Genomic DNA, 115,343 nt, shown 5'->3' on the forward strand with positions numbered 1-115,343 from the left:
TCTCTAGGTTGCTGGGAGTTACTGAGCGATTTCCCTTCCTCCATGCGTTTCCGGGCGTTTCTGACTTCTCGAGTCAGTTTGCGTGCCTTGAGGACCTCTTGTCGAGCATCGTGCACGTAGCGAGCAGTCGATTGCTGGGCACCTCTAGTTTGAAATGCTCCCTCTTCCTTGCGGCGACGTGCACGCGCCGCCTCCCATTCTTGTAAGGTCACATCCGGATAAGCTCTAGTCGCACTCAAAGTGATGAAATCGTCTTCCCATTCCATGTAGACCTCGTTGAGGTTCCGCTCGTCGATACGGACGTTCACCTTTAGACCGATCATTTTTGCCAGCATTGGATGAAAGTATTTTCGGGTTTTGGTGACAATGCCGAACGAGTGAACTTGCAGCTCCTTCATGGGCAGGAAACGCTTCCTTAGCCGCTCATGATCGAAATCGCCTGGCCTCGGCAGGTCTTTTCCGCGAGCGGCTTTTGCCCAGGCATGGGCGGGGGAGATGCCATCTAGCCCATCGTGCGGTGTGTTGTGGTAAGCTGCAATCTGCAAAATCATCCATCGTTCGAATTCCGGCAATGTCATGACCGCGGAAGCGAAAGGATCATACCCATCGCGCTGTGTGACATTCGAGCCAGTTGCACCTGGCAGGAGCCTAAGCTTGCCAACGAATGTGCCAATCAGACGTTCGATATGTCCGCCAAGGTGAGCCGGTCCAGGCTTGCGAACGTCTGGGTCGGTTCCGACTGAAAGGCATGCTGATCGGAAAGCTTCTGACCTATGAGGCTTGGCTTGGTCGGCATGTAATCGGCCGAGAGCACCATGCATGGGGTATTCAACATTGAGGCCCAATTCCTCAAGCACTGCTTGCTTTGGAAGAATCGCGTTCACGACCGCTTGTCCACACCGATAGATTGAGGGGTCGCCGAACGTGAAGTAGAAGCCGAGAATGCAGCGCGTGTAGATCTCGATGATGAAAGTGATCCACGGTCGATCCAACGGTTCTCGAGAGATTCGATCGACTAAAGCGACGTCACCTCGTGTGTGGTCCATCTGACCGAGATCGAGAAGGCCAGCACTACGGTAGTGCCCAGGGTGTGGCTCAGAAGCAGTTCGGGACTTTGAACCCTTGCTATTGCTTGCCCTTACCGGTTCGGTGATTTCATCAATGAGGCGTTCTATAACCCGTTTCGATGGAACCTCATCCACGGAAAACCTGTGGTTTCCATTCTCTGCAATGAGAAGATTGTAGATCTGATCCGCGACTAGCGCTTTGGCGGGCGGAGTTTTGGTAAGGTAAAGTTCGGCAACATAGCTATCGATCGCGGTCTTAACTTCTGGCGAAGCCCGATGCGAACCTACCTTAGGGCCAGTTCGGTTTGGAGCCAAAGCTTCCGGGACAGGGTTGGCGCGAAACTTCTTGGCAAGACGACTTGCCTGACGAGAACCGAGCCCCGTCTCTTCGCAGACTTTGCGAAGAGCTCCTTGCGGTATCTTCCCTTCAAGCGGCACGTATTTTCGAAAGACCGGGTAGCGCTGCTGACCGATCTGGAGAGCGGCTTCAGATTTCTGTTTGGGTTGCTGCGGTTTCCGGTCGATCATTTTGGAACATTGGCAAGTCGGTCAGGACACAAATAAGGCGTGTCAGACCAACCGTATTTTCTACGCGACAAAATTTATGTCCGAGCCTAGTCGGCAAAACCGCAGAATTGCGATGAATTTCTCGACATGACATCGATTCTGGCGGCTCACACAATGCCGACCAATCCGCCGAATGGCAGGGCACCGAGTTCGGTCAATTCGTGGAAGATTTCCTTACCGCCTTGCCTGTTGCCTTGGCCTGCGAACTTGGAAGCCGGTTGCAGGATGTGCGCCCTCGCTGGGCCAAAGGCACAGCGCACCGTGTCGCTCGACTACTTTCTGATCACATCGACGAACTTGAACGGAAGGATGTGCTGCTTGAGCATGGCTTCGCCGAGGGCGAAGGAGGCCATCATGGGTGAACAGCTTGGAAATCGGCTGGCTGAGCCACGTCGGGCAACCCGGCTTATTCGACTGCCGGAGGTGATGCGCCGGGTCGGGCTTGGGCGTTCCACAATCTACCGTTGGATGAGCGAAGGTAGCTTTCCGAAGCCGGTGCAACTTGGCGGACATGCGGTGGCATGGGTTGAGCAGGAGGTCGAGGCTTGGGTAGTCAACAAGCTCAACTCTGAGGCCTAGCAATCCAAAATTGATGTTCTTGCCCTTGCGTAAAGCATGGCTTTTGTCTCGTTGCTATCCAACAAATGACTTCGCTTGAAAAAAGACTAAACCGTGACCCTCATGGAATTCTATTGAAGCAATAGATGCTAGTCTCATCTAGCCAACTACTGTCGATTGAAGAATCGCCTTAGAGCCCAGAATGTCGCGAAAGCTAAGGCTGTGAATAAGGCTAAGTATGCGCCTTCGTGGTGGCCATGCAAAAAATCTGTTTCATGTGCAGACGCCGGAGCTGAGACTGACAACAGCAACATCGCGATCAAACTCAAATTAAGAGCATCTATTGATTTGGTGCAGCGATGTTTCAGGGCTAGAGATTTGGTTGTCATTTTTCGTTAGAGGCTTTCTAATATTGCGGTGATGTGTCTTCAATCAAATCTGCTCGTGGTTGGTTCTGGTTTGGCCGCCAGACACGAGAGTCCCTGTTTCTCAGATCTTCAATTTAGAGCTCGAGTACGGTCGCCAATCGATGAAAGAGAAACGCGATTCTGCTTTTCAGACTTTCCTGTTTCTCGGGTTTGTGAGCTTGCATGTAGCGACCAATACTCTCTAACTCGTGGATCAAATGGACAAGCTCAGGATCATTTGATCCTTCCACAAGCTGCTTCCGAGCCATATCGATGGTAGTGGCGTACTCTTCGTTGTAGATTCCCAAGCCGGTGTTCGCGACAAAGAAGGTCAGCGGACGCCCTGATTTGTTGAAAAAAGAGTGGGACATTTTTTCGGGGATGACGACAAGTGAGCGCGCTGGCAGCGCAAGTTCTTTTGGTTTGCCTGTGTCCCGATCGAAAACCACACATCCTGCATTGCCCTGCGACAAAACGAAGTGCTTTGAGCCGTGGGCGTGAGGCAGAAAGCTATGATGTGCGTCCGTTATGGCAATTTTGGCAGTGCCGAATGATGGGTTGGTCGGGCCGGAATCCGGCCCTCCTATGAGGTAGTGGGCAACATTTCCGGCGTTCAAAAAAGGGAACATTTCAGCCGACTCCTCTGCGGAGTGTTTTGATACGGTGTCACCCTGTTTGGCGTAAATTGTTCCAGAGTAATCCGGAAAATAGACTTTTAGATCCTCCGGGAGGGTACCCAGCGACATCAGGTATTTTACAATTGACGAATTCAAGATTGAGTTTCCTTCGAAGGAATGTCCTGAGGTGAAGCAATGGATCCAGTCGAACCGGACAACAGCACAACCTTTTGTAGCTCTAGAATTTTGCGTTGAACGAATTCAGCAGAAATGCGGCGTTCTCCTGGAATGTCGATTTTGAATTCGGTGAATTTCGAGATTGGGCTCGCGGAAGCAATTAGAACCCTATCGCAGGTTAGCACGGCGTCTTCGATGCTGTGGGTCACGATCAGGCTAACTATGTCGCGGGCCTTGACTAGGCCAACGATCAGTCTTTGCAATCTATAGCGTGTTTCTGCGTCGAGGTTTGCGAACGGTTCATCAAATAAAAGAACTTTGGCGTCGCCCACCAGAGACCGAGCTAAGGCCACGCGGGATTGCTCGCCTCCTGAAAGTTCGCGGGGCCACCTCTCCGCCAGATCGGCTATCCCAACTTGGCTCAAAATCTCATGTGCAGCTTGTTCCTCACTTTTGGCATCTGCACGGGGCGAGGAGAAGAGCACATTATCCCAGACATTCAGCCATGGCAGGAGACGTATATCTTGGAAGAGGAGCTGAATTTCTCGACCTGGCTTGTCCCATTCTTGCCCTCTCCAAATGACTGAACCACTGAACTGACTTTCCAAGCCAGCTGCTATCCGAAGCAGGGTCGTTTTCCCGATCCCGCTTGGGCCCAATACTCCAACAATCTCGCCCGGGTGCAACTCAAGAGACAAATTCGAGATCAGAGGAGTATTGGCCCCAGGATACTGCATTGACTGAACGTCAATCTGCAGGCGCTTAGGCAAATTCGGCGAACTGAAAGTCACGTCGCATCACCGACAGTCTTTGACCAAACCGATCTCGATTTACTCCAATACGCCAAGATTGCATCGGAGCCGAAGCCAAGAATTCCTAGAACCAACACGCCAGCGAATTGGTCCTCAATTTTTCCGACTTCTCTAGAGTCCGCGATAAACCACCCCAGTCCAGCCATCCCTTGGTCTGCCGAACTGTACTCGACGACAAAGATCGCTATCCAGCTGATTGCAAGGGCAATTCGGACACCAATCAATGAGGCAGAAAAAGAAGCAGGTAAGAGGATAGAAGCCGCCAGCGAGAGCCTCGACTTCTCATACATGTTTGCAAGTTCGATATACTCGATTGGAATCGATCGTGCTGCTTGATATGTTTGTGTGAAAACAAGGAGAAAGCTCACGAAAGCTGGCAAAAATACCTTATAGATTTCTCCCGTGCCAAAGAACATAATGGCAAAAGGAAGCCAGACTATTGCTGGAATCGGTGCAAGAAAACCGATAGTCGGCGAAATAAAGGCATCTAGCCTTTTCGATACCACTGCAGCGATCCCAATTATTACGCCGAAGAGTGCGCCGTTTGTAACGCCGACAGTGATACGGAGCAGGCTTAGAGCCGTATGCCGAATAAGTTCACCCTCAACCAGAAGTTCGTAACAAGTTCTTACGATTTCGCTGGGTGCAGCGGAGAGGGTTGGCGGGAACACACCGCTTCTCACTGCATATTCCCAGCTGACGACTAGAAGTACTGGCAGCACAACGCCCACGCTATACCTTCTCAGCGCAACGGAGATGCTCGCGCTCTTGCTCGCACGAGCGTCAGTGTGAATTGCATCATTCACCGACTGGCCCTGCAAGCAAGTCGCCTCTGACGTCTAGCTCTTCCTCGCCACGAATCGCATCATTGATGAGAAGAAACCTCGCCATCTCCTCGAACACGAGTACCATGTCGGAATCGAGTTCCGCTGAAAAGTCGACGTTATTCAGGGCTTCTTCTACGACTTCGACGTCCTGCCGAGTGGCTTTGGCAACAATAACCTCAGCTTCGTCCCTGTTCTCCATTATCCAAAGCTGAGCTCTGTCCAGTATCTCGACCAAAGCTTCAGCTACTTCTGGCGAGTCCTGTAAGAGATCGTTTGTCACCGTCATCGTGGTGGCATAACTGTATTCTGATCCGGGAACGCGGCGACCCACTCCGCTTACCGTTTGTTGTTCAAGAAACGGAGACCAGACAACCCACGCAGCAACTTGGTCTGTTTCAAATGCGGCTTCGGCTTCAACTGCCTTCATGTTCTTCAACTCGAAAGCATCAGCAGTGAGACCCGCATCCTCTAGACTCTTAAGCATTCCATAGTGCGAGCTCGTGCCGGATTGGTAAGCGACTTGCTGACCGGCAAGCGACTGAAGGCTCGTTGGGCTAAGTTCGGATTGAGCGATCCAAAAAAGATTGATCTCTCCAGTCACGTCAATGATGCGGATGTCCGCACCTTGAGCTCGTGTCATCATAGCTGGGATTTCAGCGGATAGGAGGACGTCAAGGTTATTACCAAATGAGTCAGCGATAGTCGCACGGTCACCGTAGAACCGATGCGTCACCTCCCAGTCTTTTAGGGCAGGGTGTTCGTCAAACCATCCAAGCTCATCAGCCACGTAATACGGAGCATACCCAATCGCCCTAGAAAAGTAGCCGATCTCCAGCTCTTTACGACTATCTTCGGTGGCCGCCCTTTCTAGGCTCAAAAGGGCTACTAGAAGTGCCAGCCCGGCCGTGAAGCCGATGCCGACAATGAGCATGATGCTTCTGTTCTTCATTGTCTTACTCCGAGTGGTGATTGGCGACTGGGGATGTGGCGAGGGTTGTCCGCGACAACTCTAAGGTGAGGACAGGGAGAAGAAGGCCAAATCCGAAAGCGATGTAGATCATTCCGACCACGCGAGCGCAGAAGAGCAAAACACGCACGCCGTTCTCCACCTTATCAATGGGATAGTCGGCCTGGCTGAAGGTTTCCGCAGACAATAACAAAGCATGCGCCAGACTGTACTGGTCGGTAATCGCGAACAGGCAAATCGAGAATAAGGCGACCAACGTGACGCCGAACAGAAGCCATCGCGACAGACTAGTTCCGAATTTGCTTGTAATCCCCCAGAAGAACATTCCGAGCGCTGGCATGAGGTCCCTTCGCCGAGATGACACTTGGAGCATCAAAGCGCGGAAGTGGTGCTCTTTGAAATACGCGTACTTGAAGAGTTTGCTCAGGTCATACTCGCTCGCATGAACTCGCACATCACGATAAAAACTCGCGAGTGTTGCATAATCATTGACGCTACGAGGGGAGCCAGCCGTCAATTTGGCTACATCGGCTTCAAAGTTCGCAACAATTCCAAGCGGCCTAGCATCTCGGTCGAAGGCGCTTTCGCGTGTGATCCTCTTCTGAAGCACATCGCGCTCGAGCATGCTCAGGTATTCGTCTGCCTTTGCAGAGGCCTCCACATTGTATGGAATCGGATTTGGATTAGTCATTTCCATCTCCAGAACTGATCTGGATCAGCCTATCGAAAATCTGGTCGACTTGATCCGCATCTGCTGACTTTCGAAACACTGTGGAGTCTGCAAGAAACTCGGGCGGAGAAAACCTCTCATCCCAAGCTGTCAAAAATACAAACCGCTGTGGTGGGAACCCATATTGCTCGCAGAGCATCGCGGCGAATTCAAAACCGTCTAAACGATCACGGAGCTCAACATCAAAAAGGAAGGCGCTTGGTCGCAATCCATCGCGCATCAAGCGCTTTGCTGCATCAATACTGTTCGCTAGCTTCAAGTTAAGTGGCTTACCTCTTGCATACATTCCAAAGTCATCAAGAAGGCCTTGGTCGTCCTCAAGGTAAAGGCAAACTGGAATACGTTCACTGTTCATTGGAAATTCTCCAATTCACTCTCGAATTCGCTTTCTGAATGCGACGACGTTATTATTTCAGTTACAGGCAAGAGAATATCAACTGTAAGGCCCGTCCAGGCTTTTCCTTTGCTATGGTTGAATATCACCTTCCCGTGACTTGTTTTGACACCCATAATGGCGAGGCGGAGCCCCCCCACTCGTGCGATGTCAGAGCTTTCTGCACGCCCAACTGTGTCAGCGTCGATGTTAAAACTCTCGAGTTCGGTGTCAGACACCCCTTTCCCAAGATCTGAGATGATGATTCTGAGCTTTAAATCATGTCCATCACGGACTTCCGCAAAGGTAATTGTTGCTCCAGACCTAGACCGTCCATGAGTTACCGCGTTTGTGAGGAAGCTGTGAAACGCTCCGAACTGCAATTGGGGTATCGTCTTTGACAAGTATCGGGTTCGAGCCTGATCGAGGGCCCGATAGTCCACATGTATGGAGTCATCTGTAGAGGCGTCCCTGTTCGCCGCCGCCCTGGTAAACCTAATGCTCTCAATGGCGTCCGATAATTGAGCGAGGACAGGGACATCTACTGGCTCGCTGTCCTGCATAACGGGGAATGAGGCGAGATGGCCATCCAAGTTCCTCGCAATCTCACCAACGGACCGCACCCAACGTGCGAACTCATCCGGCTCCAAATCCGCGGCCACATCAAGCTTCTTTTGCGCCAGGGCAAGCCGTTGAAGAGGGGTCCTGATTGTATGATGAAAGATCTTGTACTGGGCTTCCTTTGTTCGTTGTTCTTTCGTGCTGATGACTCGATCAGCTACGTTCATCAGTATCGACTGGAACCCGTAGAAAGATCTCTGGGGTGCGAGATAAAACTCAAGGAAGATCGGGTTCCCACGTGTATCGGTTAGTTGGAACGCTAGACCATCAACAGTGCCAGCTGAATCAGGCTTGCTTATGCTTTCCCAAATCCCCCGTTCGTGGTAGCAAGCGTTAGAATCCGGAACTGCCCCGGCCACGCGCCAATCGAAGAAGAGAGGTGGAACACCCTGAGAACCGAGCCAAGACTCCTCTTCCCTGGGGGCGATGTATTTGAGACTCCGCTCGTGTAGCGACGGCAGAAGCCGGGGAGTAGTTTGCCTCACCAGCTCCTCAAATCGAGGTGACCAATCTTGGATCGTCAGCCCAGGCCCGGTCGCAACGGCTGCATGGATGATCGATTTGATGTCGAACAAGCCGGGGCTATATGAGCTGCGATCCTGAACCCGAGTCGATAAGGTCTTAAAGCAGTCCGCATCAAAGCGCCTTGTGGCATGCGCCCCCAGAATAAGGGCAGACGTTGTTTCCACCTGCTCCAACAATTCTGAAATTCTGTCGGGGTTTACCGCATACTGTAGCGCTCGCTTGCCGCGCGCAGCCCCTCTTACGTCCAGCCACCCTTGCTCGGACATCTTTTTCAAATGATCGCCGACGGTGCTGCGCGCCAAACCTGTAGCGAGTCTGACTTCCTCTTGCGTGCAGCCCGGCCTACACAGGATACATTTGAGCATATCCTCTGTTTTTCGGTTCATAAAAGGGTCTCCAGACAAATATCGGATTTAGACCTATATCAAATCCGAAACGTAGATTCAAGTATGGGTCTAGCCTGCCATCTAGGCAGTGTCCGAGCCTTCCGATCCGGCGCGAAAGAAGCCTATGCTTTTTGCTACGGCTAATCTGGCAAGCGAGGCCATGGTGCCTTGTCGCCCAAGGCCAAATACAGCCCTCGAAAGATGTGCTGGAGGTCCGTTGGGCTCCACCGTCTAACGCCGAGTTTGATGGTACGGCCCAGTTCTACCTTATATCGCTAAAGGACGTTCAGTAACAGAATAGGAGGAACTGCAATGAAGCTTGTTTCTAAAAGGCAACTCAAGGAAATGGTACTTTATTCGCCACAGCACATCGCTCGGTTAGAGAAGGCGGGCAAGTTCCCAAAGAGGGTTCAGCTAGGCCCGAATAGGGTCGGCTGGATTGAAAGTGAGGTACTGGACTGGTTGCAGATAAGGCTCGATCGGCGACGCTAGCTCAAGACCGAGTTCGATCCATCTGAACTGCGGTCGAACTGCCTATTCGCCAGCTGCGCCTGCCATCGCAGCGTGCTCGATTTGAACTTAACTCTTGCGAAAGGGGTACGATGGTCGGGCATCGAGCTTGGCCGTCATTGGCCAAGAAAACTAACATCTCATGCGAGAGATTGAGAGGTCTGCGTTGGTTTCAGTGGGTTCCGAAAATGAGCCAATTTTCGGCAAATTTCGACAATTATGGCCGTTGAAATTGTTGAGGAATTTATGTGTTCGAGTCCCTAATATGCATTTGCATTTCTCTCTACTGAGTGATGTAGGGTCGGAAAAAATCAGAAAATACGCAATTTGTGGCCATCCGGTGTGGCCTTTTTTTATCTCGTAGTTCCATTCAAGTGAGAAGATAACTGGGGGCCTTCATGTGGGCCTTTTATTAAGTTCCTATGCCTTTCGCATGTCGCTGCAGGGTGCTGCGATCCCGGTAGCTTGACGAAAGCACTTCAGTTTTCTTGCCAATTTTCTGATGGCAGCCAGCGCCAAACAGCGACTTGCGATTTCGCGGGCGTTCACAATGCCGCGGCACAGCACACTTTGGCCCATCTAAGCGCGCCATCACGGCTTCTCACTATAGTTCTCTTAGCCCCGCTTCGAAGACAGCGATTTGGCTTTTGATTGCGCGGCCAACGCTTTCGTGAACGCTGGCATCAAAATCATCTGGCATGCGCTCGAGTGCGCGGACTGGCGCAGCCTCGATGTTCTGTAATATTGTTTCAAAACATTGGTGAATGATGGTTGGACCCATTCCAGCTTTCTGGGCTGTTTGAACGAAGTGCCGGCCAGCGACCTCTGAGACCACATAGTGCGGCTTCTTGCCTGCTGACATGGCGAGCTTGAATTTGTTCTTTGGGATTTGCCTTTGCTCAAAAGCGGGCTGCGCTGTGAGGACATCATAGATTGGGGTTAGGCCGTAGCGATCGAAAGGTCGAAGGAAGATCGAGAAGTTCTTTCCGTGGCCATCGGTCGCGCCAATCAGCCAGAACAGGATGAGAGCGGAAAGGAACGATTGTTGGTCTTCTAGCGGGCTATCTGCGCGTTGGAGCAGTTTGAGGATTTGGTCCGCGCTCGGCCCGCCATTGCTTTGATATTTGAGACTAGGTGGTATTCCCAGTGCTTGGCACATATCTTCCTGTGGCAGCCGCAGGATATCCTTTGGGCCTCGTTGAAGTCGGTCGAAGCGCTCAACCACGAGTACTCGGCGCTTGCCAAAGGTCTCAATCCAGGTCTTGGCAACCTTGATCCCGAATTCTTCGAGTAACGTCAGGCAGTAGTGCTCATTGTCGACGCTCGAGCTCATGTCGATAATGCCTGAGGGTGTCGGGATTTGCCCAAGTTGTGGCTTTAGAAGGTGAGTGGTCGGTGTGGTACCGATTGGCTTGAGCCATTTCCCTTCTTGCAGCAGGAGCGATGTCTTCTCTTGGGCTCCTGCTACGGAAATTCTGAACTCTTCTTCTCTGTCCATGCCGAGGGGTTTTTGAGCGAGACCTGCAAGGGTTTGCTCGATATCCTCTTCAGACTGCTCCTCGCCCGTCAGCCCTGGCGCGGAATCATGATCTTCATCAGGATGCAGGAACTGCATCGCGCCAACACAGTCACGGCCGATTTCTTCAAGGAGGCTGTAGGGATCCGCGCCAGCAGCTCCGGTCCGCTCGGCGATTCGTCTCCGGATATCTAGATTGTCGGGGAGTAGGTTGTCGAAGACAGCGGTAACTTCTTGCCCCTTATAGGGTGTCTCACGTTTGGGGAGCGAGAGTGAGATGGCAAATGCCGGCTCCCAGTTCAGCCATGACTGATCGTATTGGAAGGCAGTTGCCCCATTGCTGGCTTTCGATAGTTGGCCCACAAGCCGCCCATTAATCAGGACGTCTAGTGGGTCATGGCTCTTGCGCCGAGCCATTAAAAGACGTCCTCAATACTTGGGGCTTGATTGGGGTTGCGCTGTTCCACGACCAACTCGAGTCCCAAAGCGGCGAAGATCGCATAGATTGTTGCGAGTTTAGTCCCCTCTTGCCCTGCTTCGATCTTCGAGATGAATTCTTGCCTCAACCCCGTCATCGACGCCAAATGTGATTGCGTCCACGAACGCTCGCGCCGTTCACGCCGAATGAGTGTCCCGAGTTGTTTTGGCGATCTGACAATCTGATGCATAATAGAGCTCCTGAATGCGATATGCCAGAAATCGCATAAAATGACAATATGCTATTTTTGGCATAAGTTAGCATTATGCTGAAAATCACATAAACTTTCTTTATGCCTTAAATCGCATAAAATGACTCAAAAAATCGCCATTTTACCAATCAAGGAGCATTGAAATTATTGAGGAATTTATATGTTCGAGTCCCTGAAATGTACTCGAACCAATACCTTATCTCGAATTTGGGGGCCTTTTGGGGGCTTTTCGCCAAAACCCGATTTTTTAAGGCTCTGATTATTAATCGGAAAAATCGATTAATCGAGTCCTCTTCTGACCATTTGTTCTTCTCTCGCGATCTCAGATAGAACATTAGGACCCGTGAAGCGACATGGTTCGTGTCAATGATGTCCAGGCCCAGCCGCCAGATTGGACGAAGCCTATTTGAAATTCTTGGTGGGTGGATCGGCCTTTTTTCAGGACTTCTGAAGAGGCCCAGCGAGGCAGTCGTTTACTTGATCGACGTCATCTTGCGCTGACATAAGATCGATCGGCATTGTATCGAGGTGAGTTCTTCTCGTCCTAAGCCATCGGCCAGCTGCTCAATCACTACTGCCTAACTTACGGAATTCCGGTTGAATTCTCAACATGGCCTCAACTCCGGTTCCTCGCCGTTTCCAGCATCGCAGCCTGGGTGGCGGGGTTGTCAGGAATGGCTCAGCTTCCCGTTCACCAACCTGGAATCGACAAATGACCTTTCATGGGCCCGGTTTCTCTCAAATAGAGAAATCCTTTCGTCATCTTGCTCCGTGAGGGATATTTCGTCTAGCCCGCTCATCAGGCAATGTTTCCGAAAAGCGTCGAGCTCAAAGTGGTACGTCTTTCCATTGGTGACGACAATTTCCTGCTCTTCGATGCCGATATCGAGCTCGTGGTCCCTCGCATACATCATGAGTTGATCGACGTGATCGGAAGGTAACGTGATGACCGCGATGCCGTTCTTGAATGCGTTGCCGGCAAATATGTCTGCAAATCCCGGGCCGATAACACAACGAATTCCCATGTCGGAGAGTGCCCAAGCGGCGTGTTCACGGCTCGAACCGCTGCCAAAACCGATCCCGGTCAAGAGGATTGGTGCACCGCGGTTCCTCGGACTGTCGAAGACATTTTCAGGATCATTGGCGCGCAAGTCCTCAAAGGCGTGCTTGCCTAGCCCCGTCCGGTTCACGCCTTTCAAATGGTCCGATGAAATTATCAGATCCGTGTCGACATTGATGCGGTCGAATGGGATCGCGACACCCTGTATCCGCCTTAGTGGAGTCATCGGAACAGCCTCCTGACATCAGTGATTTTGCCGGTAATGGCCGTTGCTGCGGCCATGGACGGGGACATCAGGTGGGTCCTGCTGTGCGGCCCCTGTCTGCCGACAAAATTCCTGTTCGAAGTCGACGCGCAGCGCGCGCCAGCCGGCACCTTGTCGGCATTCATGCCAAGGCAGGATGAGCAGCCGGGCTCGCGCCATTCGAACCCTGCATCCAGGAAGATCTTGTCGAGCCCTTCGCTTTCGGCTTGTTTCTTGACCCGCCCTGACCCCGGGACGACCAAGGCAGACGTAACGGTCTCCGAGCGCTTGCGCCCGCTGACAATTCGCGCGGCATCGCGCAAATCTTCGATCCGGCCGTTGGTGCATGAGCCAATGAAGACATGTTGGATATCGATTTCTGCCATGAGGGTCCCGGGCTCCAGATCCATATAGGCAAGTGCTTTGTAGGCCGATTCCCTCTTGGCCTTGTCGTCGAATGCTTCTGGATCCGGAACCGATCCTGAGACTGAAACGACATCCTCTGGGCTATTTCCCCAAGTTACCTGTGGTTCAATGGTGCTGGCATGGATTGTCACTCGCTTGTCGAAGGTCGCATCTTCGTCAGTCGCGAGGCTTTCCCAATATGCGCACGCTCTTGCAAAATCGTCGCCACTCGGTGCGAAATCCCTGCCTTCGACATAGTCGAACGTAGTTTGATCCGGAGAGATCAGCCCCGCTCTTGCGCCGCTTTCGATAGCCATGTTGCAGAGGGTCATCCGGCCCTCCATGGACAGTTTCCTGATCGCCTCACCTCTATACTCGATGACATGCCCGGCGCCGCCTGTCGCGCCGATCGTCCCGATAATTCCGAGCGCCAGATCCTTGGCTGTTACTCCAAAGCCAAGCTGGCCGGTGACCTCCACCTCCATCGATCGAAACGGTCTCAAAAGAAGCGTCTGTGTGGCCAGAACATGTTCGACTTCGCTTGTCCCGATGCCGAAGGATAGAGCGCCGAACGCGCCATGAGTTGCCGTATGGCTATCGCCGCAGACAACCACCTGCCCAGGGAGAACAAAGCCGATTTCCGGCCCAACAACATGGACGATCCCCTGATCCCGGTCGGAAATGTCGATGTGCCGTATACCGAATTCGGTGCAATTCCGTTTCAGCAGATCCACTTGCACCATTGACATCGGATCCGGCGATTCGAAATTTCTGTGTGGGCTAGTCGAAACGTTGTGATCGGGCATCGCCAAGGCAAGTTCGGGGCGTCTCGCGGACCTTCCAGCCAACCTTAAACCCTCGAACGCCTGCGGGCTTGTAACTTCATGCAAAAGGTGGCGGCCGACATAAATCAAGCATGTCCCGTCAGCTCTTTTAAAGACCAGATGCTCGGTCCATATCTTCTCGTACAACGACTGTTTCGCCATGCTGTGACTCCGAATTATTTGGATGAGACGGTTATCACGCCTCGTTTGTCTTAGGACAATCGATTCATCTCCGAGTACCTTCGATTCAGCCTATTTGAAGATCAAAATCAAAAAAATTTATATAAATTTCTTGACCATCTGACTCAAAATTCACATTCTTCAAACATGGGATAGTGATTCGTAGTCACTGTATAGACGAGAAAAAATCTATTGGTCATTTCCGGTAGGACGGTGATTGCGGTTGTGTGAAATTAGTTGGTGTAAGGCCTTGGGCCTAATAATCGGGGGTGGCGTACTTCCGAAGAATCCTTTTTACGTCCTCTTTAGGGCCGCCCTTCTGTGGCCCGAGGGGCACTCGGGTGGGGAATTTGATGGTGCCAATGGATCAGGAGCGAATCTTTGATCTCACCGGGTCGGTGGTGGTGTTATCCGCACCAAATATTCTCCTAGTAATTTTCCAGGCGTCATTAATACTGGTCGAAGTTTTCTATTTGGCTATTATTGGCGATCAGTTCCTCGTCATGCTCGCCTTGATTACCCCGGTTTACATGCTAATGCTGATGTTGGGGTCTGGAGCAATTTCCACCGCATCAAGTAGTCTGGTCGCGAGATACCTGGGGGCCGAGCAGTACTCACAAGCGAAGATATGTGCAGCCCAAGGGGTCTTGCTGGCAATTGCCTTAGGATTGGCATTCTTTGCTTCGGTTCTGATCTTGAGCCCTGTTCTGGTGCTTTTCTTGAACGATGGCCTGGTGGCATTACTTCCAGTCGGAACCTACCAATACATTGCTGTCCTGTTCCTGAGCGCGCCCGCAATCTTTGCCTACAACGCGCTGAGTGGTGTGATGCGCGGGGCCGGAGAGATGGTTTTTCCGGCGGTCGTATCAGCTGTTACGGCCTTACTGACGGTGGCCATCATGCCGTTGGTTATGTTCGGATTCGGTCCGGTTGAGGGGATCGGATTCATTGGCGCCGCCGCCACCTTGACCTCGTTTACCTATCTCGGGCTATTGGTGATGGCGATGCGGGTCTATGCTGATGGCCGTCCCTTCATGCCTGCTCTCGGCTGGCTTTGGCGGAAAGACGTAATAGCTGAGCTACTGGCAGTGGCAGTGCCGACTGCGGTTCTGTCGCTCCTCAATCTCGCCGCCTTCGTGGCAATCACCATCGTAATGGCAAACCTTGGTCAGGCTGGCGCAGCGGCATACGGCGCTATCGGTCGGGTCGAGTTCACCATTATGGTGGTGAGCTTTGCCGTAGGCGTCGCGACAATTCGCGAAGTGGGGGTTCGATTTGGGGCTGGCGATCTTGCGAACGCCAAACGCGCAGCCTGGGTGTCGGCCTCATTCGTTGCGCTATTGCTGAGTGTGCCCGTCGCGATACTCTGGTTTGCTCCCGGATTGTGGTTGACGCTGTTCCTTGATGACGCGGAGGCTATCGGGATCGGCTCGACCTATTTGAGTTTCGCAGCGCCCGGCTATGTCGCGTTTGGATTTGGGCTTGCGTGGCTCTTTGTGGCTCAGGCAACCGGTGCCTTGAAGGCGGCGTTCCTCGCATCCGTCGTGCGGGTCGTTGTCATTGTCGCGCTCGCATTCGCTCTCAGCTGGGCAGGGTTTTCACCTGCCGTCGCTGCTGGCTTGGCTACAGCGTTAGGTTCTCTCTTCTACGCTATAAGCATGCCCATCGTGCAGCAGCGCATCTTCGGTGCACCAATCGGCGATCGACTGCATGCGGCAGCGCAAGACAGCATCAGGGTGCGGTCGTGATTGTCGAAGTTCATGGGCCGAACGGCAAGCTTCGCATGGATGGTCAATCCGGGATGAACCTGATGCAGCTGCTTCGATTGCATGCGGTCGACGGGATCACTGCTGATTGCAGTGGCGCGATGAGCTGCGGGACATGCCGCGTCCGTGTGGCGGAGTCATGGAGCGAGAGGCTTTCGCCTCCCAACTCCAGTGAGCTCGATATGCTCGAAGCCCTAGAAGATCATGATCCGCTTACGCGCCTCACATGCCAGATCGAATTGACCGAAGAAATCGATGGATTGGTTTTGAATATCGAATGAAGGAGATCAAGTCGTGAGTAATATCATTGAGGGAATTCGAGAAATTATTTCGGAGATTTGTGACATCGATACGTCGGAGATCGAAACGAAATCGAATATGATTTCTGATCTTGGCATCGATAGCCTGGACTTTTTGGATATTTCATTCGCTATCGAGAAGAAATTCGGTGTGAAGCTCCCAGTGGATGACTGGGTAGAGAAAGTCGATGCGGGTGAGGCAACCCTTGACGACTATTTTGTCGTCCAATCGATCGCCGACTTCATCGCCAGCAATCAAGTGACGGCATAAGGCGATGTCTGCCGATCGCGAGAAGCGAGCCGTCGTTGTCACTGGCATGGGCATAGTCTGTCCGCTCGGCTGTTCTAGTGAAGCGATAATCCACGCGCTCAATCAGACTGATGCGAGTAGTGGCATCGATCGGCAGACTTTTGCGCCTTACCCTGTCAGGCCGGCCGTCAACACCAATGGAGATCGTTTCCTAAGGCGTCCGGGCGAGCGCCGGGTGATGAGCGACATGATGCTTCATGCGGTGGAGGCTGCGGGTCAGGCCCTGTCGTCTGCCGGTCTTATCGGTCGCGAGGAGGGCCTGGACGACATCAATATGCTGGTCGCCGCGGGCATGTCGGCACGCGATCCGCGCGCTGACGCCGAATTGCTGGCCGAGCGAGGAAACACGGCTCAGACCGGTCCCGCGTTCAACCGGCGGCTCCAGAGCGAATTGAAACCGACGCTTTTCCTCGCCCAGCTGTCCAACCTGGTCGCCGGCAACCTTTCTCTGATGTTTGGGATCAAAGGCTCCAGTCGAACGATCAGTGGTGAGGAGATTGCCGGAGCGCAATGCCTTGAGACAGCGTTTCGGCAGATCGCGAGTGGTCAGCGCGAAGTCGTTCTGGTCGGCGGTAGTTTCAGCGCCGAGCGGCCTGAAGTCATCGCCAGCTACGCGGCTGCCGGGATTCTGGCGCACAATGAAGTCCCGGATGCGGGAGCAGTGCTGGCTACCGCGTCGGTGTTTCTGGTGCTTGAAAGCGCCACTTCTGCCGAAATGCGCGGGCAAAAACCCCTCGCAAGAATGCGCGACGTTCAAACTCGTCTTGGTAATCGCAAGGCCAAGGGGGACATTTCGAGCAACGCCGCAAAGCTGCTTGATACTTGGTCACGAGCCGACAGTGGAGACAAGATTGCAATCGTGGATGGCTCTCCGTCACGCTCGGTCCTCTCTGAAGAAAGCGACGCTCTGATAGAGATTGCCAGGACCTCCAAAGCCATGAGCCTGGCAGGACGATTTGGAAGGGCAGACCGGTTCGGACACCCGATCGATGCCAGCGCGCTCCTGTCCGCGTGGATCGGCCTGAGCATGCTCAACGAACCCGATTTCCCTGCCGAAGACAAAGTTGATTGCTCTCCGGACGCAGTTCTGTGCTGCGACTGGGGGCTTCGCTTTGGCGAGTCCGAAGTCCTTTTGGAGAAGGCGTAATGGCAACTACCAAAGATACGCGAGTGGCAATCACAGGGCTTGGTCTCTTGACCGCAAACGGGAGCACTACAGCCGAGAACTGGCAGCGCTTCTCGGGTGGCCGGTCTGGGATAAAGCCTATCAAACGATTTGAGACTGACGGCCTGCCAGTCAGCTTCGCGGGCACGGTTCCACCCATTTGCGACGACCATACAGTTGGAGTTGATCGGCATGTTGCGTTCTCGATCCACGTGGGTCGCGAGGCAATCAATCAGGCAAGACTGAAGTCGACCGGAGGCTTTCCCGGGCCGCTCTTCCTCGCCGTTCCAGCCACCGAACACCCATGGGAGGCTGCCTTCGAAGTCGCGAACGAGACGATGGTTGGCGACCATGGGTTGTTTGATGACCCTGCACGATTTGCTGATTTTAACCCTGAGTTGGTCTTTCGGCATCGGCTGGATGGTGAGATCGCTTTGCAGGTCAATGAGGTTTTTGGCTGCCAGGGAGTTCCACTCACCACGTTCACGGCCTGTGCTTCTGGGGCGTCTGCCCTCCAGTTTGCCGTAGAGGCAGTCCGCCGGGGCGAGACGGATATGGCGCTCGCGATTGGATGCGATGCATCTCTCAGCGCAGAGATGATATCGCGATTTGCGCTGCTCTCTGCGCTCTCGCAACGCAAAGGTGATCCCGAGCAGGCATCTCGACCCTTTTCCAAGGATCGAGATGGATTTGTAATCGCCGAGGGTGCTGCGGCCATGGTCGTTGAAAGCGTCGAATCCGCCCGAAAGAGAGGCGCTCAGATTCTCGCGATCGTCTCGGGAGTGGGGGAAGCCGCCGATGACTTTCACCGTACTCGTTCAAACCCGGATGGCTCCAGCATCGTCTCCTGCATGAGCAGGGCCATCAGCGACGCGAAGCTTGTCCCGGAGGACATTGGCTACGTCAATTGCCACGGAACCAGCACCCCGGAAAACGACAAGATGGAAGGTCTGGGCATCAACCTCCTGTTTGGGGATCACGCGCGTTCGATGCCAATCAGCTCGAACAAATCCATGATTGGCCATACACTAACAGCGGCCGGGATGGTCGAAGCCGTGGTCTCGATTCTTTGCCTGATGGAGGAAACTCTCACTCCCACCATCAACTACCACACCCCCGATCCGACGCTCGATTTCGATGTCGTTCCCAACGAGGCGCGCGCGAGCAAAGTCGACCATATCCTTTCCAACAGCTTTGGCTTTGGCGGCCAGAATGTCAGCCTCGTCCTCTCTTCGGAAGCCACTCTGTGACGCGCCGTACTTTCATCACAGGCGGAAGCAAAGGCATCGGGTCGGCGATTGTCAAACGCCTGGCTGCCGACGGTCACGAAGTCGTCTTTTCGTACAATAGCTCCGCCCATCAAGCTGATGCACTGTGCGCCATTGATCGTGAAAAGGTCTCTTGCATCGGTCTCGACCTTCAAGATCCGACATCGGTTGAGACAATGCGCGACTATCTGGATGGCGATCACGAACCATTCGATGGCTTCATACATTGTGCCGGAACGACCTACGATCGCCTAAGCATGTCCGGCGAACGTGGGGCGATTTTAAAGCTCATGGAAACCAATCTGTTTTCCATGATGGGCATCTACAGCCTGCTCTTGCCTGCCATGATGCGCAATCGGTTTGGCAGAATTATCTGCCTTGGCTCGGTGACGGCAAAACTCGGCAATACCGGCAACGCGTTCTACGCATCAAGCAAGGCTGCAATGGGCGGATTTCTTCGCAGCAGTGTGGCCGAAATCGCCTCGCGCGGGATCACGCTCAATCTGATCGCGCCCGGCTTCATCGCGACTGACATGATTAGGGATTATCCGGGGCTCGAAAGCGCTGCGAAGAAACGCATCCCTGCAAAACGTGTCGGAAAGCCGGAAGACGTTGCTGCTCTGGCCAGCTTTCTGATGCGCGAAGAGGCGGGATACATCAACGGTGCGACGCTCACAGTGGATGGCGGGCTTAGTGCTACACTTGGATGGAGCGCAGCATGACGACTGCAAACATGGGCCTCGTCCTTTCCGAAGAGAAAGCGGTGCAATGGCAGGAAGTTTCGTCACTTTCCGACCTGAAACCTGACCATGTTCGCCTGCGGGTGGAAGCTGTGGCGCTTAACCACCTCGATCTGTTCTCGCGAAGGGGAATGGCCTTTTCAAAGCGCAAACTGCCAATCATCGCAGGGGTCGAAGGTGCGGGCAGGATCCTTCGTGTCGGAGCGGAAGTCGAAGGCTTCGACAAGAATGATCGGGTTGTTGTCTATCCGGGCGATATCTGCGGCAAGTGTGTCGAATGCATTTCAGGACGTGAGAATCTCTGCAGTACCGGTGAAGGCATCCTTGGGTTTCACCTCGATGGCGTAGCCGCTGAAGAGATTGACGTGCCCGCACGCCTTGTGCGGAAAGTCCCCGACAGTCTGCCTTCCATTTACGCGGCTTGTGCGCCCGTCACCTATGCCACTGTTGTGCATATGCTTTGCACCAACGCAAAGCTTCAGGCTGGCGAGACGGTGCTTGTTCATGCCGCAGGGAGCGGCATTGGCTCCTTGGCCATAAAGCTGGCCAACCACATCGGTGCAGGTGTGTTCGCCACCGTCGGAAGCGACGCCAAAATCCCAAAGGCGCGCCAGCTCGGCGCGCACCACGTTATCAACTACTCTGAAAAGCCCTTCCACACGATCATTCGCAGGATCACCGAGGGGACCGGGGTCGATGTGGTCTTCGAGCACGTAGGTCAAGCGACCTGGAGGGGCAGCATGCTGTCACTCGCCAAGGGCGGGCGGCTGGTCACTTGCGGCGCAACGAGCGGCCCGCGTGCCGATCTTGACCTGATGCATTTGTTCAACCGTCAGATCAAAATTCTCGCTTCTTTTGGAGGCACAATCGCCGACATGGAACAGGGCTTACGTTTCATGTCGGAATCCGAGGTTCTTCCGCATATCGACAGCGTGGTGAGGCCTCAGGATATCGAGAGCCAATTCGCCAAGCTCGCTGATCGAAATGTCTTCGGAAAGATCGTCATCGACTTCACCGGAGAGCAAGGATGACGCGGCAAGACTTCGGGACGGATATTGCGCTGAACATCTCAGCTGATGTGGCGGAGATCGTGATTGCCTCCCCCGACGGCCTTAACGGTTACACCACCGAAAACATGGCTCAGTTCGAGCAGGCGATCAGGACGGCTTCACTCAGCGATGCCAAGCTCGTGGCGATCCGCGCCGAGGGTAAGAACTTCTCTATCGGCGCGTCCGCTGATCTTCTGGTGACGCTGCGCGAGATGCCACGGGATGAGCGCGAAAGGTTCATCCTCGAAGGCCAGAACATTGTCCGGGCGATACGCGAGAGCAGAAAGATCGTCGTCGCATACATCAACGGCTTTGCGGCTGGCGGCGGCTTCGATCTAATGCTTGCGTGCGATGTTGTCCTGGTAGGGCCGAAAGCGAAGCTGAACCTGTTTTATTCTCGCCTCGCTCTTCTGCCGGATCACGGGGCATTGTTCTTTCTTGACCAGAGAATCGCGCAGGGTGCCGGTAGTCGGGAACTTGCTGAAAACCGGACCCATCGCGGCGAGAAGTGTATCGAAGCACAGCTCGCAGACGCATTTGTCGAAGAATGCCCGGTGTCCGATTGGGCTGAAATTGTCGAAGAGACCAAAGGCTTGCCGCTTAGCAGTCTAGCCGCTTTGAAAGTTGTTTGGCGGGCAGAGTATTCGGATCAGTTTGAACGCCACCTGGCCGGGGTCGCGACGGCTCAATCCGAAATCGTGGCCACGCCATTGGTAGTTGAACGAGTGGACCGCGTCAGATCGCTGCAGATGGCTCGCCCATTGGTGCCAGCCGAGGCGGATTCGTGATCAAGCTGCTCCGCCTTCTTGCCATCGGCGCGCTGCTATGCGGTTTCGCAGTCGGTGGCTTGCATGCCTACGACCACTACAAAGTCTCGGTTCTCAATCATGCAAGCAAATCCAGCGCCGACGACCTGATTGATGGCGCCAGTGTGGTTGTTGGCAGCTCTTCGCTAACCTTTCGTCCTGTAGCGACTGACCCTGCCGATTCTGTGATCCTTCTCCATGCCTGGGGAGTACCTGATCCTGCGGCCTATAGTGGGCTTATCGAGTACCTAGTCAATGATGGACGAAAAGTTCACTTCCCGCTGTACCAAAGGACCTTTCTCCCGCATTCGATAGCCGACAAGGTGGCGAAAATCCTCGATGCGGATGAGCCGAGTTGGAGAGAGCATGCTCGCCTCCTGATTGGCCATTCGGCCGGCGCGACGGCTGGTCTCGATTTGGCGCTTCAGGAATTGGGTTCCAGCCGAATTGAGGATGTCATCCTGCTCTCGCCCGGTGACGGCTCAGGGCCGGATGGCAAGCCTGCGGCGACCAGTGTGAAGATGCTCGAATGGGGGCAGACCGAGCTTGCTCCCGATCCGACGGCGTCACTGCCGCGCTTTCACATCTTTGTAAGCAAAGGTGATTGGCACGTTGGCGATTTCACCGCTCGTCGCATTGCTGAGTACCTGCGAACGGACATTCCTGCAGCGCCAGTGAAATTGCACACCCTGCCGGATGATATCGGGGGTTGCTCCAATCATTTCTGGCCATTGGGAGGCACTGAAGAGTTTGAGCTGCCGCAGGGCACGCAATGGTTTGCTGCCGTCGATGCCAAAGGCCGGTGCGGCGATTGGAAGACAGATCCGGTCGATCATGTCCTGCACGAATTCATCGGGAAGACCGCTTCGGCACGAAACTCAATCCAGCCAAGGGAGAACGGGCAATGAGCCGAGTTCTGCAGGCAAAGACTGTCGAAGGAAGGCAGTTTGACAATTTCGTGGATGAATATGCCAAGGCCAGGCCAGTCTATCCGCGGCAAGTATTTGACCGAATGGTTTTGTTGCACGGCAAGCGCTTCTTTCGCGCCGTGGATATCGGGTGCGGGACCGGACAATCCCTTGAGGGGCTGGACAACATCTCCGCCGAGTTGATCGGCATCGACCCAAGCTCAGTCATGCTCGAAGAGGCGAGGAAACGGGTGCCCGGGGCGACGTTTGTGCGTGCCAGCGGTGAAGATACAACAATTGAGTCCTCATCGGTGGATCTGGTGTCGATCGCCACGGCCTTCCACTGGATGGACCCTGCAGGCGTCGTTCGTGAGGCCCATCGCATTCTGACCGGTGGCGGATTACTGGCGGTATATCGTTACGATATTCCCGAACTGGATGGAGACATCGGCGGGGCGTTTGATCGACGATTGCAGGCCGATTGGCGACCGTTCATTTCGGAGAAAATCCTGTTCCCGGGCGATCCGTTCGACCTGCTGGTTCGTTCCGAAGGCTGGGCTTTCGTCTCGCGGACGGTGATCCCCTACGCGCCCCGCTATTCGTCTCGCCAGTTCGTCGATCTGATGTTGGCAACCTCCTACGTCCGGGAATTTCTAGCGGAACATCCCGATCCAGGACGATACGAGCGCGAGTTCTACGACGAGTTTCACCGCCTCGCCCCCGATGGCGTCACTCCAAATCTCGACATCAAGCTGACCTTGGGAACTCGCAATGGCTGACACCCTGCAAAGCGAGCTGCGCCTTGATGGCGTTCTTGCGAACCTGGCTCGCACAAACCCGGGTGGGGAATCGATAGTGTTCGCTTCGGAAGACGGTGCGGGTCTGTGTCATTCGTGGCAGGAATTGAACGAAGCAGCCAACGCCATTGGCAATGAATTGATCGATGCTGGCTTAAAGCCCGGTGACCGTTGCGCGGTGTTTCTCGAGCATGGATTTCGGGTGGTGGCTGCCGTTTACGGACTGTTGCGGATCGGAGTCGTTATGGTTCCCATTGATCCGGCCTGGGGGCGCAGGTCGATTGCGTCGATCCTGAGCCACACCGACATCACTTTCGCGATCGGCAGCGACCCGAGTTTCTTCGGCAAGTTTGAAACTGGGTGCTCGTTTGCGACGTATGAATCTTTGCCTTTGAGCCTTGATGGAGCAGCTCCCCCACCGCTCCGAGGCAATCCCGATGAGATAGCAATTCTTGCCTTCACATCAGGTACAACGAGTGAGCCCAAGGGGGTCGTTATTACGCACAGACAGATACGTTTCGCCTACCGGCTTGGGCGTGACGAAATCGCGATCAAAAGCCCGAAAAGGTTCGGTTGCTTCTTTCGATTGTCGGGCCTGGGAATCCTGGGCGTATGCTTCTTTTTTGCGGCCGCTCATGGGGCAACGACTGTCGTATTTGGCGAATTGAGTGCGGGCGGGGCGAAATACTTTTGGAAGCGTTGCGAAGAGTGGCAAATTGACTTTGCTTACATGGTCCCGGCCGTCGTCCAGCTTGTAAATCGGCTGGCGGAACTTCCTCCCAATGGTTCAAGCAAGGCTACGTTTGCGTGTGCTGCGGCGCCGCTTGCGCGTGAAGCGCAAGACACATTCCAGAATCGGTTCAACGCCACCCTTCTCAACATCTATGGGCTAACCGAGCTGTCATTCGCGATCATGTTCGGCGCGCGCGATTCTGCGGGGCGAGGCCGCATAACGATAGGCGATGGTGGACCCATAGAGACGCGTCTGGTCGATATGGACAGCCGGACCGTGATCGGTCCCGGCGAAGGCGAGCTTCAGCTTAAGTCCCCGTCCGCCTGCAACGGCTATTGGAACAATCCAAATGCAACTGAAGATCTGTTCCAGGATGGATGGCTGAAATCTGGCGACATTGCGCGCAGAGATAAGGATGGCGATTACTACATCGTCGGTCGTCTGAAAGATGTCGTCATTCATGGCGGCTTCAACATCCATCTCTCCGATGTCGATGAAGCTCTGCTTGCACACGAAAATGTACTCGCCGCTGCCTCGGTCGGGGTGCCGGATCGCCTGTATGGAGAGCGCGTCGTTGCCGCTGTGCAACTAAGGGACCGGCAGCAAGGTACCGATCAAATCCTGGAATGGTGCCGAGGAGAATTGGGCGTGAACAGGGCTCCCTCGCGGATCCTCCAGGTGGAAAAGATACCGGTGAACGGGGCGGGCAAGGTCATGCGGCGCAAGGTTGGCGACCTGATTAACCTGGAGGACGCGAATGCGTGAGCCAGCGGCCATTCTTACTGCGATCATCGAGATTGCGACGGTCCTGCGACAAGAGTCGGGCATGGGCGGCTCGCCAATCTCGGACGAGGCGCCGATGTCCGAGCTCGGTTTTGAAAGCCTGCACTTGGTCGAATTCATGCTCTCACTTTCGGAAGTCTTTGGTGAGGAAATCGTCGAGCGCCTCGAACTGGATCATCGAATGTCGCTGCAAGGGCTGGCGCAGCAGGTCGGCGACCAGCTTGTGCGCCGAAAAGTCGGGACAAAGCTATGAAGAACGTTTTTCTCGTAACCGGAGGCGCAGGCTTTCTCGGGAGCCAGATCGTCAAGGAATTGCTGCTACGCGGGCAGGATGTCGTGTGTCTCGTAAGAAGCGACAGCAGCGAGCGAACGGTTGCCAAGATAGCGCAGTCGGTAGTCAGATCGCATGGCGACGCTGCCGGTTCGGCTCACACGATACGTGGCGATGTCACCCAGGCAATGTGCGGCATTGCCGAGGCGGATCTTGATCGGATCGGCCCGTCGCTGACAGCGATCATCCATTGTGCCGCTCTCGTCAATTTTCTCGTGCCCCGTGAAACCCTGGAACGAAACAATGTCGGCGGGACGCGAAACATCATCGAATTGGCACGGCAATGTGGGAAGATTGGCGCTGGTGCGCCGATTCCGGTTCACCATGTCAGCACCGCCTACGTCGCGGGAAAGACGTCCGATACAATCCTCGAAACCGATCACGAGGGACCGCATGAGGTCCCAGCGTTTCGCAACGGGTATGAGCGAAGCAAGTATCTCGCAGAACAAGCGCTTCGTGAGGCGCACGACGTGCCCTGGTCCATCTACCGTCCGTCTATTGTTGTTGGCTCAGCCGAGGAGGAGTCACCCGAGCCAGGACATAGCCTCGCACCAATTCTTAAGGCCCTTCGAAAGAGCAAAGGGCGCGTGGTCCCGATCAACCAGAAATCTCGGATCGATTTCGTCAACGTGGACTATGTTGCGAAAGCGGTGGCACAGTTGGCATGTGCCGGAGAGAGTTCCGGGCGAACCTATCATCTAGTCAGCAGCGGCCAGCACAAGGTGCATCTTCGCTCGATCCTTTCCATCGTCAATCGCGAGTACCGCAACGGCAAGCCGTCCCTAATTCCAATTCCGACGATGCTTTACACGTGGGTCCTGGCTCCGCTGCTCAAAATTCGTTCCTCGACAGACGCGCGCAAGGTCGAGCAGCTGGCAAGTCCATTTGTTCCATACGTGGCGCAGCACCCACGCTTCGATGATAGCAACGCCCAGGCAGCCTTGGTGCAATATGGATTGAAGCCAGCCGAACCAATCGACCTCTTTGCCAGGATTGCGCGCGGTGACGCGGGTAATGTCCCCGCCAAACGCAATCGCAAACGCCACACCGCACCAGCGTCGGTGAGTGCCTCGGCGTGAGCAATCTTGCACCCAGGATCGAGGAGCATCGCTTCGTCTCTTCCGATGATGTCGGATTGAGGTACATCTCGTGCGGCGATGGCTATCCGGTCGTTCTTTCTACGCCGATCGGCCTGCACCTTGATTTCTGGAAGCCGCTATTCGCGACACGGAGTGCGGAGCGCTTTCGGTTCATCGCCTTGCAAAGCCGCGGACTTTGGGGCTCTCAGGCTTCCCATGATCCAGCCAATGATACGGTTTCGAGGCACGGTCTCGACATTGCTGAGCTCGTTGGTCACGAGGAACTCAACGACTATGCGATGATCGGCTATTGTGGAGGCAGCGCCCCCCTGATCGAGGCGCTCCAAAGCGTTGCGAAAGTCCCCGGAAATACTCTGCTCATCAGCACGCTTTTCCGGCGCGACCGCCAGGAACTCATCGTCCGTCGAGTTCTGGAAAGATTCGAGCAAAGCCAGCGACCCTCAGCCTATCGAATGATCTTGTCCGTTGCATTCCAGGCGGCGGTCCCGGAGTTCCAGTCCATTGCCGAAGACGAAATCTGCACAACTGAAAAGTTGCCGATGTACCTTCGTCAATTGAATTCCCTATATTCGTTTAATTTTCCGAATAACATTCGATCAGATACTTCAATAAGGGTATTCTTGAGCTCAGGAGATATTGATCCAATTAAGGAATCAAGTTGTGACTATGTAAATAGAATGGGTGGGGATGCATCCAAAATTGAAACCATCAATGATTCCGATCACTTCTATTTATTCAATCAACCGGAGAGGGCGATCGATCTGATCTCAAATTCTCTTCTAAGCAATGCGGGAGCAATTTCATGAACATTGAAGCGCGCCAACGGGACATTACTCTGCCGGAGCCGCAGCTCGCGCAAATTCCGATCACAGCAAATGGGCGGTCCGTGCTTGAGGTCTTGAGCGACCTTAAAGGAGGTTTGGTCGGACTTTATCGGGACCAGCAATTCTACGAGGAAGACTACATCGTTCGGTCATTCCTTGGCCGAAAGTTCATTACCGTTCTGAATACCTCGCTGATCGAGCATATTCTGCTCAAGAATCCGGGAAACTATCAGCGTGGAACTCTCGAGAAGACGACTGTCCAGCCCTGGGCGGGAGATGGAATCCTCGCGAGTGAGGGCAAGACCTGGAAGAAGCAACGCAAACTCTCCGAACCATGGTTCTTTCGACACAAGATCGATCAGTTTGCGTCGCCGATCACGGAATCCGCGCTCCAGACTGCCATCGATTTGGACGCCGCCGCGAAATCGGGCGAGTCCGTCAATCTGGCGGAATTCCTACTTGGTTTCTCCAGACGAGTTATCGCGCGGTCACTCTTCAGTGCGGATATAGAGCCCCACTTCGGCGAACTGCGCGAGATCCTGGATCAGGTGCAACAGCGGATGGCCCGCATAGGGGTTCTGGATGTTCTGGGCTTTGGCTATCATCTCCGTCGTTGGTCTCCTGGCGAAGCGCAGAAGCTCAACCAACGACTCCGGAATATTTTCGATCCGATTATCACGGAACGGTTCGATGGCCGGGTCCGGCGCAATGACTTTCTGCAAGCCATTGTTGATACGAACGATGCTGAAAGCGGCAAGCGCCTTTCACGCAAGCAGGCCTATGACACGGCGATCAGTTACTTCCTTGGGGCGCCGGAAGCGGTTGGTTTCTCGCTTGTCTGGACGTTCTATCTTCTGTCGCATCACCCGGATATCCAAGAGCGTGCGGCAGCTGAGGCGCAGGAGTTCACGCTTGCCGATCCGACCATCAAGTCCCTTGGTTCGCTCGAGTATTGCTGGACAATTCTGCAAGAGGCGATGCGCCTGTACCCACCTGTCCATTCCTTGACTCGAGAGGCTCTCGGGCCGGACCAATTCGGAGACCTGAAGATCCCCAAGAGGTCACTCGTCCTCTTCCCCATCTACGCGATCCATCGACACAGCAAGCTTTGGGAAAACCCAAATCGATTTGATCCGGATCGTTTCTCCAAATCTCGCAGGAAGCAAAGCGATCATCTGAAGTTCATGGCGTTTTCTGCCGGACCGCGTTTTTGCATCGGTCGCTCTCTTGCGGAAATGGAAACCAAGATCGCAGTCGCGTCCCTGCTCAGCCGGTTCCGGTTTGAGCCCGATCCTGATCGGCCAGTGCGAGAGCTTGAAGCCCGGTCCACTCTTCGACCCAAAGACGGATGCCACGTGCGCGTTTCGCGGCGGTGAACTTCAAGGATGAAATGACCCGAGACAAAAGAGGAGAATGAAATGGTAGCGGAAATCACCCTATTCGACACCACATTGCGCGATGGCGAGCAAGCTCCCATGAATGCGATGTCGGTCGAGACCAAAGTCGACCTATTCAACCGCATAGCGATGTCAGGGATCGATCGGATTGAAGCGGGGTTCCCTGCCGCGTCGCCGATCGATTACGAAGCGGTATCGCAGATCCTCCAGCAGCCCACCAACGCATCCTTGAGCCTGTTTGCGCGGGCCACGCGTGGCGACATTGACTGCTGTCTGGAGTTGGCAGGCAACAGGCGGGATCTGCAGATCCAGATCCTTGTTACAGGTTCGGAAATCCATCTGGAACACAAGCGTCAGATCACTCTTGAGGAAGCGATTGAGGAGACCCGGGAAGCAGTCGAATACGCTGCGAATCACAACATCGAAGTATCGCTTGCGGTTGAGGACGCTTCGCGCGGATCCTACTCGATGCTGGAGAAGGTGATTAAGACCGGAGTGGATGCAGGCGCAACAACTGTGGTCGTAACCGATACTGTGGGAGCAGCTCTTCCCAGCCAATTCGGTGCAATGGTGGCCGCAGCTCGCGAATGGGTTGGAGCGGAGACGTCTTTGTCCGTGCACTGCCACAATGATCTTGGCCTTGCAGTTGCCAACAGCATCGCCGGCATCGCCGCAGGCGCGAACGAATGTCAGGGAACTTTGTGCGGCATAGGTGAGCGGGCAGGAAATGCTGCCTTGGAAGAAATTGTCGCGATCTTGCTTACCAAGGAAGATGAGTTTGCGAGACGTTGCAATGTCGACCCGATCGCTCTTCTGGCCGCCTGTAATGCCTTGAGCGAAGCGATCGATTTTGATTTGCAGCGCAACAAGCCGATCCTTGGTCGCTGGGTGAACGCGACTGCCGCCGGCCTTCACCAGAGCGGGATGTTAAAACATCCGGATACCTATGAACCTTTCGACCCAGCATTATTCGGGCGTGAGCGAGAGTTCCTCATCACGCGCCACTCCGGTTCTGCTGCAGTCCGCGACATGCTCAAACGTCATGTCGGAAACGGGCCTGATGAGGTGGAGCCAAGCTATTTGCTTTCGCGCATGGGCCTTGAAGGCAAGTCATTTTCGTCAACCCAAGGCGAGGAATTCCGCAGTTTCGTGGCCAGTTGCCAAGCCGGTGCCAAGTGATGCTGGCAAGTGTAGCAAGACCACTGGACCTCGACGAAAGCTGCGACCCGGCAATCGTCGACAAAGCTGCAGGCGTTCTTGATCGCGGCGGTGTCGTGCTGCTGCGTACAGTGGTCGGTTATGGCATCGTGGGTACGTCCGACGAAGCCATCAAGTTGATGTATGATCTGAAAGGACGTCCCCCGACCAACCCATTGATCCTGGTTGGCAATATACCAATCCTTGACGAGCTTACAAAGCCGGTGGGGCGTGTGGCGCGCGAATGGCTCGACGATGTCATCACCCGAACCACCCTCGCCGTGGTCAATGATCTTGATTCAGACAGTGAAATCTACAGGAGCTTCAGTCCCGTCGCGAAAGCGCAGGCGACCAAGGATGGATCGGTTGCCATTTTCCTGAATACCGGTTGGTTACCCGAACAACTCGCCATTCGTATGGCCGAGCAAGGAAAAGCTCTGTTCGGAACATCGGCCAATGCGACCGGTGAGGGCAATAGCCAATCGATCGATGAAGTCCCGAGCACGATCCGAGATGCCGTGGACTACTCCTACGACCAGGGAACGGTACTCTACCAGACGGTCGACAAGCTCGCGACCACGATCATCGATCTCAGAACACTGACGATCTCGCGGATTGGCGTCTCGGCCGCCATGCTGACGCAAAATATCCGTCGGATTCACGCCCTCCAGAACCTTCGAACTGCATGAGAAATTTGAGGATTTGCTATGAAAACGAATGACTTCTTCTCGATTGACGCTGACTCTCACATTGAAGACAGCGATGCGATTTTTGACTTTCTCGATGCTGGATACATGCATCGTAGACCTCGGATCGTCGATATCGGTGACATGGTCCAGCATCGACCTACACGGAACAAGGCCTGGATCATCGATGGCGAGATGCGGCCCAAGATGCAGGGGCCGAACTCATCCTGCCATGCGACGCCTCCAACAAGCGACTATGCCAAACTCAAGCCGGTTTCCTATGGCGTACAGACGCTGACCGACGTTCCAGCATATCTGGACAGTCTCGATTCGGTCGGGCTCGATGTCTCGGTTCTGTATACGACGCTTTTCCTTCAGCCGCTCACGAAGGATCCGTTGTTCGAAGCGGCGCTCGTCTCAGCGTACAACTCTTTCGTGGCCGAGCAGTGCGGCAAGGCGCCAGATCGTTTGAAATGGGGTGGTCTGGTCCCGATCCGGTCTCCCGAACTTGCTGTCAAGGAAGCGAGGCGGATCAAAGAGCTAGGCGCTTCGAGCTGCATGCTTCTGCCAACCGCGGGCAATGTGCTGCTCCATGACCGGCGTTTCGACCAGCTGTTCGGCTACTTCGAAGAGAACGCGATGCCGGTTTGCGTCCATGTCGGGTGGTCGCACGATGGCATCCAGGAAAGCTGCGACTTTCCAGCTGCATCATTCATCCTGAACTTCGAGATGGCTATGGTGATGGGGTTCTTTTCATTCCTCGGTGGCGGCATCCTTGACCGCTTCCCCAAGTTGAGGGTTTCCTTCCTTGAAGGAGGGATCGGTTGGTATCCGGCCGCCCTTTCGCGGATGGAGCACTGGCAGGAGACGCCGGCAGCTGAACCATGGCAGGCGCAGAAAACCGCAAGCGAATATCTGCGAGACCATGAAGTCTATTTCACTGTTGAGGGTGACGAACCCGATCTCGCCAGTTTCGTGGAATTCGCGGGAGAAGATCGCATCCTGGGTTCAGCAGATTTCCCGCACGTCCACTACGCAGGTGGCCGACTGAGTGTTGCTTTCGATGAGATTCGTTCGAGAACCGACCTCACCCAAGAAGTGAAACGGAAGCTCCTCTCCCAGAATTCTCAGAAATTCTATGGGATCAAGGAGCTCGTCACCGCGTGACGGGACTTGGCATCGAATGCTTGAAATCATGCAGTCAGTTGGAGATTCACATATGAAGGTGCGAAAATCTAGAGCGTCGTCCTGTTTGCTTTCATGCTCGCTGGCATTGATCGTCGCAGCCGTGGGGAGTTCGGCGACGGCTGAATCGGAACAGACGCCCACGGTTTCAATTGTCGACGAAGAGCCGACTTCCGACGGTCGTGAGTTGTATGGCAGAGTAATGCGGGTGGACTTCATTGACTTCTATTCGCATCGAACGCACTACTTCGCTGATGGGACCTACAAACTCGTCGACTCCAAAGGGTGGTCTTCTTCAGGGACTTGGTGGGTTGAAAAGAATGCACTGTGCTTCTTCTCGATCGAGAAGAAGCGAGTTTGCTGGGCTTATGCGCCTTTGGAAGAAGGACGGGTATATCAAAACTTTTCTCCATATGATGGCACTCCGGTTCATGCGTACCTAGAACCTGTCGGAAGTACGCTGGACGAAAAGCCGGATCCATAGGGTATTGCCATGGTCCGCAGACAGGATTGGGTTGATGACCATAGTTGAGGGCCAATGCCGTTGTGGCGATATTCGTTACCAGTCGGTCGATATAGGACCAGCCGGGTTTTATGCCTGCCATTGTGGCCAGTGCAGAAGGCTACTGGGCACCTCATTCGCCTTGAATCTTCCAACTCGCAAAGACTTGGTCGAGATTCAGGGCGAGCTTCAGGGGCGAGATTATCAAACGGCCCCGGGACGCGGAAATCGATCCTATTTCTGTCCAAACTGCCATTCGCACGTGTTCTCTGCGAACAGTTGGCGAAAAGGCGTGCTCGTGGTGAGAGCTGGCACCGTCACGAACCTCGATGACTGCGAAATGCTCGGGCATGTCTGGACCTCGAGCAAGCAGAGTTGGGTTCGGATCGGGCCAGACGAAACTGCATTCAGCGAGAGCCCGACGGAAGATGAATGGCGTTCGCTCTTCGGCAATCGAAACCGCCTTTTCGATGAATTCTGAGATCTGCTTTTCCGAAGTGGCGCATGACTGAATGGAGCGAAATCCAATCGAAAGTCGGCACCGAAATTGGGGTGTCCGATTGGATATTGGTCGATCAAGCCATGATCGATCAATTCGCGGACGTGACGAAGGATCGGCAATACATCCATGTGGACCAGGATGCTGCCCGTGAAACACCGTTCGGAGGAACCATCGCTCATGGATTCCTGACCCTGTCGCTCCTAACCCACATGATAGAGGATGTCGCCCTTTTCCCTCCGAAGATGGTGGCAGCCATAAACCAGGGGATGGATCGCGTAAGGTTCCTCTCGCCGGTTCATTCGGGTGAGGAAGTCAGAGGGTGTTTTGTGCTCGACGATATCGAAGACAAACGAAGCGGTCGTTGGAAGTTTGTCTATCGCGTCAGAGTAGAGATCAAAGGGACTGCACGACCTGCCCTCACAGCTCGTTGGCTTAGCCTGGTGGTGACCGAGCCCGAAGGCAGCACATCTTTTGGCGCAGCGCGCTAACAATTGACCACACACTCCATGCACGCGAGCCTGCCTGGGTTTGCCTTCGATAGCGGGTTATAGTCTCGGGTCACTCTTCATTGCACTACGCACTCGCGTTCGCGCCGGGCGACGAATGAGTGGATTCTCGATCCTTGTTCGACAATCCTTGTATTACGAGCAGATAAACTGCCGGAGTGATTACCCTGCCAAGTGCTGTCGAACTAACGAGGCCCCCAATTATGACCCAGGCCAATGGCGAGTAAAGCGCAGCTTTGCCGAGTGCGAGCGGCAGCAACCCTCCGATTGCGGTTGCCGAGGTTAGTAGGACTGGAAGAAAGCGTAGCTCGCCGGCTCGCTCAATAGCTTCATGTATCGATAGCCCTTTCGCCATTTGCTTGTTTGCGAAATCCACGAACAGGATGGAGTTCTTTACTTCAATACCCGCGAGCGCGATAAACCCGATGGAAGCGTAGAACGACAACGAATTCCCGGTCAGGAATAGCGCCAGCAACCCGCCGAGAAGGCCCAGAGGAACGACTGCCGCAACCACAAGCGCATCCCGGAATCGACCGAACTCGATCACAATGACCAGCAAAATGCCGAACATCGAAAGTATGGCGATGCTCCAAAGCCCCGAGAAGTTTCGTTCGGCCGTCTCAGCATTGCCGCCCAAACTCAGACTATAGCCGGACGGTAGATCAATCGCTTCCAAACGTTCGACGACGTCTTTTGTTGCGTTGGCAACGTTCCGATCTGGGTCGACCCTGGCTGTTACGGTAGCCGACCGCTCGAATGCTCGCCGATAGATCTGTGCTGGCTCGCTTTGAAGCTCAACCTTTGCGACCCGCGACAAGGGGATCGTTGAACCCTGAGAGGTCGGGATGTAGATGCTGTCAAGGACGCTGAGGTCCGCGCCAGCACCCTCGGCGAGCCGCGCCGTAACAGGCCAGCTGTCACCTTCGCTATCGATAAGAAGGCCAGTGTCTTTGCCTTCGATGGCGAGGTTCAAGGCGAGCCGGACATCTCCACTGGAAACTCCGAGAATGGCCGCTTTGTCAGGATCCACTTCAACTGACAGCTCGAGAAGCTCGGACGCGACCGGGTTATTGACTTCGCGTAGGCCGGGAGTTGCTCGCAGTGTTGCTGAAACAGCGGCGGCTAACCCGCGCAATTCGGCCAGATCAGGTCCGCGCACACGGATGGCGATCGGGGCTTCGACAGGAGGACCGTTTTCAAACGGAAGAACGCTGATCTGTGCATCGGGATCGTTCTCGAACTCTGCTTGCAGTCTCTCGAGAAGGTCGGGGACGCGATTCTTGTCCCATTCATCGAGCGTTACGAGGATTTCACCATCGCGAACATTCTGGGTGGAAGGGAGAACATTATAGAACATTTGCGGATGTCCGGTGCCCGCATTCTCCATTCGGTTTCTCACGAGCGGCTGTTCTTCGAGGGTTGACGAAATGCGGCTTACAACCGCGTCTGTGGTTGCCAGTGAGCTGCCTTGGGGCGTCTGTATGCGAATGAGGAAATACGGAGTTTCGGCGGATGGAAAGAGGCTGAATCCGATCTGCGGGAGCAGGCCAAGAGCTGCCACACACAGCGCCATGCTGCCCAGAACACAGGACAATGGTCGACGCAGGGCCGCGCGCAGCACTGGCGAATAGACGGTGTGGATCGTTCTGTTCAGCCATTGCAAAATCGAATTGGCGCTCTTGCCTCCATCGGGAGCCAGGCGGCTTGCGAGATACGGGATGATCGTCATCGAGACGACAAGCGAACTGACCACGGTCGCGATCACGGCAATAGGCAGTCCACGCACAAAATCGCCTGCCGATTCCGGTATCATTGCCAAGGGCAGGAATGCCATGAGCAGCACGGCAGTGGCGCCAACTACCGCTGCAGAAATTCCTCGAGCGCCTTCGATAGCAGCTGTGATGGGAGAATCCCCGTCACGTAAGCGGCGTTCAATGTTCTCAATGACGACAATTGAATCGTCGACTACCAACCCCAATGACACGATCAGTCCAGACAAGCTGACTTGATTCAGCGAGTGGCCGATCGTCCAGAGGAACAGCACTCCTGCTGCAAGCGAAAGCGGTATAGAGACCATTACGATAATGCTCGCTCGCCGACCCAAGGGTGCAAGAGTCAGAAGCACCAAGCCAAGGGCGATGAAGAAGTCGCGCTGGAGGGTCCTCAGTTTGGAATCGATTGCCTCGCTCTGATCGAACCCGGTTTGCAGTTCCATATCCGGCGGCAACAACGTGCGAAATTCTCCGATTGTTGCAAGTGCACGTTGCTGCAAGGCCTTGACATCGCTGCCGTCCTTCTGGCGGATGCTCAAAAAGACGGCGCGGCGTCCATTAAACCTGGTGATGTGACGCCGCTCGGCTTCCGCCCATTCGACCGATGCGACGTCTTCGACGGTTACCCGACGTCCTTCACTGGTGACTATCGGGATGGCTCGAATGGCTTCAAGAGTGCGAAATGCTCCCCCGGCATCCACGTTGTAGCGGCGGGTTCCACTTTCCAGCGCGCCACCGGGCAATCGCAGTCCGCCTTGCTCCAAAGCGCTGGTCACAAGCGAAACCGATAGGCCTGCAGTGGCGAGACGATTGGAATCCAGGCGTACTGATACCTCTGGCTCAGCGGCTCCCTCGATCGAGACGCTCCGTACGTTTGGGAGCGCGCTCAGTTTCTCTCGCAGATCATCTGCGAATTTCACAACGCGGATCCAATTCGCGTCGTCGCTTATCAGCGCCAATTGCATGACTGCAGCGTCGCTGGTGCGCGGTCGGGTGCTTTCTACACTGGAGATGCCGGTGGGCAGGCTGCCCTGTACAGAATTGACCTGGCGGATGACCCGATCGAGCGAAAGCTCAGCGTCCGTTCCATGTTCGAATTCGGTGACAATCCGTGCTGAGCCATTCACAGAAGTTGACCGTATCTCGCGCACGTTCTCAACCCCCTGCAGCGCGCGCTCGACCGGCTTGGCAATGCTCTGCTCGATCTCTCCTGCGTCAGCTCCTGGCAGTATGACCGTGGTGACCGTAAACGGTGTGGGAAAATGCGGATCGACTGAGCGTGGTATCGACAGGTATGCTTGGATTCCCAAGATCCCGAGTAACAACGCTCCGAGCAGGGTCGCTCTTCCGCGTCGCACCGCAAATTCGATGAATCCCACTCTTCAGAGACCGCGTTTGTCTGCGTCGACGATCATGCCATCCTGGATCTGCTCAAGGTTGGATACAACGACCCAGGCATTCGCTTGCAGTCCGGAAGTCACTTTCACGGCCGAGCCGACCGGTTCCCCTATCTCAACGCGTTGCAGGCGTACGCGATCGGTTTCCGGATCCAGCAGGTAGAGAAATCCCTGGCCCCCACGCGCGTCGAACAGTGCATTGGCCGGGACCAGAGTTACATCTTCAGGTTCCGGTGAGGATCGCACGGAGATTGTAGCATTGCCGATCTGTCCCGGGCGCAGATTGGTGCTTGGAGGAAGCGAGATTTCTACCGCAAAGCTTTTTGATCGAGATTCCGCCTGAGCGCCGAGCTCTACGACCTGTCCGGACAGCGACATGCCTTCGATAGCCTTGATGGTCACCTGCGCCGGTGCCCCCAGCTCAATTCGTTGGACTTGAGTATCACTGAGAAGAACACGCAAGATGTATCCTCCGCTTACATCTCCCCAACTCAACACGGGTGATCCCAAAGGCAAGACCTGTCCGGGTTCCGTCAAACGCGCCAACACCACTCCGGGCCCAGATGCCTTCAAGATGCTGCCATCGCGATTAAATTCTGCGGTGCGAGCGGCAGTGGCAGCCAATGCTTGAGCGTTCTGCGTTTCTTCCAGCTGTGCCAACGTGACCCAACCGTCATCGAACAATTCCTGTATTCGACGCAGCTCGTTTGTCCTTCGTTGCAATTCGCTTCTCGCGCGCTCAAGCTCCACGTCAAGCACTGTGGTATCAAGCCGGGCTAAAGGCTGGTTGGCCCGAACATAGTCCCCCTCATTCACCAAGATCGATGAAAGGCGACCTCCAGTGACGAAGGCCAGCGGAATGACGCGCCTGAACGTTACTTCTCCAGGTGCGGAAATCGTCTCCTCGATATTGGCGATCGCAATTCGCTCCACGCTCACTCTTGGTGTTTCTTGGTTCTCCTGAGCTGGAGGAGCAGCACTGCAGCCTATCAAGATCGTAAATAGCCCAGCTGGGAAGATCTTGCTTGCGATTAACTGCATATCCTCGTCGAATACCTAATAGTGGGATTTGTGATCCAAGACGATCGAACAATTGATCGCCGAAAATTATACATATGTGCTGAATACGCAATGCAAATTTTTGCACTCAACCCCTTCAGCGATCAACATTCAGTTTGTGCCAAATGTCCCGACGACGGACAGAGTATTATCCAAGGTCTTCGTCTGCGCTGCGCAAATTGCGGCGCATTTCCGAGCTCGGCATCCCATGCCAGTTCTGAGTAAATTCAGGGCCGACGATATCGAACAACCGACTGCCGCCTTTGTGAAGAATGCGAGCCGGATTGCGCCAATCACCGAGATTGAAGTCGATCGGCGAATTCTCAGTCGCGATTGACCTGCCCCCTAGGAAGTGGTCCGTTTTGAGAGTTAGGATTTCGGCTATTTACGGCTTGAAAGGAGCTGGAGAATGGCACGGAAGAGATACACACCAGAACAGATTATCGGAATGCTGCGAGAAGCCGAAGTTCGGCTTTCGCAAGGTGAGAAGGTTGGTGGCATCTGCCGATCGCTGGGCGTATCGGAGCAGAGTTACTACCGCTGGCGTCGTGAGTATGGCGGCTTGGAGGTCAGCCAGGCTCGGCGCTTAAAGGACCTGGAGAAGGAGAACCAGCGGCTCAGGAAAGCTGTGTCTGATCTGACGCTGGATGCACTGATCCTAAAAGAGGTTGTCGAGGGAAAGTACTGAGCCCTTCACGGCGTCGGCTGACCGAAAACACGACGGGAAAGCGTTCCGCATGCTGACCTTGATCGATGAGCACACCAGGCAGTGCCTGACGATCCATGTCCAGCGCAAGCTCAAGAGCGATGATGTACTGGCTGTGCTCACTGAGCTGTTCCAGCGCCACGGACCGCCCGATCATATCCGCAGCGACAACGGGGCTGAGTTTACAGCGCACGCTGTGCGCGACTGGCTCGGCGGGGTCGGTGTAAAGACACTCTAGACCGAGCCAGGATCACCATGCGAGAACGGCTACAATGAAAGCTTCAACGGCAAACTGAGGGACGAGTTGCTCAACGGGGAGATCTTCTACACTCTCAAGGAAGCGGTCATCCTGATCGAGCGCTGGCGCATCCATTACAACACCATCCGACCGCACTCGTCGCTTGGATGCCAACCGCCAGCACCACAAGCGATCTTGCCTCGCCCTGCTGAACTGCCTTATGCTACGCTTCAGGCTGCCCAGCAGGGCGACCACAACCGCCGGAACTCTAACTTAACCGGTGGAGCACCATAATGGGGCAGGTCATGCCCGGCGGACTATGGCTCATCCAGGCAATTGAACTCGACACAGTCAATTTTGACGTAAATCTGGTGACCGTAGTCAATGACCTTGCAAGCATCACGGCGCTTGATGACCCTGACGATCTCTAAGTCGCACCGGTTCTCACGACAAGATTCATAAATGGCTCGCTTGGCGCATTCGGCGATTCAGCGCTTCTGATGGGCCTCATTGCCGACAGCGCTGAGCTTTCCAACGCGCTCACGGAGCTTCGCCCGGAAGTGGCGATATCCGGGCTTGAGGTCTTCCGAAGCTCGCAGACCGCGTTCTTCCAAAGTCTGCAGGGACGCACTCAGATTGGTGTGGCTGGCACTGATCAGGACGATACCCTGAAAGGTAAGCATATTCGGGGAAGCATCCTCTACATCCACCACGACCGGTCAGGAACCGGCGGCAACCCTGATTTCGATGCAGACAGTTTTGAACTTGCAGCTGGTATTTCCGGCGTTATCGTGGGCGCAATCATGTTTGATCTCGCGGCAGGCTTTGCCAATATCGACACATCGCAAAGCGGGATCGCCGCGCCTGATTGCTCCAACATCGAGGTATTCCGCCTCAGGGCGAATGCCAGTGTCGATCTCAACCACTCTGATGCCGGACTGTAAGCCCATCTTGATGCGACACTGGCTTTTGCAACTGGCACCAACGACATTGACATGTCGGTCGTGATCCCGGCGGCAGGTGTGGCCGCCACGCAACCGGGCGACGCCAACATCACCATCTACGCAGCAGGCATCTGCTTCACCGTGGATGGCGCTGGCGAGAACGAATGGCCGATCAAGCCGTTCGTCTCCTTCGCATGGGAGAATCTCGACCATGACGATGTCGACATCGGATCGGGTGCTACCGCGCTCGACACCGCAGGAGACAGCTTCGACCGCACTGTGATCGGTTACGGTTTGGCAGTGAACGAGCAGATCGGCAGCAACACAGCGCTCCGTGCCATTGCACAGGCAAATCACTACCTAGGCGATACGAGGATCGGGTTGCTTTCCCGGTTCTTCGAGAACAGCAGCGAGGCAAGCATTTTCCAAACGACAGGCGAAGATATCGAAGAGCAATACCGCTTCGAACTCGGTCTCAATCAGGCGCTTGGGCATGGCTGGCGGCTCGGCGTCGAAGGCCAGGCAGAATTGGGCGGTCTCCAAGGAAATGGCGGAAAGATGACAGTTTCGAAGAGATTTTGACGAGAGGAGTTCCTGACCGCCAACGCTTGTCTTATGTCCGCTTTCAGGAACAAAACTCTCGGATGGCTACGTCTTGGATTAGGGCGCTTGGCTGACTTCTGGTCAACGCAAAGTCTTGGCACAATCAAATAGCTCGGCTCCTAATTGGCCATGTATATCAGATAGTTGCATGAGCCAGTGGGCCTATTTGCGGGCTTCGAACGAAAGAACTCCTGAATTTCTCATATAATACAGATGAGTAGCACCTTAAATGCGAGTCCTCTTCTGGCACCAGAATTCTGAAAACGCTGATGAATCGTCCAAGAGACGGTCGTCTTCCAGCATTTGCTCCAACAATCTGGTACATCGTGGCAGTCCACGATCCTCCCTCAGGCAAAGGGCAGGATCGAACGATGGCTTCAATCCCTAAAGAAGCATGTCTTATTCGAGACCGAATTCCCACGCGCAGGCCCGCAACGCCAATTCGAAACGTTCATCGAACCTGATGACCACCAGCGCTCCAATATCAGCAATGTCCGGCCCTGATTTCGGTCGCCGAAATCGGGACCTGTCGGCGCTTATGGGGCTGCGTAGAACGAGCAACTTCAGTAGGAAGACGAGACCCTTTCAATTTGTCAAAATCAGCGCTGTGCCAGTTTTCGATTGCCGTGTTAGGATTGGGTAAATCGGCGGTAGCAGGACGGCGTGGTTTCAGCGATCTTGCGAAACGATGCAGTGAAATGTGCTTGGTTTGAAAAGCCAACCGCCAGTGCGATCTCTGCAATCGACCAGTCTGTGTTGCGCAATAGCCGTTTTGCCTCATCGATCCGTTCGCCAGCCATATACTTGTGCGGCGGCGCGCCAAAGCTGCCCCTGAATTGCCGCGAAAATTCGGCCGAGCTAAGCTGGCAAAGTTCCGCCAGTTCCTCGACGCTGATCGGACGGTCGAGGTGTTTTTCGATATACCGCTCGACCTTGTCCCGGTTGCAGGTTGATAGAGCCTTGGCACTCGCGACGATCTTCCCCCCGTCGACTTGCGAGCCCGAATAATTGGCCATCGCCGTATTGATCAGGGCATCGACTGATGCGGTGTCGAATGGCTTTATGAGGTATCCGTTAGGTCGGACTATTGACGCCTTCAGAACGGTCTTGTGGTCCGCATGGCTTGTCAAGAATGCGATTGCCATCTCGTGGTCCTCCCGCAACTCAGTCGCCAGAGCAATGCCATCTCTTTCCCCGTCGATATGAATGTCGACCAGGGCCAGGTCGGGCTCATGCTCCGATGCAAGCGCCACCGCGTCACAGAAGTTCGTGGCAAGCCCGACGACCTCATGACCCAGCGAGCGAAGCGTTTCCTTGAGATCTCGCGCCAGAATTCGCTCGTTCTCAATGATCATTATCCGCAGCATCTTTTGGCTCCACTCATTTCCTTGGGTCACGACCAAAGCCGCCATGCAATTCGAGAGAAGTTTGCCGGGGTTCGCAAGCGATAACGCCGTTAGAAGCGCAGGATTTGAACAATCCTCCGGCAAACCCGAAATACGCTGACGCCATTTATTGCGAAACCAGCATCCGAAGTTCCGCTCTGCAGTTTGTCAGGAGGACAACATGGCGACGCAATACGTATCCGATACCGCAGAACCGCGCTCATCCGCTTGGGGAGAGCTCATTTTTGCGCCGCACAAGCGTTATCACTCGCACCGAAAAGCGAGACAGCCAAGCTGGAATGCGCTGCGATCGATCGACGTCGTAACAGTCTGTGAAGATCCAAGGCATTGGAAATCTCTCACCGCCCGGTCGATGCGGGGAGAAACGCAAGCCTTCAAACGGCTGCTCGAGGAGTTCTCGGTATGCCTCGAAATGTTCTTCGTTCGGGCCATGACTGATGATCAATCGGACGCTGCAATCGGCCAAACACTGCAGTCGGTGGCTGACAAGCTTCATACTTGCGACACAAGCCGGCCAATCCTGCCATGGCTTCTTGCAATAGCGAAATACCGTGCGGAGCATCCGTCGGGACCCAATGCATCGGTGCCAGCGATGAAGCACTGAATTCCGTTTGCATGTCCGAACTGACCCGTCTCCCCCCCTTCAGTTCCGCCATGCACTAGCACCTGGCGCTCTAATCAGGCCCCCGCAAACAAGAGCGCCGGGTGCTAGCGATCTTCCCGATCCGGTTCTGAACTCGCGCTGCGACAGAGACCGGTCCCCACCAAGAACGTCCCCCAACAATCAATGAGAGGAAATACAATGTTGAAAGAAGTTTCTATCGCAACCGCAGTCGCAGTAGCTGCACTTGCCTCAAGCTTGGCCATGGCTGCCGATGAGTACAATGTCTCGTCCGGCCTGACAGCCGCGAGTGCACCGCTCGCTTTGCACGGCGTCGACACGGTTGCATTCATCAATACTGGCAACCGCATCGAAGGCAGTGCGAAATATGCTGCTGTTCACGATGGGGTGGCCTACTACTTCTCCACTCAGGCAAATCTCGACACATTCTCAGCGGCGCCTGGAAAGTATATTCCGCAAAATGGCGGCTTCTGCACCTTTGGTGTTTCCGTCGGCAAGAAGTTCGACGGCGATCCTCGCTGGGCTGACGTTCGCGATGGCAAGCTCTACGTCTTCCTGAGCGAAGATATCTTCAACGCCTATCTGCGCGATCCCGAAGGCGCGATCGCAAAGGCCGATGCCAATTGGAAAGTGATCCGCAGCACAGCGGCAAGCGATCTTTAATGGAGGGGTTCGGGTCGCGCTCCGGCGTGACCCGGGTCGCCGCCATCATTCGCGATCAGCAATTTCGCAAGCGTATCTTGCATCGCTGCTGGCGGCGTCGACACAATTCAATTTCTCGCGATGTTTCCGGAGAAAGGCGAAGAGTTTTCTCCAAGCCTTCAGGGAGCCAACCTCAATCTCGAGACTTACCCTTGCTTCGTTCGCCGCCCGTTTGGGAACAAGCCTGAGGCCATCTAATCCGAGGAGGATATATCAATGGAAACAGCATATTACTATCTCGCCCTGAGCGGTCTGCTGACCGTCTTGCTTTGGACGCCGTATATTACGGCGCGCATGTTCATCTGGGGAATTCCAACGTTCCTGCACAATTATCCAGAAGGCTTCCCGGCGCGTGAGCCAGAAACGCCGCTATGGGTGGAGCGCTCAAAACGTGCGCATCTCAATATGATTGAGACCATGCCAGCTTTTATCGCGGTCGTGGTTGCAGCCGGATTGATGGGTGACAGTAGCATTGCCGCAACTGTCGGCATGTGGGCCCAGATATTTTTCTTCGCCCGTGTCCTCCACGCTGTCGTTTACACGCTCGGCGTACCCGGTCTGAGGACCCCAGTTTACCTCGTATCTTGGGCATCGATCCTGATGATCGGCGCGCACGTAGTGCTGTAAGTCGAGGAAACTCGACTTAAGTTTGGCGAGGTCAGATGATGACCGACCTGTCGCGGACCTTCCCGAAGGCTTCAGCTGGCCTCGCCAATTCAATCTGATACCGCATGTGGCTCTCCAGCGACCGTTGGGAAGCCAGACCTGTGTTTGCATTCAGGGAACTTGATGTAAATGCGGTCGCGGCGCATCGGCAGGCGGCAAAAAAGCGAAGGCTGCGCATAGCCATCGCCAGGTCCTGAAAAGAGCAAGTGCAAGCATCCGGCCCCACTGATCCTTCAAACGAGGCGCAGGGAAGGCCGGTTGCCTTTCCATGTCAGTTTTGGCCTTGTTAGAAATCATTCCGGCGCCGTGAAAGGGTTTGATCAAGATCGCCCATCACAATGTCGAAATGGCTTGACGGAACGCCGGTATTTCAGCGTCTTTCCTCCTGGTGACAGGCCATTTTGTCTTAAACCTTGATCGCAGGATTAATCGAACCTGATCCTACGCTGCTTGAAGATGCCGCCCTGAACTTTCCCGCCTTTCTGGGTTTGCAATTGGCTCAACCCCGTCAATCGTCCAGGTTGTTCCTTTAGGACTGGAGGCGAGATCCAGCTTGCCGCCGATCTGATCGGTCAGATCTTCGATGAGGTGCATGCCCTCAGAATCGGGCTTGTTGTGCGCTGCTTTGACATCGAGGCCGCGGCCGTCGTCTGCGACGATCAGTCGAAGATCATTCCCTATCATCGACAGCGTGACTGCGATGGTGCCTTTGCCGTATGGAAAGGCGTGCTTGTAAGCGTTGGTGACAAACTCGCACACGAGCAATGCGAGAGGGGTGGCAACCGACACATCGATCTCGCACGGCGTGATCTCATGGGTCAGATCGATGCCGTCCCGGCCCAAGCCTTCGTCAAGCAGATCGAGCAGTTCGACGAGAAACGTCTCGGGGCGCACTTCGGTGATCGGGTCGGCGTCCGAAATGTAGAGGTATTTGTGGATCAACCCCATGGCGTGAATGCGGTTTGCCGTATTGTTTGTGTCGACCGCTGCCTTTGTATTTCTCGCCCGGCTGCGTTCCTCGCTCCGCAGCAGGCTGGACATCATCTGGAAGTTGTTTCCGGTGCGGTGGTGGATTTCCTGAAGGAAAATATCGCGCGTTTTCACCATCGCTTTTTGCATCCGGTAAGATCGGAAGCTTGCGTATGCGAGCGTGCCGATGAGCAATGAAACGGCCAGAGCAAGCGCTATTGCGAGCCGTGACTGATACAGTTCCGATGAAGCCAGCGCCGCCTCGGCCTCGAGCTTTTCCAGCCTGCTATCGCGTTCGCGGATTTCAAACAGAACTTCCGAATTCGCAACAGCCTTCATCTTCTCTTCTTCAAAGCGGATATCGCTGTAGCGTGAGGCTGCCTGAAAATACGGAGCCGCCTCCGCGGACCGCCCAAGCCGAGTGAGCACTTCGGCAGTCAGGCGCGAATACTCGCCCTTCAATTCAGCATCAGCCGGCAGACCTTCCACCTCCTCCACACCGCCGTTGTTCGGTTCAAGGACGGTACGGGCAATCCTCAGAGAGCTTTGAGCCTTGGCGATGTTGTTCTTTTCAAGATAATATCCAGCAAGCCGCAAGAGCCCGTTGGCCCCTTCCACCGGATCGCCCAATTCGAGAACTATCAGGGCGGAACTTTCGGTCATGGCGATGGCTGCGTCAATTTCCCCCATAAGGTACAAGGTCTCGGCATGGCCAAGGTCAGTGTGGCCCCGAAGAAACCTCGATCCCTCCAGTTCTGCATATTCTTTAGCGCTTACGTAGGCCTGGTTTGATAGATCGAGCTGACGATCTTCTCGGTATGCCCAACCAAGGTTGATGTAAAAGGCTGAAAGGACATGAGGCTCGCCGCTGCCATACTGTTCGAAATTTGCGATCGCACGCTTATGAAAGCGAATGGCCTCTTTCGAACCGCCAATAATGTTGAATACATTGCCGATGTTAGCGAGGACGACGCCTGCATTGTCGGTCCGTCCGATATCTTCAAATCCGTTCAATGCCTGATGATAGAGATCAATGGCCAAATCGAATTCACCATCAAGCCTGGCTCTCACGGCCAAAGCATTGTAGATATGGGGATATTTATTCACAAAATTGCTGGCATTGGCCAATCGCAATGCAGCTTGTAGGTGACGCTCCATAATGGCAGTGGAGCCGCCCTCACGAGAGGTCTGCACAGCTTTGGCATAGTGAAGATGGGAAAGCGCGACCAGATCATTGGCTTTGCTCGATGCCCTGATCAGCCGGTCCGCTTCGGCCATATTCAGCTCGCTTATTATCGCTTTTCGTCCTGCGCCATAAGAAAGCAGCATTCGCTGAGCGTTGGGGGCTAATTTTTCTGCGAGAGGCTCAATTTCTGCTGCCTCAAAATAGTCCGGCATTTCTCTTAGGTAAAATCGGATATGCCGATCCTGATCGGCTGCAGACAGACCGGGAAGCGCCTTCGCGCATCGCTGGCCAAGTTCATCTATTTCGCTGAATTGGGCCGGGTCCAACTGCTCAATCCGAGCGCATGCATCGCTGGATTGTGCCTGGGCGGCTTGAAACGAGAAGCAGGCGTATAAAAGGATCATGCACGTGCGCACCATAACACTCAGCGAAAGCGCGTTATTCGAACACTCGTTTTGACGGCAAGGAATCGTCTTTTTCAACTTACACTTTCAAATGTACAATTTAATCGACGGTGAGCTAGCACGGCACCGCATCAGCCGCAATTCAGTGTAACCCGTCGTCCGGCTTCTTCGGGCATCATCAGCTTTACGCGGCTTCGCGGTGCTGGTTTGAGTTTGGCATTTGTGTACCGGCGGCAACCCCGTCAATCGTCCAGGTTGTTCCTTTAGGACTGGAAGCGAGATCCAGCTTGCCGCCGATTTGATCGGTCAGATCTTCGATGAGGTGCATGCCCTCAGAATCGGGCTTGTTGTGCGCTGCTTTGACATCGAGGCCGCGGCCGTCGTCTGCGACGATCAGTCGCAGATCATTCCCTATCTTCGACAGCGTGACTGCGATGGTGCCTTTGCCGTATGGAAAGGCGTGCTTGTAAGCGTTGGTGACAAACTCGCACACGAGCAATGCGAGAGGGGTGGCGACCGACACATCGATCTCGCACGGCGTGATCTCATGGGTCAGATCGATGCCGTCCCGGCCCAAGCCTTCGTCAAGCAGATCGAGCAATTCGACGAGAAACGTCTCGGGGCGCACTGCGGTGATCGGGTCGGCGTCCGAATTGTAGAGGTATTTGTGGATCAACCCCATGGCGTGAATGCGGTTTGCCGTATTGTTTGTGTCCACCGCTGCCTTCGCATTCCTCGCCCGGCTGCGTTCCTCGCTCCGCAGCAGGCTGGACATCATCTGGAAGTTGTTTCCGGTGCGGTGGTGGATTTCCTGAAGGAAGATATCGCGCGTTTTCACCATCGCTTTTTGCATCCGGTAAGATCGGAAGCTTGCGTATGCGAGCGTGCCGATGAGCAACGAAATGGCCAGAGCCAGCGCTATTGCGAGCCGTGACTGATACAGTTCCGATGCGGCCAGCGCTGCCTCGGCCTCAAGCTTTTCCAGCCTGCTATCGCGCTCACGAATTTCAAACAGAACTTCAGAATTCGCAACAGCCTTCATCTTCTCTTCTTCAAAGCGAATGTCGCTGTAGCGTGAGGCCGCCTGAAAATACGGAGCCGCTTCTGCGGACCGCCCAAGCCGAGTGAGAAGGTCGGCCATCAGCTTGGAATACGTGCCTTTCAAAAAGGTATCGCCCGAGAAGCTCTGCACTTCTTCAACGCCGCCACCATTGGGTTCAAGGGCAGTGCGGGCAAGATTTAGCGCGTTTTGCGCTTTGGTAATTTCGTCTTTCTCAAGATAATATCCAGCAAGCTGCAAGAGCCCGTTGGCTCCTTCAACCGGCTCACCTAACTCGAAAACTTTTGGCGCGGCCATTTCCAACATCGCGATCGCGGCGTCGATTTTGCCTAAGCGATACAGAGTTTCAGCATGATTGAGTTCCACATGTCCTCGAAGAAAATCAATCTCACCGGGATTGTGGTATTCCTTGGCGCGCAGATAGGCTTGGTGCGATAATTCATACTGACTGTTCGTTTTATAGGCGGTGCCAAGATTGGTATAAACGCAAGCATATTGGAAAGATGTTGCACCATCAAATTGATCGAAACTTTCGAGCGCACGTTTATGGAACCGAATGGCTTCTTTCGAGCCCCCGATATTGTTGAATATGTTGCCGATATTCGAAAGTGCGGCACCCGTATCTTCGAACCACCCAATGCTTTCGTAGCCCTCTAAAGCTTGCTGATAAAGGTCGATCGCCAGATCGAATTCTCCATCGCTCCTGGCCCGCATCCCCAAGGCATTGAGAATTTGTGGATATTTCTTTACCAAATTGCTTTTCTCAGCCAACCTCAACGAAGCTTGTAGATGGCGCTCCACGTTATCGCTCGAAGCTCCTATTCGGTTCAGTTGAGCGCCTTTGGCGAAATGGAGATGGGACAGCGCAACCAGATCATTGGCTTTGCTCGATGCCCTGATCAGACGGTCCGCTTCGGCCATATCCAGATTGCCTTTTGTCCCTTGATCAACGGCCGCATAGGACAGCAGCATCCGCCGGGCATTTGGCGTCAGTGTTTCTGCGAGAGGCAGAATTTTGTCTGACTCAAAATAGCCCGGCATCTCTCTAAGATAAAACAGTATATGCCGGTCCTGGTCTGCGGCTGACATACCCGGAAGCGCCTTTGCGCATTGCTGACCAAGTGCGTCAATATCGCCGATTTCGGCTGACCCCAGCTGCTCAATCTCCATGCAGGGGTTGCGGCCTTGCGCATTGGCTGCATCGGTCAAGAGACTTGCCAGGCAGGCACATAAGAACAGCGTGCACGCATATCGCACACCGCTCAATGATAGCAGCTGATTTGGCGAAATATCTGTCTTCAGTGAGTCCGTCATGTTTACATTACATCTAGCCGCGTAAGGTATGCGAGACAAATCATTAGCAAGAAGTCGCTTCAGGCACAATCATTTGAGTTCGCTCACAATGGCCAGCGAGGGCGCCATCCACGCCTGGATGTTCATGATCTCAACCAGAGAGTTTTTCCATTTGGGTAGCTGGGAATTCGTTTGTTTGGAGCTTGGAGCAACCTGAGGAATCCCGGGGGAAAATACGCGCAAAGACAGATTATCTGTGTCTGGTTTTCATCCTATCGCCCGGGGCCGCTGAAGCGCCGATTTGCTATGGCTGCAATGCAAATGGTCACGATGTTGCAATGGGGCGAATATTTGAATCTATCGCAGGGTGATAATCTGAGCGTTCGCTCTTGTTGGCCGGGTCATCACGGGAGAAGGTGCGCAAACAGGGTTTTTCGTTGGATAACCCATCAATTTCGCATCGCGATTTCAAAAGGCGCAATGGCAGGCGCTTTGAGTAAGCGAAATGGAGGGAGCGCCCATGAAGACCCGTGCCGCTGTAGCATTTGAAGCCAAGCAACCGCTGGAGATTGTCGAGCTTGATCTCGAAGGTCCCAAGGCGGGTGAGGTTCTGGTCGAAATCATGGCGACCGGCCTGTGCCACACCGATGCTTACACGCTTGATGGGCTGGACAGCGAAGGGCTGTTTCCGAGCATTCTCGGACATGAGGGCGCTGGCGTTGTGCGTGAAGTCGGGGCAGGCGTGACCTCGGTCGTGCCGGGTGACCACGTCATCCCGCTCTACACGCCGGAATGCCGCCAGTGCAAAATGTGCCTGAGCGGCAAGACCAATCTGTGCAGCGCAATCCGCGCCACGCAGGGGCAGGGCCTGATGCCCGATGGCACCTCGCGCTTCAGCTACAAGGGCGAGACGATCTATCACTATATGGGCTGTTCGACGTTTTCGAACTTCACGGTCCTGCCTGAAATTGCAGTCGCTAAGATACGAACGGACGCCCCGTTTGAGAGCGCCTGTTATGTCGGCTGCGGGGTTACGACAGGCGTTGGGGCAGTGACCAACACCGCCAAGGTGCAGCCGGGCGACAATGTGGTCGTGTTCGGGCTTGGCGGGATCGGGCTGAACGTGATCCAGGGTGCACGGATGGCGGGGGCCGACCGGATCGTGGGCGTCGACCTCAACCCAGCCAAACGCGAATGGGGGGAGAAGTTCGGCATGACGGACTTCGTGAACCCCAAAGAGACTTCCGACGTGGTCGCGCACTTGGTCGAGATGCTCGATGGCGGCGCGGATTACTCGTTCGACTGCACCGGCAACACCGATGTGATGCGCCAGGCGCTCGAGTGCTGTCACAAGGGGTGGGGCACTTCGATCATCATCGGCGTGGCCGAAGCGGGCAAGGAAATTGCCACCCGCCCATTCCAGCTGGTGACCGGACGCAACTGGCGCGGCACCGCGTTCGGCGGGGCCAAGGGGCGCACCGATGTGCCCAAGATCGTCGATTTGTACATGAACGGAAAAATCGCGATCGATCCGATGATCACGCACAAACTGACGCTGGAAGAGATCAACACAGGCTTCGACCTGATGCATGCAGGCGAAAGCATCCGCAGCGTGGTGGTGTATTGACCAAGGTCGTATCCGAAACCCGCAGTTTCGGCGGCGTGCAGGGCGTGTATGAACACGCCTCTGCTGCAACCGGCACACCAATGACCTTTGCCGCCTTTGTGCCCGAGCATGAAGCGGGCGAGAAACTGCCGGTTCTCTTCTATCTGTCCGGTCTGACCTGCACACATGCCAATGTCATGGAAAAGGGCGAATACCGCGCTGCCTGCGCGAAACACCGGATCATCCTTGTCGCACCTGATACCAGCCCGCGCGGCCCCGATTTTGATGGCAACGATGTGCCTGACGCAGCCGATGAATATGACTTTGGCCTTGGCGCCGGATTTTATGTGAATGCGACGCAGGGAGAGTGGTCGCAGCATTACCGGATGCGTAGCTATATCGAGGATGAGCTGCCCAAAGTTGTTGCCGAGCTCCTGCCCGCTGCCGATCTGCGCCGTCAGGCGATCACGGGCCATTCGATGGGCGGGCATGGTGCGTTGACGATTGCGCTACGCAATCCGGGCCGCTTTGCCAGCGTCAGCGCGTTTTCGCCCATCGTTGCGCCATCACAAGTGCCCTGGGGGCAGAAGGCGCTGGGCCGCTATCTGAGCGAGGATCAGGCGGCGTGGAGCGAATATGATACGGTATCCCTGATCGAAGGCGGCGCTCGCGTGGATCACATTCTGGTTGATCAGGGCTCAGCAGACAATTTCCTGGAAGAACAGCTCAAGACGCATCTCTTGGTCGAAGCGTGCGAGCAGGCCGGCATCAATGCCAATATTCGGATGCAGGAAGGCTATGATCACTCATACTTCTTCATCGCGACCTTCATGGAAGATCACATCGCATGGCATGCTGGACATCTGGCGGCCTGATGACATCCGACAATTGCAACTGAATGGAGAGTGAAATGAGCGAAGTAGCATTGCATGACGGCCCGGTCCTGATGATCGTACAGGGTGTGGTCACCGATGGGGATCACACTCTGGAAACCTCTCCTGGTATGCAGGAATATCTCAAGCAGCTGTTCGGGTCGGGAATGTACCCGACGACAAGCGGCTATTACCTGTATTCCGGTGGTCAGCCGATCGACGTGTTCGAAGGCGACTTTCACCCCAATGGCTTCACCGTCGTTGCTCGCTTTCCGAGCCATGAAGCCGCCCGCACGTTCTGGTATTCAGAAGTGTATCAAAAGGTCGCCGAAGCCCGCCAGGGTGCCTGCGAGGTTCTGGTGTGCGTCTATCCCGAAACGGAAGTGCCCGAGTACATGCAGGGCAGGCTGAATGGCCATGAATATGTGAATGTGCCCAGTTTCGATCACGTTCCCCGGGTTGATAAATCCTGATCACCGGGCGCCGGAAATGATCCCATTTCTTCGCAGTGATATGAGGTAAGCGCTCCATGGTCTTGCGCATCAGAACAATCTGCACCGCGCTGGTCGCTCTGGTGGTGCCATTGTTTCCTGGCCATGCCTCACCGCCGGACAGCAGTGTTTGTCCGGCGGTGGAAGTGGCTGTTCCCGGATCGGTAATCCAGGCCATCGAAGGCATCGATGTCGGCCCGGACGGCATGATCTACGGCACAAGTATTCACGGTCAGGCGGTCTATCGGATCAATCCTGAAACCGGTCTTGTGACCTTTGCCGTTCCCTCACCCTATGGCGAGTCCGATGATGTTGCGATCGGCGCAGCAGGCAGCCCGGTTGAGGGCTGGCTTGCCTGGACTGCCTATTCCAGCGGTGAGATCCGTATCCAGCGCCCGGGCGGCATGCCCGAAGTCGTCGCAACGGGATTGCCCCGTGTCAATCCGATTGCGTTTCGTGACGATGGTCGGTTGCTCTTTGCCCAATCGTCGCGTTCTGGCGACAATGGCTTGTGGGAACTCGACCTCGCAAATGGCACCCCGCGCCGCCTTGTTGCGAAGAACAAGTGGCGCCTGAACGGGTTCGATTTCGGTCCCGATGGAAAGCTCTACGCGCCGAGTTTCAGGCAGAATGAACTGCTCGCGATCGATATCGAGACCGGGGAATCCGAAGTTGTCGCAGACGATGTGGGATTGATCGCGGCGCTCAAAGTCGATGCGGACGGCAATCTCTGGAGCGTCGATTTCGCGACCGGTAATCTGTATTTCACCCAAACCGAAACCGGGCAATCAAGGGTCGTGACCCAGTTTACCCCGCCGCTCGATAATCTGGCAATCGACCAAAACGGTATCATCTATGTGGCAGAGCTCGCCGTCGGCGGCATAACCGGATTTGATCCCAAGACCGGTGAGAAATGGAGAGTTGCGGTTTCATCTTTCACCGTTCCACTCGGCATGACGACCACAATCCGTGATGGGAAAGAGGCGATCCTGGTAGCTGATCCCTTCGGCTACAGGTTTCTCGATCCCGATACGCATGAGATTACGCGCGAAGCAGAGATGTGGTTCAAGGGGCGTTCTTCCGCCATCGCAGCCAACGGCAAACATATCGTCACGACCGATGTGGATTCGAGAATTGTCGCGATCATTGATCGCCGCAGCAATGAAGTGCTCTTCGAGACAGATCAGCTTCAGGCCCCGCGCGGTGTTGTGCTGACATCAACAGGCGATGCGATTGTTGCCGACGCTCAGACCGGGCAGCTAATACGCCTTTCCAACGGCTCATGGGAAGAGGTGGCAGAAGGGCTGGATGAACCGGTCGCGCTCGCTCTGGAAAATGACAATTCGGTATTGGTGAGCGAAGTTGGATCAGGCACGATCAGCCGCATTGATCTTTCCAGTGGAAGCAGGACCGAACTGGTTTCCGGACTTCACGATCCGCTCGGGATTGCGCTACTTGCCGATGGTCGCATTGCCATTGTCGAAGCGGGCAAGGGGGGCGTCACTGCGATCAATCTGACCGACGGTGTGCGCACGATCCTGGCCCGGGGCTTGCGTATTGCGCGCCCCGATCACCGGATCGCCAGCAATGCGCCGGTTGGAATCGCTGTGGACCATGAAGGCGCAATATTTGTGAGTTCCGGAGGAGATAACAGTGTCATCAAGATCGTCTTGACCGATTGCTGAGGCTGGCCGCATCGGCCGCTTGATTGCGCAAGTGTGGCAGGGTTGTCAGCGACGCCTGCGCTCAGGCCTATCTCAACCGACTAATGGCGCGACCACACGATCACCGACCGTTCTTTGCATCAGGTCGATGATTGCTTCCTTGTTGCGTTGTATCCGCTGCGAAAGTCCGCCAACCCCAATCACGAATTTGGGATGACTGGGGATGATCATCGCAATAGCACCGGTGTCTTGCAGGATCAGGTCGAACCCAACCGCATAGCCGCGCTCTCGCGTTGCCTCCACTTCTGCCATCACCTCTGCCAATTCCAACTGATCCGCAGCGCTTCCACCCTGCAATCTGACCCGTGTCAGCAGCTTGCTGATTTGATCATCACTTAGTGGCGCAAGGCAGGCTGTCCCCACTGCCGATCCGAAAAGCGGGCCAAGATAGCCCTCTGTCAGGGAGAGTGAGATCGGAAACGTGCCGGGCAAGACACGCACAAATTGCATGTTCAGATCGATCTGGGTCGAAAGGGTGACGGTTTCTCCGGTTCCCTCGTGCAAAGCTTCCAACATTTCGAGGATTTCATTGGTCAGCAACTTGTCAGGGATCCATTCACCGAGGCCCGTAACGCTCACTGTGGGGAAATAGCGGCGGCTCTGCGTGTCCCAGGAAAGATAGCCAAGTTTCACAAGGCTTTTCAGAACGGCATTCGTGCTCGAACTCGGATAGCCGAGCTCAGTTGCGATCTGAGAGCCTGAAAGAGGTTCGCGTTTGACCCTGAACAATTCCAGAACGGCGAGAACCCTGCCGACCGACTTTACAACATCGTCCGCCATCGAAGAATCCATATATGTGAAAACCGCTCGCTCGTATACGGCGCATAAAGACTGGGGTGAAGCCCATTTATGCCTCGGTCGCCTGCGGGCATCCGTCAATCGCCGAAAAGAGCTTCGAATATCATGGCTGCGAATCAACCGAGATTGTGGGCGCGTTCCCGCTATCGCCATGCGATTACAGGAAAGACATCTGGGGCAATCTGTCTCAGCAATGGGTAGGGTGGATCAATGTGTTAAGTTAGGCTGGTTGCTTGCATCTGGCTTTCGGGGAGAAACTGAGTGAGTGGGTTGAACGAGCAAAGTGTATCGGATGCGATCTTTGCCCGACTTCGCAAGATCCGCAGCGCCACATTCGTGGCTCTTGTCCTCGCCCCGCTGTCCATTCTCCATGCTCAATCCTCCGATGATCCGGCCGAATCCGAATGGATGCAGCTGGAAATTGCTGACGTCGCCGAACAGTCGTGGGATGCGAGTTCGCCCTACGGTCGTATCAAGACCGTCTTCAAGCGTGAGAAGGCCAATCTGAAGTTTATCGAGATCCCGCCAACATGGGACACTGGCCTGCCGCCGCGCGGCGGCCCCGGCAACGAGATCGGGCCGCATTATCACGACTTTTCGGAATGGGCATACATTCTGGGCGGAGATTATGTGATCTACGAGCCGGTCAGCCCCTATCAGCGCAACCCGATCCAGCACCGCTGGGTTGAGGGCACTTGGCTGGATCGTCCACCCTATTCGCTGCATAGCGGGGATTGGGAAACCGGCGGGATCCGCAGGCAGAACCCGGCCACGCTGCTTCTGTTTGCCGAGGGCGACACGCCCAACATGTTCACCGATTCAGACAACCGGCAACCGGTTCTCCATGGTGAGCCGGATCCCGAAGTGCCAGACTATCGGTCAATCAGTTTCAAGAGTCCGCTGATCGTAAGTTCCGGTTCCGTGCTGGAATGGGAAAAGGACACGCAGGTCGAAGGCCGACTGGTCAAGTGGCTCAGCGACGATCCCGAGGGCGGCTTCCGCGCGCAATTGATCAAGGTGCCGCCGGGTTGGTCGCACCCGGACGGCGCGAACAAGAGCTATTTCGAAAGCGCGCATCGGCTGCGCTATCTCCTTTACGGTGATCTGACGATCGCGCAGCACGCAGATCCCGATAGCGACGGTACAGCAAGGCGCCTCGAAAAAGCTGACTTCATCTACCAGCCACCGCGCAGCCTTTGGGCGTATGATGCGGGACCGGTCACGGAAAACGGAGCGGTGTGGCTGGAGATTACCTACGCCAATGGATTGGCCCGCAGCAAAGGGCCGATCGAAAAGGTGAAACACATTCGTGAAGGCGATTGAGCAGATGGTAAGGCGGCAGCCCCACTGGGAGAACGCTCTTTCAAGTGCACTGCGCCGAACCACCATTGCGGCTCTGCTAGCCATTCCCCTAACCGCCGCCACCGCCGGAACAATGGAAGCCTCCGCACACGGCGAATGGGCGCAGCTCGAAATCGTCGATGTGGCGGACCAGCCATGGGACGCAAACTCGCCCTATGGCCGGATCAAAACTGTCTTCAAGAGAGAGCGGAGCAATCTCAAGTTTATCGAGTTTCCGCCAACGTTAGGCACTGGCCTGCCTGCGCGCGGGGAGCAAGGCAATGAGGTGGGTCCTCATTATCATTTGTTTTCCGAGTGGGCTTATCTCCTGAGCGGAGATTACGTGCTGTATGAGCCGGTAAGCCCGTATCAGCGCAACCCTGTTCAGCACCGTTGGAGCGAAGGTACATGGATGGATCGTCCACCCTATTCTCTGCATAGCGGGGATTGGGCAACCGGCGGTATCAGGGCGCAAAATCCATCCACCCTGATCCTGTTTGAGGAAGGGACGCGTTCCATCTCGCTGGATCCGAAAGGTAATATGCCGCCGGTCCTCGATGCCGAACCCAACCCTGATGTTGCGGATTATCGCTCGATCAGTTTCAAGCCGCCGCTGATCGTGAATACAGGCTCGGCCCTGGAATGGGAAAAGGACACGCAGGTCGAAGGCCGATTGGTCAAGTGGCTCAGTGACGATCCCGAGGGCGGTTTCCGCGCGCAATTGATCAAGGTGCCGCCGGGTTGGTCGCATCCGGACGGCGCGAACAAGAGCTATTTTGAAAGCGCGCATCGGCTGCGTTATCTCCTTTACGGTGATCTGACGATCGCGCAGCACGCAGACCCCGACAGTGGCGGGACAGCAAAGCGCCTCGAGAAAGCCGATTTCATCTACCAGCCACCGGGCAGCCTGTGGGCGTATGATGCGGGACCAGTCACGGAAAACGGAGCGGTTTGGCTGGAGATTACCTACGCCAATGGATTGGCCCGCAGCAAAAGGCCGATCGCAAAGGCCCGCAAGATACTGACCAGAGATTAGAACGAAAAGTCGAACCGATGAACGATCGGCAGTGCTGAACAACGAACAGAACTTAGGACAGGACAAGAACCATGATGACACCTGATTATGAGCAGTTTCGGCATGCGGTATTACCAGAGCAGAACCATGATGAGTTTGCCCGGCAAGAGTTCGTCAAGTCGCTGAAACTCTATCTGGCGACACATGTTTCGCCGAAGAACCGGCTCGTTTACGAACAAATGGCCAAGCCGCAGTTCGAGCGTGAAAACGGTCGAGCGCCCGAAACCCGGCATGAAGTTCGCAAGGTGATGAACAAGCAGGGCTATTACCGGTTCTGGAGTTCGATGCTGCGCACCAGTCAGGAGATGATGTGGGCGTCTTGCCAATTACCGATTGAGCGGCAGTTGGACGGCCTGATCGATCAGGCAAAAGCCACTGGAGAGGCGGGCGGTTCGCTGCGGCTGGATCCGGCGCTGGAAATCCCGAAATACCACACTGCTGTCGACATTCATTGCCAGCCCGGTGCCTACCACACGGAATTTGCTGATGAGGACGTCGCGGCAGGCGCGCTCTATGACAGCGGAGTGTATGTCTATGCGATGGGCCGGATGGGCCCTTTCAATGACGATATGGGCGCCAGCCAAGTCGGGTATATCAAAGCCAAATTTCCGGATTTTGCGCCAAAGCGTATTCTGGATCTGGGCTGCGCAGTCGGCCACAGCACCTTGCCCTATGTCGACGCGTATCCGGATGCCGAAGTGCACGCGGTCGATGTTGCCGCGCCGATGCTGCGATATGCGCATTCACGCGCAGAATCGCTTGGCAAGACAGTTCATTTTTCGCAGCAGAACGCCGAAAAGCTCGATTTTGAAGATGGCAGTTTCGACCTGATCGTGTCGCACATCCTGCTGCACGAAACGTCGGCCAAAGCGCTCAAGAACATCCTGTCCGAATGCTCACGGCTGCTCGCTCCTGGTGGGTTGATGGTGCACAGCGAAACCCCGCCATACAAGGATATGGACGAGTATGATGCGTTCATCCTTGATTGGGATACTTACAACAATAACGAGCCGTTCTGGGGCTACACACACGAACTGGATCTTGACGATCTGGTGTCGGAGGCCGGGTTCGATCCGGCGCACAATTTTGAAGCACTGGCTCCGAGCGTTTTCGAGGCAGCACAGAACAAACGAACCAATATTTTCCAGGGGGGCGATTTTGGCGGTGGCGGAATCTGGTACCTCTGGGGCTGCTGGAAGAAATAAGGGATTGTCGACACATGGAAAATGAGCACAGCTTGCAGAAGCACGCCAAAGGTCAACGGCCCTATTTCTTCGATGATCCGGCTATCGACAAACTCCTGGCCATGCTGATGGCATCTTGCGGCGAGGTCGCGGTCCTTCGTGATCGTCTGGACACGGTTGAACGCCTGTTGGAGGCTAAGGGTCTGGTCGCGCGCGAAGAGATCGAGTCTTTCAGTCCAACAAAGCCGATTCTGGAAGAGCGTGATGCGAGGCGTGAAGGTTCACTCGCTCAGATCCTGCGCATAATCGATATCGATCTCGACAATGGCGAGATGGGGCGCAACGATGATTCCCCTGAATGGAACAGTGTCATCAACGCCGTTGCCTCCCCTGAATAGAGCGAGCGGATGCCTGCAATGACCCGCCTGTGATCCAAAAGACCGTTGCGGAGAATGGGCAACACGCGCTCTAGCTACTTTCAGCGACGTCCGTTGAGGGTGGGTGCATGCTAGCTCTCTCACAAAATTTTGAACGCGTTTGTTGCTCTGAATTGACGCCCGAATTGGCGCGCCGGCAAAGCATCAAACGCGCCCTCTAAATTGCAGGCCTTTCGTCTCTGATCCAGTCTTTCACAGCAGCGAAAGACGCGCCCAAAGACGGACCTGTCAAAGACCATTCCAATATGAGCCACGGTTTTGGCCGTGAGACGCGTTGAGGAGGAGCTTCAAGCGCATGTGAAACAGAATTGCGCTTGGCTTGGACAGGAGGCCTGATGAATGCGGTTATTGGCTGTTTTGCGCAATCACTATGCGATAATCTGGCAAATTGATCAGCCAGCTTCCGGTCAGGCACGCAGGCTTACGCAGCCCTCCAGGAAGAGGCGACGGGCCCCCTAGGCGAAAGCCCCTAATTCCCGGTCGGAGCTGGACGATTGTAAGCTCTGAGAAATTTCGAGGGTCGCTTGTTTCTAAGGAAATTCAAACACGTAATTGCAAGTTGGGGGCTGCAGTGCACACTGTTTGGCGTGCTCCCAATGCATCCAACTTTTTCCGCTTCGTGTAGTGCACCGCTCCGCCTTCCATATGCTGCGAAGCCCGTATCCTACATGGCTGTTGGGCATCACATATCCGGAAAACAAATTCATATATGTGCAATCCGATTTACAACGGTGAATAAGCATGTAGACCACGAGGCAGACATCTCGCCCATTCTTGGGAGTTGTTGGAGGGAAAAATGATCAGCAAGTTTGGATTAGGCGGTCGCCGTAAATGGACCGCTGCAGCATGTGCTGCATTGTGCGTGAATGGGGCAGGCGCGGCGATCGCGCAGGACGCAGAATCCGATAGTTCGGGGACTCAGGTATCCCAAGGGAATGCCGACATTATCGTCACGGCGCAACGTAAGGAGCAATCCTTGCAGAAGGTGCCTGTCACCGTCTCGGCGTTTACATCTGAAGATCTCGGAAGGCTGGTTACGACCGACATCGGTGACGTCGTCGAATTCGTACCCAACGTGAACACGTTCAACAACGCCAACGTTCTGGGTACGGCGAACGCCTACTTTATCCGCGGCACAGGTAACTCTGAATCGATTGCAACATTCGATCCACCTGTCAGCAGCTATGTCGATGACATTCTGGTCCCACGTCAGGGCTCATCGAACATCAGCCTTTTTGAAGTTGAGCGGGTCGAAGTGCTGCGCGGGCCGCAGGGAACGCTGTTCGGCAAGAACACGACCGGTGGTGCAGTCAACATCATCACCAAGAAGCCGGAAGACGAATTCTACGTCAGCGGCGAGATTGCTTACGGCCGGTTCAACCGGCTCGAATTGCGCGGTACAGTCAACACCCCGGTCACAGATGATCTGGCGGTCATGGTTTCCGGGTTCTATGTCGACGACGACGGCTGGATCACCAGCACTGTTACCGGCGATGACAATTACGGCGAAGACCGCGGTTGGGGTGTTCGAGGGGCGCTTCGCTGGCATCTTTCTGACACGGTGACTTGGGATGCGAACGTTACGCGGGTCAACAGCATTGGCTACATTCCCGGTACCTCCGGTCCGGTCGGGCTGCCTTTCCCAGCACCAATCGAAGACACTGATGCGGGCGACTGGCGCACGACAACTGCGCGTCAACAATCATGCAGAACGGGGGCAAACCCCCGTGAATGGCTGGCCAATAACTGCGCATGGAACCAGGTCGATGAGACCGCGGTGGCATCATCGCTGAAAATTGACCTCGGTGGTTCCAACCTTGAGTTTATCACCGGGTACCGCAACACCGACCATCGGTTTGCTGTCGACTTTCTCGGTAATCGCCTGTCGCAACCGCTTAGCGCATTTGCGATCACCAACGATTCAACCCACCAGCTGTTCAGTCAGGAAGTGAAGCTGACGGGCACATTGCTCGACGGGTTCTTCTCTTACACTACTGGCGTGTATTATCTTGACGAGCGCAACGTAACCGATTTTCAGGATTACATCGCGTTTGGCGGAGGTGCGCCTTTCGAAATCGCTGACCGTCTTCTGAAGAACGACACACGCAGTTTTGCGGTCTATTCGCAGTGGGATGCCAACGTTACGGATAAGCTGACTCTGACGGCCGGCCTTCGCTGGACGGATGAGGAAAAAACTCTTGATCTGGAAGTGTTTGGAGCAGCAGGCTTCACTGAAAACGACATTCCGTTTCCTGATGAGCTGAATACCTCGCGGTTCACGCCGAAGTTCGGCATCCAGTACCAAGCAACGCCAGATATCCTGCTATTCGTTTCGGCAACCAACGGCTTCAAATCAGGCGGGTGGAATGCCCGTGCGACCAATCCAGCAGCATTCGCCGATTTCGGTCCGGAGAAGGTGTGGTCCTACGAACTTGGTTTCAAAACAGACTTGCTGAATGATCGTCTGCGTTTGAATGCGACCGTTTTCCATGCTGATTTCACCGACTTGCAGATCAATTCCGCGCTTCCGAACACCGCGCCACCTATCTTTGTGACGGGCAATGCGGGCGATTCAGAAACGACCGGTATCGAAGTCGAAATGTCGGCTGTTCCTGTCGATGGTCTGCGCATTTTCGGTAGCTTTGGCTATCAGGATGCGACGTACACGAGCCTTTCGGACCTGGCACTGGCTGCTGGCTTTACGCTGGATTCGTCGCTGGGTAGTTCGCCAGACTTCACCGGCGCGATTGGCCTGACCTATGAGCAGGAGCTGGCTGGAACAGGCGGTCAGTTGGTGTTCACGGCGGTAGGCGATTACACCGCAGAAGCTCTTCGTGCTGCTACGCCGACTTCAATGGCGCTGATCGAAGAAGCGTTTATCGTCAATTCAAGCCTCATGTACGAGGACGACAGTGGCCAATGGTCCATCGGAATTGAGTGTTCCAACTGCTTCAATCTGGAGCAGTACGTGACTGCCCAGCCAGCGGGTACGCAGATCGATCCAATGCGTTGGGCCATCCGCGCAAAGTTCAGGATGTAGTACCTCGTGAATGTTGGCGGGCGTGATTGCGAAGTGAACTCACTGCAATCTGCCCGCCACAATTCTCGCTGCAGTTTTGTTGACGTCAGGTAAGGTCGCCAGCTCAAACTAAACAATCCGGCAGGAGACGGACGATCGCTTACAAATTTCTCACCAATCGCCGTTCTTTGGTAAAAGGCGCGCTTGCAACAGGCCTTGCATCGACGATGCAGAGCGGCTCCTTACTGGCAAAATCAAGCGAGGATGTTGGTCCGCTCCCGCCACCCAGAACGGATCGATTGATTATCGATGCAGTTGCGCACGCATACAATCAGAGACGGGACAACCGGCGCAATCGCCTGTCTTCTTTCAATGGGGCGTATGATTATCACGTCCTTTGCTGCCCGCCAGAGCACACGCTGACGGAAGAGCAGTGGGCGCGCAATTGGCAGCCGGAAGAATTTATCGACACGATGCTGCTCGAGAGCACGACGGACATTGTGTGCATGCACTCAGTTCCGCTGTTTCAGTACAATATCGATGGGCTCGTCACGAACGAGAAGGGGGCTTACCTAAAGAAGCACTATCCCGACCGGGTGTTCTGGTACGGTGCGCTCGATCTGGGACGTCCGAGGGACGAAGTGCTGGCGCTGGCCAATGAGCTGGTGAGCCAGGGTGCTGACGGGATCAAGCTCTACCCGACCGGCTTCAACGATGAAACCGGACAGGCGACCGATTGGTATATGGACGATACCAAGATCGCCTTTCCTATTTTCGAGCATCTGCAGGATCTGGGCGTCAAACATGTCGCGATCCACAAGCTGGTCGAATATGATTTCAAGACGCTGACCAAAAAGCGTCCTTATGGCGTCAACGATATTGCCGGCGCTGCCAAGAATTTCCCCGATTTGCTGTTCCATCTGGTGCATGCTGGTTGGCTGCTCAACGAAGCGACCATTCTGCTGATGAGCGAATATGAAAACGTCACTGCGGTGATGGAGGGGCCGATGCTCTGGCCGCTCATCGACCCGCGGCGTTTCAACGAAATGATGTACATGTACATGACCACGGTCGGGTCGGATCGTCTCATCTATTCATCAGCCGCGACCAATCCCCATCCGCGCTTCGTGATCGAAGCGCTCGAGGCGCATAAGGCGCCCGAGGGGACGCTGTTCGATTACCGGCTGACGCAGGAAGACAAAGACAACATCATGGGTAACAATTTCGCCCGTTTCCATGGTTTGGACATTGCGGCGACCCACGCGAAAATCGCCAATGACCGCTTCAGCAAATATCGGGCCGAAAAGGGTTTGCGACGTCCTTGGACAGCAGTGCGGGGTGAAGCATGAGCCAGCCACAAAGTGTCATCGAACTCTCAAAGAAAATTGAAAAAGCTCTGGGCGAGATAGGCGATCCCTGCATGTGTCTGGCGGGCAAGGATCTCTCGATCATCGACATGGGGTTGATCAACGAAGTGGAGCTCGACGGGAGCACTGTCCGGGTTTCCATGACTCTCACCGATCCCAACTGCTTTTTCGAGTACAAGATTTCCAATGCGGTGATCGAGACGCTCAAGAAGCTTGACGGTGTCAGCGACGTGAAGGTGGCGATCGAGTCATTTCCGATCTGGCACGATGATCGTTTGAGTGATCGCGCCAAGTCGAACTTCAAGGAAGATTATGACGGGATACTGGCTCTTCGTCAGAGCGCGTGATCGCTGTGGTCGCGCACTAGGGTTGCTCGACAGGCCCGGCGACTTTCAGTCCCATCGCAAATTCAAATGAGCGCACGTTGAATGTCGTCAACGTAGCTCAGGAACGATCATTTTAGGAGCAATTTGCGTGCAAGGCGCCATCGACATTGTCACAAATCTCTTCACTCCGAAAATGGTCGCAGAGGGCCGCACCGGTCTGGACGATCATTTCAAGGATCAGGTGCGCATGCCTGCCGATATGCGCGGCGGCGTTAACGAGACGGACTATCTGGAGCGTATGGACCGGGCCGGGATCGACAAATCCCTGCTAATCGCGGTTCGCGCAGGCGACATCCGTATGCAGGGATCGTTCGAGATACCCTACGCCGATGTGGCAGAGGTCTGCGCCCGCCATCCGGATCGCTATTACGGATTGGCCGGGATTGATCCCTATCGCGGGATGGAACAGGTCGCCGAGCTGGAATACGCGGTCAAGGAATTGGGGTTTGTAGGAGCGCATCTTTATCCGCACTGGATGGAGCTCGCGCCCGACCATCGCAAATATTATCCGATCTACGCCAAGTGCTGTGAACTGGGCATTCCAATCATGATGCAGGTCGGGCACAATCTGGTCTATTCTCGGACCCGGCGCCTACCCAGCGTTGGTCGGCCTATCACACTCGACACGGTGGCCATCGATTTCCCCGAACTGACCCTGATCGGCATCCATATCGGCGTACCGTGGACCGAAGAAATGATCTCGATGGCGTGGAAGCACGAGAACGTCTTTATCGGCACCGATGCCTATGCGCCAAAGCACTGGCCGGACAATCTGGTTCACTACATGAACTCTTATGGCCAAGACAAAGTGCTGTTCGGCACAGACTGGCCCGTGATCGATCCCGAGCGCGCTGTGCGGGAAATCGACGATCTGAATCTGCGTCCAGCCAGTCATCAGAAGGTGATGCGGGATAACGCGCTTCGATTGTTCAATCTGAAGCAGGCGGCTTGATCTGATGGCGCTTCGTTCGAGCCTCCCTCATTTGTTTCATCATGCAGCAATGGCTGGCGCATCATCGTGAGCGCAGAGAATTCCAAGCCGCTATTGGCGTCGGAAGGCATTCGCGCGGCTGCATCGCGGCAGCCCGACAAATGTGCAATCCGGGCTTATGATCAAGGCGAGGTAGTCGATCAGGTCAGCTATGCGCAGCTTGTTGCGCGCATGAACCGGGTGTCTGATGCCGCGCGCGCTCAATGGGGCCTTAAAGCAGGCGATCGGGTGGCGCTTGCCGCGTCTAACTCGATTGATTTCATCGCACTGACCTGCGGCCTGGGCGGGGTCGGGATTACCGTCGCGAAGCCCAATCCCAAATTGTCGATCCGCGAGATCCTGGCCATCTGTAGCGATGCGGGTGCGAGTGTGCTGGTGTGCGATGCCTCTATTGCGAGGGCGGTAAGGGAGCAGGCATCTGCGTCCATGCAGATCTGTGCGATTGGCGAGGAGCTTGATGAGCTTTTGGCGGCAGCCAGTGATGCCCATCCAAAAGACAGTGATCTGGCGGACGAAAACTCCGTATTTGTCATGCCCTACACTTCGGGAACGACAGGCGAGCCCAAGGGCGTGTGTGTCACTCACCGCAGCCGGTCGCTGACCTTTTTCGGCATGGGGGTAGAGTACGGCTGTTACGGACCCGATGATCGGTTCCTTGGCTTGGCGCCGCTGTGCCATGGTGCAGGCTTTGCCTTCAACATCGCGCCACTCTATTTTGGCGGCTCGCTTGACCTCTATGCCAAATTCGATCCAGCTCAGATTCTGGCTCATATCGGGCGAGGCGAGGTCACCGGGATATTTCTGGTACCGACGCATTTTCAGGGTTTTTTCGCACTCGACGAAGATGCCCTCGCGAAAAGCCACGGACACAAGCTGAAAGCCATCATTTCCAACGCCGCACCCCTGACCCAACCGATCAAGGAGCGCATCGTCGAACATTTCGGCGAAGGCTTGCTGCACGAATGCTACGGATCCACCGAAGCGGGTATCGTCACCTCGATGCGTCCCGCTGACCAATTGCGCAAGGTGCAGTGCGTCGGCAGGCCGTTCGTCAATACGTCGATCCGGATTGTCGGCGATGATGGTCAAGAGGTCATTCAGGGCGAGGTGGGCGAGCTGTTCAGCCGTTCACCTTATCTGTTTGCCGGTTATCGTGATCGTCCCGATGAAACCGACAGAGCGATGAGCGATGGCTGGGTTTCTGCTGGCGATCTGGCGCGGCAGGACGAAGAAGGGTTCTACTACATCGTCGGTCGCAAGAAAGAGATGATCATCTCTGGCGGCATCAACATCTATCCGCGCGAGGTCGAATTCATTCTGGACCAGCACCCGGCGATTGCAGAAAGCGCGGTTGTCGGCATCCCCGATGATTATTGGGGTGAAAAGATCGTCGCGGCAATCACGCTGAAACGCGGCGTGATGGAACCCGATGAGGGCGTTCTGACCGATTGGTGCACAGATCGCATCGGCAAGCAGAAAATTCCGAAACAGTTTGCCGTGGTCGAAGCTTTCCCGCGCAATGCAATGGGTAAAGTGCTGAAGGCGGAAATTGCGCAAACTCTGGCGCCGTGCACCAGGGTCGCATGATGGTGTGGGATGACGCTGTTCGAGTGAGGACAGCCGAGCAGATGTTGGGATGGCCAGGCATTCTCACGAGCTATTTGCAAAGAGGAGCGCATCGATATGACTGACGCAACCAAGCTTGATGTGCCATATCCTCCAGCAAAGACGGCTTGGTATGCGGTTTCCGTCCTGCTGATAGCTTATACGGTTTCCTTCATTGACCGGACTATCCTGTCGCTTCTGGTCGGGCCGATACAGGCTGACCTTGGCATTGGTGATACGGAGATGGGGCTGCTTCACGGCCTGGCCTTCGCTCTGTTCTATTGCTTTCTGGGACTTCCGATCGCCTGGCTTTCAGACCGGTTCTCGCGCCGCTGGATCATCGCTATCGGGATGATTATCTGGAGCGGGATGACGGCGCTGTGCGGTCTGACCAAGAATTTCGCTCAATTGTTTCTGGCGCGTATGGGCGTGGGCGTCGGTGAGGCGGCTCTGTCCCCGGCGGCATATTCGATGCTCGCCGATCTATTTCCGCCAAACCGGCTGGGCCGGGCGATGGGGGTCTATTCCTCCGGCGTATTCTTCGGCGCGGGTATTGCCTTCATGCTGGGCGGCCTGGTCATCTCTTTCGTCAATGACGGGAACACCTTGTCCCTGCCGCTGCTGGGTGAGCTGCGAATATGGCAGTTTGTCTTCGTGATTGTCGGGCTTCCGGGCATCTTTCTGGCCCTGTTGATGTTCACGTTTCCCGAACCTGTGCGCCGCAAGAAGATCACCGGAGAAGGGCGCGAACTGACGCAAAGCGCGATCAAATTTCTGCGCGAGAACCCGAAGGTCTGCCTGGGTCATTTTGTCGGTTTTGCGATGCTCGCCATCAGCTTCAACGGCTTTGTTGCCTGGGGCCCCACCCAATTGATCAGGGACTTTGGCGTCGATGCCAGCGAAGCGGGCAAGGCGTTCGGGATAGCTATCTTCATTTGCGGCGGTAGTGGCATCATTCTGGGGGGCGTCGTCGCAGATCGATTGGCGCAAAAGGGCTACTCGGACGCGACGATGCGAGCTGGCATTATTGGCGGTATTGGTCTCCTGCCGATGTCGATAGCCGCACCTCTGATGCCCAGCTTTATCCTGAGTGCGATCGGATATGGCGCATTCTTCTTTTTCGCGAGCTTCCCGTTCGGCGCTGCGGCCGCCGCTTTGCAATTGATGACTCCGCCGCATCTTCGCGCGCAGCTCTCGGCAGTATATCTGCTTGTCCTCAACCTGATCGGTATCGGGGGAGGGCCTCTAATGATCGGCGCGATCAGTGACCATGTTCTTGGCGGGCCGGTCGAGATCGGGTCGGCTATGGCTCTCACTGGTTTGCTCACTGTGCCAGTGGGCGTGCTGATACTCATCGCTTCGCTTCCGGCCTACCGCGAATTGCAGAGCAAGGTTTGACCGCTGTGCAAGAATGCGACGGCGTTCGCCTGCCGAACAGGTGAGGTTATTCATAGCGATTGGCACGTAAGAATATTTGCGGTCGCATTGCGATAACGTGCAGCTCACCCGGTGGTTGATCGACCTTCATTTCCCTAGCATCTGGCTATCTAATCGTTTGAACGCATTCGCTTCACTGGAGAATAACATTGAGCCGCTCAATCCTGGTCATTGTTGTGCTGATAGTCCTGGCGATGCTGGCCGCATGGGCATATTTCAAAACCCGTACCTGGGAAGTCGACGATGCCACCTTGATGTCTCGCTATGGCGATGGCAGCGAAATGATCGAACTGGATGGCGCTCGGTTTCGCTACAAGGATACAGGCAATGGTCCCGCGATTATCCTGCTGCACGGTGCCTTTGCCAATCTGAATTATTGGGATGATTGGGCGACGGAGCTCGAAGGGGCCCACCGTGTCATTCGGTTTGACGTACCGCCAGAAGGCATCGGCGATCCCGATCCAAAGGGCTATTCGCATGATCGCGTCGCGGAACTGATAGGCCTGTTGGCGGATGAGCTGAAGGTCGAGAAGTTTGCCCTTTCGGGCCTTTCGCGGGGCGGTACGGCGGCAACGCTTTATGCCGGGCGTAACCCGGACAGAGTGACGCATCTGATTCTGGCCAACACGCCTTTGCTCAACACGCCGCCGGATGCGGTGCCACTTTCACCGGCATACAGCCGAAATGGTTGGATCGCGGAGAACCTGTTGAGCAGCTATCGACCGATGAGTTTCTGGAATGCCTTCTTTGAGTTCAACACATTTGACTCAAGCCGGATTGGCGGGGAACGGCGCCGCATGTTCATGGATATGAACAACCGCGAAGGCGCGACGGAAGACTTGCTTGCCATGCGTTCGATGGGGACGGATCGCCCCGAAGAACGCAATGTGACAGCGGCAAACGCGGTGACTGCACCCACATTGTTCATCAAAACCCACAGCCGTTCGCTGCCGCCGGTTGAGCAAGAACGCGTGATCCGTTTGTTCGATCACCTGCCGGCACAAACGATCGCGGTAGAGACAGGGCATTTCCCAGCGATGGAAACCGGGGCCGAAACAGCGGCAATCGTTGCGCGTTTCATGGCTGAAAACCCTCCAGCCGAAACAGCTTCTGGAGACGCTTCCGCCCAGTAGCCGGGAGGCCCCTTGCGAAGTTCCTGTGCTGAAAGTGCCGAGTTGTAATTATCGTGATGCGAAAGTCACATGCAATTTCGTGGACTAGAACCGCTTGTTCTCGCAATCGATCAGTTCAACAAATGAAGGGACTGACTGCATGGGCGCTGTAATGATCGAAGATGGCAAGACTGCTCGTGAATTCTTTGAAGCAGTCATGGCCAATAAGGCGCGCGCAAAGTTCGGGTTCGGAAACAAAGCCGCAATAGTCAATGTCGACTTTCAGCAGGCCTATACTCAGCTTGATATGTTCTCCACCTCATACCAGACCGATCCAAGACAAATCGAATACGCCAATGCGCTCTCCGTAGCGGCACGGGACAAGGACATGCCTGTCATCTGGAGCCGGGTCGGCTATCACGATAACGCATCGGATTGCGGGGTGTGGGGCACACGCACCGATACCGAAGACAGCCTCCAGAACATCAAATACGGCAGCGAGCGGCACGCCTATGATCCGCGATGCGATATTCGTGACGAGGATTTGCAATACACCAAGCGCATGCCCAGCGCCTTTTTTGAAACTCAGCTGGCCAGCTATCTGGTCTGGCACAAGGTCGATACCGTGATCGTCACGGGGGGATCGACTTCAGGCTGTGTGCGCGCCACTGCGGTTGACTCCCTCAGCCATGGATACCGGACGATCGTCCCGATCGAAACCACTGCGGACAAGCACGAGACACCCCATTTCGCCAATCTGGCTGATCTGCAGTTAAAATATGCAGATGTTCTGCCGGTTGCCGAAGTGCTGGATTGGCTTCGCGCGAGCTGAATCTGGTCTCAGGCCTGCCAGCGGCCATTGATGTGCATCGTGTGCGCCTTCAAGATTTCCAGAAAGGCCTTCATTGTTGGTGGCTGAGATTTTCGCGCAGGCTCAACAATGGCCAGTTCAGTGATCAAGGACGGGCTGATCAATGTCAGTGCGCTCAGGGTACGTTCCTCTTTCAACCCGTCGGCCAGCAGGCTGGGCAGGATGGCTTTCCACCGGGTCCGAGCGACCAGATCGATTGTGCCCAACATCGTGTCGAGCTCGATCATTTCGCACTGATCAAGCTGCTTCATCGCGAGATAGTCCCGGATGCTTTTGCTGCGAGTATTGTCGGGGCTTGGAATGATCAGCCTAAGCTCTGGCACGTCTTCCAGTCTGACAGTCCCTTCCAGCGGAAGTGCGGATTTTGGGCCAGCGATCAGCACTTCCGAAATTGTCGTGAAAGGGCTTAGACGCAGCCCGTCTGCCCCTTCTGTGCGCGGGACAATCGCAAAATCGAGTGTGCCGCGCCGGACATCCTCTGTCAGTGACCCGCTGAACCCCTCGGCAATTTTCAGCGAAGCGTTCGGATGTTTCTGACGAAATTCGATCAAGGCCGGTGCCAGCACGCGAGCATTCATCGTGGGCATCAGGCCCACCGTCAGGTCACCGGTCAGATCGCCAACATAGCCGCGCAGATCATTGGTCGCTTCCTCGTCCAGCCGTAACTGTTCGATGCAATAACGGTAATATCGATTGGCCGCGGGGGTCGGGGCTATTCTCCCGCTTTTCCGCTCGAACAGTGTGACATTGAAGCGCTCCTCCAGCTTGCGGATATGCTGGGACACCCCGGACTGGGTGGCGTTTTCCCGCTCTGCAGCGGCGGTGAAGGACCGCTCTTCATAAGCTGCCACGAACAGTTCGATAGTTCTGATCATCGCGGTTCCCTGGCTTGGTTGGCGTTCACCTAGCTTGCCATCAAAAAATCTAATGACAATCGTTATTCTTTATAATTTTCTGTTCATCAGACTTTCTGCGAAACGATCGCCATGAAACAACCTCTCAAACCGCTGCAAGGCTCGGCCAGCGATCTGGCCGAGGCGCATGATCCCCTGGCTTTGCGCCGGGCGCTTGGAAAGTTTGCAACCGGGATCGCGATCGTCACTACGGAGGCGGCAAGCGGCAAAAGGGAAGGGCTTACGATCAACTCCTTCGCGTCGGTCTCGCTTGATCCGCCGCTGGTATTATGGAGCCTGAAGCGTGACGCGCTTTCGCTGCAAACATTCATCGATTCCGGCACATTCATCATCAACATCCTGAGCGCCGAGCAGTCGGACCTGTCGACCCATTTCGCCCGTCCGCAAGCCGATAAATTTGCGGGTATCGAGCACTCGCCGGGCGCAAACGGGTGCCCGAAATTCCCCGGCTGCCTCGCGCAGTTCGAGTGTGAAACGGTCGAGGTTCTGGACGGCGGAGACCACGCCATCTTCCTGGGCCGGGTCCAGAAATTTGCCGAGAGCAGCGGAATGCCGCTGATCTACAGCGAGGGAAAATACTGCCACATTCTGCCGGTCGATCAGGCAGCCAGCCAAACCGCAAGGAGCGCGTAATGGAACTTGGTTTCTTCACCATGCCTATTCACCCCGTCAGCCGATCCATGACTGAGACGTTGAAGGAAGATCGCGAACTCGCCCTTGTCGCTGACCGGCTGGGTTTCAAGGAAGGCTATTTCGGCGAACATATCAGCGATGCAGCAGAAACAATTTCTTCGTCGCTGATCTTCATCGCCTGGCTGCTGGAAGAGACGAAGCAAATCAAGCTGGGCACGGGCACGATCAATTTGCCCAATCATCACCCGGGCAAAGTTGCTGCCGAAGTGGCAATGGTCGACCATATGGCGGAAGGCCGCTTCATCATGGGTATTAGCCCCGGTGGTCTGCTGTCCGATGCTGAACTGATGGGCAATCTTGACCGTGATCGCACCGCCATGTTCCTGGAATCGATCAATCACATTTTGGCCATCTGGGAAGGCGAGCCGCCCTATAATCTTGAAGGCGAGTTCTGGAATATCTCCACCGAACGCACGCTGATCGAAGATCTGGGACAGGGCTTTTTGCCCAAGCCTTATCAGCAGCCCGGACCGCCCATCGTGGTGACCGCTGTTGCGCCATTCTCCAAAGGTGTCGAGGCGGCGGCAGAGCGCGGCTGGGCGCCGATTTCAGCCAATTTCCTGCTGCCCAAATGGGTGAAGACGCACTGGCCGCGCTATGCTGCTGGCTGCGAAACATCCGGACGCAAGGCTGACCCCGCTGATTGGCGTGTGGCCAAGAGCATCTTTGTCGCAGAAGATATGGATGTTGCGCGCAAATATGCGACCGATCCTGATGGGCCGTACCACCAGTACTACAACTCCATCGTCACCAAGATGAAGCGTTCAGGCCGCGCAAACCTGTTCAAGCATGATCAAGAAGCATCGGACGACTCGCTCGATATCGACGCAATCGTTGAGGAGCTGGTGATCTGGGGTACACCTGAAAAAGTTGCCGAAGACCTGAGCGCTTTCCAAGAAGAAGTCGGCGAATTCGGCACGCTGCTTTACGCTGGGCATGATTGGCGCGACCGCGATCTTGCGATCCGGTCGATGGAATTGATGGCCAATGATGTGCTTCCATCGGTCAACGCCAAATCACCTTCTTTGGTTGCATCCTGAACCCGTGAACATGGTTCGCGTGATCCCGATGCCATGGGGAGAGGCCGCTGCAACCGTCGTCTCGCATCCGGGCAAGCCCTGGTTGACGCTGTTGCATACACTGGCGACAGACCGCAGTCTGTGGTCTGGGCAGGTCGTCGAGTTGGCGCAGCATTTCAATCTTCTGCTGATCGACATGCGAGGTCATGGCGATTCCGCTGCAGCCGAGCCGCCTTACAGCATTGGCGGCCTCTCTGATGACGTGGTCACCATCTGGGACGCTCTCGAGATCCCGGCGTCGTCCGTTGCCGGGCTGTCGATTGGCGGGATGATCGCTCTGTCTTTGGCCGCAGAGCATCCCGATCGCGTGAACGCAATGATCGCGGGCGGGTGCCGCGCCCAAACCTCCGATCAGTTTCGCGCCATGTGGAGTGCGCGACGGGCGCTCTTGACAGAAGGCGGCCTTAGCGCGGTTATCGATGCGACAATCCCGACGTGGTTTCCGCCTGAATCGCTTGATGCCAACCCCGCTTTGCCAAAGCGCGTTGCGGAGATGATCGGCAAGACCTCCACCGCTGGTTACATCGGCGCGACGCAGGCGCTTGAAGAGCTCGATCTGTCTGACAGACTGCCCGCAATATCCGCGCCTTGTCTGTTGCTTGTGGGCGATAAGGATGGCCCGCATCCGGGCGAGATGGCCAAGATGAAAGAGCAGATTGCGCATAGCGACCTGACCACCATCACCGGCGCAGGGCATTTGCCCAATCTGGATCAGCCAGGACAGTTCATGGCTGCCATAATGCCATTTCTGATCGAAAACGGAGCTGGCAATGGCGAATGATGATCGCGGTTTTTCCCGCCGGATAAGTGTTATCGGCTTGGGCATTATCGGCGGCAGCGTTGCTCGGCATCTGGTCGATGCAGGCTGGGATGTTGGCGGTCATGACCTTTCCGAAAAGGCAAAAGCAGAGGCATCTTCAAATGGTGTGACCATTCTCAACACGCCCGCTGCGCTCGCCGCTCATTCCGATCTGGTACTAACCAGCCTGCCAAGCGCGAAGGCGGCGGTGGCAGTTTTTGATACGCTGCTGGAACATGCGACTGGCCCCATGATCGTGGCAGAACTCAGCACGCTGGCGCTTGAGGATAAGTTTGCGCTGCGTGATCGAGTGTGCGGCACGCAATGCGCCATCCTTGATTGCCCGATCAGTGGCACAGGTGCGCAAGCGGCAAGCCGTGATATTGCCATTTATGCCAGCGGCGAAAGCGCGGCGATTGATCGCATGGAGCCGGCTTTCGATGCCATTTCGCGAAAGCTGATCCGCATGGGCGAATTCGGGCAGGGGTCCAAAATGAAGCTCGTCGCCAATCTGCTGGTGGCGATTCACAATGTTGCATCTGCAGAAGCGATGGCGCTGGGGCAGGCCGCGGGGCTTGAGCCCAATGCCATCATCGAAGCTGTTCAGGCAGGCGCGGGCAATTCTCGGATATTTGAACTGCGCGCACCGATGATGGCTGAACGTGTTTACGAACCAGCCACGATGAAGCTCGACGTATGGGACAAGGATATGCAGGCCATCGCTGCCTTTGCGGCCGAGCTGGGAAGTGCGGTTCCTCTGCTAGATGCCAGCCTCCCCTTGTATGACGCCGCGACCCAGCGGCACCCGCAATCAGACACAGCCGCCGTATTTGAAGCGCTGCGTGCGCTTACCAATTCAGACCTGGGAGCCGGTTCATGACGAACACCACTCTTGAAGACGCTGCGGTCGACCCGCTTATGCGCATCGAAATCCGTGACGGCATGGAGGTGCACTGGAACGTGCCCATTCCGATGGATGATGGAGCGGTGCTGCGTGCTGATATCTTCCGGCCCGTCGGGCAGGATCGCCATCCTGTGCTGCTGACCCATGGGCCGTATGCAAAGGGCCTGTCTTTCCAGGAGGGCTATCCCAGCGCGTGGAACATCATGGCGGAAAACCATCCTGATGTGACTGCAAACTCCAGCAACAAATATCAGAACTGGGAAGTTGTGGACCCCGAAAAGTGGGTTCCGGAAGGCTATGCCGTTGTGCGCGTGGACAGCCGTGGTTGCGGCGCATCGCCCGGCTATATCGACCATTTCTCTCCGCGAGAGACGCGCGATTTCTACGAGTGCATCGAATGGGCAGGGGTGCAGGATTGGTCGAATGGCAAGGTCGGCCTGAACGGCGTTTCCTATTTCGGGATCAACCAGTGGCAGGTCGCTTCGCTACAGCCGCCGCATTTGGCCGCGATGTGCATCTGGGAAGGCGCGGCGGATTTCTATCGCGACATGACCCATCATGGCGGCATCCTCAGCACGTTTTGGGCGAACTGGTCGGATATGCAGGTCAAGACGGTGCAATATGGCATCGGCGAAAAGGGCAAACGCAATCCTGTCACCGGCGAATTGGTGTGCGGGCCTGAACTGCTTGACGAAGAAACACTGGCCGAGAACCGGTGCCAGTTTGGTGATGAAATCCGCTCTCACCCGCTGGATGATGAGTATCACAAGGCGCGTTCACCCGATTGGTCTAAGGTCAATGTCCCTTTCCTGTCGGCAGCCAACTGGGGCGGGCAGGGGCTGCACACACGCGGCAATTTTGAAGGCTTTATGCGCGCTGCATCCAAGGACAAATGGTTGGAGGCGCACGGGCTTGAACACTGGACGCACTTCTACACCGATTATGGCCGCGAACTTCAGCTCGCCTTCTTCGATCGCTTCCTGAAGGGTGAAGAGGGGCGTTGGCCAGAGGAGCCGGCTGTGCGCCTGCAAGTGCGCAAGATCGACGGGTTTGACGGGCGCGAAGAAGCGGACTGGCCAATCCCGAGGACGAAATGGACCAAGCTGCATTTTGACCTCGTCAATGGCCGCTTGCTTGATGCGCCCAAGGGCGTGGATGAACAGATTAGCTTCGATGCAGAAGGCGATGGCATCACCATGCTGTCTGCCCCGATGCGTGAAGAAACCGAAATCACCGGCCCGTCTGCCTTGAAGATGGTCGTATCCTCATCAACGGACGATGCCGATCTGTTTGCCGTCCTGCGGGTGTTCTCGCCCGATATGAAAGAGGTGGTCTATCAGGGGGCAATCGATCCGCACACACCGGTCGGCCAGGGCTGGCTGCGCGTGTCGCATCGCAAGCTGGATGAGGAACTTTCGCGGCCCTATCGCCCCTATCATTCGCATGATGAGGAGCAATTCCTTGCTGATGGCGAGAAGGTGCCGGTCGATGTCGAAATCTGGCCGACCAGCGTGGTTGTTCCAGCAGGATACCGCATTGCTCTGACCATTCGCGGGCGCGATTATGAAAACGTCAAAAGCGGCGGTTTCCTGTCCAACTTCAAGAATGAGCTTCGCGGTTGCGGGCCATTCCTGCACAATGATCCCGAAGATCGGCCTGCGCCGCGCTATTCAGGGCGCACAACGATCCATGCAGGCGCGCAGGCAGAGGCCTATGTTCTCCTGCCTGTGATCCCGCCAAAAGAGGCCGGGTAAGCAAAGACAACCGCCGCGCTGCACGCGCCTGCCTGCAGGTCCGAATGCGAAGAAAACATGGCACCAGGAGATACAGGCTATGAGTGATGTTGCCAGCGCCGATGAAAACCCGGCGATCAACATTGTCGCCGATTTTCTCAGCGAAGTGCCTTCCAGCGTCACGGCGGATCTGCGCCACTCGGCGGCGCGGATTGTTCTCAATGGTCTGCGCGCGGCGCTATCTGCCAGCGGAGAACCACTGCTTGAGCGGATGCGCCTTGAAAAAGCGGCATCGTGCGGCGGCGGCGATGGGGCGGGGGTCTTGTTCACCGATACGCGCTTGTCTGCCGAAGATGCGGCGCTGTGCAATCAGCAGGCATGGCTGTATTTCCTGCTCGACGATGTTGAGCCGCGTTCGGGCATTCATCCCGGCGGTCCGGCGATCACGGCGGCGTTGGCGCTGGCAGAGCAAAGCGGGCGCAGCAGCAAGGCTGTTTCGGGTCAGCAGTTCCTGAACGCCGTGGTGGCAGGCATTGAAGTGCAGGTGGCCGTTGCCCTTGCATCGGCACCCGAAATGCTCCTGGAGCGCGGCTTTGCGCCGCTTTCCGCCCTTTCGCCCATTGGCGCCGCGGCAGCGGCCTGCGTGCTGGATGATACACCTGCACATCAGACCCGGCATGCTGTCGGCATGGCCGCGATGAGCGGAATTGGCATGTGGGAAATGGGCGGCTCTTCCAGCGCCGGATTCCTGACCGCGCTTGGCATGCGTTCAGGTCTCGCGTCATGGCAGGCAGCCAAGGTTGGCTTTGAAGCGCCAAAGGGTGCGATTGACGGGAAATTCGGCTCCTTTCGAGCTTATACCGGCAAAGCGCCCGAGGTGATCCGCGAGCACTTGCAGTCCCTCGGCACCACATGGGCGACCTCTGACATCCTGTTTCAGCCCTATTCCGGCGACACTTTTACTCAGGCCCCGCTTGTCGCACTGAAATCCCTGCGAGATGCGCTTGATGAAGGGGTAGACAGGCCTGTCATTGAAAACATCATTGTCCATGTCAGCGCGCGAACAGCCGCAGGGGTTGCACATAAATCTGCTCGCCATGCCAAAATACCCGATGCGCTGGCGTTCAATTCCGATCCCAAGTCGCGCATGGCTGCGGGCTGGTTGCACGGCATCTACAGCTTTGAACAGGGATGGGACCATCTGATCGGCGATGCTGAAATCGAAGACCTGCGCGAACGCGTGGAATTCCGTGAAGATTCAGCGATCGAGCCGATCTCAAGCGCCCGCGTGGAGCTGCAATTCGCCGATGGCCGAAGTGAGCAGACTGACACGGTTTCTTTCCCCGGCTCTGCCGAAAACCCGATGAGCGATCAGCAGGTGGAAGATGCGTTTCGCGAAGCGGCGCGGGGCAAACTGTCCGATGGCCGCTGCGATCGCATCATTGATGCGATCTGGGGCCTGGAAACAGCCAGCGATATGTCCGGTCTGTTCAATGGGATTTCGGCTGCCCCTGACCTGTGAAGGCCGATAGGTTGTCAGGGCGATGATCGCAGCAATCGCAGTTCGATAACGGGGCAATCTTGATAGGCTATTCTGAGCGGAGATGCTCTAAAACCTGAATCCGAAATTCGTGAGGATCCGATCCAATGCCGCTTACCATTCGACAGCTTGCCCCAACCTTTGCCGCTGAAATTCGGGGTGTCGATCTGCGTTCCACGCCGAGCCAGCAGGTGCTTGACGAAATTTACGACACGTTTCTCAAATATCGCGTCGTGGTGTTGCCGGGTCAGGCGCTTTCGATGGAGCAGCACCTTGCCTTTGGCGAGCTGTTCGGTCCGCTGCATGTTCTTCCTACGGTCAAGGGCATGGATTTGCGGATCAAAAACCGGGCTATCGATGACGTGTCCAACCTGGCTTCGGACGGATCGCTGGCCGGGGCCAACTCACCCAAGGCATTCTTTGCGTTGGGCAATCAGCTTTGGCACTCCGATCTGTCCTTCTGCGAAAATCCCGCGCACGCTTCCATGTTGCACGCCAGCGAGATCGCCGAAGAAGGAGGGGAGACCCAGTTTTGCGATCTTGTTGCCGCCTATGAAGCGCTGGACGACGATACAAAAGCGCAGATCGCGCCGCTTATTGCAGAACACAGCCTTGCCCATTCGCGCGTGCGCGGCGGCGACAGTCAGGCGGATGTTGAATACCTTTTGAAACTGCGCCCGCCTGCGATGCAGCCACTGGTCCGCACGCACCCGGAAACTGGCGAGAAAGTCCTGTATATCGGCGCGCATGTCGCCCGGATCGAGGGAATGAGCGCGGACGAGGGAGAAGCCCTGATCCAGAAGCTGCTCGATCACGCGACCCAGCCCGAAAGCGTTTACACGCATCGCTGGGCAGTCAACGATCTGGTGATCTGGGATAACCGCCAAACCTTGCACCGCGGGCGGCCCTATGATGTCGACAATGTCCGCCGGGTGATGCACCGCGTGACTGTCGATGGTGATGGCCCCAATGTTGTTGAAGGCAAAGTTGTCGAGCCGACCGTTAGTCGACGCGACGTGCGGGTCCCTGCCTGAGCCATCCGAGACGGAACACGGTCAGCACGTGGGTCGTTCGGCACCTTGCCGGGACCAATCCGCCCGCCGTGCCATTGTCGCCATTCGATAAGCCGCCAGTCGGCAAGTGCTCGGCGGCGTCTCAGCGCTAGTCTGTCCCATAGCAAAATTCTGGTTCCGTCCCTGCACGGAGACCCGTTTCATCAAGCAATGGAAGCATGCAATGTCTGACCCGAAATCTGCAAAAGCCCCCCAGGCAATCTGGCCGGATATTCCGCAGCCGCTGATGCCTTATAGCCCAGCGGTCAAAGCGGCCGACTGGGTTTTCGTTTCCGGACAATTGGCGAGCGATTTCAAGACCGGCATTGCGCCAGAGGCCAAGCCAGCCAATCCGAACCTCGCCGACGAGCAGGGCCTTCAATCCAAATTCGTCATGCAAACGCTTCAGCGCACGCTTGCTGCGGCAGGCGGCGATATTTCCAAGGATGTTGTGCGCATCTGGCAATGGTTCCCCTGGGACCGGCCGACAATGGAGGAGTTCGCAGAAGGCAATTGCTGGCCGGGCGTTACGATTTCCCCGTATCTCGATGCTCGAAACGAATTCATTTTTGAACCGCGCCCCGCTTCAACAGCGGTCAGCATCCGGTCGCTGCCGGTTCGCAATGCGCGGATCGAGGTTGATCTGATTGCCATCCTGGATGACACCAAGCCCGAAGGTTTTGCCGCACCGGAAGGTGTTCCGATGCCTCTCGCTGGCTATTCACCGGCACTGCGCCGGGGGGACTGGGTGTTTTTGGCGGGGGAAGTGCCAACCGATTGGGTCGGTGACTATGGCGAGGCGCGCAATATGGGCATGCCCAGCGCTCTCGCGCGTGAGGCCCGCGTCAATCCGCATGTCTGGTATGGCTCGGAGATCGAAGCTCAGACGGATTACACGCTCAGCAAGCTGGCGCGAATTGCGGAAGCATCAGGTTCATCACTTGAGCGCACGGTAAAGGCCGATGTCTATATCGGTGATCCAAGCGAATATGCCGGAATGGACCGTGTCTGGAAAAAGTGGTTCCCCAACAACCCGCCCGCGCGCTGCGTCATCCCCTATATGGGTCTTGGCACGCGGGGTAGCCGGATCGAGATAGCACTGACGCTTCTCGCCAATGATTCCAAGCTGGAAATCGAAACGGTTGAAACGTCCGGCGCACCCGAACCGTGGAGCCACGAGCCGCAGGCGGTAAAGGTGGGTAACTTCCTGTTCCTAAGCCAGCAGATGGCCTGCGATTCACGCGGAGTTCTTGCCGAAGGTATGCTGCGCCATCCCGAATTTCCGCATTATGGCCTGCCGGGGCAAAACCAGATGCGTCACATGATGAAGAACATCGCTGCGATCTGTGAAGCTGGCGGAACCAGTCTTGAGAACATCGTGCGCCGTGCTTGCTTCCATGATGCGGGCGATCACTTTGCCGATTCGATTGAAGAATGGGCGAGCTACTTCCCCGATGTGAAGCCGGCATCGACCACGATGATGATCGGTGGCCCGCTGGTCGTGCCGGGCGCCAATGCCCTGCTCGATCTGATCGCATACGTTCCGGATTGATCTTCGTCCGGTCGGCGGCTGCCCATCGAGGCGGCCGCCGACCAAGTTGATCTTGCGCGTTTTACGCGGAAGCGAATGGTTCTGCGCTCCCTTCGGGCACGGGAACCTCGAACGCTTTGATCGTCATCGAAATCAGCCCGTAGTAACCCAGAATTCCCACCAGATCGACGACGCTGCGATAGCTGAGCACGTCGACCGCTTTGGCATATGTTTCATCGCTGACTTCGCGGTTTCGCAGCAGCTGCGTGGTGAAGGCATAGACCACCTGCTCGTCCTGCTTGGCGAGCACGGGTTCGCGCCCTTCCCGGATCGCATCAACTGCCGCTGGATCAATGCCGGCCTCCAAGGCAATCGGGGCGTGGACGTGCCATTCAAAGCCTGCCTGCCAATGCGCGCCCGTGATGATAATCGCGAGTTCTGAGAGGCGTGGTGGCAGGGTGGTGTCATAACGACAGAACGCGCCCAGCGCCTGTGATTTGTCCGCCAGTTCGGGGCTCTCAAGCCAGACTTTCAACGGCCCCTGCACAACGCCGCGCGGACCAGACTTGATCGCATTGTAAACGCGCTGTTGATCCTCGCTGAGGTCTTCGAATGAAGCGGTTGGAATGCGGGACATTGCGATGGCCTCTCTCGTTAATGGCGGGGCATTCCGAGAGCGGTATCAGGATTGCGCCGTAGCAAACCACGATGGTTGGATAATTCTATCGTATCTCGAACACTTAAGGGGCGTGAATATTCTCGCTCCAATTACAGGCGGGCAACGCTAGTCATCACCTGCTACTCGACCGTCAGCTCGTTGCCGATCTTCTTTGCTGTTTCCATGACGATATCTGCATAGAGTTCTATCGCCTCCTGCAAGTTATGGGTCGAGGCAAAATAGACAAGCGCCAATGCGCCTATCGGGTGATCGCCGCGGAAGATCGGTGCCGAAATGACGGAGTTCTTGCCGACTGGCGCAGTGAAGGTGTTTCGCTCGCGTACGGCGAATCCGGCTTTGCGGATCTCGCGAAACTTCACGTCTTTCTTGGCTATCTCGATCATATGCGCCAACTCTTCGTCGGCTTGAGCCTCGATTTCCTCAAGGCGTTGTTTGCGTGTTTCGGGAGAGCAAAACGCAAGCCATGCCTGACCGGCGGCAGAATCAATCATCGGAAATGTAAAGCCGGGATAGTAATGATGAAGGGTCATTGACGTCAGTGTGTGGGTCGAATCGCGAACCACCATTTGATCGGCCAAAGGAGTTGCGATCAGAACTGGCCAGTGAATCTCCTGTGTAAGTTCCACGAGGTGAGGTCGGGCGATTTCAGCGAGCCTGTTTTCGTCCTGAAACCCATGAGCCAGAGAGCGGACCAGAGCTGTCACGTGATAGCGCTTGGTGCTTTCCTGACGCTCAATGTATTTTTCAATATGAAGTGTTGTCAGCATTCTGGCCACGGTCGGGTATGGCAGACCAGATATTTCCGCAGCTTCACTCAATGTGATCGGGCCGTGTTGGCTGACAATCTGAAGCATCTCAAGACCGCGCGCCAGAGACCGAATATAACGGCTGTCCGATTTTTCGACTGGCATATTATCCCCCATGCCCAACGCGGACAAATCACCTCTCCAGTGGTGTTTGCTTGCACCATTTGTGCGGTGCTTGTCTCATGTTCCCGTATCTTGTGTAGCGCTGAGTGTCATCAACGGACTTGAAGGACGCTGACCGATCAAGCCGGATTACGGCGCGGTGTTAAACTGCTTTTCCAGATAGTTTATCAAGCCGCCCGCCTTGACGATCTCCATCAGTTCGGCTGGCAACGGCTGGATAACATACGACTTTTGAGTGCTCGCGTTCCGCAGTTTACCCTGCTCCAGATCAAGGTCGACATGATCGCCTGCGGAGATTTCGGCCACATTGGCGAAGTCGAAAATCGGCAATCCCAGATTGAGCGCGTTGCGATAGAATATCCTCGCAAAAGACTGTGCGAAAACGGCGCCAACTCCCAGCAGCTTGAGCGAAACTGCGGCTTGCTCGCGCGATGATCCCTGACCGAAGTTCCTGCCAGCAAAGATGATGTCACCGGGCGCAACAAGGTTCGGGAAATCCGGCTCGATCGCAGTCATGCAATGGCGAGCCAGTTCTTCGGGATCAAGCTTCAGCTTGTTACCGGGGGCCAGCAGATCGGTGCTGATCCCGTCTCCGAACACCCATGCCCTGGCCATCAGGTCATCTCCATCAGATCACGCGGATCGGCAATGCGACCGACAACCGCCGAGGCAGCGGTAGTGTAGGGCGATCCAAGATAGACGCTGGCTCCGCTATGACCCATCCGACCCTGAAAATTGCGGTTGGTGCTGGAGATGCAGACATCGCCATCTGACAGGATGCCTGCTCCCATTCCGGCGCAAGCGCCGCATCCGGTTGGCATGATCTTGGCGCCGGCATCAACAAGTGTCTGGATCGTACCATCCGCGCTAGCCTTGCCCATAACCTCCTGTGACGCAGGAGCGACGAGCAGGCGCACATGATCAGCTACTTTCCGGCCTTTCAGGACTTTCGCGACCATCTGCAGGTCAGACAGTTTGGCACCTACACAGGCCCCGACATAGGCCTGGTCCACGCGCACGGATGAAAACGAGTCGACATTGTCGGTGTTGTCCGGCGAATGCGGCGCGGCAACCTGCGGGACCATCGCTGCCATGTCAAAACGCTTTCGTTGCAAGTATCGAGCATCGGAATCCGGCGCGAAGCCACGGCTTTCAGCTTCGTCCTGCACCGGTTTGCCGCGATCGCGCAAAAACCCGAACGTCGTATCGTCAGGCGCGATCAAACCGGCTTCACCGCCCAGTTCGGCGGTCATGTTGCTGAGCACCATGCGTTCTTGCATGGTCATCGCTTCCACTGCGCTTCCGCCGAACTCGAAAGCGCAAAAAGCGTTGTCCAATCCAACTTCGCGGCAAAGCATGAGCATGACGTCTTTGGCTACGACACCGCGCGGCAGTTTGCCGTCTAGCTCTATGCGGATGCTTTCGGGGACCCGTATCCAGGTCTTACCCGTCGCGACAATTCCGACCATGTCCGTCGCGCCATAACCCGCCACATAAGCGCCAAACGCGCCGCCAGTTGGAGAATGGCTGTCCCCGCCTGCGACAAATTCACCGGGGCGCATGAGGCCCTTTTCCGGGAGAACGAGGTGGCAAATGCCGATCATGTCGAAGAACTGTTCAACTTCGTGCTCGCGCGCGAAATCACGGGTCGTCTTTAAGATCGCAGCGGAATCAGCATCGGTGGCAGGCACGTAGTGATCCGTGACGATTGCGACCTTGGCCGGATCCCACAGACCAACACCCAGCTTCTCCAAATGCGGTGCCCAGCGGCGCGGCCCCGAGCTGTCATGCGCGAAAGCAAGGTCCACATTCGCGGTCACGATCTGTCCGGGTGTCACGCTTGCAAGCCCCGCAGCGCGCGCGATCAGTTTCTCGGCCATGGTCGCCGGACGGATCATCCTGGACAGTCTCCAAAAAGTTCGGCTTGAAAGCAAACGACGAACGAAACGCCCGCAGTTGCAGCGTTTGGGGTGAAGTATGCTGCGCTGCGGCGTGTTGCTATTGTCCAGCCCGGACTTGTCGCCATTCGATAGCTGACCCTCTGCCGATTGTCCCGCCGCATGGCCAAGCCTACGGCCATGCTTATGAACGGATCACGCGCAAGCAAAGCGGCGGCTCTCTCCCAGTTGCTCGAAAATGGTGTTCTCGCGCCCGGTTGTTACGACGGACTTTCTGCGGCGCTCGTACAGGCTCATGGTTTCCAAGCCGCCTATGTAACAGGCGGCTCCATTGCCTATTCACGGCTTGGCAGGCCCGACATTGGTCTGGTTTCGATGTCGGAGGTGGCCGAAACCATTGCGCTTATTGCGGATCGGGTTGAAATCCCATTGATCGTCGATGCCGACACTGGCTTTGGCAATGCGCTGAATGTCATGCGCACCGTCCGCACCTTTGAGCGCGCGGGTGCGACTGCCATACAGCTAGAGGATCAGCAGATGCCCAAGCGCTGCGGTCACCTGGCGGGCAAGTCGCTGGTGTCTTGCGAAGAGATGGTGGGCAAGCTGAAGGCGGCTCTGGATACCCGTGAAGACGCGCTGATCGTCGCGCGAACAGACGCGATTGCCGTCGAGGGATTCGATGCCGCTTTGGAACGGGCAGAGGCTTACGTCGAAGCCGGTGCGGACATTCTGTTCGTCGAGGCACCCCCTTCTGATGAGGCGATGAAACAATTGTGCGCTCAATTTGATGGACGCGCCGTTCTCTTGGCCAATATGGTCGAAGGCGGTTCAACACCGATCCGGCCAGCGCAAGAACTCTACGCTTTGGGATACCGGCTCGTGATCTTCCCCGGCGCATTTGCGCGTACGGTTGTGCAAGCGGCAAACGATATGCTCGCCGTGCTAAAACGTTATGGCACCACCGAGAATTATTGGGACAGGATGGTCGACCTAAAGGGTATCAACGATGCGATCGGAACGGGCGAGCTGATCGAGCATGGCAAACGCTACAGCCCCGAAATGGCTTCTTTCGCAACCTTGCCGACGGATGGTGATGCATGAGTGTGATCACGGATAGTCAGGCAGAATTTGAGTTCATTGTGGATGTCCTGATTGTCGGTGCTGGTGCATGCGGCCTGACTGCTGCTCTGGCAGCCTGCGATGGCGGCGCGTCGGTACTTGTTCTTGAGCGCGACAAGGTGCCACTTGGCACGACAGCAATGTCGACCGGATTGGTCCCGGCCGCCGGAACCCGCATTCAGCAGGCTGCCGGTATTGAAGATAATGCGGAATTGTTTGCTGAAGATCTGCTCCGCAAAAGCAAGGGCACGGCTGATGCCGATTTTGTCCGTGCGGTTTGCGCGGCATCCACCGAAACAATCGACTGGCTGAGTGAACAGCATGGCGTGCCGTTCAGCCTGTTCGAGGCAGGCGGTGCATTGCCTGGCCATAGCCGCGCACGGCTGCACGGTACACCGTCGCGCACCGGAGAAGAGCTGATCGCGTCGCTGCATTCCGCTGTCGAAAGTGCAGGCGGAGATGTGATGACGAGCGCCCTCGTCAGCGAACTGATCAGCGACGGCAAGGGCATGGTCACCGGCGTTGTCATCGATCGTCCCGATGGTTCGCAGGAGCGCGTCGGTTGCCACACTTTGGTGCTCGCCACCTGCGGATTTGCCGGCAATCCGGAAATGGTCGCTGATCACATTCCTGAACTCGCTGGGATCATGGCACATACCCATCCCGGCGCGAATGGCGACGCGTTGCGCTGGGGAACCGAGTTGGGTGCCCAGACTGCCGACCTCGGTTCCTATCAGGGGCATGGCAGTCTGGCGGCGGGGCATGGTCTGCTGCTCAGCTGGCTTTCGGTCAGCGAAGGCGGGTTTCAAGTCAACGCCGAGGGGCAGCGCTTCTCCGATGAATCGCGTGGCTACTCAGAACAGGCAGTTGATGTCGGTGCGCAGACCGACGGATTCGCCTGGACGATTTACGATGCGCGGATCGACGAGATCATGTCGGAGATCAGCGAGTATCGCGAATTGCGCAATGCCGGAGCGATGATCCAGGCAGACAAGATCAATGCATTGGCGGAAGCGATACGAGTACCTGTGGCAGCATTGGCAGACACAGTGGCCAACATCGCCGTACATGCGCAAAGCGGCGAAGCCGACGCCTTCGGCCGTGTATTTCAGGCTGAAAAGACTCTGAAAGCGCCATTCTTTGCAGCCAAGGTAAATCCCGCACTGTTCCACACTCAAGGCGGGCTTGTCGTCGATCACGATGCCCGCGTGCTCGGGGCGAATGGCGATCCTTTGCCCAACCTCTTCGCCGGTGGCGGCGCGGCGCGCGGCCTCTCCGGCGCAGGCGCTTCGGGCTATGTCGCAGGCAATGGCCTGATGTCGGCCACGACCTTGGGTAAACTGGCTGGACGCGCCGCTGCGAGCCAAGCGCTTGCCGAAAATTCGGGAGGCGCATCATGAAGCCAAGCCTGGGTGCATATGATTGGTGGCCCTACCGGGACCGCCCCAAGGTGGTCTGGCCCAACGGCGCCCGGATCGCCTTTTGGGTGGCGCCCAATATCGAATTCTACGAACTTGACCCGCCACTTAACCCAACGCGCAGAGCATGGCCCCGGCCATATCCCGACAACGAAGCCTATTCCGTTCGCGATTACGGCAATCGCGTGGGTCATTGGCGGCTCATGGAATTGCTTGATCGCCACGGTGTTCGGGGGTCGGTATCGCTCAGCATTGCCTTGCTCGATCATCATCCCGAAATCATCGAAGCCTGTGCCGAGCGCGATTGGGAGTTCTTCAGTCACGGCATCTACAACACGCGCTTTACCTACGGCATGAGCGAGGATGAAGAGCGCGAGATGATCCGCGACAGCATTCAGTCGGTACAAAAGGCGACTGGGCAGCGGATTTCCGGCTGGCTCGCCCCGGCGCTGACCTACACCGACAAGACGATAGATCTACTCGCGGATATGGGACTTTCCTATACCTGCGACCTGTTTCACGATGATCAAGTCACGCCGGTCAAGACGCCCACGGGCAAGCTGTGCTCTGTCCCCTACAGCCTGGAATATAACGATTCCATCGCGTTTCAGGTCAATAACCTGCCGCCGCGCCGCTATTTCGATATGCTCAAGGCGGGATTTGACAGGTTGTATGAGGAGGGGGCGGAATCGGGCACGGTGATGTGTATCCCGCTCCATGCTTATCTCGTTTCGCATCCCTACCGGATGGAGAGCTTTGCGCAGATCCTCGAATATATTTGCGGCCACGACGACGTCTGGGTCACGACAGCAGGCGAGATCGCGCAGTACTGGACCGAAAATTACTGGGATGCAGCGGTGTCCGATATTGCGCGGAGGAACGCATCGTGAGCAGCAATCCGCCAATGGTCTATCCCCATCGCCAGTATGGCATGGACCATGACCGATATGACTGGTCGCTTTTGCAAAAGCGCGCTCCGGTTGAATGGCCTGACGGCAAGAATATTGCGCTCTGGGTGAATATCGCTGTCGAAATTTTCCCGATGGATGACGATGCCAAGCCGTTCAAGCTGCCCGGGACAATGGTGAAGCCCTACCCCGATTTGCAGACCTATACATGGCGCGATTATGGCAATCGCGTGGGTATCTATCGCGTGATGCGCGCGGCGGACAAATTCGGCATCAAGCCCGACTGGTCGGTCAATGCGGCCATTGCAGAGAAGTACCCGCGGTTGCTGCGCGATATCCTCGCGCGCGATGAAGATGTGATCGCGCACGGAATGGATATGGCCTCCCCCCATCATGGAGAGATGTCCGAAGCCGACGAGCGAGCTCTGGTGGAAAAGACGCTGTCTTTGCTGAAGGGTGCAGGGGCAAAGGACATTCGCGGCTGGCTTTCGCCGGGCAAATCTCAATCCGCCCGAACGCCTGAAATTCTGGCTGATGCGGGGCTCGAATTCTTTTGCGACTGGCCCAATGATGAGCTGCCTTACAGGTTCCGAACCGATGCTGGTGAGATCACTTCCATGCCGCACTCATCCGACCTCAATGACCGGCGGATCATCGTCGATTTCAGGCATGATGAAGCCAGTTTTGTCGATCAGGTGAAGGACCAATACACCTACCTCTCTCGCGAAGCTGCGGCCGAAGGCGGTCGGGTCATGTCGCTGACCCTGCATCCCTGGGTGACCGGGCAGTCGCACCGGATCGCAGCGCTGGAAGAAGCGTTTGCATTCCTCTGCGACAAGGCCGATATCTGGTTTGCTTCGGGCGCAGACATCTGCACGGAATGGAAGCGCCAGACCGGCGGCTGACCAATTAGTCTTCGGCGGTGGGCTTGTAGAGTTTCCATCCGAACAGCGATACGAACAGGTAGCAGGCCAGCGCGACGAAATAGGCGTCACTGGTAGACCCAGCGTCCGCCACCACGCCCATGACCAGCGGAACGACCGCTCCACCAGACACACCGAATACAAGCGCGGCCGCGCCGCGCTTCCTGTTTTCGCCAAGGCCGCGCAGACCAAGCGCAAAGATCAATGGATAGGTGCCGCCGCACCCGAACAACGTCCCCATCAACGCGATCGTCGATACCGTGGGAATATCGGCTACGGCTATGGCTAGCAAAAGGACATTCCAGACCGCGAAACACGTGAGGACCACGTTGGTGGATACCTTGCCTAGCATCGCCGTGGAAACAATGCGGCCAGCAAGGAACAGACCCATCGCCACTGACAGCAGATAGGCCGCCTTGCTGGTCTCAATTCCCGACCAGTTTTCGGTCACGAAGTTGATGAATAAAGTGCCTATTCCAACCTGTGCGCCGATGTTCAGCCATTGGGCGAAGACCGCCCATTTGAAGTGGCGGTACCCCATCAGTCCAGTCGTGGGGGCACCAAACTGCGGGGCTTCATCTTCTGTCAAAACTGCTGCTTTGGGCAGGGGCGCGAGACCATAGATGACCGCGAAGACAATCACTGCAGCGCCGATTGCACCGTAGGTCGCGACCACAGAGCTTAAGTCGCCGCCGGTTGGTTCCTGGTCCGCGAAGAACATCATTCCGCCGATCAGCGGCCCTGCAAATGTGCCAAGCCCGAACACGGATTGCGCTATGGCAATCCGCCGGTCGGCGTTCTTCGACGGGCCGAGTAATGTGACGTAAGGGCTGGCCGCTGTCTCGACACAGACCAGCCCGGTGGCCAGGATAAAGATCGACGCCACGAAGAAATTGAAACTGGCCGTTGTCGCTGAAGGGATGAACATGAATGCGCCAGCTGCGTAGATCGCAAGACCGACCAGGATCGTGTATTTGTATCCGATTTTCTCAAGCAGCCGACCGGCAGGCCATACGACCGTTGCATAGGCACCAAAATACGCCGTCTGCAGTAATGTGCTGCGCGCCTTGGTGATATCGAAGACATCCTGGAAATGCTTGTTGAGCACTTCCAGCAAACCGTACGACAACCCCCAAATGAAGAACAGCGAGGTGGTCAGGACGAGCGGCCATAGCAAGCTGGTGCCAGACATGGGCGGCGTCCGGTGACTGCCTGTTTGAGTGCCGTGTGTCATCTTTATGCGCCCCTTGGGATAGGTGCTGGCAACGCGCGGCAAGGCAATCGCAATTATCAAACTGTGCGTTCAGCCCGTTTTGGATCGCACGCCTTGTGGCACCTACGCCATATGATCACCGGCCTGTTGTCGAACTGCGATAACGGTTGAGATCGGGTGCATACGGTTTTGCCGCAAACGCATACCAGTCATTACCATGGGCAAGAGCGTGGATAACGCCGGGGAACGCGAAGCGCAGAATTTGCATGATTCCGGGAAGAACCACACCGAGATTGGCAGTGGTCGGGAAACGCTGGCCGATACTCTTTTGGACGGCCGAATCCCTGCCGACGCTGATTCAAGGATAATGATGCAAGCATGACACAAGCGGCCAAGAGCATCCAAGGCGCTTCGGAGATCAAGCCATTGCCGTTCTATGTCACGTTTGGCTGGGGGCTTGGATCGCTGGGTGTCCTGTCGCTGCTTTTCGTCACCAATGCTCTGGTGCTGAAATACGCGGTCGATGTTCTGGGGCTTTCCGCGCTGATCGCCGGCCTTGTGGCTGCTGGGTGCCGTATCTTTGATGCGCTGCTTGATCCGTTCATGGGCACCCTTAGCGACAATACGCGGACGCGCTGGGGGCGCAGACGTCCCTATATCCTGCTGGGGACTTTCCTGTGCGGCATCGCCTCGGTTCTGATCTTCGCCGCGCCAGAGGCGATCAGTGAGGCAATGCTGCCGATCTATTTTGGCTTCGCGCTGATATTCTACGCGGTCGCCTATACGGTCTTCAACGTCCCTTACATGGCCATGCCCGTGGAAATGACCAAAGACCGGCATGAACGCACCTTCATGTTCTCATTCCGGGTGCATGCCGGAGCGATAGCCGGACTTATCGGAGGGGGGCTGGCACCGTTTCTCGTCGATTGGTTTGGGGGTGGTCGCAGCGGCTACGCATCGATGGGCATTGTGATCGGCCTGTTCATATTTGCCGCGTGTCTTGCGTGCTTCATCCTCACTTCAAAAGCACCGGTGAATCTGGAGGCGCAAGCAGACAAATCGCCGAAGCTTTCGCAGATCAAGGAAACCTGGAAGAACAAGCCATTCATCTGGCTGATGGTTGCCAAGGTTTTGGTGGTTGGCGGTGCGGGGATCGGTGGTTCCAGCATGGCTTTCTTTGCGACAATCGTGCTGGAAAAATCGCTTGGTTGGCTCGCTTACATCACTGCAGGACAAATGATCGGTATCATGATCTCCCAGTTCCTGTGGCTGAAAATAGCCAAGCGCTTCGGGAAACGTGCATCCTTTATTGCGGCGGCCAGCCTCTACGTCGTGGCGACATTGACATGGCTTACGGCTACCCCTGAAACTACGGAAATCGGGGTTGTTATTCGGGCCTTTGCGATGGGCATCTGCATGGGCGGCATCATGTTGGCGAGCCAGGCAATGTTGCCCGATACGCTGGATCATGAATTTGAACTCACCGGCGTGCGGCACGAAGGGGTGCTCACCGGGATTTATACCACGGTCGAGCGTGGGTCTTCGGCTCTCGGTGTAGCACTTGCCGGATTGATACTGAGTGCAGGCGGTTATGTCGCTGGCGCGGCTGCCATAGATCAGCCCGCTTCTGCGATAGCCGCGATCTACGCATCGATGGCTGTTTTCCCCTCGATCGGGATGTTCGCGTCGGCATGTGCAATCTGGAACTATCGATTGGAAGGGTGATGGCAGTTATGGTTGGCTTCTTCCTTCGCGGGATGCTCTTGATGTTTGCCATCAGTGCGAGCGTAACCAGTGTGGCGGCTGTGGCGGAAGATAAGATGATGTTTCGTATGATCGATGGCGATGGCGGTGTTCCCTTGCGGGTTGTCGAAACAGGCAATCCCGACGGACCAGCCATTTTGTTCATCCATGGGATGGCGCAAAGCACCCTGTCGTTTGAAAGGCAGCTCAATTCCGACCTTGCCAAACGCTTCCGTCTTGTTGCTTTCGACCTGCGCGGGCACGGCGGTTCGGCAAAACCGTGGCGGTCTTCTGACTATGCCGGATCACGGGTATGGGCCGCCGATGTAGCCGCAGTCATCGAAGCGCTGGAATTGCGCGATGTGACCATCGTTGGCTGGTCCTTCGGTGGATATGTCGCCGTCTCTTACCTGAGGCATTATGGCGATGATCGCGTGCGGGGGCTCAATCTCGTCGGAACTTCGGCCGGTCTGGTCGAATTCCAACCTCCCAAGAACAGTTCCGTCGAAAAAGTGACGGGCAACCCGGATAGTGTGGCCAGAAGGTCGTCGCTGGATCTTGCAGAGCGGGTCGCGGCAATGCACGAATTTCCTGATCTGTTGACCGCCGAGCCGATGGAGCCAGATGACCGCGACGCATCGTTCCACAGCGGCATCATGCTGCCAGCATATGCACTGCGTTTGTTCGACAAATTGCCGCTCGATAACAAGGATTTGCCTGAGCGCCTGACACTCCCGACACTGATATCAATGGGAACCCTCGATATCGGGATGGATGTACCAAGTGCCCGTCGCCTCGACCTGGCGCTACCCAATTCGGAACTGTCCCTGTTCGATGGAATTGGTCATTTCCCGGCATATGAATCCACCGAGAGGTACAACCAGGAACTCGCCGATTTCGTGAGCCGCTGCGATTGATCCGGGCCGGGCCGCACTGATTTCTTGACGAGGACGCCTGTGCCCTCGTCAGTCGTCGATCCATGAGAATGCGTTTTCAGACTAGGTGAATCTTTCGCCCCGCAGTCAGCTGATTCGCGGCGCCCACAATCGCATCGGCATCGATCATGAAATGCTTGTACAGGTCGCCGATAGTTCCGGTCTGGCCGAAGTGCTCAACACCCAGCGGTGCAACGGCATGCCCTCTTACACCACCAATCCATGCAAGCGTGGCGGGATGCCCGTCCGTCACCGTGATCATCGTCGCATTGCGAGGGACCGTTTCGAGCAGCCGCTCTATCTGGCTGGTTGCACTTGCATGACCACGCGCCCTGGCACGGCGGGCAGCGGTCCAGCCGGAATTGAGTCTGTCGGAACTGGTAACGGCCAATACCGCAATGTCGCGGCGATCATTGCCAATACGTCCGGCGGCGTCGATTACCTCCGGCGCAACGCACCCTTGATAGGCAATCACGATTTCGGTGTTTGGGCTTGGTTCTCTCAGCCAGTATGCACCATCGATCACTCCCCGGCGAAACTCCTCGTTGTCGCGCGGCTTGGCATGGATTTGTTCAATCTGGCGAGTGGTCAGGCGCAGATAGATTGACCCACCGGTTTCATCGCGCAGCCACGTTCGCTCATCCGGATCCCCATCGCCGCCGCGCTGCATGTAGTCGAACGACCAATCCATGATGATGGAAAGCTCGTCGAGATAAGCCGGCTCGAAACTGACGAGCCCGTCCTGGCTCATTCCGATCAATTGCGCACCGATGGATTGATGCGCGCCGCCTTCGGGGGCCAGGGTGACACCCGATGGTGTCCCGACGATCATGAAACGGGCATCCTGATAGCATGCGTAGTTGAGCGCATCGAGACCGCGCGCCACGAACGGGTCATAGACCGTTCCAATTGGCAGCAATCGTTCCCCGAACAAGGAATGGGAGAGTCCCGCCGCGCCTAGCAACAGGAACAGGTTCATTTCAGCAATCCCAAGCTCGATATGCTGTCCGTCCGGCGAGAACTTCCATTTTTGAGCCGAAGGAATGCGTTGATCGCGAAAAGTGTCTGCGATCCCGACCCGGCTGAACAACCCTTGACGATTCACCCATGCGCCAAGATTGGTTGAAACCGTCACGTCGGGCGATGTCGTGACAATCCGATCTGCAATCGGTGCTTCCGATTTGGCTATCGCGTCGAGGATTTTCCCGAACCCTGTCTGGGTAGACGCAAATCGGTCTTCGAGAAAAACCGGTCCTTCACTGGCGATGGTTGCTGCCGAATGGCGCCGGGGACCAGCCTTGAAGAATTCAGCGCTGTCCATCGCCGCCTGCGTTTTTGCAGGGTCAATCAGCCCGGCCTGCTTGTCCCATTCCTTGCCTTCAGGAATGCCCATACGCTTCTGGAACTCACGCATTTGCGCCTTGTTCATCAGGCCAGCGTGATTGTCCTTGTGCCCTGCCAGCGGCGTTCCCCAACCCTTGATCGTATAGGCCAGAAAGACAGTGGGCCTATCATCGTCCACGGCATCGAACGCGTCGCACAATGTCTGGATGCATTGCCCGCCCAGATTGTTCATCAGGTCGGTAAGTTCGTCGTCCGAGTACGTGTCCAGCAGTGCGGTAACATCACCCTGGTCGCCGATATCGTCCATCAGCCGTTCTCGCCAAGCCTTTCCGCCTTGAAACGTCAGGGCCGAATAATCCACGTTCGGGCAATTCTGTATCCAACGTTTCAGAACATTACCGCCCGGTTGATCAAAGGCCGCACGCTGCAGAACGCCATGGCGCAGCACGACAGTCCTCCAGCCAAACGCATCGAATATCGCTTCGATCTTTTCCCAAAGCCCCTCTCTAACGACGCCGTCGAGACTTTGCCGGTTGTAGTCGATGATCCACCACGTGTTGCGCAGGTTGTGTTTCCAACCCTCTTGCAAGCATTCGTAGATGTTTCCTTCGTCGAGCTCAGCGTCTCCGACCAGGGCAACCATTCTTCCCGCCTGATCTTCCTCGATCCAGGCGCGTTCGCTCAGGTAGTCCTGAATGATCGAAGCGAAGGCGGTGATGGCCACGCCAAGGCCAACTGAACCGGTTGAGAAATCGACATCATCGACGTCCTTGGTTCGGCTTGGATAGGATTGCACCCCGCCAAACCCTCTGAAGTTCTGAAGCAATTCGAGGGGTACATTACCCATCAGGTATTGAATGGCGTGAAACACGGGCGATGCGTGAGGTTTCACCGCAACGCGATCCTGAGGTTTGAGCGCGTGAAAATAGAGCGCGGTCATGATCGACACCATCGACGCGCACGAAGCCTGGTGCCCGCCAACCTTGACGTCGCCTTCTTCCTTGTCGCGAAGGTGGTTTGCGTTGTGAACAATCCAGCATGCGAGCCACAAGAGCCGTTGTTCGATTGATTTCAGATCTTCGCGGTTGCTCAATTGTCGTCCCATTCTTTTCCTGGTGAGCCGGTGCAGTGCCCAATGGCCTATACTGACCTCAGCGACCCGCTGAAAATGTGAAAAGCCCGGTTGCCTCGCCCGGTTTGCACATATTGCGGAGGCTCAAGCGAGTGTCCTGCTGCAATGTTCCGGATTGCCGGATAGCGACAACTCCGTTTGGGCACCGAAGATGTTATCGATTTCAAACAATTGAACCAAGCGCCACGTGCTCCTCTTCATCCGCGCGTGGGCACAAATATTCTGGCGGATTAGAACCGCATTTTCCTTAGGTTACACATTGGAAGGCGACACCAATTTTGGTGGTTTTGGTGCAAGAGAAGCAGCAATCGGGCCTTCATTTGGGCCTTCCGACAAGGTCGCGATAATTTGCCAGGTTAGAACAAAAACTTGTGCTATCGACATGAGCCCTCTTCGAACACAAACCACCGGAAGTCTAACTTGACCGGGGGCATTCTAATGGGGTGGGTCGGGATATTGTTTCTCTCGCTATAGACTCCGCGACAGCGCGCAGTGGTCCTATCCAATCACTCGATCAATGCGTCCCCTGTCCGAATGAGAATGGCCTATGCCGTCCGGTACGATGAGTTGACTCCACCAAATTGCCATGCAACTCAACCCGACAGGAGCGTAATTATATGTCGACCTGGGCTACTCAACGTTTGGACGCGCTCACTGACCAGAAAACCAAGCTGCCACCGGTCATCACGACCCTTCAACTCGGCGGACTGGATTCTTGGAGCCCTGGACACGTCAAGAAAACTTGGACCCCCACACCCGACCTCTTGAATGGCGACGGGACTATGTTTGGCGGCTATATTTCTGCTCTGGCAGACCAGATTCTGGCGTTTGCGGCGATGACTGTGGTGCCCAATGACGCGCATTTTCGCACGTCCAATCTTGCAGTGAACTTCATCCGCCTTTCACGGGCGAACCTGATCACGATCGAAGCAAAGGCGGTATCACAAACGCGTCAGGTGATAACCACCAGTGCTGAGTTCCATCGCGACGATGACAAACTGTTCGCCACTGCGACAGCCACACAATTCCTCCAACCGATCGGCGGCTAAGCTTAAATGAAGCTACCATCAGACAGAAGTTTGTCGGCTGCTTTCCGATCAATCTTGCCGCTTCTTGTCCGAGGTAAGGATCCGGCCGGAACCAACCTGATCTCTCGGGCGCAGAACCCATGATTTTTCAGAATTAGATCAGAGATTTCTTGCTCCAACTCTTGCTTTACCGCGTCCTTTCGCAAAAACAGCGGCGCTTCATGCAAGATCGCAACATTTTCACCGTCGTCACCTTGCGTCGAAATGGCGACGCGTGGGTACGCGGTCAATTTCGAATGGGCTGAACTGGCTGTCCGCTCAAGATCCTCCAGATTGTGATTCACCCCACGGACGATGATCACAGAGCGCAGGCGACCGCAGACATAAAGCCGATGATCGTCCAAAAAGGCGATATCGCCATATACGCCATCAGGAATCAGCGAAGTCAGCAACGCAATCCTGCAACCAGCGGTAGGTTTTCTGAATATTGGGCGAGAGCCATTTCGCTTCCTGACACAAGAAATTGTAGTCCTGTCTGTCAGCACTCACTTCAGTTAGCGGCGCTGTCAGCCGCGTTCCGAAAGAGGGATGTCGGCGAATGAGCGGGTCCATAGCCAGGGCGATCCCGTGCCCGTTTTCAGCGGCATCCAGCGCTCCGAGTATCGAATCGAAGACAAGGTCGTCTTCGGCATCCGCTATCTCGCATCCGGCAGATTCAAGCCAGTTCTGCCAAGCCGCCAAATTTGGACGCACATGAATTAGCGTGTGGTTCAAGATATCTCTTGGCTCGCTAAGAGGTGGCGCATTCTCAAGATAGTTCGGTGAAACGACTGGCAGGCCGCTGACGGAAACCAGTTGCTTGCAGGCCAAGCCCTGACTGTGATCGCTGCCAAACCTCAGGGCGATGTCGGCCTCTCCCCGCCGAACGTCGACATACGCATTGGATGTCTCAATCTTCATCTCCAGTCCCGGATTTCTTTCCTCAAACCGGGCGAGGTTGGGGAGCAGAACGGTGCTGGTGAAGAAAGGCAACGCGCTGATCCTGACAACGTTCGTCTTGCATGCGCGCTGGGCCTGGAGTGTCGCCAATTCCAGTTCTCGCAGCGCCGGACGGATGGCTTCGCAATAATCCGCACCAGCTTCGGTCAAACGGACGGTTCTACCGACTCGCTCAAACAGGCCGACACCAATCTGGTTTTCCAAAGCCCGGACTGCATGGGAAATCGCCGAAGGAGTTCTGCCTAGATCGTTTGCCGCCTCGACAAAGGATAGATGTGTGGCGGCCCTCTCAAACGCCAATAGGGACGTCGTCGAAGGTATCGCCAAATTAGATGAATTATCCTCATCATTCATGATTCAAACTCGCTTTATTCCAGCAATTCTATTGTCATAATCCTCTTATTAATTGAAATAATCCCAATCAAGATTGGCGGCAGATGGCGATTTTTGAACCGGATAGATCCGGCAACTGGATTGGCGGCGAACAGGCGCGGGGACCATTCATCGGACTTCAGGGCGGAGGTGTCGCATCGCTGATGGTCGCCGAGATCGAGAAAATTGCCACGCAGGAAGGCCTGGGTGCGGCGATGTCTGTTTCGGTGGAGTTTCTGCGCCCGACTCCTCTCATGCCGCTCATGACCAAACCCAATATCCTTCGCCGGGGCCGACGATCGAGCGTGCTTACGAACGAGATCTGGGCTGATGGAAAACAGACTGCGTCGGCAACTGTCTGTGTGGTTCACCCCGTCGGGGGACTAGGAATTGCCGATAGCGAACCACAGCGCATCGACGTGGGAAAGATCGATCCTCTTCCCACGCGAACCGCCCCACATGGCGGCCCGTGGCTGATGGACAATTTTGAAATACGCCCCGGCACCGATGGAATTGTCTGGTTCCGTCACAAAGATGAGATCACCCCGGACGCTACGCCGCTTGCGAGGGTGTTGGGGCCTGCGGACTGGACCCACGGCCTCGCCCGTCCTTCAGAGCCGAAGCTGGCTGACCCGAACGTCAACCTTCAGGTCGCCCTCGCGCGGCATCCGCGCGGGGAACATATCGGGATAAGGCCAAAGACAACCTGGACCTCGCAAGGAATTGGTCTGGGTGAGGGGGCCTTGTTCGACGAGCAGGGCGAGATTGGACGGGTGGCAATGTCGGCTGTGCTGATCCCCTTCACATAAGGACTATCGGCGATGTTGTTCTCCAAACTGGCTGCAAGGCTTGAAACCACGAATTGGGAAGAGCGCATCAAATGGGCTCGTACTGGCCCTCCATCTCAATCTTGCTCTGACACAGAGTTCTACGAAGATGATGCGTGCTTGATCCGATACCGGAAGGCTGGGAGCGGCCCCGCAATCGTCTTCTTGTGCGACGGGCCAGCGACGCTTGAAGTCTATGATGGATTGTTCGCCGCTCTAAGATCGCGCTTCACCGTCATCGCCTTTGAAGCGCCGGGGAACGGTTTCTCTGTTCCCAAACCCGGATACGATTTTGGATTCCAGCCTGTGAACGATGGGGTCGCGCGGTTCCTGAGATCGGTAACGGACGGGCCGGCGATCCTCGCATTCTCTTGTGGTGGGACCTATGCCGCAATCGATGTCGCTTCCCGATATCCGGAACTATGCAGCCACCTCGTCGCCATCCAGGTTCCATCCTGGTCGGAAGAGATGCTCTGGAAGAGACGCCGCGATCCAAGAGGGATCATTTCCACGCCATTTCTAGGGCAGATCCTGTTTCCGCGTATGATGAAACCGCGCGCGCCAGCATGGTACGAGCACTCGATGGCCGATACTCCTTTGGTGGCGCATTTCTGCACCTGCACTGCCAAGGCGTTTGACCATGGGGCAACCTTCGCGCTTCCAACAATGTTTCAGAATTATCTTACGGCACGCGAGGCGCCATTCGAGGCGCCTTTGCAACCGACACTCGCAATATGGGGCGAGCAGGACCAATCGCATGCCGAGACTGACAAGAGTTCGTCATTATCGTTGGCAAAGAACTGCGAACTCATCCGGCTCGACCATGTTGGGCACTTTCCCGAGCTCGAAGATCCGGTTGGCTTCTCAAAGCTCCTCGGATCCTTTGCGAAGCTATAGCGGTGTGCGCAGCGACTTGATGAGCAGTGGCCGTCACCCTCTGTCTGTCTTATTCGGTCCAGCATTGAGGAATTCGCTCAACGGATTATCGTCTATGCCCTGTAAGTTAGGGGGATGATCTGTGGATTGGGCAATCATTTCAAAGACACTCACGCGTCTGGAAACTCTGGTCCCTGACGAAGCGGCGGCCGAATTAGCGCTTTTGGGACGCGAAGATCCGGCTTTGTTTGAGCGGGTTGAAGGGCTTCGCGCGACAGCAAATGTCGCCCAATCCTTTATGCAGACGAGCATGCCCGATGCGGGTGTTCATCAGACAGGTTCGATGCAGCCGGCTGATCGCATAGATATCTGGAAGATCAACGCGCTGCTTGGTGCAGGCGGAATCGGCGAGGTCTACGAGGCCTCATTGGCAGACGCCTAGTCAGCGGCGCTCCGGTCTCAAGCCATTAGGGGCCTAGTGAGCTAGTGGCCTAAGCTGGATGATGAACGCTCGAAGCTGACAATCCGCTTCCGACCCACTTTCGGGCAAGACTGCTATTTGGAACGACGCGCCTATCATCCCTTCGACAACAGGCCATGTCATCAACTTTAGCGATGCAAATGAATGGGTTTGTGATAGCGTCACTGAGGCGAATTGCGTGCGAGGCATGGGCTAATCTCAGTCAACGATAATCTGGAACTGGATTTCATCGACCGGCTTTATGCGGTTGCGATGGAGCCTGAGAGATTTTCGGAATTGACCGAGATCTGGAACGAGAGACTGAACCGGGCGGCAACCGAGCAAGGTTCGGAATTCGGCGAGCAGCTCAGAAATCTGGATGGCCATATTGCGCGAGCGGAAAACCTGCTCACCATGGTGACATCGAACCAACAGCTGCTTCCAACTCCGCTCAATGAGAAGTTGCAGTCCGAGCCTCACGCGATGATGGCCATTGATAAGGACGGCATCATCCGGGGGGCCAATGACTCTGCCGAAGCGCTCTACGGCCCCTTGGAAAGCAAACCCATTTCTGAATTGCCGTTCGACGATAGCGGGCTGCGAGCGATACGCCGAACCATCGCGGCACTGACAAGGTCGGCTGACGCAGAACCAAAACCCGGCCTTTTGCAGGCCTTCCGCACCGATGACGATTCACCTGTTCTTATTTCGTTTGCGCACTGGCAAACGGCGGGTGGGCGTTTCCTTTTGCTGGTCAAAACCGTCGGCTTTGCATGGCCAGACAAGCTGACGCCGCTGGTGCAGGATGCGTTTGGCCTGACACCTGCCGAAACAGTGGTCCTAAAGCTGTTGGCTGAAGGTCAGACGGTGAAATCGATCGCCGAAATTCGCGGCGCAACCGACGCGACGGTTCGAACTCAGGTGCGCGCAATTTACGCGAAAACCTCCACCCGAAACCAAAGCGAATTCTTGCGCATGGCTTTGGGTCTGACCACTATGGACCTTGTGGATCGCCAATCCGTGACAGGCGCATTTTCGGTCCCTGATACGATTGATGAATCGCCTTTTCCTCGGCCGGAAAATCGCCACCTTTTAACTCTGCCGGGCGGCCGGATACTGGACTATGCGATGTACGGCGCGCCGGATGGGAAACCGGTGCTGTTCATGCATAGCGAGTTTTTCGGCGACAGCATGTCCGCTCAAGCAGTGCGCCGCGCGGTCGAGCACAACCTGCTGATCATTGCCCCTGCCAGACCGCACAATGGGCGCACCTCGCCTTATCCCGATGGCGTCAAAACATACGATCAGGTCAATGCCGACGCCGTGCATTTGCTGGACCATTTGGGTGTTCCCGAAGTGGTGCTGTTCAGCCAGGTCATGGCGCCGTCTCTGTTCACGATGATGTTTGCCCATAAACATCCAGAACGGGTCAAAGCAGCTGTCTTTCTGGCGACGTTATTCCCCTTCGGGACGAAGCAGGAGGAAGCGCAACTCTTCTCCTTCCACCGATACTTGTCGAGCATCATCCATCGAACACCGAGCATGCTCAAATTCATCGCTCAGGCCGGAATGGCGTACCACAATCAGGTGGGTAGCCGGCGGTTCTTCAGAACCTTCGCCGAAAAACGGCCGGCGGATTTGGATACCGTCAATGATGATGTCGCCTACGCTGCGATGGCCAACGGCGCGCGGCTATGCGGCGCGAGAGGGCATGAAGGATATTACAACGACTATCGCTGCATGCCCAACGACATCGGCGCCAAATTCATGTCGCTGGACATGCCGATAAAGGCGGTGATCGGCGATCAACTCCCGGAGAAGTCAATCTTCAACCTCCTGTATCTTATTGAAAATAAGGAGAACTATCGCAGCGTCAGCGCGCCTGGCTCTGGACAGTATGTCATGTTCAGTAACCCGATCCTGATCATGGATACTCTTGCGGAAATGTGGGCTGAGGCCGCAGCCACCAAAATCTGACCAGCATCATCACAATTGGGTATGCGGCGACAGAAAACACGCGGCACTCCTATCCTCATCAACTCGCGACCATGATGGGGAATGGATGCCATGAAGCCGATTGCCAGAATTCACTTTGCTCTAGCGCTCAGCGCGGCGACCTTACCCTTTGTGTTCGCGCCGCACAGCGCACAAGCCGATGATTGTCTTCTTGACCGGGACGATGATGGAAACGTCGATGTGGGTCCGACAGACAATGATGGCGGCGCAAACTCCAACGACAATGACAGCGCGACAGCTTGCGGGGTCGGTGCAGTGGCAACGACCAGTTCCGCGTCCGCATTCGGCAGGAACGCCTCTGCAACCGGCACCTCGGGATCGACGGCCATCGGAGCTAGCAGCGTCGCGAGCGGCGATGAAAGCACTGCGATCGGAGAAAGCGCCGATGCAACCGGGCAACGCTCCACCGCCATTGGCGAAGACGCCTCTGCCGGTGCACTTGATGCGACCGCATTGGGCAGCAGCGCCGATGCCACCGCAGTCAATTCGACAGCGATTGGCGCGAATTCAGCTGCAACCGCTACCGAAGCCGTGGCCGTGGGGGAATTGGCCGTAGCTGACTTCGTCGACTCCATCGCCATAGGTCAGTCTGCCGATGTTGGCGGCGTGGGAGCCATCTCGGTCGGTGCCGATGCCAATGCCGATGGAGATCGCACAGTCGCAATCGGTGCCAATGCAAGCGCCCTCGTTCAGCGATCGACCGCAGTCGGATGGCAAGCGCGAGCCACAGCATCGCAAGCCACCGCCATCGGGTATAGTGCCAATGCGAGCGGCGTTTCGAGCGCAGCAATAGGAGAAAGCAGCTCTGCAGGCGGTCTCGGGGCTATTGCTCTTGGGCAAAGCGCCAATGCAGGCAGCGCACAGGCGGCGATTGCAATTGGCCGTCTAAGCGACGCCACGACAGAAGGTGCAATCGCCATTGGTGGAGACGGCAGCGATAGCGGCGCAGACGGCGCGCAGGCCTCAGGCTTTTCCGCAGTGGCTATTGGTGCAGACAGCGCAGCAGCAGGTATTTTCTCAATCGCTGTCGGACCAAGCTCCCAGACGACGGGCGACGAAGCGACCGCCATAGGTGGCGGTGCCAGCGCGATTGACAATGCAACATCGTTCGGTGCCCAAGCCAATGCTGGCGGATTGTCGTCCGTCGCCGTTGGCCGGTCCGCAAATGCAGGCGGTATTTTGACGACAGCGGTGGGATCGGGCTCGACTGCGTCTGTGGATGAGGCAATCGCAATCGGGGCCAACAGCAATTCGGCCGCTACAGGCACCATTGCCATCGGAGGTGATGGACAAGACGGCGATTCTGCTGGTGCGCAGGCGACAGGAAACCTGTCCTTGGCAATCGGTGCGGACGCCAATGTATCCGGCCAAAACTCGGTAGTGATTGGACATCTCGCCAGTTCCGATAGAAATGCAACCGTCGCGGTCGGCGTTGCCGCAGATGCATTGGGTTCGTCGGCGGTTGCCATTGGCAACAATGCACAGGGTCAGGGAAGCTCATCTGTCGCGGTCGGCATAAACTCCAACACTACATCCGACGGCGCCATTGCGATTGGCGATACAGCAGATGCTCAAGGTCAGGACAGTTTTGCTTTGGGCACGAAGACCACGGCGGGTGCGATTAGCGCCATCGCAATTGGCGGAGATGGCCCGATTGATGTCGATGATGAAGGATCCGAGGCGACCGCTGATTATGCGACCGCAATTGGTCCAGACGCCAAAGCGACCGGTGCGCTCTCCTATGCATTGGGCGCGATCTCGAGCGCCAGCGGCGTCAATTCGACAGCGCTGGGTTCGTTTGCCAACGCAGAGGGCGGGTCGTCGCTGGCGCTTGGATCGGGTGCAGACGCCTTAGCCAATTTCTCCGGCGCAATCGGAACCGGTTCGATCGCGTCGCACGCCGCATCCTTTGCCTTGGGCGCAGGGGCGAGTACGACGCGGATCAACCAGATCGTGATTGGCCAGGATGGTTCGGGCTTCGGCGCGACCGGGCCAGTGACCGTAACCATCCCCGGGCTGCCCACCGGAGCTTCTAACGCGGCGCAGTCAGGATCGCTGTTCTTCGTTACAGTGGATTCTGCAGGAAACCTTGGTTTCACCAACAGCGTGCCATCATCCGCCAGCGCGCCCGTAGGCATGGTGCAAAGCAATCAGGCGGTCGCGTCAGAAGCTGCCCCGACCTTCACGCACACCAGCGCGGATGGCGGCCCGGTCGGAGCACCCGGCGAAGGGGTTATGACCGCCGATGCCTCGCGGTCCAGCCAGAACCAGCCGGTGGAGATCGCCCGGTTGGATGACACCCAGAACGTGCCGGAACCTCCGACCGATCCCGATACCAATGCAGGCACGCGGCGCGTGGCAACGGCCGCATTCTCGCAAAGCGCCTCGCTTAGTCCTGCCTCCGCTCCGGCGATCGGTCAGGTCTCGCAGACACAATTCGACCAGCTCAGCAATCGCGTTGGTGCCGTTGAAGGGCGGCTCGACCTTGTCGAAGGGCAGCTGGAAGTCCTCGGCGACCAGGTTGCAAGCTCAACCGCGGTTGCTGTTGCGATGGGAGGCACGACCTTCCTGCCCGATCAGAACTTCTCCCTGAGCGCCAATATCGGCACCTATGACGGCGCGCATGCCGGTTCCTTCAGCATCGGTGCGCTTGTCAGCGAAAACGTCGCGGTAAATGCAGGTGTCGCAACAGGCTTCAACCGAAACGGCAAAACCGCAGGAAGAGTGGGGCTCACGATTGGGTTCTGAAGCCGGTGACTAAGGGGAAAGCGGGTATTGTCGTCTGGTCGCAGTGCCCGCTTCCCCTTCCGGATTCAGAAACTGGGCTCCGAAAACCGAATGGCCGTAGTCGGATTTGGCCTTCAATCGATCGGACTTTTCTGTCTCTTCTAAGTAATTGAAAAGATGGTGGGCGCGGCAAGGATTGAACTTGCGACCCCACCCGTGTGAAGGGTGTGCTCTACCACTGAGCTACGCGCCCGTCCTTTGGGCTGATGCCCGGACAGGGGCGCGCATCTACTGCGGGTGTGCCTGCTAGGCAAGCGCAAATGGTGCCGTCAGCTCAGCTTCCGATCAGCGCTCGCAATTGGCCAAACAGCGTGACAGCCTCTTTGCTGGAAAGGCTGGAGGCGCTCGGTTCGCTGGGGCATTCCAGGCAATAGGCCTGCACGCCCTTCGCACCGCTCAGCACTTCGAGATCGCTTCCGATCCTGGCGATAAGTCCGACGCGCTGTTGGGCGGCGATGGCGAAAATGTCACCGCCGCGCGCGCGCTTGCCCTCGCCGGAGCCAGAGACCAATTGGCGGACCAGCGAGTCATACTGTCCCGGTGCCTGACCCAGAAACTTTGGATGCCAACCACCTTCCTCCAGTCCGGCTTCACCAGCCGCCCATGCCAGCGCATCGCTCAGTCCGCCGAATTGATCGACCAGGCCAAGGTTATGCGCAGCACCGCCGTCCCACACACGGCCTTGCGCGATCTGATCGACGCGCGATGTTTCTAGACTGCGCGCTTCGCTGACCCGTTCGAGGAAGTCAGTGTAGGTGTTGCTGATCGAGGCCTGGAAGATCGCATCGACCTCTGGCGTAAGGCCGTCGAGCAGATCGGGTTGGCCAGATAACGGCGTCGTACGGAACCCGTCGGCATTCACGCCAATGTCAGCGGCCGCATCCTCGAATGTGGGCAGCACAGCGAACACACCGATCGATCCGGTGATCGTCTCGGGCTGGGCAAAGATACGGTCACCAGCGGTCGCCACCCAATAGCCGCCACTCGCCGCGACATTGCCGAACGAGATCGCCACCGGAATATCCTTCTCGCGGTAACGATTGATCGCCCGGCGGATTTCTTCGGAGGCCGTTACCGAACCACCCGGAGAATTCACTCGCACAACCAGAGCAGCGAAATCGTCATCCAGAGCTTCGTCGAGTAAGCGTGCGATGCGCGCCCCGCCAGCTGTCCCTGGACCCGCCTCACCATCAACGATGTTGCCAGCCACCGTAACGACGCCGATGGCTTTGCCGCTTTGCGAAGGTGTGGTCGCGGAAAGGAACGGGCCGAGTTCGGTCTTGGCGTAGGAACCGGGCGCTTCGCTCCATGTGTCTTCGCCCGCAATCTCAGCAACACGCGTCCCGAATTCGGTCGGGCTACCGAGCTTGTCGACCAAACCCGCGTCGAGCGCAGCCGTTGCAAGATCGCCATCCGACGCTTGCACCCACGCAACCGGATCGCCGGTCACACGGTCAAGCTTCGCTGCGGGGCGGGCCTTCTTCACATTGGCTTGCCACTCTTCCCACAGCGCCCCGTAAAGGCTGGAGAGGTTTTCGCGGGCTTCATCCGACATCGAATTGCGCGAGAACGGTTCGACCGCCGATTTGAAAGTGCCGACGCGGTAGATGCGCGCGTTGATGTTCAGACGGTCGAGCAGGTCGGCGTAATAGAGGTTGCTGCCGCCGGGGCCTGAGATCAGCGCACCGCCGAGGGGATCGACCCAGACCTCGCTGGCATGTGCCGCCAGGTGCATTTGATCGTCGCCATAGGCGAGCGCATAGGTCAGCACGGGTTTTTCGGCCTTGCGCACGCGGTCCATCGCTTCGCCTATGGCCTGCATGTGGACCTGTCCGCCGCCGATAAAGCCGGTCATGTCCAGCACAACCGCCTTGATCCGGTCATCGCTCGCGGCTCCATCGAGTGCACGGACGAGATCGTGGACGCGGTATTCGCCAACAGGTGCTTCACCGCTGATCAGGACGTTGAGAGGATCAATCTCCGACCGCTCTTCGACAACATATCCATCTAGATCGATCAGGAGCGCACCATCGCGGACCTGGCCGGGGCTCGGCCGCATGGTCAGTATGCTGAACAGCGCAATGAAGAACAACAACATGAAGATCAGGACGAGGGCGTCTTTGACCCCGACCAGCAGTTTCCAAACCTTGCCTGCAAAACTCATGAAAGCTGTATTCCTCTGTATGCGAATAAATTCACCCGTTCCCACTTAGGGCTTCGTTCCCAAAACTTCTATGGGGAGCGCATGTTCCAATGGGTTGAGTGCACGATGGCACTCGTCTAACGGCGTGGCTTTAATGACAGACGCACAATCCAGCACGGGCGACAGCCGCTTTCCGGCGGGTCGGCTCGCGTTTCCGCATCGCGATTTGCTAGGCATCGGCCAGCTAGAGCGACATGAGATACTCTACCTGCTCGATCAGGCGGAACAATGGGTCGATCTCAACCGTCAAAGCTCCAAGCATGTTGGACTGCTCAGCGGGCTGACGATCATCAACGCCTTCTTCGAAAACTCGACGCGGACGTTGTTGAGCTTTGAGATTGCGGGCAAGCGGCTGGGCGCCGATGTCGTCAATATGCATGCGGCGCAAAGCTCGGTGAAGAAAGGCGAGACGCTGATCGACACCGCGATCACGCTCAACGCGATGCGAGCCGATGCGATTGTGATACGCCACGGATCGAGCGGAGCGACGCGGTTGATCGCGGACAAGGTTGATTGTCCGGTGCTGAACGCGGGTGACGGCAGCCATGAGCATCCCACGCAGGGACTGCTCGATGCGCTGGCTTTGCGTGAAAAGCTGCGCGAGCGCGGCGAAGACTCGGACGATTTCACCGGTTTGACCGTGACGATATGCGGCGACATCCTGCACAGCCGGGTCGCGCGCTCTAACATTCTGTGTTTGCAGGCGATGGGAGCAAAAGTCCGCGCCTGCGCTCCGCCCGCGCTGATGCCTTCCGGCATCGAAGCGATGGGCGTGGAGCCATTCCATGATTTCGATGCGGCACTGAGCGGCACTGATGTGGCAATGATGCTACGGCTGCAATCGGAACGCATGGCCGGGCAGTTCATTCCGTCGGCGCGTGAGTATCATCATCTCTACGGTCTGACGAAAGCGCGATTGGACCGCGCCGCCCCTGAGGCGCTGGTGATGCATCCGGGACCCATGAATCGCGGGGTGGAGATCGACAGCGAGGTCGCGGATATGATCGACCGCTCGATCATCACCCAGCAGGTGGAGATGGGCGTGGCGATCCGCATGGCGAGCCTCGATATCCTGACACGCAGCGCGCGCGGCGTAGAAGGGTGGGCAGCATGAAACAGGTCCAGCCAATCACGATTACTGGCGGCAGACTGGTCACACCTGACGGTGTGATTGAAGGCGCGATCCGCCTTAACGGTGGGCTGATCGAGGCGCTCGGCGCGAATGTCGCGCCGCAGGATGGCGACGCGGTGATCGACGCTCGCGGCAAGCTTGTGGCGCCGGGTCTCGTCGACCTTGGCGTGTTCTCTGTCGACAAGCCGGCGTTTCATTTTGGCGGGATCACGCGCGCGGCGCTGATGCCCGATCAGTCTCCGCCGCTCGATTATCCGAGCCGCGTCAATTACATCGCCAAGAGCGGCAAGCCCGATCTCTGGGTGCATCCGCTCGCGGCTGCCACGCGAGGTCTGGAGGGCCGTGAACTCGCCGAAGTTGCGCTGATGCGGGATGCCGGTGCGCGAGGGATCGCGACCGGACGGCAATGGATCGCGGATTCGGGCGTGATGCTGCGGCTGCTGCAATACGCCGCCATGCTCGATCTGGTTGTTGTGACGCATGCCGAAGATGCCGGACTGACCGGTGAAGCCGCGGCGACAGCTGGCGAGGTCGCCACAAGGCTTGGATTGCCAAGTGCACCTGCCGAAGCTGAGGCTTTGGCGATTGCGCGCGATATTGGATTGGCCGAAATGAGCGGCGCGCGGCTGCACATCCGGCAGGTGACAACAGCGCGCGGCTTCGATCTGGTACGCGATGCCAAGGCGCGCGGCGTGAATGTAACGTGCGGGATCATACCGGCGCATTTCATGCTGTCCGATCTCGACACCGCCGATTTCCGCACATTTATGAAGCTTTCCCCGCCGCTGCGGTGCGAAGCCGACCGTCAGGCGGCGCGCGCTGCAATCGGGGAGGGTGTAGTCGATGTGATTTCCAGCGGTCACGATCCTTGCGGCCCAGAGGGCAAGCGTCTGCCATTCGCCGATGCCGAGCCGGGCATGGCAGGGGCGGAGACGCTGCTGGCGATGACGCTAAGCCTGGTGCGCGACGAAGTGATCGATATGGGTCGGGCGTTCGAGCTACTTGCGGCAAACCCTGCGAAGCTCCTTGGAGTCCCCGCAGGATCACTTGAACAGGGCATGGAAGCCGACATCGCGCTGATCGATCCGGAAGCACCATGGTTCGTGGACCGCACCAAGATGGAAGCGACGGCGGACAACACCCCGTTCGACCGGCAAGGAATGCAGGGCAGGGTGCGGGGCCTGATCAAGGGCGGGGTCGAAATCGAGCTGTAGTCCAAAAAATACCCCCGGAGCTTGGGGCTCCGGGGGTGAAAGTCTCGCTGAAGCTCATGGAGAGCTTGGAGAAATTAGCGTGAGCGCGCTGCGACCCGTACGCCGCTGTCGATTGCACCCTTGGGCGGGCTCGACTTGGCATAGGCGAAGCAACCGCGACCGGAAGATTTGACCGATCCGCACATTGCACGGGCGCTGCGCGGGCCAAAGCCTGCTGCGGCGACGCGGTAGAAGATGCGGTCGTTCACTTTCGCCTTGGTTATTACAACGTCATGGCCTTTCAGAGCCGGAAAGCGCTTCTGGAATTCTTTCCACTTGGCTTTCGCAACCGCGCGGGTGTCATAGCTGCCGAGCTGGATCAGGTGGCTGTTGGCCGACTTGTCGCTCGATGCGGCGCGAGTTGCAGCCATGCGGCGCTGTGGCGCCTTCTTGGCTACGCGCTGCGGTGCCTTGGGCTCTTCTTTGGCCTTCTCTGGCACTTTCTGCACCACGGCGTTCGAAACGAAGCGCGGGGTGGCGGATGCTACGGGGACAGGTGCAGCGGGTGTTGCAACCGGTGCTGCAACTGGAGCTGGAGCAGGTGCCTGTGCGACCGAAGATGCCGGGATCGGCTGAACTACAGGAACCGAAGTGGTTGCCCGCAGGATGCTCGAAACCACTGGATCAACGGCTTCGGGTTCGGCATCCATCTTCATCGCCAGCGTTTCGGTTTGGCTCGGCTCAGCCGGAGCTTCCACCAGATCGGCATCGGTCAATTCGCGGCCTGCCTCTGCCTGCACATCAACCTGCACGGCTGCTTCGGCGACCATCGCTTGCTGGCTCGGGAAGTTGGCCAGTGCGAGATGGTTCGGCTGTCCGCCGGCGTTCGAAGGAGAAACCTGCAGCAGCGTGGCCACACGGACCATCACGTCTTCAGGCTTCGCAGTTGCAGCCCAATCGCTCAGGCGAGCATCGATCTGATCCGCAGGAACGTCTTCCGACGCCATCACGCGGGCGCCGCGCCAGTTGCCGGAAAGGGCGTAGCTGTAAGCGAGGTTCTGGCGAACCTTGGCGCTGTTTTGGCCAGAACGCAGCGCGTTGACCAGAATGTGGATGCCGCGTTCAGGCTTGCCGGCCAGCGAATAGGCCAGACCAAGATCGGCAGGATCAATGGCGCCTTCCCAGTCGCTGAGCATTTCAATCGCGCTCGAGCTGTCGCCCAGAGCGGTCTTGGCCAGGGCATAGCTCAGCACTGTACGCGGGTCGTTATCGCCCAGTTCAATCGCATCACCGAAACTGGTGGCAGCGGCTTCGAACCGGCCCGCTTCGAGGTAAGATGCACCGAGAAGCGCACGGAAACTGGAATTACGCGGTTCGGCCAGAACGGCGGCTTCGGCATGCGAAATCGCTTTGTCGGCCTTGCCTTTCTCGAGCGCGGACTGCGCTTTGTTGAAAGAGGTTTCTGCGCTCGGTGCCGCCGAAGCGGTGCAACCGGCAAGCGCGACACTGGCGAGAGCCGTGGTCATGATCAGTCCGATCTTCGGGCCGTTCATGCGGTGTGTAGTGGTACGAGCCATGGTCATTGTCCCCTCGGTGGTCCTATGTGGCATTCGGTCGTTCAAGTGCGTTTCATGCGCTGAGCCAGCGCGTCGATATCGTCGATTTGATCCAGCAGCGCATCGAGCGCTTCGGTCACTACTGCCTGGGCGCTCTTGCCCTGCATGGTTGCGGCGAGCCGCAGTTTGAGATGGCGATCCGTGTCGAGCCGCAGAGTGAAAGCGGCACGGCGACCTTTGGCCGCGGGCTTCTTTGCGGTTGTCTTGCGCGGCTTTTTTGCAACCGTGATTGCGGGTTCAGCCGCTTCGACAGTCGCGTCGTCGGTAGCTGCTTCCGGGCCTTCCATCGCCGCATCGGCGAGCACACGGTCTTCGAGATTTTTTTGCTGACGCTTCACCACCGGACTGGCTGCTTCGAGCGCGTCCTGATTGGCGGTGTCGGGCGTGATCGGAACCACATCGGCTCCGTTTTCATCGTCTTGGCCCATGTCGTTCCAGCCAAGATCCTCGAGCGCTTCGTCCTCCACATCTTCTGGGAGCGGGGCGACTTGAGGACGCATGGCTGGCTTTGCGCCGCCCTTGCGAGCGAGCAATGTGGGCCCAAGCGAGGCGAAGCTGGCTTCGGACATTGCTGGGTGCGCCTCTTACTGAGCCACGCGGCGGCCAAAGCCGCCACCGGAACGGACACCAGCACTCGCGGTTTGCGCACCTGGGGTGGCAAAGACTGTGCGGCGGAAATTCTTTTCGAGCCGGTCGGAAATGTACTTCCACAGCGCGGTCATCTCGGCAGCGCTGCGGCTTTCTGGATCGACTTCCATGACCGTGCGGCCGTCGATCATCGATGCGGCAAAGTCGGTGCGGTGGTGTAGTGTGATCGGAGCGACAGTGCCGTGTTGCGACAGCGCGACGGCGGCTTCCGAAGTAATCTTGGCCTTGGGCGTGGCGGCATTGACGACAAACACCAAAGGCTTGCCTGCGCGCTCACACAGATCGACCGTAGCGCCGACAGCGCGAAGATCGTGCGGGCTAGGGCGAGTTGGAACGACAATAAGCTCGGCAACACCGATGACCGACTGGATAGCCATCGTGATCGCCGGAGGCGTATCGATAACGGCCAGTTTGAAGCCTTGCTGACGAAGGACTTGAAGGTCGTTTGCAAGCCGCGAAACGGTGGTTTGGGCGAAAGCGGGATATTCCGCTTCACGCTCGTTCCACCAATCGGCGAGCGATCCCTGCGGATCGATGTCGATCAAAACGACTGGTCCGGCGCCTGCGCGCTGGGCCTGTACGGCCAGATGTCCGGACAGGGTAGTTTTCCCCGATCCGCCTTTCTGCGATGCCAAAGCGAGTACACGCAACGCTCGGTCCCCCTGGAATTAGCCCATTGGTGCCGCCCAATTGCGGCTGGATGAGCTTTAGATCGCAGGACACCACTAATTTAGAGTTAACGAGACAGGACCGAGGCCGATCAACAAGGTAAAAATCTCGAACTCGTTTGCGCATTGGTAATCAGCGCGGGTTCTTGGCAACCAAATCCTAACGCATTGTTCACTATGCTCCGCCACACATTCAGATCAGGATTGCCCGCGTGAACGCGCCGGCAACGTTAAGGAGTGGCCGCAATGACCGTATCCCGCATCAATTCAAACCTGCGCAGCGCCGCAATGGCCGGCGCCGCAATTTTCACCGCAATCGCCGTTCCCGCTGCCGCCGATGTGAAATCGGGCGTCGACGCCTGGAGCCAGGGCGATTTCAACCGTGCAGTGAATGAATGGCAGATGCCAGCGCAGAATGGCGATCCTGACGCTCTGTTCAATCTCGCGCAGGCTTACCGCCTTGGTCGCGGTGTTGCTGCAGATGTTTCACGCGCGCGTGAGCTTTATGCCGAAGCCGCTCAGAAAGGCCATGTGAAGGCCGCCGACAATTATGGCTTGCTCCTGTTCCAACAGGGCGAGCAGAAATCCGCGATGCCGCTGATCCGCGCCGCTGCCGATCGCGGCGATCCGCGCGCGCAATATATCGTCGGGCTATCGCACTTTAATGGCGACTACGCCGACAAGGACTGGCCGCGTGCCTATGCGCTGCTGACTTTGGCACAATCGGCTGGGTTGCCTCAGGCTTCCACTGCGCTTGCGCAAATGGATGAGTACATTCCGAAGGAACAGCGTCAGCAGGCTCAACTGCTCGCGCGTGAAATCGAAGCCGAAGCGGGTAAGCGCCGCGCTGCCGAACTGGCTTCGGTCGATCTGGGCAAGCGCCCGGCAGCACCTGCTCCTTCCGCAATTACGCCTGTTCCGGCCCCAGTTGCAGCCACACCGCGTCCTGTCCGTCCGGTCCCAGTCGCCGCCCCGCCGCGTTCGGCGACAAATCGGTCGGGCAATTGGAAAGTCCAGCTGGGCGCATTCGGTGTGCGCGCCAATGCCGACAAGCTTTGGCGCAAACTCGCCGGGACAAGCGCGCTCTCCGGGACTAGCAAGATTCTCGTCCCGGCTGGCCGCGTAACACGGCTGCAAGCCAAGGGTTTTGCCAGCCGCGCTGAAGCGCAGGCCGCCTGCACCGCTTTGCAACGTCAGGGACAAGCCTGCATGGTCGCCAAGCCGTAGACTTCTTCCGACGGACGCACTTCCCCTAACGCGCCCGCCTGCTACCATGCTTGACGGGTCAGGTGTGGCAGCGGGGGATCGCCAGTGAGTACGGTTGAACAAGCGGGCAGTGTCCCGATCGAGGATGCACCGGTCGACACGCCCGAATCTTCGTTGGTTCCGGCCAAGAAAGCCGAGCGTATCGGCAGTCTCGATCTCATTCGAGGCATTGCCGTGATGGGCATTCTGGTCGCGAATATCGTCGCATTCGGCCAGCCGTTTCAGGCATATATGTATCCCGAAGCGTTTCTGACCGATCATGGCCCAGCTTCGGATTGGCTGCTCGTCGCGCAATTCGTGCTGATCGATGGCAAGATGCGCGCCCTGTTCACTCTGCTCTTCGGGGCAGGGCTCTATCTGTTCATGGAACGAGCCTGGGCGAGGGGCGCGTCTCGACGACTGCAGATGCGGCGGCTGTTCTTCCTGATGCTGTTCGGGATGATCCACTTCTATCTCATCTGGTTGGGTGACATTCTGTTCTACTACGCCGTGATCGGCTTCGTGATCGTCGGATGTCTGAAATGGAGCGCCAAAGCGCAGCTCTGGACTGGCCTGATTGGCTACATTTTCGGTGCTCTCCTGTACGCAACGATGCTGTCTGTTCCGTATGTCGTGAGCGAAACTTCGATCGGCGAGAGCGAGGAAATGGCGCCGATGCGCGTCGACCTCGATCGCGGCAAGGCAGAGGCTCTGGCAGAAAGTAGCCGGGAATCGGCGCTTATCCAGTCGGGCGACTATTTCGGATATGTCACGCTAAGGGCGACCGAGCATTGGTACGAGCCGCTCGTGAATGTGTTTTTCTTCGGGCTTGAATCGCTGCCGCTGATGCTGCTGGGCGTGGCGCTGTATCGAATGGGATTTTTCAGCGGGTCCTTTGCGCCGCGCAAGATGCGCCTGTGGGGTTGGCTCGGCTTGACCATCGGCGCAGCGTGGCATCTCGCGCTCGCGCTGTGGGCCAAGGGTGACGGCTATACCTATTACGGGATGCTGGCGATTTTCGTAGGCTGGAGTCCGATACCAAGGCTGATGATGGCATTGGGGATCGCTGCACTGCTGGTGGAATATTCGCCGCAATGGACCGGATGGCTGGCGCAGCGCGTGTCGGCCGCCGGGCGTGCCGCTTTCACCAACTATCTCGGCACGTCTATTGTAATGCTGTTCGTGTTTCACGGCTGGGCGTTGGGGCTGTTCGGAGAGCTTAGTCGTCCGATGCTCTACGTCGTGACGGCCCTAACGTGCGCCTTGATGCTGGCATGGTCGAAACCATGGCTGGAGCGGTATCGCTATGGTCCGCTCGAGTGGCTGTGGCGCTGCCTGACCTATGGAAAGATGTTTCCGTTGAAGCGCTGAGGATTGCGGCCACACTTGCAGCAGGGCAGCGGTGAACAAAACCCCTTGCTATTGAGAATAATTCTCATACATTGCTTTTGCAAACGCTTCGCAGGAGTGATTCTAAGCACCATGTATATTTGCATCTGCAATGCCATTCGTGAGACCGAACTGCGTCAGGCGGCGCTGAAATCCGGTGGCGATGCGGAATCGACCTATGCGACGATGGGCAAGAAACCCAATTGCGGCCAATGCCTTATCAAGGCTGCGCGGATCATTGCGCAGGAGCGCGATCTGGCTTCTTGCGAAAACCTCGCAGTATAAGCTGACCAAGCGCAACTGCGAGCCTTTCGCAAAGCGCTGATTTATAAGTAAAAAATTCGATACATCCCTTGTTCCGGATGGGAACTGCCGCCATATTGTGCGCGTTCAACTCATCGATCAGACGCGCCGTGCGCCTGGGACCATCACAAGGGAATTTCCGCCATGAAGGGCGATGCGAAAGTCATCGAATATCTCAATAAGGCGCTCACCAACGAGCTGACCGCGATCAACCAGTATTGGCTGCACTACCGCGTGCTCGACGATTGGGGCGTGACCAAGCTCGCCGAATATGAGCGCAAGGAATCGATCGAGGAAATGGAGCACGCCGACAAGCTCGCCGAGCGAGTGCTGTTCCTCAACGGTCTCCCCAACTTTCAGGCGATCCACAATCTGCGCGTCGGCGAAACGGTTGAGGAAATCCTCAAAGCGGACATGGCGCTGGAAGAAGACGCGATCCCTCTGCTGCGCGATGCGGTCGAATATTGCGAAAGCGTGCGCGACTATGTCAGCCGCGACCTGTTCGCCGGTATCCTGACCAATGAGGAAGAGCACGTCGACTTCCTCGAAACCCAGTTCGATATGATCGAGAAGATGGGCCTGCAGAACTACGTGCAGTTGCAGAGCCAAGCCGCTGGCGAGGGCGGCTGAGGCTCAAGTCTTATTGGTCCACGAAGAATCGAGGGGCGGGGCAACGATGCTCCGCCTTTTTTTGTCTACGAGTTTTAGTCTGAATTCGGCCCAGTCCCGCGCGCGGCGAGCAGTGTCTCTCGAAAAAAGAACGCGAGGCCAGCGATCAAGCAGCCGACAGTGGCAACCCATAGGATGGCGATGACGGTCCCGATCTGTGCATCGACGTAGGTTGAGACGAACAGAAGCGCGATCACTACACTGATTATTGCTCCAGCCGCTGTCGAAACCATGATTGCACGCCGGGCGAGATTTCGCCGGGCGTACAGCCATTCGATCTCGCCCTCTGCCCGTGCAGCCTTGACTGGGTCGTCGTGGCCCTCCAGCCGCTCGATCCGTCCAGCGATCCAGTTCAGCCGCGCCACCATGACATTCATGATGCTGCCGATGCCGACGAGCAGGAATGCGGGCGCAAGGCTGGATTGCAGCGCTTTCGTCACCGCAGGGGTGCTTGCAGTTTGCTGCAGCAAGTCGTTCGCTATGGCGGCGCCAAGCAGGTCAAGCATCACGATTTGTCGCTGCCTCCACTGTAATTGCCACCCCCGCCTTTGTTCGCGTTATAGGGGTTTTTGGGGCTCTTCAGTGATACTCGCACTGGCACGGCATCGAAGCCGAGTTTCGCGCGGATGCCGTTGACCAGATAGCGCTCATAGCTCTTGGGCAGATCGTCGAGCCGCGTTCCGAAGATCACGAAGCGCGGCGGACGGGTGCCGACTTGAGTGATGTAGCGCAGTTTGATCCGGCGACCTCCGGGGGCGGGTGGCGGGTTGGCTTCCATCGCATCGTCGAACCAGCGGTTGAGCGCAGCTGTAGGCACGCGCTTCGACCAGCTGTCGCGCAGATCGAAAGCCGCCTTGAGCATCGGGTCGAGACCCTTGCCGGTCTTCGCGCTCACAGCGAACAATGGCACGCCTCGTACCTGTGCCAAGCCATCGTCGAGCGCCGCGCGGATGCCGTTGAACAACCCGCTCGCGTCCTCGGCGATGTCCCATTTGTTGATCGCGATCATCAACGCGCGCCCTTCTTCGAGAGCAAGGCTGGCGATCTTGAGGTCCTGATGCTCGAGGCCCTGAGTGGCGTCGAGCAGCAGCACCACGACCTCGGCAAAGTCCACGGCACGGCGGGCATCGGCGACTGAGAGCTTTTCGAGCTTTTCGACCACATTGCGTTTCTTGCGCATCCCGGCGGTATCGATCAGCCGGATATCGCGGGTCTCGTTCGATTTCGGGTCGGTCCATTCCCAATCGATCGCAATCGAATCGCGTGTGATCCCTGCTTCCGGTCCGGTCAGCAGTCGGTCTTCGCCGAGCAGGCGGTTGATCAGAGTCGACTTGCCGGCATTGGGGCGTCCGACAATCGCAAGTTTCAGCGGTCCCAGCGGGGCGTCTTCGTCTTCTTCTTCGGAGGCGAGCTGGGCAGCCGCTTCTACGGCGTCCGCCTTTTCACCGATGATCGGCCAGAGCGCGCTGAACAGATCGGCGACACCCTCGCCATGCTCGGCAGACAGCGGGACCGGATCGCCAAACCCGAGTGAGTAGCTTTCGAGCACACCGCTTTCGCCCGCCGCGCCTTCGGCCTTGTTGGCAACAAGGACAATCGGCACATCGTGTTCGCGCAAATAGCGCCCAATTTCTTCATCGAGCGGCGTCAGTCCTGCGCGCGCATCGACAACGAACAGCGCGACGTCGGCGCCTTCAAGGCTCGCTTCTGTCTGTTTGCGCATCCGACCAGGCAAGGTGAGCTCGTTCTCGTCCTCCCAACCTGCCGTATCGACGATGGTGAATTGAAGGCCAGCAATCTCGGCGTCACCCATCCGGCGGTCACGCGTAACACCGGGCTGATCGTCGACCAGCGCGAGCTTCTTGCCAACCAGCCGGTTGAACAGCGTCGATTTGCCGACATTGGGCCTGCCGATGATGATGACTTGTGGTTTCATGCTTGCACGACAGGTGGCGCTTCACTCGCCACTTGGCAAGCGAACCGGCTGTCAGCCTTTCTTTGCGATCGGCGGATCATCGCCGAGGTCTTCGAACCAGGCTTCGACTTCGCCCGGCAGTTTCAGCAGTAGCGGGTTGCCTTTGCGGTCGACGGTCTTTCCTGCCTGAACCTTCACCCAGCCTTCGGAAATCGAGTATTCCTCGATATCGGTGCGCACGCGCCCCTTGAA

General features: G+C 56.5%; 107 protein-coding genes, 1 tRNA gene and 1 pseudogene (2 of these 109 cut by a window edge). 74 read left to right on the forward strand and 35 right to left on the reverse strand.

Annotated features, from left to right (window positions below):
* On the reverse strand, positions 1–1,595 hold the 5' portion of the coding sequence (locus tag Q0837_RS00860; protein WP_298464003.1) for a Mu transposase C-terminal domain-containing protein. 70 nt of this gene lie to the left of the window's left edge; the window shows 1,595 of its 1,665 coding nt (coding positions 1–1,595); it begins with the start codon at positions 1,593–1,595; its stop codon lies beyond the left edge, outside the window.
* Positions 1,596–1,988: 393 nt separating this feature from the next.
* Here Q0837_RS00860 and Q0837_RS00865 point away from each other — a divergent pair, with 393 nt between their 5' ends.
* Positions 1,989–2,213, forward strand: coding sequence for an AlpA family transcriptional regulator (locus Q0837_RS00865; protein ID WP_298464005.1), 225 nt, complete (start codon positions 1,989–1,991; stop codon positions 2,211–2,213).
* Between the two features lie 481 nt (positions 2,214–2,694).
* On the opposite strand, the gene Q0837_RS00870 is transcribed toward Q0837_RS00865, so the two are convergent.
* Genes Q0837_RS00870 through Q0837_RS00900 form a run of 7 tightly spaced genes read right to left on the reverse strand, consistent with a single transcriptional unit; the run spans position 2,695 to position 8,634 of the window.
* Positions 2,695–3,372 (reverse strand): cupin domain-containing protein, encoded by a 678-nt coding sequence (locus Q0837_RS00870; protein WP_298464008.1) that lies wholly within the window; start codon positions 3,370–3,372, stop codon positions 2,695–2,697.
* Positions 3,369–4,184, reverse strand: a complete 816-nt coding sequence (locus tag Q0837_RS00875) for an ABC transporter ATP-binding protein (protein ID WP_298464011.1) — start codon at positions 4,182–4,184, stop codon at positions 3,369–3,371. Before Q0837_RS00875 ends, Q0837_RS00870 begins: the two co-directional genes overlap by 4 nt.
* Positions 4,181–5,011 carry an ABC transporter permease gene (locus Q0837_RS00880; protein ID WP_298464014.1) on the reverse strand — a complete coding sequence of 277 codons (831 nt, stop codon included), beginning with the start codon at positions 5,009–5,011 and terminating at the stop codon, positions 4,181–4,183. Before Q0837_RS00880 ends, Q0837_RS00875 begins: the two co-directional genes overlap by 4 nt.
* Entirely contained in the window at positions 5,004–5,981 is a 978-nt protein-coding gene (locus Q0837_RS00885) for an ABC transporter substrate-binding protein (protein WP_298464017.1), read from the reverse strand. Before Q0837_RS00885 ends, Q0837_RS00880 begins: the two co-directional genes overlap by 8 nt.
* Positions 5,982–5,985: 4 nt before the next feature.
* Positions 5,986–6,690 carry a hypothetical protein gene (locus Q0837_RS00890; protein WP_298464019.1) on the reverse strand — a complete coding sequence of 235 codons (705 nt, stop codon included), beginning with the start codon at positions 6,688–6,690 and terminating at the stop codon, positions 5,986–5,988.
* A complete protein-coding gene (locus Q0837_RS00895) occupies positions 6,683–7,084 on the reverse strand; it encodes a hypothetical protein (protein ID WP_298464021.1) in 402 nt (133 codons plus the stop codon). Before Q0837_RS00895 ends, Q0837_RS00890 begins: the two co-directional genes overlap by 8 nt.
* Positions 7,081–8,634 carry a winged helix-turn-helix transcriptional regulator gene (locus tag Q0837_RS00900; protein ID WP_298464024.1) on the reverse strand — a complete coding sequence of 518 codons (1,554 nt, stop codon included), beginning with the start codon at positions 8,632–8,634 and terminating at the stop codon, positions 7,081–7,083. The genes Q0837_RS00895 and Q0837_RS00900 overlap by 4 nt, the downstream gene beginning before the upstream one ends.
* A 312-nt stretch (positions 8,635–8,946) precedes the next feature.
* Here Q0837_RS00900 and Q0837_RS17555 point away from each other — a divergent pair, with 312 nt between their 5' ends.
* Positions 8,947–9,126: a helix-turn-helix transcriptional regulator gene (locus tag Q0837_RS17555; protein ID WP_367275155.1), complete on the forward strand. Its 180-nt coding sequence runs from the start codon at positions 8,947–8,949 to the stop codon at positions 9,124–9,126.
* A 622-nt stretch (positions 9,127–9,748) separates the two neighbouring features.
* Here Q0837_RS17555 and Q0837_RS00905 read toward each other — a convergent pair.
* From Q0837_RS00905 to leuC, 4 genes are all read right to left on the reverse strand, one after another.
* Positions 9,749–11,077 carry a type II toxin-antitoxin system HipA family toxin gene (locus Q0837_RS00905; RefSeq protein ID WP_298464027.1) on the reverse strand — a complete coding sequence of 443 codons (1,329 nt, stop codon included), beginning with the start codon at positions 11,075–11,077 and terminating at the stop codon, positions 9,749–9,751.
* Entirely contained in the window at positions 11,077–11,328 is a 252-nt protein-coding gene (locus Q0837_RS17560; protein WP_367275156.1) for a helix-turn-helix domain-containing protein, read from the reverse strand. The genes Q0837_RS00905 and Q0837_RS17560 overlap by 1 nt, the downstream gene beginning before the upstream one ends.
* A 689-nt stretch (positions 11,329–12,017) precedes the next feature.
* Positions 12,018–12,635, reverse strand: a complete 618-nt coding sequence (gene leuD, locus Q0837_RS00910) for a 3-isopropylmalate dehydratase small subunit (RefSeq protein WP_298464031.1) — start codon at positions 12,633–12,635, stop codon at positions 12,018–12,020.
* Positions 12,632–14,044: a 3-isopropylmalate dehydratase large subunit gene (gene leuC, locus Q0837_RS00915; RefSeq protein ID WP_298464034.1), complete on the reverse strand. Its 1,413-nt coding sequence runs from the start codon at positions 14,042–14,044 to the stop codon at positions 12,632–12,634. Before leuC ends, leuD begins: the two co-directional genes overlap by 4 nt.
* A gap of 380 nt (positions 14,045–14,424) precedes the next feature.
* Here leuC and Q0837_RS00920 point away from each other — a divergent pair, with 380 nt between their 5' ends.
* Genes Q0837_RS00920 through Q0837_RS01020 form a run of 21 tightly spaced genes read left to right on the forward strand, consistent with a single transcriptional unit; the run spans position 14,425 to position 32,898 of the window.
* The gene (locus Q0837_RS00920) at positions 14,425–15,810 is read left to right on the forward strand and encodes an MATE family efflux transporter (RefSeq protein ID WP_298469705.1); all 1,386 of its coding nucleotides are present in this window, start codon (positions 14,425–14,427) and stop codon (positions 15,808–15,810) included.
* 35 nt (positions 15,811–15,845) lie between these two features.
* Entirely contained in the window at positions 15,846–16,109 is a 264-nt protein-coding gene (locus Q0837_RS00925) for a 2Fe-2S iron-sulfur cluster-binding protein (RefSeq protein ID WP_298464037.1), read from the forward strand.
* A 13-nt stretch (positions 16,110–16,122) separates the two neighbouring features.
* A complete protein-coding gene (locus Q0837_RS00930) occupies positions 16,123–16,398 on the forward strand; it encodes an acyl carrier protein (protein ID WP_298464039.1) in 276 nt (91 codons plus the stop codon).
* Between the two features lie 4 nt (positions 16,399–16,402).
* Positions 16,403–17,584 carry a beta-ketoacyl synthase N-terminal-like domain-containing protein gene (locus Q0837_RS00935; RefSeq protein WP_298464041.1) on the forward strand — a complete coding sequence of 394 codons (1,182 nt, stop codon included), beginning with the start codon at positions 16,403–16,405 and terminating at the stop codon, positions 17,582–17,584.
* A complete protein-coding gene (locus tag Q0837_RS00940) occupies positions 17,584–18,852 on the forward strand; it encodes a beta-ketoacyl synthase N-terminal-like domain-containing protein (protein WP_298464044.1) in 1,269 nt (422 codons plus the stop codon). Before Q0837_RS00935 ends, Q0837_RS00940 begins: the two co-directional genes overlap by 1 nt.
* Positions 18,849–19,592: an SDR family oxidoreductase gene (locus Q0837_RS00945; protein ID WP_298464046.1), complete on the forward strand. Its 744-nt coding sequence runs from the start codon at positions 18,849–18,851 to the stop codon at positions 19,590–19,592. Before Q0837_RS00940 ends, Q0837_RS00945 begins: the two co-directional genes overlap by 4 nt.
* On the forward strand, positions 19,589–20,641 hold the full coding sequence (locus tag Q0837_RS00950) for a zinc-binding dehydrogenase (RefSeq protein ID WP_298464049.1): 1,053 nt from the start codon (positions 19,589–19,591) through the stop codon (positions 20,639–20,641). Before Q0837_RS00945 ends, Q0837_RS00950 begins: the two co-directional genes overlap by 4 nt.
* A complete protein-coding gene (locus tag Q0837_RS00955; protein ID WP_298464052.1) occupies positions 20,638–21,447 on the forward strand; it encodes an enoyl-CoA hydratase/isomerase family protein in 810 nt (269 codons plus the stop codon). Before Q0837_RS00950 ends, Q0837_RS00955 begins: the two co-directional genes overlap by 4 nt.
* Complete coding sequence (locus Q0837_RS00960) at positions 21,444–22,373, forward strand: hypothetical protein (protein ID WP_298464055.1); 930 nt, start codon at positions 21,444–21,446, stop codon at positions 22,371–22,373. Before Q0837_RS00955 ends, Q0837_RS00960 begins: the two co-directional genes overlap by 4 nt.
* Positions 22,370–23,152, forward strand: coding sequence for a class I SAM-dependent methyltransferase (locus Q0837_RS00965; RefSeq protein WP_298464058.1), 783 nt, complete (start codon positions 22,370–22,372; stop codon positions 23,150–23,152). The genes Q0837_RS00960 and Q0837_RS00965 overlap by 4 nt, the downstream gene beginning before the upstream one ends.
* Entirely contained in the window at positions 23,145–24,668 is a 1,524-nt protein-coding gene (locus tag Q0837_RS00970) for a class I adenylate-forming enzyme family protein (RefSeq protein WP_298464061.1), read from the forward strand. Before Q0837_RS00965 ends, Q0837_RS00970 begins: the two co-directional genes overlap by 8 nt.
* Positions 24,661–24,939, forward strand: coding sequence for an acyl carrier protein (locus tag Q0837_RS00975; protein WP_298464065.1), 279 nt, complete (start codon positions 24,661–24,663; stop codon positions 24,937–24,939). Before Q0837_RS00970 ends, Q0837_RS00975 begins: the two co-directional genes overlap by 8 nt.
* The gene (locus Q0837_RS00980; RefSeq protein ID WP_298464066.1) at positions 24,936–26,096 is read left to right on the forward strand and encodes an SDR family oxidoreductase; all 1,161 of its coding nucleotides are present in this window, start codon (positions 24,936–24,938) and stop codon (positions 26,094–26,096) included. The genes Q0837_RS00975 and Q0837_RS00980 overlap by 4 nt, the downstream gene beginning before the upstream one ends.
* Positions 26,093–26,923, forward strand: coding sequence for an alpha/beta hydrolase (locus Q0837_RS00985; protein ID WP_298464069.1), 831 nt, complete (start codon positions 26,093–26,095; stop codon positions 26,921–26,923). Before Q0837_RS00980 ends, Q0837_RS00985 begins: the two co-directional genes overlap by 4 nt.
* Complete coding sequence (locus Q0837_RS00990) at positions 26,920–28,317, forward strand: cytochrome P450 (protein ID WP_298464072.1); 1,398 nt, start codon at positions 26,920–26,922, stop codon at positions 28,315–28,317. The genes Q0837_RS00985 and Q0837_RS00990 overlap by 4 nt, the downstream gene beginning before the upstream one ends.
* Before the next feature lie 42 nt (positions 28,318–28,359).
* Positions 28,360–29,517, forward strand: coding sequence for a hypothetical protein (locus Q0837_RS00995; RefSeq protein ID WP_298464074.1), 1,158 nt, complete (start codon positions 28,360–28,362; stop codon positions 29,515–29,517).
* Positions 29,517–30,224: a Sua5/YciO/YrdC/YwlC family protein gene (locus Q0837_RS01000; protein WP_298464075.1), complete on the forward strand. Its 708-nt coding sequence runs from the start codon at positions 29,517–29,519 to the stop codon at positions 30,222–30,224. Before Q0837_RS00995 ends, Q0837_RS01000 begins: the two co-directional genes overlap by 1 nt.
* Positions 30,225–30,242: 18 nt before the next feature.
* On the forward strand, positions 30,243–31,388 hold the full coding sequence (locus Q0837_RS01005) for an amidohydrolase family protein (RefSeq protein WP_298464077.1): 1,146 nt from the start codon (positions 30,243–30,245) through the stop codon (positions 31,386–31,388).
* A 16-nt stretch (positions 31,389–31,404) separates the two neighbouring features.
* Positions 31,405–31,890: a hypothetical protein gene (locus Q0837_RS01010; RefSeq protein ID WP_298464079.1), complete on the forward strand. Its 486-nt coding sequence runs from the start codon at positions 31,405–31,407 to the stop codon at positions 31,888–31,890.
* A 34-nt stretch (positions 31,891–31,924) separates the two neighbouring features.
* Positions 31,925–32,389, forward strand: a complete 465-nt coding sequence (locus Q0837_RS01015) for a GFA family protein (RefSeq protein WP_298464081.1) — start codon at positions 31,925–31,927, stop codon at positions 32,387–32,389.
* A gap of 23 nt (positions 32,390–32,412) precedes the next feature.
* Positions 32,413–32,898 (forward strand): MaoC family dehydratase, encoded by a 486-nt coding sequence (locus Q0837_RS01020; protein WP_298464083.1) that lies wholly within the window; start codon positions 32,413–32,415, stop codon positions 32,896–32,898.
* Positions 32,899–32,983: 85 nt separating this feature from the next.
* Here Q0837_RS01020 and Q0837_RS01025 read toward each other — a convergent pair whose 3' ends face one another.
* Positions 32,984–36,067: an efflux RND transporter permease subunit gene (locus tag Q0837_RS01025; protein WP_298464085.1), complete on the reverse strand. Its 3,084-nt coding sequence runs from the start codon at positions 36,065–36,067 to the stop codon at positions 32,984–32,986.
* A gap of 3 nt (positions 36,068–36,070) precedes the next feature.
* Entirely contained in the window at positions 36,071–37,126 is a 1,056-nt protein-coding gene (locus Q0837_RS01030; protein ID WP_298464088.1) for an efflux RND transporter periplasmic adaptor subunit, read from the reverse strand.
* Between the two features lie 226 nt (positions 37,127–37,352).
* Here Q0837_RS01030 and Q0837_RS01035 point away from each other — a divergent pair, with 226 nt between their 5' ends.
* The 5 genes and pseudogenes from Q0837_RS01035 (at position 37,353) to Q0837_RS01055 (ending at position 39,614) form a co-directional block, all read left to right on the forward strand.
* Positions 37,353–37,481: a hypothetical protein gene (locus Q0837_RS01035; RefSeq protein ID WP_298464091.1), complete on the forward strand. Its 129-nt coding sequence runs from the start codon at positions 37,353–37,355 to the stop codon at positions 37,479–37,481.
* 72 nt (positions 37,482–37,553) lie between these two features.
* Positions 37,554–38,382, forward strand: a pseudogene (locus Q0837_RS01040) (integrase core domain-containing protein).
* A complete protein-coding gene (locus Q0837_RS01045; RefSeq protein ID WP_298464094.1) occupies positions 38,382–38,519 on the forward strand; it encodes a hypothetical protein in 138 nt (45 codons plus the stop codon). Before Q0837_RS01040 ends, Q0837_RS01045 begins: the two are co-directional and overlap by 1 nt.
* 69 nt (positions 38,520–38,588) lie before the next feature.
* Positions 38,589–39,032, forward strand: a complete 444-nt coding sequence (locus Q0837_RS01050; protein ID WP_298464097.1) for a hypothetical protein — start codon at positions 38,589–38,591, stop codon at positions 39,030–39,032.
* An 18-nt stretch (positions 39,033–39,050) separates the two neighbouring features.
* On the forward strand, positions 39,051–39,614 hold the full coding sequence (locus Q0837_RS01055) for an autotransporter domain-containing protein (RefSeq protein WP_298469707.1): 564 nt from the start codon (positions 39,051–39,053) through the stop codon (positions 39,612–39,614).
* Between the two features lie 650 nt (positions 39,615–40,264).
* Here the strand turns inward: Q0837_RS01055 and Q0837_RS01060 are convergent.
* On the reverse strand, positions 40,265–41,047 hold the full coding sequence (locus Q0837_RS01060; RefSeq protein ID WP_298464099.1) for a response regulator transcription factor: 783 nt from the start codon (positions 41,045–41,047) through the stop codon (positions 40,265–40,267).
* Positions 41,048–41,201: 154 nt separating this feature from the next.
* Between Q0837_RS01060 and Q0837_RS01065 the strand changes: the two genes are divergently transcribed.
* The 3 genes from Q0837_RS01065 to Q0837_RS01075 all read left to right on the forward strand — a co-directional run bounded on the left by Q0837_RS01065 (position 41,202) and on the right by Q0837_RS01075 (position 42,992).
* Complete coding sequence (locus Q0837_RS01065; RefSeq protein WP_298464102.1) at positions 41,202–41,645, forward strand: hypothetical protein; 444 nt, start codon at positions 41,202–41,204, stop codon at positions 41,643–41,645.
* A gap of 198 nt (positions 41,646–41,843) precedes the next feature.
* Positions 41,844–42,326 (forward strand): YHS domain-containing (seleno)protein, encoded by a 483-nt coding sequence (locus tag Q0837_RS01070; RefSeq protein WP_298464105.1) that lies wholly within the window; start codon positions 41,844–41,846, stop codon positions 42,324–42,326.
* A 255-nt stretch (positions 42,327–42,581) separates the two neighbouring features.
* Positions 42,582–42,992 carry an MAPEG family protein gene (locus tag Q0837_RS01075; RefSeq protein WP_298464108.1) on the forward strand — a complete coding sequence of 137 codons (411 nt, stop codon included), beginning with the start codon at positions 42,582–42,584 and terminating at the stop codon, positions 42,990–42,992.
* 480 nt (positions 42,993–43,472) lie between these two features.
* On the opposite strand, the gene Q0837_RS01080 is transcribed toward Q0837_RS01075, so the two are convergent.
* On the reverse strand, positions 43,473–45,278 hold the full coding sequence (locus Q0837_RS01080) for a histidine kinase dimerization/phosphoacceptor domain -containing protein (RefSeq protein ID WP_298464110.1): 1,806 nt from the start codon (positions 45,276–45,278) through the stop codon (positions 43,473–43,475).
* A gap of 141 nt (positions 45,279–45,419) precedes the next feature.
* On the opposite strand from Q0837_RS01080, the gene Q0837_RS01085 reads away from it, so the two are divergent.
* Positions 45,420–45,581 (forward strand): hypothetical protein, encoded by a 162-nt coding sequence (locus Q0837_RS01085; protein WP_298464113.1) that lies wholly within the window; start codon positions 45,420–45,422, stop codon positions 45,579–45,581.
* Positions 45,582–45,774: 193 nt separating this feature from the next.
* On the opposite strand, the gene Q0837_RS01090 is transcribed toward Q0837_RS01085, so the two are convergent.
* Entirely contained in the window at positions 45,775–47,964 is a 2,190-nt protein-coding gene (locus Q0837_RS01090; RefSeq protein WP_298464116.1) for a tetratricopeptide repeat protein, read from the reverse strand.
* 499 nt (positions 47,965–48,463) lie between these two features.
* Here Q0837_RS01090 and Q0837_RS01095 point away from each other — a divergent pair, with 499 nt between their 5' ends.
* The 4 genes from Q0837_RS01095 to Q0837_RS01110 are packed head-to-tail and all read left to right on the forward strand — an operon-like array spanning position 48,464 to position 52,597.
* Positions 48,464–49,570, forward strand: coding sequence for an S-(hydroxymethyl)glutathione dehydrogenase/class III alcohol dehydrogenase (locus tag Q0837_RS01095; protein ID WP_298464119.1), 1,107 nt, complete (start codon positions 48,464–48,466; stop codon positions 49,568–49,570).
* The gene (fghA, locus tag Q0837_RS01100; RefSeq protein ID WP_298464122.1) at positions 49,567–50,424 is read left to right on the forward strand and encodes an S-formylglutathione hydrolase; all 858 of its coding nucleotides are present in this window, start codon (positions 49,567–49,569) and stop codon (positions 50,422–50,424) included. The genes Q0837_RS01095 and fghA overlap by 4 nt, the downstream gene beginning before the upstream one ends.
* A 35-nt stretch (positions 50,425–50,459) precedes the next feature.
* A complete protein-coding gene (locus Q0837_RS01105; protein WP_298464125.1) occupies positions 50,460–50,894 on the forward strand; it encodes a DUF1330 domain-containing protein in 435 nt (144 codons plus the stop codon).
* Between the two features lie 56 nt (positions 50,895–50,950).
* Positions 50,951–52,597: an SMP-30/gluconolactonase/LRE family protein gene (locus Q0837_RS01110; RefSeq protein WP_298464128.1), complete on the forward strand. Its 1,647-nt coding sequence runs from the start codon at positions 50,951–50,953 to the stop codon at positions 52,595–52,597.
* A 72-nt stretch (positions 52,598–52,669) separates the two neighbouring features.
* Here the strand turns inward: Q0837_RS01110 and Q0837_RS01115 are convergent, their stop codons facing one another.
* On the reverse strand, positions 52,670–53,416 hold the full coding sequence (locus Q0837_RS01115; protein WP_298464131.1) for a helix-turn-helix domain-containing protein: 747 nt from the start codon (positions 53,414–53,416) through the stop codon (positions 52,670–52,672).
* Positions 53,417–53,695: 279 nt separating this feature from the next.
* Here Q0837_RS01115 and Q0837_RS01120 point away from each other — a divergent pair, with 279 nt between their 5' ends.
* The 12 genes from Q0837_RS01120 to Q0837_RS01175 all read left to right on the forward strand — a co-directional run bounded on the left by Q0837_RS01120 (position 53,696) and on the right by Q0837_RS01175 (position 68,220).
* Positions 53,696–54,757, forward strand: a complete 1,062-nt coding sequence (locus Q0837_RS01120) for a hypothetical protein (RefSeq protein ID WP_298464133.1) — start codon at positions 53,696–53,698, stop codon at positions 54,755–54,757.
* A 112-nt stretch (positions 54,758–54,869) separates the two neighbouring features.
* Positions 54,870–55,811 carry a hypothetical protein gene (locus tag Q0837_RS01125; RefSeq protein ID WP_298464135.1) on the forward strand — a complete coding sequence of 314 codons (942 nt, stop codon included), beginning with the start codon at positions 54,870–54,872 and terminating at the stop codon, positions 55,809–55,811.
* 71 nt (positions 55,812–55,882) lie between these two features.
* Positions 55,883–57,055 carry a class I SAM-dependent methyltransferase gene (locus Q0837_RS01130; RefSeq protein ID WP_298464136.1) on the forward strand — a complete coding sequence of 391 codons (1,173 nt, stop codon included), beginning with the start codon at positions 55,883–55,885 and terminating at the stop codon, positions 57,053–57,055.
* Between the two features lie 14 nt (positions 57,056–57,069).
* A complete protein-coding gene (locus tag Q0837_RS01135) occupies positions 57,070–57,432 on the forward strand; it encodes a hypothetical protein (protein ID WP_298464138.1) in 363 nt (120 codons plus the stop codon).
* Between the two features lie 835 nt (positions 57,433–58,267).
* Positions 58,268–60,511 carry a TonB-dependent receptor gene (locus tag Q0837_RS01140; RefSeq protein ID WP_298464141.1) on the forward strand — a complete coding sequence of 748 codons (2,244 nt, stop codon included), beginning with the start codon at positions 58,268–58,270 and terminating at the stop codon, positions 60,509–60,511.
* A 206-nt stretch (positions 60,512–60,717) separates the two neighbouring features.
* Positions 60,718–61,839 carry an amidohydrolase family protein gene (locus Q0837_RS01145; RefSeq protein ID WP_298464143.1) on the forward strand — a complete coding sequence of 374 codons (1,122 nt, stop codon included), beginning with the start codon at positions 60,718–60,720 and terminating at the stop codon, positions 61,837–61,839.
* Entirely contained in the window at positions 61,836–62,204 is a 369-nt protein-coding gene (locus tag Q0837_RS01150) for an iron-sulfur cluster assembly protein (RefSeq protein WP_298464146.1), read from the forward strand. Before Q0837_RS01145 ends, Q0837_RS01150 begins: the two co-directional genes overlap by 4 nt.
* Before the next feature lie 127 nt (positions 62,205–62,331).
* Positions 62,332–63,195: an amidohydrolase family protein gene (locus tag Q0837_RS01155; protein ID WP_298464148.1), complete on the forward strand. Its 864-nt coding sequence runs from the start codon at positions 62,332–62,334 to the stop codon at positions 63,193–63,195.
* Between the two features lie 66 nt (positions 63,196–63,261).
* A complete protein-coding gene (locus Q0837_RS01160; protein WP_298464151.1) occupies positions 63,262–64,821 on the forward strand; it encodes a class I adenylate-forming enzyme family protein in 1,560 nt (519 codons plus the stop codon).
* Between the two features lie 96 nt (positions 64,822–64,917).
* On the forward strand, positions 64,918–66,237 hold the full coding sequence (locus Q0837_RS01165) for an MFS transporter (RefSeq protein ID WP_298464154.1): 1,320 nt from the start codon (positions 64,918–64,920) through the stop codon (positions 66,235–66,237).
* A 188-nt stretch (positions 66,238–66,425) separates the two neighbouring features.
* Positions 66,426–67,409 carry an alpha/beta hydrolase gene (locus tag Q0837_RS01170; RefSeq protein ID WP_298464157.1) on the forward strand — a complete coding sequence of 328 codons (984 nt, stop codon included), beginning with the start codon at positions 66,426–66,428 and terminating at the stop codon, positions 67,407–67,409.
* 139 nt (positions 67,410–67,548) lie between these two features.
* Entirely contained in the window at positions 67,549–68,220 is a 672-nt protein-coding gene (locus tag Q0837_RS01175; RefSeq protein ID WP_298464161.1) for an isochorismatase family protein, read from the forward strand.
* An 8-nt stretch (positions 68,221–68,228) separates the two neighbouring features.
* On the opposite strand, the gene Q0837_RS01180 is transcribed toward Q0837_RS01175, so the two are convergent.
* The gene (locus Q0837_RS01180) at positions 68,229–69,134 is read right to left on the reverse strand and encodes a LysR family transcriptional regulator (protein WP_298464164.1); all 906 of its coding nucleotides are present in this window, start codon (positions 69,132–69,134) and stop codon (positions 68,229–68,231) included.
* Positions 69,135–69,245: 111 nt separating this feature from the next.
* Here Q0837_RS01180 and Q0837_RS01185 point away from each other — a divergent pair, with 111 nt between their 5' ends.
* From Q0837_RS01185 to Q0837_RS01220, 8 genes are all read left to right on the forward strand, one after another.
* Positions 69,246–69,806: a flavin reductase family protein gene (locus Q0837_RS01185; RefSeq protein WP_298464168.1), complete on the forward strand. Its 561-nt coding sequence runs from the start codon at positions 69,246–69,248 to the stop codon at positions 69,804–69,806.
* Positions 69,806–70,906, forward strand: a complete 1,101-nt coding sequence (locus Q0837_RS01190; RefSeq protein WP_298464171.1) for an LLM class flavin-dependent oxidoreductase — start codon at positions 69,806–69,808, stop codon at positions 70,904–70,906. Before Q0837_RS01185 ends, Q0837_RS01190 begins: the two co-directional genes overlap by 1 nt.
* Positions 70,907–70,916: 10 nt before the next feature.
* Positions 70,917–71,726, forward strand: coding sequence for an alpha/beta fold hydrolase (locus tag Q0837_RS01195; protein ID WP_298464173.1), 810 nt, complete (start codon positions 70,917–70,919; stop codon positions 71,724–71,726).
* Positions 71,716–72,624, forward strand: coding sequence for an NAD(P)-dependent oxidoreductase (locus Q0837_RS01200; protein WP_298464176.1), 909 nt, complete (start codon positions 71,716–71,718; stop codon positions 72,622–72,624). The genes Q0837_RS01195 and Q0837_RS01200 overlap by 11 nt, the downstream gene beginning before the upstream one ends.
* Entirely contained in the window at positions 72,621–74,402 is a 1,782-nt protein-coding gene (locus Q0837_RS01205) for a CocE/NonD family hydrolase (RefSeq protein ID WP_298464178.1), read from the forward strand. Before Q0837_RS01200 ends, Q0837_RS01205 begins: the two co-directional genes overlap by 4 nt.
* 79 nt (positions 74,403–74,481) lie before the next feature.
* Positions 74,482–75,903, forward strand: a complete 1,422-nt coding sequence (locus Q0837_RS01210; RefSeq protein WP_298464180.1) for an MmgE/PrpD family protein — start codon at positions 74,482–74,484, stop codon at positions 75,901–75,903.
* Between the two features lie 125 nt (positions 75,904–76,028).
* A complete protein-coding gene (locus Q0837_RS01215) occupies positions 76,029–76,955 on the forward strand; it encodes a TauD/TfdA family dioxygenase (protein WP_298464182.1) in 927 nt (308 codons plus the stop codon).
* A 202-nt stretch (positions 76,956–77,157) separates the two neighbouring features.
* Positions 77,158–78,525 carry a RidA family protein gene (locus tag Q0837_RS01220; RefSeq protein ID WP_298464186.1) on the forward strand — a complete coding sequence of 456 codons (1,368 nt, stop codon included), beginning with the start codon at positions 77,158–77,160 and terminating at the stop codon, positions 78,523–78,525.
* Between the two features lie 61 nt (positions 78,526–78,586).
* Here Q0837_RS01220 and Q0837_RS01225 read toward each other — a convergent pair whose 3' ends face one another.
* The 4 genes from Q0837_RS01225 to Q0837_RS01240 all read right to left on the reverse strand — a co-directional run bounded on the left by Q0837_RS01225 (position 78,587) and on the right by Q0837_RS01240 (position 82,010).
* The gene (locus Q0837_RS01225; protein ID WP_298464190.1) at positions 78,587–79,141 is read right to left on the reverse strand and encodes a carboxymuconolactone decarboxylase family protein; all 555 of its coding nucleotides are present in this window, start codon (positions 79,139–79,141) and stop codon (positions 78,587–78,589) included.
* A 161-nt stretch (positions 79,142–79,302) separates the two neighbouring features.
* Positions 79,303–80,094: a helix-turn-helix domain-containing protein gene (locus Q0837_RS01230; RefSeq protein WP_298464193.1), complete on the reverse strand. Its 792-nt coding sequence runs from the start codon at positions 80,092–80,094 to the stop codon at positions 79,303–79,305.
* A 147-nt stretch (positions 80,095–80,241) separates the two neighbouring features.
* On the reverse strand, positions 80,242–80,727 hold the full coding sequence (locus Q0837_RS01235; protein WP_298464196.1) for a 3-isopropylmalate dehydratase: 486 nt from the start codon (positions 80,725–80,727) through the stop codon (positions 80,242–80,244).
* A complete protein-coding gene (locus Q0837_RS01240) occupies positions 80,727–82,010 on the reverse strand; it encodes a 3-isopropylmalate dehydratase large subunit (RefSeq protein ID WP_298464198.1) in 1,284 nt (427 codons plus the stop codon). Before Q0837_RS01240 ends, Q0837_RS01235 begins: the two co-directional genes overlap by 1 nt.
* A 186-nt stretch (positions 82,011–82,196) precedes the next feature.
* Between Q0837_RS01240 and Q0837_RS01245 the strand changes: the two genes are divergently transcribed.
* Genes Q0837_RS01245 through Q0837_RS01260 form a run of 4 tightly spaced genes read left to right on the forward strand, consistent with a single transcriptional unit; the run spans position 82,197 to position 86,360 of the window.
* The gene (locus Q0837_RS01245) at positions 82,197–83,111 is read left to right on the forward strand and encodes an isocitrate lyase/phosphoenolpyruvate mutase family protein (protein ID WP_298464201.1); all 915 of its coding nucleotides are present in this window, start codon (positions 82,197–82,199) and stop codon (positions 83,109–83,111) included.
* Positions 83,108–84,529, forward strand: a complete 1,422-nt coding sequence (locus Q0837_RS01250) for an FAD-dependent oxidoreductase (RefSeq protein ID WP_298464204.1) — start codon at positions 83,108–83,110, stop codon at positions 84,527–84,529. Before Q0837_RS01245 ends, Q0837_RS01250 begins: the two co-directional genes overlap by 4 nt.
* Positions 84,526–85,437, forward strand: a complete 912-nt coding sequence (locus Q0837_RS01255) for a polysaccharide deacetylase family protein (protein WP_298464207.1) — start codon at positions 84,526–84,528, stop codon at positions 85,435–85,437. The genes Q0837_RS01250 and Q0837_RS01255 overlap by 4 nt, the downstream gene beginning before the upstream one ends.
* Positions 85,434–86,360 carry a polysaccharide deacetylase family protein gene (locus tag Q0837_RS01260; RefSeq protein ID WP_298464209.1) on the forward strand — a complete coding sequence of 309 codons (927 nt, stop codon included), beginning with the start codon at positions 85,434–85,436 and terminating at the stop codon, positions 86,358–86,360. The genes Q0837_RS01255 and Q0837_RS01260 overlap by 4 nt, the downstream gene beginning before the upstream one ends.
* Before the next feature lie 4 nt (positions 86,361–86,364).
* On the opposite strand, the gene Q0837_RS01265 is transcribed toward Q0837_RS01260, so the two are convergent.
* A complete protein-coding gene (locus Q0837_RS01265; RefSeq protein WP_298464211.1) occupies positions 86,365–87,612 on the reverse strand; it encodes an MFS transporter in 1,248 nt (415 codons plus the stop codon).
* A 357-nt stretch (positions 87,613–87,969) separates the two neighbouring features.
* Between Q0837_RS01265 and Q0837_RS01270 the strand changes: the two genes are divergently transcribed.
* Both Q0837_RS01270 and Q0837_RS01275 read left to right on the forward strand, forming a co-directional pair.
* Positions 87,970–89,316 (forward strand): MFS transporter, encoded by a 1,347-nt coding sequence (locus tag Q0837_RS01270; RefSeq protein ID WP_298464214.1) that lies wholly within the window; start codon positions 87,970–87,972, stop codon positions 89,314–89,316.
* Entirely contained in the window at positions 89,316–90,251 is a 936-nt protein-coding gene (locus tag Q0837_RS01275; RefSeq protein WP_298464217.1) for an alpha/beta hydrolase, read from the forward strand. Before Q0837_RS01270 ends, Q0837_RS01275 begins: the two co-directional genes overlap by 1 nt.
* Before the next feature lie 76 nt (positions 90,252–90,327).
* Here Q0837_RS01275 and Q0837_RS01280 read toward each other — a convergent pair whose 3' ends face one another.
* Positions 90,328–92,718: a transketolase gene (locus Q0837_RS01280; protein ID WP_298464220.1), complete on the reverse strand. Its 2,391-nt coding sequence runs from the start codon at positions 92,716–92,718 to the stop codon at positions 90,328–90,330.
* Positions 92,719–93,362: 644 nt separating this feature from the next.
* On the opposite strand from Q0837_RS01280, the gene Q0837_RS01285 reads away from it, so the two are divergent.
* A complete protein-coding gene (locus Q0837_RS01285) occupies positions 93,363–93,794 on the forward strand; it encodes a PaaI family thioesterase (RefSeq protein ID WP_298464223.1) in 432 nt (143 codons plus the stop codon).
* A 2-nt stretch (positions 93,795–93,796) separates the two neighbouring features.
* Here Q0837_RS01285 and Q0837_RS01290 read toward each other — a convergent pair whose 3' ends face one another.
* Positions 93,797–94,225, reverse strand: coding sequence for a hypothetical protein (locus tag Q0837_RS01290; RefSeq protein WP_298464226.1), 429 nt, complete (start codon positions 94,223–94,225; stop codon positions 93,797–93,799).
* Positions 94,203–95,126: a LysR substrate-binding domain-containing protein gene (locus Q0837_RS01295; RefSeq protein WP_298464228.1), complete on the reverse strand. Its 924-nt coding sequence runs from the start codon at positions 95,124–95,126 to the stop codon at positions 94,203–94,205. Before Q0837_RS01295 ends, Q0837_RS01290 begins: the two co-directional genes overlap by 23 nt.
* 83 nt (positions 95,127–95,209) lie before the next feature.
* On the opposite strand from Q0837_RS01295, the gene Q0837_RS01300 reads away from it, so the two are divergent.
* From Q0837_RS01300 to Q0837_RS01320, 5 genes are all read left to right on the forward strand, one after another.
* On the forward strand, positions 95,210–95,953 hold the full coding sequence (locus tag Q0837_RS01300) for a thioesterase family protein (protein ID WP_298464230.1): 744 nt from the start codon (positions 95,210–95,212) through the stop codon (positions 95,951–95,953).
* Between the two features lie 12 nt (positions 95,954–95,965).
* Positions 95,966–96,868, forward strand: coding sequence for an alpha/beta hydrolase (locus tag Q0837_RS01305; protein ID WP_298464232.1), 903 nt, complete (start codon positions 95,966–95,968; stop codon positions 96,866–96,868).
* A 121-nt stretch (positions 96,869–96,989) separates the two neighbouring features.
* Positions 96,990–97,289 (forward strand): hypothetical protein, encoded by a 300-nt coding sequence (locus tag Q0837_RS01310; protein WP_298464235.1) that lies wholly within the window; start codon positions 96,990–96,992, stop codon positions 97,287–97,289.
* Positions 97,290–97,604: 315 nt separating this feature from the next.
* Entirely contained in the window at positions 97,605–99,284 is a 1,680-nt protein-coding gene (locus Q0837_RS01315) for a LuxR C-terminal-related transcriptional regulator (protein WP_298464237.1), read from the forward strand.
* A gap of 90 nt (positions 99,285–99,374) precedes the next feature.
* Positions 99,375–102,071 carry a YadA-like family protein gene (locus Q0837_RS01320; RefSeq protein WP_298464240.1) on the forward strand — a complete coding sequence of 899 codons (2,697 nt, stop codon included), beginning with the start codon at positions 99,375–99,377 and terminating at the stop codon, positions 102,069–102,071.
* A 157-nt stretch (positions 102,072–102,228) separates the two neighbouring features.
* Here the strand turns inward: Q0837_RS01320 and Q0837_RS01325 are convergent.
* Positions 102,229–102,303, reverse strand: a tRNA-Val gene (locus tag Q0837_RS01325).
* A gap of 81 nt (positions 102,304–102,384) precedes the next feature.
* Positions 102,385–104,274, reverse strand: coding sequence for a signal peptide peptidase SppA (gene sppA / locus Q0837_RS01330; protein ID WP_298464243.1), 1,890 nt, complete (start codon positions 104,272–104,274; stop codon positions 102,385–102,387).
* A 133-nt stretch (positions 104,275–104,407) separates the two neighbouring features.
* Here sppA and Q0837_RS01335 point away from each other — a divergent pair, with 133 nt between their 5' ends.
* Positions 104,408–105,427 carry an aspartate carbamoyltransferase catalytic subunit gene (locus Q0837_RS01335; protein ID WP_298464246.1) on the forward strand — a complete coding sequence of 340 codons (1,020 nt, stop codon included), beginning with the start codon at positions 104,408–104,410 and terminating at the stop codon, positions 105,425–105,427.
* Positions 105,424–106,659, forward strand: coding sequence for a dihydroorotase family protein (locus Q0837_RS01340; RefSeq protein ID WP_298464249.1), 1,236 nt, complete (start codon positions 105,424–105,426; stop codon positions 106,657–106,659). The genes Q0837_RS01335 and Q0837_RS01340 overlap by 4 nt, the downstream gene beginning before the upstream one ends.
* A gap of 74 nt (positions 106,660–106,733) precedes the next feature.
* Here Q0837_RS01340 and Q0837_RS01345 read toward each other — a convergent pair whose 3' ends face one another.
* Genes Q0837_RS01345 through Q0837_RS01355 form a run of 3 tightly spaced genes read right to left on the reverse strand, consistent with a single transcriptional unit; the run spans position 106,734 to position 109,552 of the window.
* Positions 106,734–108,215, reverse strand: a complete 1,482-nt coding sequence (locus Q0837_RS01345) for a tetratricopeptide repeat protein (protein ID WP_298464252.1) — start codon at positions 108,213–108,215, stop codon at positions 106,734–106,736.
* A gap of 41 nt (positions 108,216–108,256) precedes the next feature.
* Entirely contained in the window at positions 108,257–108,823 is a 567-nt protein-coding gene (locus Q0837_RS01350) for a hypothetical protein (protein ID WP_298464254.1), read from the reverse strand.
* 15 nt (positions 108,824–108,838) lie between these two features.
* Positions 108,839–109,552 carry a ParA family protein gene (locus tag Q0837_RS01355; protein ID WP_298464257.1) on the reverse strand — a complete coding sequence of 238 codons (714 nt, stop codon included), beginning with the start codon at positions 109,550–109,552 and terminating at the stop codon, positions 108,839–108,841.
* A 264-nt stretch (positions 109,553–109,816) separates the two neighbouring features.
* Here Q0837_RS01355 and Q0837_RS01360 point away from each other — a divergent pair, with 264 nt between their 5' ends.
* From Q0837_RS01360 to bfr, 4 genes are all read left to right on the forward strand, one after another.
* Complete coding sequence (locus tag Q0837_RS01360; protein WP_298464260.1) at positions 109,817–110,797, forward strand: SPOR domain-containing protein; 981 nt, start codon at positions 109,817–109,819, stop codon at positions 110,795–110,797.
* Positions 110,798–110,881: 84 nt separating this feature from the next.
* Positions 110,882–112,186 carry a DUF418 domain-containing protein gene (locus tag Q0837_RS01365; protein ID WP_298464263.1) on the forward strand — a complete coding sequence of 435 codons (1,305 nt, stop codon included), beginning with the start codon at positions 110,882–110,884 and terminating at the stop codon, positions 112,184–112,186.
* A gap of 111 nt (positions 112,187–112,297) precedes the next feature.
* Positions 112,298–112,489, forward strand: coding sequence for a ferredoxin (locus Q0837_RS01370; RefSeq protein ID WP_298469711.1), 192 nt, complete (start codon positions 112,298–112,300; stop codon positions 112,487–112,489).
* A gap of 162 nt (positions 112,490–112,651) precedes the next feature.
* A complete protein-coding gene (bfr, locus tag Q0837_RS01375; RefSeq protein WP_298464266.1) occupies positions 112,652–113,137 on the forward strand; it encodes a bacterioferritin in 486 nt (161 codons plus the stop codon).
* A 74-nt stretch (positions 113,138–113,211) separates the two neighbouring features.
* Here bfr and Q0837_RS01380 read toward each other — a convergent pair whose 3' ends face one another.
* The 3 genes in view from Q0837_RS01380 to Q0837_RS01390 are tightly spaced (at most 51 nt apart) and all read right to left on the reverse strand, a layout consistent with a single transcriptional unit that may run on beyond the window.
* Positions 113,212–113,682, reverse strand: a complete 471-nt coding sequence (locus tag Q0837_RS01380; RefSeq protein ID WP_298464269.1) for a DUF2721 domain-containing protein — start codon at positions 113,680–113,682, stop codon at positions 113,212–113,214.
* Positions 113,682–115,112 carry a ribosome biogenesis GTPase Der gene (der, locus tag Q0837_RS01385; RefSeq protein ID WP_298464272.1) on the reverse strand — a complete coding sequence of 477 codons (1,431 nt, stop codon included), beginning with the start codon at positions 115,110–115,112 and terminating at the stop codon, positions 113,682–113,684. The genes Q0837_RS01380 and der overlap by 1 nt, the downstream gene beginning before the upstream one ends.
* A 51-nt stretch (positions 115,113–115,163) precedes the next feature.
* Positions 115,164–115,343: the 3' portion of a DUF3297 family protein gene (locus tag Q0837_RS01390; RefSeq protein WP_298464275.1), read on the reverse strand. 105 nt of this gene lie beyond the right edge of the window; 180 of the gene's 285 nt are visible here — the last part of the coding sequence; its start codon lies beyond the right edge, outside the window; it ends in the stop codon at positions 115,164–115,166.

Source organism: uncultured Erythrobacter sp. (assembly GCF_947499705.1).
Classification (GTDB): Bacteria; Pseudomonadota; Alphaproteobacteria; order Sphingomonadales; family Sphingomonadaceae; genus Erythrobacter.

Coding starts and splice junctions, on each gene's coding strand:
- Q0837_RS00890 (WP_298464019.1), bottom strand. CDS start 6,690: ATGACTAATCCAAATCCGATTCCATACAATGTGGAGGCCTCTGCAAAG.
- Q0837_RS01010 (WP_298464079.1), top strand. CDS start 31,405: ATGCTTGAAATCATGCAGTCAGTTGGAGATTCACATATGAAGGTGCGA.
- Q0837_RS01205 (WP_298464178.1), top strand. CDS start 72,621: ATGACGAACACCACTCTTGAAGACGCTGCGGTCGACCCGCTTATGCGC.
- Q0837_RS01045 (WP_298464094.1), top strand. CDS start 38,382: ATGGGGCAGGTCATGCCCGGCGGACTATGGCTCATCCAGGCAATTGAA.
- Q0837_RS01090 (WP_298464116.1), bottom strand. CDS start 47,964: ATGACGGACTCACTGAAGACAGATATTTCGCCAAATCAGCTGCTATCA.
- Q0837_RS01340 (WP_298464249.1), top strand. CDS start 105,424: ATGAAACAGGTCCAGCCAATCACGATTACTGGCGGCAGACTGGTCACA.
- Q0837_RS01140 (WP_298464141.1), top strand. CDS start 58,268: ATGATCAGCAAGTTTGGATTAGGCGGTCGCCGTAAATGGACCGCTGCA.
- leuC (WP_298464034.1), bottom strand. CDS start 14,044: ATGGCGAAACAGTCGTTGTACGAGAAGATATGGACCGAGCATCTGGTC.
- Q0837_RS00895 (WP_298464021.1), bottom strand. CDS start 7,084: ATGAACAGTGAACGTATTCCAGTTTGCCTTTACCTTGAGGACGACCAA.
- Q0837_RS17560 (WP_367275156.1), bottom strand. CDS start 11,328: ATGCATCAGATTGTCAGATCGCCAAAACAACTCGGGACACTCATTCGG.
- Q0837_RS01065 (WP_298464102.1), top strand. CDS start 41,202: ATGGCGACGCAATACGTATCCGATACCGCAGAACCGCGCTCATCCGCT.
- Q0837_RS01230 (WP_298464193.1), bottom strand. CDS start 80,094: ATGCCAGTCGAAAAATCGGACAGCCGTTATATTCGGTCTCTGGCGCGC.
- Q0837_RS01345 (WP_298464252.1), bottom strand. CDS start 108,215: ATGGCTCGTACCACTACACACCGCATGAACGGCCCGAAGATCGGACTG.
- Q0837_RS01265 (WP_298464211.1), bottom strand. CDS start 87,612: ATGACACACGGCACTCAAACAGGCAGTCACCGGACGCCGCCCATGTCT.
- Q0837_RS01370 (WP_298469711.1), top strand. CDS start 112,298: ATGTATATTTGCATCTGCAATGCCATTCGTGAGACCGAACTGCGTCAG.
- Q0837_RS01190 (WP_298464171.1), top strand. CDS start 69,806: ATGGAACTTGGTTTCTTCACCATGCCTATTCACCCCGTCAGCCGATCC.
- Q0837_RS01030 (WP_298464088.1), bottom strand. CDS start 37,126: ATGCAGTTAATCGCAAGCAAGATCTTCCCAGCTGGGCTATTTACGATC.
- Q0837_RS01215 (WP_298464182.1), top strand. CDS start 76,029: ATGCCGCTTACCATTCGACAGCTTGCCCCAACCTTTGCCGCTGAAATT.
- Q0837_RS01320 (WP_298464240.1), top strand. CDS start 99,375: ATGAAGCCGATTGCCAGAATTCACTTTGCTCTAGCGCTCAGCGCGGCG.
- Q0837_RS01235 (WP_298464196.1), bottom strand. CDS start 80,727: ATGGCCAGGGCATGGGTGTTCGGAGACGGGATCAGCACCGATCTGCTG.
- sppA (WP_298464243.1), bottom strand. CDS start 104,274: ATGAGTTTTGCAGGCAAGGTTTGGAAACTGCTGGTCGGGGTCAAAGAC.
- Q0837_RS01175 (WP_298464161.1), top strand. CDS start 67,549: ATGGGCGCTGTAATGATCGAAGATGGCAAGACTGCTCGTGAATTCTTT.
- Q0837_RS01070 (WP_298464105.1), top strand. CDS start 41,844: ATGTTGAAAGAAGTTTCTATCGCAACCGCAGTCGCAGTAGCTGCACTT.
- Q0837_RS01075 (WP_298464108.1), top strand. CDS start 42,582: ATGGAAACAGCATATTACTATCTCGCCCTGAGCGGTCTGCTGACCGTC.
- Q0837_RS01020 (WP_298464083.1), top strand. CDS start 32,413: ATGACTGAATGGAGCGAAATCCAATCGAAAGTCGGCACCGAAATTGGG.
- Q0837_RS01150 (WP_298464146.1), top strand. CDS start 61,836: ATGAGCCAGCCACAAAGTGTCATCGAACTCTCAAAGAAAATTGAAAAA.
- Q0837_RS01200 (WP_298464176.1), top strand. CDS start 71,716: ATGGCGAATGATGATCGCGGTTTTTCCCGCCGGATAAGTGTTATCGGC.
- Q0837_RS01185 (WP_298464168.1), top strand. CDS start 69,246: ATGAAACAACCTCTCAAACCGCTGCAAGGCTCGGCCAGCGATCTGGCC.
- Q0837_RS01275 (WP_298464217.1), top strand. CDS start 89,316: ATGGCAGTTATGGTTGGCTTCTTCCTTCGCGGGATGCTCTTGATGTTT.
- Q0837_RS01220 (WP_298464186.1), top strand. CDS start 77,158: ATGTCTGACCCGAAATCTGCAAAAGCCCCCCAGGCAATCTGGCCGGAT.
- Q0837_RS00975 (WP_298464065.1), top strand. CDS start 24,661: ATGCGTGAGCCAGCGGCCATTCTTACTGCGATCATCGAGATTGCGACG.
- Q0837_RS01015 (WP_298464081.1), top strand. CDS start 31,925: ATGACCATAGTTGAGGGCCAATGCCGTTGTGGCGATATTCGTTACCAG.
- Q0837_RS00900 (WP_298464024.1), bottom strand. CDS start 8,634: ATGAACCGAAAAACAGAGGATATGCTCAAATGTATCCTGTGTAGGCCG.
- Q0837_RS01270 (WP_298464214.1), top strand. CDS start 87,970: ATGACACAAGCGGCCAAGAGCATCCAAGGCGCTTCGGAGATCAAGCCA.
- Q0837_RS01165 (WP_298464154.1), top strand. CDS start 64,918: ATGACTGACGCAACCAAGCTTGATGTGCCATATCCTCCAGCAAAGACG.
- leuD (WP_298464031.1), bottom strand. CDS start 12,635: ATGACTCCACTAAGGCGGATACAGGGTGTCGCGATCCCATTCGACCGC.
- Q0837_RS01000 (WP_298464075.1), top strand. CDS start 29,517: ATGCTGGCAAGTGTAGCAAGACCACTGGACCTCGACGAAAGCTGCGAC.
- Q0837_RS01135 (WP_298464138.1), top strand. CDS start 57,070: ATGGAAAATGAGCACAGCTTGCAGAAGCACGCCAAAGGTCAACGGCCC.
- Q0837_RS01285 (WP_298464223.1), top strand. CDS start 93,363: ATGTCGACCTGGGCTACTCAACGTTTGGACGCGCTCACTGACCAGAAA.
- Q0837_RS00950 (WP_298464049.1), top strand. CDS start 19,589: ATGACGACTGCAAACATGGGCCTCGTCCTTTCCGAAGAGAAAGCGGTG.
- Q0837_RS01145 (WP_298464143.1), top strand. CDS start 60,718: ATGCAGAGCGGCTCCTTACTGGCAAAATCAAGCGAGGATGTTGGTCCG.
- Q0837_RS01050 (WP_298464097.1), top strand. CDS start 38,589: ATGGGCCTCATTGCCGACAGCGCTGAGCTTTCCAACGCGCTCACGGAG.
- der (WP_298464272.1), bottom strand. CDS start 115,112: ATGAAACCACAAGTCATCATCATCGGCAGGCCCAATGTCGGCAAATCG.
- Q0837_RS00980 (WP_298464066.1), top strand. CDS start 24,936: ATGAAGAACGTTTTTCTCGTAACCGGAGGCGCAGGCTTTCTCGGGAGC.
- Q0837_RS01095 (WP_298464119.1), top strand. CDS start 48,464: ATGAAGACCCGTGCCGCTGTAGCATTTGAAGCCAAGCAACCGCTGGAG.
- Q0837_RS00905 (WP_298464027.1), bottom strand. CDS start 11,077: ATGGCTCGGCGCAAGAGCCATGACCCACTAGACGTCCTGATTAATGGG.
- Q0837_RS01245 (WP_298464201.1), top strand. CDS start 82,197: ATGAACGGATCACGCGCAAGCAAAGCGGCGGCTCTCTCCCAGTTGCTC.
- Q0837_RS00995 (WP_298464074.1), top strand. CDS start 28,360: ATGGTAGCGGAAATCACCCTATTCGACACCACATTGCGCGATGGCGAG.
- Q0837_RS01080 (WP_298464110.1), bottom strand. CDS start 45,278: ATGGCCGAAGCGGACCGGCTGATCAGGGCATCGAGCAAAGCCAATGAT.
- Q0837_RS00865 (WP_298464005.1), top strand. CDS start 1,989: ATGGGTGAACAGCTTGGAAATCGGCTGGCTGAGCCACGTCGGGCAACC.
- Q0837_RS01085 (WP_298464113.1), top strand. CDS start 45,420: ATGCCGATCCTGATCGGCTGCAGACAGACCGGGAAGCGCCTTCGCGCA.
- Q0837_RS00965 (WP_298464058.1), top strand. CDS start 22,370: ATGAGCCGAGTTCTGCAGGCAAAGACTGTCGAAGGAAGGCAGTTTGAC.
- Q0837_RS01225 (WP_298464190.1), bottom strand. CDS start 79,141: ATGTCCCGCATTCCAACCGCTTCATTCGAAGACCTCAGCGAGGATCAA.
- Q0837_RS00990 (WP_298464072.1), top strand. CDS start 26,920: ATGAACATTGAAGCGCGCCAACGGGACATTACTCTGCCGGAGCCGCAG.
- Q0837_RS01060 (WP_298464099.1), bottom strand. CDS start 41,047: ATGGCGGCTTTGGTCGTGACCCAAGGAAATGAGTGGAGCCAAAAGATG.
- bfr (WP_298464266.1), top strand. CDS start 112,652: ATGAAGGGCGATGCGAAAGTCATCGAATATCTCAATAAGGCGCTCACC.
- Q0837_RS01360 (WP_298464260.1), top strand. CDS start 109,817: ATGACCGTATCCCGCATCAATTCAAACCTGCGCAGCGCCGCAATGGCC.
- Q0837_RS01335 (WP_298464246.1), top strand. CDS start 104,408: ATGACAGACGCACAATCCAGCACGGGCGACAGCCGCTTTCCGGCGGGT.
- Q0837_RS00925 (WP_298464037.1), top strand. CDS start 15,846: ATGGATGGTCAATCCGGGATGAACCTGATGCAGCTGCTTCGATTGCAT.
- Q0837_RS17555 (WP_367275155.1), top strand. CDS start 8,947: ATGAAGCTTGTTTCTAAAAGGCAACTCAAGGAAATGGTACTTTATTCG.
- Q0837_RS01350 (WP_298464254.1), bottom strand. CDS start 108,823: ATGTCCGAAGCCAGCTTCGCCTCGCTTGGGCCCACATTGCTCGCTCGC.
- Q0837_RS01380 (WP_298464269.1), bottom strand. CDS start 113,682: ATGCTTGACCTGCTTGGCGCCGCCATAGCGAACGACTTGCTGCAGCAA.
- Q0837_RS00920 (WP_298469705.1), top strand. CDS start 14,425: ATGGATCAGGAGCGAATCTTTGATCTCACCGGGTCGGTGGTGGTGTTA.
- Q0837_RS01305 (WP_298464232.1), top strand. CDS start 95,966: ATGTTGTTCTCCAAACTGGCTGCAAGGCTTGAAACCACGAATTGGGAA.
- Q0837_RS01255 (WP_298464207.1), top strand. CDS start 84,526: ATGAAGCCAAGCCTGGGTGCATATGATTGGTGGCCCTACCGGGACCGC.
- Q0837_RS01250 (WP_298464204.1), top strand. CDS start 83,108: ATGAGTGTGATCACGGATAGTCAGGCAGAATTTGAGTTCATTGTGGAT.
- Q0837_RS01125 (WP_298464135.1), top strand. CDS start 54,870: ATGGAAGCCTCCGCACACGGCGAATGGGCGCAGCTCGAAATCGTCGAT.
- Q0837_RS01105 (WP_298464125.1), top strand. CDS start 50,460: ATGAGCGAAGTAGCATTGCATGACGGCCCGGTCCTGATGATCGTACAG.
- Q0837_RS01280 (WP_298464220.1), bottom strand. CDS start 92,718: ATGGGACGACAATTGAGCAACCGCGAAGATCTGAAATCAATCGAACAA.
- Q0837_RS01130 (WP_298464136.1), top strand. CDS start 55,883: ATGATGACACCTGATTATGAGCAGTTTCGGCATGCGGTATTACCAGAG.
- Q0837_RS01240 (WP_298464198.1), bottom strand. CDS start 82,010: ATGATCCGTCCGGCGACCATGGCCGAGAAACTGATCGCGCGCGCTGCG.
- Q0837_RS01300 (WP_298464230.1), top strand. CDS start 95,210: ATGGCGATTTTTGAACCGGATAGATCCGGCAACTGGATTGGCGGCGAA.
- Q0837_RS01110 (WP_298464128.1), top strand. CDS start 50,951: ATGGTCTTGCGCATCAGAACAATCTGCACCGCGCTGGTCGCTCTGGTG.
- Q0837_RS00940 (WP_298464044.1), top strand. CDS start 17,584: ATGGCAACTACCAAAGATACGCGAGTGGCAATCACAGGGCTTGGTCTC.
- Q0837_RS00885 (WP_298464017.1), bottom strand. CDS start 5,981: ATGAAGAACAGAAGCATCATGCTCATTGTCGGCATCGGCTTCACGGCC.
- Q0837_RS01180 (WP_298464164.1), bottom strand. CDS start 69,134: ATGATCAGAACTATCGAACTGTTCGTGGCAGCTTATGAAGAGCGGTCC.
- Q0837_RS01195 (WP_298464173.1), top strand. CDS start 70,917: ATGGTTCGCGTGATCCCGATGCCATGGGGAGAGGCCGCTGCAACCGTC.
- Q0837_RS00955 (WP_298464052.1), top strand. CDS start 20,638: ATGACGCGGCAAGACTTCGGGACGGATATTGCGCTGAACATCTCAGCT.
- Q0837_RS01295 (WP_298464228.1), bottom strand. CDS start 95,126: ATGAATGATGAGGATAATTCATCTAATTTGGCGATACCTTCGACGACG.
- Q0837_RS01005 (WP_298464077.1), top strand. CDS start 30,243: ATGAAAACGAATGACTTCTTCTCGATTGACGCTGACTCTCACATTGAA.
- Q0837_RS01035 (WP_298464091.1), top strand. CDS start 37,353: ATGCCAGTTCTGAGTAAATTCAGGGCCGACGATATCGAACAACCGACT.
- Q0837_RS00935 (WP_298464041.1), top strand. CDS start 16,403: ATGTCTGCCGATCGCGAGAAGCGAGCCGTCGTTGTCACTGGCATGGGC.
- Q0837_RS01115 (WP_298464131.1), bottom strand. CDS start 53,416: ATGGCGGACGATGTTGTAAAGTCGGTCGGCAGGGTTCTCGCCGTTCTG.
- Q0837_RS01210 (WP_298464180.1), top strand. CDS start 74,482: ATGAGTGATGTTGCCAGCGCCGATGAAAACCCGGCGATCAACATTGTC.
- Q0837_RS00970 (WP_298464061.1), top strand. CDS start 23,145: ATGGCTGACACCCTGCAAAGCGAGCTGCGCCTTGATGGCGTTCTTGCG.